This window comes from Sphingomonas jatrophae (genome assembly GCF_900113315.1).
Classification (GTDB): Bacteria; Pseudomonadota; Alphaproteobacteria; order Sphingomonadales; family Sphingomonadaceae; genus Sphingomonas_P; species Sphingomonas_P jatrophae.
On record NZ_FOZG01000001.1, the window covers coordinates 1523245 to 1638587 of the forward strand.

96 protein-coding genes (1 of these 96 running past the window's edge) are annotated in these 115343 nt (G+C 66.6%); 51 read left to right on the plus strand and 45 right to left on the minus strand.

Going from position 1 to position 115343, the window contains the following annotated elements:
* Nucleotides 1–78 precede the first annotated feature (78 nt).
* Nucleotides 79–1299, minus strand: coding sequence for a GNAT family N-acetyltransferase (locus BM360_RS07230; protein WP_165611224.1), 1221 nt, complete (start codon nucleotides 1297–1299; stop codon nucleotides 79–81).
* A gap of 632 nt (nucleotides 1300–1931) precedes the next feature.
* On the opposite strand from BM360_RS07230, the gene BM360_RS07235 reads away from it, so the two are divergent.
* Complete coding sequence (locus BM360_RS07235; protein WP_479725486.1) at nucleotides 1932–2696, plus strand: EAL domain-containing protein; 765 nt, start codon at nucleotides 1932–1934, stop codon at nucleotides 2694–2696.
* Between the two features lie 103 nt (nucleotides 2697–2799).
* On the opposite strand, the gene BM360_RS20110 is transcribed toward BM360_RS07235, so the two are convergent.
* Complete coding sequence (locus BM360_RS20110) at nucleotides 2800–2934, minus strand: YetF domain-containing protein (RefSeq protein ID WP_423228892.1); 135 nt, start codon at nucleotides 2932–2934, stop codon at nucleotides 2800–2802.
* A gap of 769 nt (nucleotides 2935–3703) precedes the next feature.
* Nucleotides 3704–4123, minus strand: a complete 420-nt coding sequence (locus BM360_RS07245; protein ID WP_165611226.1) for a MarR family winged helix-turn-helix transcriptional regulator — start codon at nucleotides 4121–4123, stop codon at nucleotides 3704–3706.
* 202 nt (nucleotides 4124–4325) lie between these two features.
* Between BM360_RS07245 and BM360_RS07250 the strand changes: the two genes are divergently transcribed.
* Genes BM360_RS07250 through BM360_RS07285 form a run of 8 tightly spaced genes read left to right on the plus strand, consistent with a single transcriptional unit; the run spans nucleotide 4326 to nucleotide 11950 of the window.
* Nucleotides 4326–5519: an LLM class flavin-dependent oxidoreductase gene (locus BM360_RS07250; RefSeq protein WP_093312870.1), complete on the plus strand. Its 1194-nt coding sequence runs from the start codon at nucleotides 4326–4328 to the stop codon at nucleotides 5517–5519.
* A gap of 10 nt (nucleotides 5520–5529) precedes the next feature.
* Nucleotides 5530–6582, plus strand: a complete 1053-nt coding sequence (locus BM360_RS07255; RefSeq protein ID WP_093313862.1) for an ABC transporter substrate-binding protein — start codon at nucleotides 5530–5532, stop codon at nucleotides 6580–6582.
* Nucleotides 6583–6594: 12 nt separating this feature from the next.
* Entirely contained in the window at nucleotides 6595–7251 is a 657-nt protein-coding gene (locus BM360_RS07260) for a class II aldolase/adducin family protein (protein ID WP_093312872.1), read from the plus strand.
* A gap of 35 nt (nucleotides 7252–7286) precedes the next feature.
* Nucleotides 7287–8354: an ABC transporter substrate-binding protein gene (locus tag BM360_RS07265; protein WP_093312874.1), complete on the plus strand. Its 1068-nt coding sequence runs from the start codon at nucleotides 7287–7289 to the stop codon at nucleotides 8352–8354.
* Complete coding sequence (locus BM360_RS07270) at nucleotides 8351–9538, plus strand: MFS transporter (RefSeq protein WP_093312876.1); 1188 nt, start codon at nucleotides 8351–8353, stop codon at nucleotides 9536–9538. Before BM360_RS07265 ends, BM360_RS07270 begins: the two co-directional genes overlap by 4 nt.
* Nucleotides 9535–10293 carry an ABC transporter permease gene (locus BM360_RS07275; protein ID WP_093313864.1) on the plus strand — a complete coding sequence of 253 codons (759 nt, stop codon included), beginning with the start codon at nucleotides 9535–9537 and terminating at the stop codon, nucleotides 10291–10293. Before BM360_RS07270 ends, BM360_RS07275 begins: the two co-directional genes overlap by 4 nt.
* Nucleotides 10290–11114 (plus strand): ABC transporter permease, encoded by an 825-nt coding sequence (locus BM360_RS07280; protein ID WP_093312878.1) that lies wholly within the window; start codon nucleotides 10290–10292, stop codon nucleotides 11112–11114. The genes BM360_RS07275 and BM360_RS07280 overlap by 4 nt, the downstream gene beginning before the upstream one ends.
* A complete protein-coding gene (locus BM360_RS07285) occupies nucleotides 11111–11950 on the plus strand; it encodes an ABC transporter ATP-binding protein (protein ID WP_093312880.1) in 840 nt (279 codons plus the stop codon). The genes BM360_RS07280 and BM360_RS07285 overlap by 4 nt, the downstream gene beginning before the upstream one ends.
* An 18-nt stretch (nucleotides 11951–11968) precedes the next feature.
* Here the strand turns inward: BM360_RS07285 and BM360_RS07290 are convergent, their stop codons facing one another.
* Together BM360_RS07290 and BM360_RS07295 are read right to left on the minus strand one after the other, a co-directional pair.
* Nucleotides 11969–13042 carry an ABC transporter substrate-binding protein gene (locus tag BM360_RS07290; RefSeq protein ID WP_093312882.1) on the minus strand — a complete coding sequence of 358 codons (1074 nt, stop codon included), beginning with the start codon at nucleotides 13040–13042 and terminating at the stop codon, nucleotides 11969–11971.
* Between the two features lie 21 nt (nucleotides 13043–13063).
* A complete protein-coding gene (locus tag BM360_RS07295; protein WP_093312884.1) occupies nucleotides 13064–13792 on the minus strand; it encodes a class II aldolase/adducin family protein in 729 nt (242 codons plus the stop codon).
* Nucleotides 13793–14033: 241 nt separating this feature from the next.
* On the opposite strand from BM360_RS07295, the gene BM360_RS07300 reads away from it, so the two are divergent.
* The gene (locus BM360_RS07300) at nucleotides 14034–14966 is read left to right on the plus strand and encodes a LysR family transcriptional regulator (RefSeq protein ID WP_165611227.1); all 933 of its coding nucleotides are present in this window, start codon (nucleotides 14034–14036) and stop codon (nucleotides 14964–14966) included.
* A gap of 33 nt (nucleotides 14967–14999) precedes the next feature.
* Here BM360_RS07300 and BM360_RS07305 read toward each other — a convergent pair whose 3' ends face one another.
* The 4 genes from BM360_RS07305 to BM360_RS07315 form a co-directional block, all read right to left on the minus strand.
* Nucleotides 15000–17300: a TonB-dependent receptor gene (locus tag BM360_RS07305; RefSeq protein ID WP_165611228.1), complete on the minus strand. Its 2301-nt coding sequence runs from the start codon at nucleotides 17298–17300 to the stop codon at nucleotides 15000–15002.
* A 748-nt stretch (nucleotides 17301–18048) separates the two neighbouring features.
* Nucleotides 18049–18381: a hypothetical protein gene (locus BM360_RS19300; protein WP_131819211.1), complete on the minus strand. Its 333-nt coding sequence runs from the start codon at nucleotides 18379–18381 to the stop codon at nucleotides 18049–18051.
* A gap of 308 nt (nucleotides 18382–18689) precedes the next feature.
* Complete coding sequence (locus tag BM360_RS07310) at nucleotides 18690–19766, minus strand: ketopantoate reductase family protein (RefSeq protein ID WP_093312890.1); 1077 nt, start codon at nucleotides 19764–19766, stop codon at nucleotides 18690–18692.
* Entirely contained in the window at nucleotides 19763–20185 is a 423-nt protein-coding gene (locus BM360_RS07315) for a VOC family protein (protein WP_093312892.1), read from the minus strand. The genes BM360_RS07310 and BM360_RS07315 overlap by 4 nt, the downstream gene beginning before the upstream one ends.
* Nucleotides 20186–20281: 96 nt before the next feature.
* Between BM360_RS07315 and gcvA the strand changes: the two genes are divergently transcribed.
* Nucleotides 20282–21199: a transcriptional regulator GcvA gene (gene gcvA, locus BM360_RS07320; protein ID WP_093312894.1), complete on the plus strand. Its 918-nt coding sequence runs from the start codon at nucleotides 20282–20284 to the stop codon at nucleotides 21197–21199.
* 4 nt (nucleotides 21200–21203) lie between these two features.
* On the opposite strand, the gene BM360_RS07325 is transcribed toward gcvA, so the two are convergent.
* Nucleotides 21204–22883, minus strand: coding sequence for a gamma-glutamyltransferase family protein (locus BM360_RS07325; protein ID WP_093313866.1), 1680 nt, complete (start codon nucleotides 22881–22883; stop codon nucleotides 21204–21206).
* 159 nt (nucleotides 22884–23042) lie between these two features.
* On the opposite strand from BM360_RS07325, the gene BM360_RS07330 reads away from it, so the two are divergent.
* The 11 genes from BM360_RS07330 (at nucleotide 23043) to BM360_RS07380 (ending at nucleotide 37770) form a co-directional block, all read left to right on the plus strand.
* Nucleotides 23043–24242 (plus strand): hypothetical protein, encoded by a 1200-nt coding sequence (locus BM360_RS07330; RefSeq protein ID WP_093312896.1) that lies wholly within the window; start codon nucleotides 23043–23045, stop codon nucleotides 24240–24242.
* Entirely contained in the window at nucleotides 24239–25354 is a 1116-nt protein-coding gene (locus BM360_RS07335) for a Gfo/Idh/MocA family protein (RefSeq protein ID WP_093312898.1), read from the plus strand. The genes BM360_RS07330 and BM360_RS07335 overlap by 4 nt, the downstream gene beginning before the upstream one ends.
* The gene (locus BM360_RS07340) at nucleotides 25351–26970 is read left to right on the plus strand and encodes a DUF885 family protein (protein WP_207544540.1); all 1620 of its coding nucleotides are present in this window, start codon (nucleotides 25351–25353) and stop codon (nucleotides 26968–26970) included. The genes BM360_RS07335 and BM360_RS07340 overlap by 4 nt, the downstream gene beginning before the upstream one ends.
* Complete coding sequence (locus tag BM360_RS07345; protein WP_165611229.1) at nucleotides 26967–27950, plus strand: ABC transporter ATP-binding protein; 984 nt, start codon at nucleotides 26967–26969, stop codon at nucleotides 27948–27950. Before BM360_RS07340 ends, BM360_RS07345 begins: the two co-directional genes overlap by 4 nt.
* Entirely contained in the window at nucleotides 27947–28951 is a 1005-nt protein-coding gene (locus tag BM360_RS07350; RefSeq protein ID WP_093312900.1) for an ABC transporter ATP-binding protein, read from the plus strand. The genes BM360_RS07345 and BM360_RS07350 overlap by 4 nt, the downstream gene beginning before the upstream one ends.
* Nucleotides 28948–29874: a 2-hydroxyacid dehydrogenase gene (locus BM360_RS07355; RefSeq protein ID WP_093312902.1), complete on the plus strand. Its 927-nt coding sequence runs from the start codon at nucleotides 28948–28950 to the stop codon at nucleotides 29872–29874. The genes BM360_RS07350 and BM360_RS07355 overlap by 4 nt, the downstream gene beginning before the upstream one ends.
* A gap of 7 nt (nucleotides 29875–29881) precedes the next feature.
* On the plus strand, nucleotides 29882–31504 hold the full coding sequence (locus BM360_RS07360) for a peptide ABC transporter substrate-binding protein (protein ID WP_093312904.1): 1623 nt from the start codon (nucleotides 29882–29884) through the stop codon (nucleotides 31502–31504).
* Nucleotides 31501–32454, plus strand: a complete 954-nt coding sequence (locus BM360_RS07365) for an ABC transporter permease (protein ID WP_093312906.1) — start codon at nucleotides 31501–31503, stop codon at nucleotides 32452–32454. The genes BM360_RS07360 and BM360_RS07365 overlap by 4 nt, the downstream gene beginning before the upstream one ends.
* Nucleotides 32447–33286, plus strand: a complete 840-nt coding sequence (locus BM360_RS07370) for an ABC transporter permease (protein WP_093312908.1) — start codon at nucleotides 32447–32449, stop codon at nucleotides 33284–33286. The genes BM360_RS07365 and BM360_RS07370 overlap by 8 nt, the downstream gene beginning before the upstream one ends.
* Nucleotides 33287–33475: 189 nt before the next feature.
* Complete coding sequence (locus BM360_RS07375) at nucleotides 33476–36466, plus strand: TonB-dependent receptor plug domain-containing protein (RefSeq protein ID WP_093312910.1); 2991 nt, start codon at nucleotides 33476–33478, stop codon at nucleotides 36464–36466.
* Between the two features lie 32 nt (nucleotides 36467–36498).
* Complete coding sequence (locus BM360_RS07380) at nucleotides 36499–37770, plus strand: aspartyl/asparaginyl beta-hydroxylase domain-containing protein (RefSeq protein ID WP_093312912.1); 1272 nt, start codon at nucleotides 36499–36501, stop codon at nucleotides 37768–37770.
* Here the strand turns inward: BM360_RS07380 and BM360_RS07385 are convergent, their stop codons facing one another.
* Complete coding sequence (locus BM360_RS07385; protein ID WP_165611230.1) at nucleotides 37771–38772, minus strand: Gfo/Idh/MocA family protein; 1002 nt, start codon at nucleotides 38770–38772, stop codon at nucleotides 37771–37773.
* A gap of 93 nt (nucleotides 38773–38865) precedes the next feature.
* On the opposite strand from BM360_RS07385, the gene proC reads away from it, so the two are divergent.
* Nucleotides 38866–39669, plus strand: a complete 804-nt coding sequence (proC, locus tag BM360_RS07390) for a pyrroline-5-carboxylate reductase (RefSeq protein WP_242653349.1) — start codon at nucleotides 38866–38868, stop codon at nucleotides 39667–39669.
* 1913 nt (nucleotides 39670–41582) lie between these two features.
* On the opposite strand, the gene BM360_RS07395 is transcribed toward proC, so the two are convergent.
* On the minus strand, nucleotides 41583–42203 hold the full coding sequence (locus BM360_RS07395; RefSeq protein WP_093312916.1) for a hypothetical protein: 621 nt from the start codon (nucleotides 42201–42203) through the stop codon (nucleotides 41583–41585).
* Between the two features lie 470 nt (nucleotides 42204–42673).
* Between BM360_RS07395 and BM360_RS07400 the strand changes: the two genes are divergently transcribed.
* Nucleotides 42674–43696: an IS110 family RNA-guided transposase gene (locus BM360_RS07400; RefSeq protein WP_093312918.1), complete on the plus strand. Its 1023-nt coding sequence runs from the start codon at nucleotides 42674–42676 to the stop codon at nucleotides 43694–43696.
* Between the two features lie 306 nt (nucleotides 43697–44002).
* On the opposite strand, the gene BM360_RS07405 is transcribed toward BM360_RS07400, so the two are convergent.
* From BM360_RS07405 to BM360_RS07430, 7 genes are all read right to left on the minus strand, one after another.
* Nucleotides 44003–44518 carry a hypothetical protein gene (locus BM360_RS07405; RefSeq protein ID WP_131819213.1) on the minus strand — a complete coding sequence of 172 codons (516 nt, stop codon included), beginning with the start codon at nucleotides 44516–44518 and terminating at the stop codon, nucleotides 44003–44005.
* Nucleotides 44519–44690: 172 nt separating this feature from the next.
* Nucleotides 44691–45758 carry a phosphotransferase gene (locus tag BM360_RS07410; RefSeq protein ID WP_093312922.1) on the minus strand — a complete coding sequence of 356 codons (1068 nt, stop codon included), beginning with the start codon at nucleotides 45756–45758 and terminating at the stop codon, nucleotides 44691–44693.
* On the minus strand, nucleotides 45755–46927 hold the full coding sequence (locus BM360_RS07415) for an acyl-CoA dehydrogenase family protein (protein WP_093312924.1): 1173 nt from the start codon (nucleotides 46925–46927) through the stop codon (nucleotides 45755–45757). The genes BM360_RS07410 and BM360_RS07415 overlap by 4 nt, the downstream gene beginning before the upstream one ends.
* A gap of 169 nt (nucleotides 46928–47096) precedes the next feature.
* Entirely contained in the window at nucleotides 47097–48806 is a 1710-nt protein-coding gene (locus BM360_RS07420; protein WP_093312926.1) for a class I adenylate-forming enzyme family protein, read from the minus strand.
* Nucleotides 48807–48810: 4 nt separating this feature from the next.
* Nucleotides 48811–48975: an NAD(P)(+) transhydrogenase (Re/Si-specific) subunit beta gene (locus BM360_RS19305; protein ID WP_165611231.1), complete on the minus strand. Its 165-nt coding sequence runs from the start codon at nucleotides 48973–48975 to the stop codon at nucleotides 48811–48813.
* Nucleotides 48948–49208 carry a hypothetical protein gene (locus BM360_RS07425; RefSeq protein WP_278247414.1) on the minus strand — a complete coding sequence of 87 codons (261 nt, stop codon included), beginning with the start codon at nucleotides 49206–49208 and terminating at the stop codon, nucleotides 48948–48950. Before BM360_RS07425 ends, BM360_RS19305 begins: the two co-directional genes overlap by 28 nt.
* 66 nt (nucleotides 49209–49274) lie before the next feature.
* Nucleotides 49275–49721: a nuclear transport factor 2 family protein gene (locus BM360_RS07430; RefSeq protein WP_093312930.1), complete on the minus strand. Its 447-nt coding sequence runs from the start codon at nucleotides 49719–49721 to the stop codon at nucleotides 49275–49277.
* A gap of 425 nt (nucleotides 49722–50146) precedes the next feature.
* Here BM360_RS07430 and BM360_RS07435 point away from each other — a divergent pair, with 425 nt between their 5' ends.
* Nucleotides 50147–50692, plus strand: a complete 546-nt coding sequence (locus BM360_RS07435; RefSeq protein ID WP_093312932.1) for a nuclear transport factor 2-like protein — start codon at nucleotides 50147–50149, stop codon at nucleotides 50690–50692.
* Nucleotides 50693–50774: 82 nt separating this feature from the next.
* On the opposite strand, the gene BM360_RS07440 is transcribed toward BM360_RS07435, so the two are convergent.
* From BM360_RS07440 to BM360_RS20015, 4 genes are all read right to left on the minus strand, one after another.
* A complete protein-coding gene (locus tag BM360_RS07440) occupies nucleotides 50775–51746 on the minus strand; it encodes an SDR family oxidoreductase (RefSeq protein ID WP_093313874.1) in 972 nt (323 codons plus the stop codon).
* A 127-nt stretch (nucleotides 51747–51873) separates the two neighbouring features.
* Entirely contained in the window at nucleotides 51874–52320 is a 447-nt protein-coding gene (locus BM360_RS07445; RefSeq protein ID WP_093312934.1) for a nuclear transport factor 2 family protein, read from the minus strand.
* Nucleotides 52321–52413: 93 nt separating this feature from the next.
* Nucleotides 52414–52881, minus strand: a complete 468-nt coding sequence (locus BM360_RS07450; RefSeq protein WP_093312936.1) for an Lrp/AsnC family transcriptional regulator — start codon at nucleotides 52879–52881, stop codon at nucleotides 52414–52416.
* Nucleotides 52868–53737: an Lrp/AsnC family transcriptional regulator gene (locus BM360_RS20015; protein ID WP_341350583.1), complete on the minus strand. Its 870-nt coding sequence runs from the start codon at nucleotides 53735–53737 to the stop codon at nucleotides 52868–52870. The genes BM360_RS07450 and BM360_RS20015 overlap by 14 nt, the downstream gene beginning before the upstream one ends.
* Nucleotides 53738–54036: 299 nt before the next feature.
* Between BM360_RS20015 and BM360_RS07460 the strand changes: the two genes are divergently transcribed.
* The 6 genes from BM360_RS07460 (at nucleotide 54037) to BM360_RS07485 (ending at nucleotide 60017) form a co-directional block, all read left to right on the plus strand.
* A complete protein-coding gene (locus BM360_RS07460; protein ID WP_093312940.1) occupies nucleotides 54037–54810 on the plus strand; it encodes an SDR family NAD(P)-dependent oxidoreductase in 774 nt (257 codons plus the stop codon).
* Nucleotides 54811–54923: 113 nt separating this feature from the next.
* Nucleotides 54924–55841 carry a sulfate adenylyltransferase subunit CysD gene (gene cysD / locus BM360_RS07465; RefSeq protein ID WP_093312942.1) on the plus strand — a complete coding sequence of 306 codons (918 nt, stop codon included), beginning with the start codon at nucleotides 54924–54926 and terminating at the stop codon, nucleotides 55839–55841.
* On the plus strand, nucleotides 55841–57754 hold the full coding sequence (cysN, locus tag BM360_RS07470) for a sulfate adenylyltransferase subunit CysN (RefSeq protein WP_093312944.1): 1914 nt from the start codon (nucleotides 55841–55843) through the stop codon (nucleotides 57752–57754). The genes cysD and cysN overlap by 1 nt, the downstream gene beginning before the upstream one ends.
* A complete protein-coding gene (locus tag BM360_RS07475) occupies nucleotides 57751–58512 on the plus strand; it encodes a 3'(2'),5'-bisphosphate nucleotidase CysQ (protein ID WP_093312946.1) in 762 nt (253 codons plus the stop codon). The genes cysN and BM360_RS07475 overlap by 4 nt, the downstream gene beginning before the upstream one ends.
* 24 nt (nucleotides 58513–58536) lie before the next feature.
* The gene (locus BM360_RS07480; RefSeq protein WP_093312948.1) at nucleotides 58537–59040 is read left to right on the plus strand and encodes a nuclear transport factor 2 family protein; all 504 of its coding nucleotides are present in this window, start codon (nucleotides 58537–58539) and stop codon (nucleotides 59038–59040) included.
* 83 nt (nucleotides 59041–59123) lie between these two features.
* Complete coding sequence (locus tag BM360_RS07485; RefSeq protein ID WP_165611232.1) at nucleotides 59124–60017, plus strand: TauD/TfdA dioxygenase family protein; 894 nt, start codon at nucleotides 59124–59126, stop codon at nucleotides 60015–60017.
* 1 nt (nucleotide 60018) lies between these two features.
* Here BM360_RS07485 and BM360_RS07490 read toward each other — a convergent pair whose 3' ends face one another.
* Together BM360_RS07490 and BM360_RS07495 are read right to left on the minus strand one after the other, a co-directional pair.
* Complete coding sequence (locus BM360_RS07490; protein ID WP_093312952.1) at nucleotides 60019–60483, minus strand: Lrp/AsnC family transcriptional regulator; 465 nt, start codon at nucleotides 60481–60483, stop codon at nucleotides 60019–60021.
* Entirely contained in the window at nucleotides 60480–60947 is a 468-nt protein-coding gene (locus BM360_RS07495; RefSeq protein WP_093312954.1) for an Lrp/AsnC family transcriptional regulator, read from the minus strand. The genes BM360_RS07490 and BM360_RS07495 overlap by 4 nt, the downstream gene beginning before the upstream one ends.
* 275 nt (nucleotides 60948–61222) lie before the next feature.
* Between BM360_RS07495 and BM360_RS07500 the strand changes: the two genes are divergently transcribed.
* Genes BM360_RS07500 through BM360_RS07510 form a run of 3 tightly spaced genes read left to right on the plus strand, consistent with a single transcriptional unit; the run spans nucleotide 61223 to nucleotide 65770 of the window.
* A complete protein-coding gene (locus BM360_RS07500) occupies nucleotides 61223–63673 on the plus strand; it encodes a TonB-dependent receptor (protein WP_093312956.1) in 2451 nt (816 codons plus the stop codon).
* Nucleotides 63674–63689: 16 nt separating this feature from the next.
* Entirely contained in the window at nucleotides 63690–64481 is a 792-nt protein-coding gene (locus BM360_RS07505; RefSeq protein WP_093312958.1) for an SDR family NAD(P)-dependent oxidoreductase, read from the plus strand.
* Complete coding sequence (locus tag BM360_RS07510; RefSeq protein WP_165611233.1) at nucleotides 64478–65770, plus strand: MFS transporter; 1293 nt, start codon at nucleotides 64478–64480, stop codon at nucleotides 65768–65770. The genes BM360_RS07505 and BM360_RS07510 overlap by 4 nt, the downstream gene beginning before the upstream one ends.
* On the opposite strand, the gene BM360_RS07515 is transcribed toward BM360_RS07510, so the two are convergent.
* Nucleotides 65767–67275 (minus strand): carboxylesterase/lipase family protein, encoded by a 1509-nt coding sequence (locus BM360_RS07515; protein WP_165611234.1) that lies wholly within the window; start codon nucleotides 67273–67275, stop codon nucleotides 65767–65769. The genes BM360_RS07510 and BM360_RS07515 overlap by 4 nt on opposite strands.
* A gap of 60 nt (nucleotides 67276–67335) precedes the next feature.
* On the opposite strand from BM360_RS07515, the gene BM360_RS07520 reads away from it, so the two are divergent.
* Nucleotides 67336–68028: a TetR/AcrR family transcriptional regulator gene (locus BM360_RS07520; RefSeq protein ID WP_093312964.1), complete on the plus strand. Its 693-nt coding sequence runs from the start codon at nucleotides 67336–67338 to the stop codon at nucleotides 68026–68028.
* On the opposite strand, the gene BM360_RS07525 is transcribed toward BM360_RS07520, so the two are convergent.
* From BM360_RS07525 to BM360_RS07540, 4 genes are read right to left on the minus strand one after another with little or no spacing between them, the layout of a single operon-like run.
* Entirely contained in the window at nucleotides 68010–68843 is an 834-nt protein-coding gene (locus BM360_RS07525; protein ID WP_093312966.1) for a Coq4 family protein, read from the minus strand. The genes BM360_RS07520 and BM360_RS07525 overlap by 19 nt on opposite strands.
* A 12-nt stretch (nucleotides 68844–68855) precedes the next feature.
* Nucleotides 68856–69080 carry a hypothetical protein gene (locus BM360_RS07530; RefSeq protein WP_093312968.1) on the minus strand — a complete coding sequence of 75 codons (225 nt, stop codon included), beginning with the start codon at nucleotides 69078–69080 and terminating at the stop codon, nucleotides 68856–68858.
* Nucleotides 69077–69301, minus strand: coding sequence for a hypothetical protein (locus tag BM360_RS07535; protein ID WP_093312971.1), 225 nt, complete (start codon nucleotides 69299–69301; stop codon nucleotides 69077–69079). The genes BM360_RS07530 and BM360_RS07535 overlap by 4 nt, the downstream gene beginning before the upstream one ends.
* Nucleotides 69298–70983, minus strand: a complete 1686-nt coding sequence (locus tag BM360_RS07540; RefSeq protein ID WP_093312973.1) for an N-acyl-D-amino-acid deacylase family protein — start codon at nucleotides 70981–70983, stop codon at nucleotides 69298–69300. The genes BM360_RS07535 and BM360_RS07540 overlap by 4 nt, the downstream gene beginning before the upstream one ends.
* A gap of 100 nt (nucleotides 70984–71083) precedes the next feature.
* Here BM360_RS07540 and BM360_RS07545 point away from each other — a divergent pair, with 100 nt between their 5' ends.
* Both BM360_RS07545 and BM360_RS07550 read left to right on the plus strand, forming a co-directional pair.
* Nucleotides 71084–71722, plus strand: coding sequence for a TetR/AcrR family transcriptional regulator (locus BM360_RS07545; RefSeq protein WP_093312976.1), 639 nt, complete (start codon nucleotides 71084–71086; stop codon nucleotides 71720–71722).
* A gap of 12 nt (nucleotides 71723–71734) precedes the next feature.
* Nucleotides 71735–72859: an oxidoreductase gene (locus BM360_RS07550; protein WP_093312978.1), complete on the plus strand. Its 1125-nt coding sequence runs from the start codon at nucleotides 71735–71737 to the stop codon at nucleotides 72857–72859.
* On the opposite strand, the gene BM360_RS07555 is transcribed toward BM360_RS07550, so the two are convergent.
* The 4 genes from BM360_RS07555 to BM360_RS07570 all read right to left on the minus strand — a co-directional run bounded on the left by BM360_RS07555 (nucleotide 72856) and on the right by BM360_RS07570 (nucleotide 77731).
* A complete protein-coding gene (locus BM360_RS07555; RefSeq protein ID WP_165611235.1) occupies nucleotides 72856–73494 on the minus strand; it encodes a TetR/AcrR family transcriptional regulator in 639 nt (212 codons plus the stop codon). The two genes, BM360_RS07550 and BM360_RS07555, sit on opposite strands and share 4 nt — an antisense overlap.
* A gap of 106 nt (nucleotides 73495–73600) precedes the next feature.
* A complete protein-coding gene (locus BM360_RS07560) occupies nucleotides 73601–75940 on the minus strand; it encodes a TonB-dependent receptor (protein ID WP_093312980.1) in 2340 nt (779 codons plus the stop codon).
* A 43-nt stretch (nucleotides 75941–75983) separates the two neighbouring features.
* Entirely contained in the window at nucleotides 75984–76760 is a 777-nt protein-coding gene (locus BM360_RS07565; RefSeq protein WP_093312982.1) for an SDR family NAD(P)-dependent oxidoreductase, read from the minus strand.
* Nucleotides 76761–76876: 116 nt separating this feature from the next.
* Entirely contained in the window at nucleotides 76877–77731 is an 855-nt protein-coding gene (locus tag BM360_RS07570) for a helix-turn-helix transcriptional regulator (protein WP_093312984.1), read from the minus strand.
* A 119-nt stretch (nucleotides 77732–77850) separates the two neighbouring features.
* Here BM360_RS07570 and BM360_RS07575 point away from each other — a divergent pair, with 119 nt between their 5' ends.
* From BM360_RS07575 to BM360_RS07590, 4 genes are read left to right on the plus strand one after another with little or no spacing between them, the layout of a single operon-like run.
* The gene (locus BM360_RS07575; protein WP_093312986.1) at nucleotides 77851–80274 is read left to right on the plus strand and encodes a TonB-dependent receptor; all 2424 of its coding nucleotides are present in this window, start codon (nucleotides 77851–77853) and stop codon (nucleotides 80272–80274) included.
* 14 nt (nucleotides 80275–80288) lie between these two features.
* Nucleotides 80289–82103, plus strand: a complete 1815-nt coding sequence (locus tag BM360_RS07580) for an acyclic terpene utilization AtuA family protein (RefSeq protein WP_093312988.1) — start codon at nucleotides 80289–80291, stop codon at nucleotides 82101–82103.
* A 35-nt stretch (nucleotides 82104–82138) separates the two neighbouring features.
* Nucleotides 82139–82954 carry a Coq4 family protein gene (locus tag BM360_RS07585; protein WP_242653351.1) on the plus strand — a complete coding sequence of 272 codons (816 nt, stop codon included), beginning with the start codon at nucleotides 82139–82141 and terminating at the stop codon, nucleotides 82952–82954.
* Nucleotides 82941–83459 carry a nuclear transport factor 2 family protein gene (locus BM360_RS07590; RefSeq protein WP_165611236.1) on the plus strand — a complete coding sequence of 173 codons (519 nt, stop codon included), beginning with the start codon at nucleotides 82941–82943 and terminating at the stop codon, nucleotides 83457–83459. The genes BM360_RS07585 and BM360_RS07590 overlap by 14 nt, the downstream gene beginning before the upstream one ends.
* Here the strand turns inward: BM360_RS07590 and BM360_RS07595 are convergent.
* From BM360_RS07595 to BM360_RS07610, 4 genes are all read right to left on the minus strand, one after another.
* Nucleotides 83456–84667, minus strand: a complete 1212-nt coding sequence (locus BM360_RS07595; RefSeq protein WP_093312994.1) for an MFS transporter — start codon at nucleotides 84665–84667, stop codon at nucleotides 83456–83458. The two genes, BM360_RS07590 and BM360_RS07595, sit on opposite strands and share 4 nt — an antisense overlap.
* 63 nt (nucleotides 84668–84730) lie before the next feature.
* Nucleotides 84731–85447: an NADPH-dependent F420 reductase gene (locus BM360_RS07600; protein WP_093312996.1), complete on the minus strand. Its 717-nt coding sequence runs from the start codon at nucleotides 85445–85447 to the stop codon at nucleotides 84731–84733.
* 18 nt (nucleotides 85448–85465) lie between these two features.
* The gene (locus BM360_RS07605) at nucleotides 85466–86662 is read right to left on the minus strand and encodes a cytochrome P450 (RefSeq protein ID WP_093312998.1); all 1197 of its coding nucleotides are present in this window, start codon (nucleotides 86660–86662) and stop codon (nucleotides 85466–85468) included.
* Between the two features lie 11 nt (nucleotides 86663–86673).
* Entirely contained in the window at nucleotides 86674–89058 is a 2385-nt protein-coding gene (locus BM360_RS07610) for a TonB-dependent receptor (RefSeq protein WP_093313000.1), read from the minus strand.
* A gap of 333 nt (nucleotides 89059–89391) precedes the next feature.
* On the opposite strand from BM360_RS07610, the gene BM360_RS07615 reads away from it, so the two are divergent.
* The gene (locus BM360_RS07615) at nucleotides 89392–91146 is read left to right on the plus strand and encodes an N-acyl-D-amino-acid deacylase family protein (protein ID WP_093313003.1); all 1755 of its coding nucleotides are present in this window, start codon (nucleotides 89392–89394) and stop codon (nucleotides 91144–91146) included.
* A 22-nt stretch (nucleotides 91147–91168) separates the two neighbouring features.
* The gene (locus BM360_RS07620; RefSeq protein WP_242653352.1) at nucleotides 91169–92044 is read left to right on the plus strand and encodes a hypothetical protein; all 876 of its coding nucleotides are present in this window, start codon (nucleotides 91169–91171) and stop codon (nucleotides 92042–92044) included.
* Nucleotides 92045–92110: 66 nt separating this feature from the next.
* Here the strand turns inward: BM360_RS07620 and BM360_RS07625 are convergent, their stop codons facing one another.
* A complete protein-coding gene (locus BM360_RS07625; protein ID WP_165611237.1) occupies nucleotides 92111–93865 on the minus strand; it encodes an amidohydrolase family protein in 1755 nt (584 codons plus the stop codon).
* Between the two features lie 144 nt (nucleotides 93866–94009).
* On the opposite strand from BM360_RS07625, the gene BM360_RS07630 reads away from it, so the two are divergent.
* A complete protein-coding gene (locus BM360_RS07630) occupies nucleotides 94010–94570 on the plus strand; it encodes a TetR/AcrR family transcriptional regulator (RefSeq protein ID WP_093313007.1) in 561 nt (186 codons plus the stop codon).
* A 22-nt stretch (nucleotides 94571–94592) separates the two neighbouring features.
* On the opposite strand, the gene BM360_RS07635 is transcribed toward BM360_RS07630, so the two are convergent.
* From BM360_RS07635 to BM360_RS07650, 4 genes are read right to left on the minus strand one after another with little or no spacing between them, the layout of a single operon-like run.
* The gene (locus BM360_RS07635) at nucleotides 94593–96122 is read right to left on the minus strand and encodes a carboxylesterase/lipase family protein (protein WP_093313009.1); all 1530 of its coding nucleotides are present in this window, start codon (nucleotides 96120–96122) and stop codon (nucleotides 94593–94595) included.
* On the minus strand, nucleotides 96122–96910 hold the full coding sequence (locus BM360_RS07640; RefSeq protein ID WP_093313011.1) for an HpcH/HpaI aldolase/citrate lyase family protein: 789 nt from the start codon (nucleotides 96908–96910) through the stop codon (nucleotides 96122–96124). The genes BM360_RS07635 and BM360_RS07640 overlap by 1 nt, the downstream gene beginning before the upstream one ends.
* On the minus strand, nucleotides 96910–97911 hold the full coding sequence (locus BM360_RS07645) for an NADPH:quinone oxidoreductase family protein (RefSeq protein WP_093313013.1): 1002 nt from the start codon (nucleotides 97909–97911) through the stop codon (nucleotides 96910–96912). Before BM360_RS07645 ends, BM360_RS07640 begins: the two co-directional genes overlap by 1 nt.
* Nucleotides 97908–98459, minus strand: coding sequence for a nuclear transport factor 2 family protein (locus BM360_RS07650; protein ID WP_093313015.1), 552 nt, complete (start codon nucleotides 98457–98459; stop codon nucleotides 97908–97910). The genes BM360_RS07645 and BM360_RS07650 overlap by 4 nt, the downstream gene beginning before the upstream one ends.
* Nucleotides 98460–98664: 205 nt before the next feature.
* On the opposite strand from BM360_RS07650, the gene BM360_RS07655 reads away from it, so the two are divergent.
* The 3 genes from BM360_RS07655 to BM360_RS07665 are packed head-to-tail and all read left to right on the plus strand — an operon-like array spanning nucleotide 98665 to nucleotide 103176.
* Entirely contained in the window at nucleotides 98665–100143 is a 1479-nt protein-coding gene (locus BM360_RS07655) for a carboxylesterase/lipase family protein (protein WP_242653353.1), read from the plus strand.
* A 19-nt stretch (nucleotides 100144–100162) separates the two neighbouring features.
* On the plus strand, nucleotides 100163–100807 hold the full coding sequence (locus BM360_RS07660; protein WP_093313017.1) for a glutathione S-transferase family protein: 645 nt from the start codon (nucleotides 100163–100165) through the stop codon (nucleotides 100805–100807).
* A 17-nt stretch (nucleotides 100808–100824) separates the two neighbouring features.
* The gene (locus BM360_RS07665; protein ID WP_093313019.1) at nucleotides 100825–103176 is read left to right on the plus strand and encodes a CaiB/BaiF CoA-transferase family protein; all 2352 of its coding nucleotides are present in this window, start codon (nucleotides 100825–100827) and stop codon (nucleotides 103174–103176) included.
* Nucleotides 103177–103337: 161 nt separating this feature from the next.
* Here the strand turns inward: BM360_RS07665 and BM360_RS07670 are convergent, their stop codons facing one another.
* Nucleotides 103338–106427, minus strand: a complete 3090-nt coding sequence (locus BM360_RS07670; RefSeq protein WP_093313021.1) for a TonB-dependent receptor domain-containing protein — start codon at nucleotides 106425–106427, stop codon at nucleotides 103338–103340.
* A 159-nt stretch (nucleotides 106428–106586) separates the two neighbouring features.
* A complete protein-coding gene (locus BM360_RS07675; RefSeq protein ID WP_242653354.1) occupies nucleotides 106587–107915 on the minus strand; it encodes an MFS transporter in 1329 nt (442 codons plus the stop codon).
* A gap of 288 nt (nucleotides 107916–108203) precedes the next feature.
* On the opposite strand from BM360_RS07675, the gene BM360_RS07680 reads away from it, so the two are divergent.
* The 4 genes from BM360_RS07680 to BM360_RS07695 form a co-directional block, all read left to right on the plus strand.
* On the plus strand, nucleotides 108204–110282 hold the full coding sequence (locus BM360_RS07680; protein WP_093313023.1) for a PQQ-dependent dehydrogenase, methanol/ethanol family: 2079 nt from the start codon (nucleotides 108204–108206) through the stop codon (nucleotides 110280–110282).
* An 83-nt stretch (nucleotides 110283–110365) separates the two neighbouring features.
* Nucleotides 110366–112420 (plus strand): PQQ-dependent dehydrogenase, methanol/ethanol family, encoded by a 2055-nt coding sequence (locus BM360_RS07685; protein WP_093313025.1) that lies wholly within the window; start codon nucleotides 110366–110368, stop codon nucleotides 112418–112420.
* Complete coding sequence (locus tag BM360_RS07690) at nucleotides 112407–114461, plus strand: 3-hydroxyacyl-CoA dehydrogenase NAD-binding domain-containing protein (protein WP_093313027.1); 2055 nt, start codon at nucleotides 112407–112409, stop codon at nucleotides 114459–114461. The genes BM360_RS07685 and BM360_RS07690 overlap by 14 nt, the downstream gene beginning before the upstream one ends.
* Nucleotides 114458–115343, plus strand: partial view of a thiolase family protein gene (locus tag BM360_RS07695; protein ID WP_242653356.1) — the 5' portion only. The gene runs 263 nt beyond the window's last position; the window shows 886 of its 1149 coding nt (coding positions 1–886); the start codon lies at nucleotides 114458–114460; its stop codon lies beyond the right edge, outside the window. Before BM360_RS07690 ends, BM360_RS07695 begins: the two co-directional genes overlap by 4 nt.

Consider the following 115343-nt stretch of genomic DNA (forward strand, 5'->3'; position numbering starts at 1 on the left):
CATGACCGGCAATTTGTCGTCACATACCTGTCCGGCAGTCTTGGACCGTGCGGAACCAGGTCGATCCGACGGGCTCGATCAGCGCGTTGGTGTTTGAGCGGTGCCCCTCGTGGCGCATCCCGTGCTGGCCGCGACCGCTGTCGCCGCGATGGCGGCGGCGGCGGCGACCTGGGCCACGATCCGCTTGCGGCGCCGGCGCGCATCCGCGCTCGCGCGAAAGTCGGGACACGCAAGCTCCGACATCGGGCCCCATTTGAAGCTGAGCAGCCGGCCGATCGACCGGTTTCGTACGAACAGCAAATCGATCATCTGCGAACCCGCAACCGCGCCCATCTCCCGCTTGTAGCCGCTGTCGCCAACGCCCAGATCTACCGTCTGCACGCCCTGACGGGCAGCCCATTCGAGCTGACGATATGTGACAATCTTGCCCGGCCGGCCCGCTGCAAAACGCTCGTCATAGCTGCTGGCGATGCTGTACTGACGCTCGCCCGCTCGAAGGTCGAAGGAAAAGGCGGCAGGCTCCCCACCGACGGTCAGGATGGTCGCTGACAGAGCCTCCGCAATATGGGGATCGCGGACCGCTCGGCGCCACAGCGCACATTGGGCGGGCGCGAGGAACTGCGCGCCGCTGCCATCGCTTCTCCGGCCGACCCAGCTATTAGCTTCGATTGCCGCCAGCGCCTTGAAGGCCTCTTCGTCCCATGCGGAACCGGTGACGAAGCGGATGTCGAGCTCTCCCTTTTGCGCCAATTGCCGCTCGTAGTTTTTGAGGCGGCGAAGGGTCGACTTTCTTGGCCAGCCTCCGCCAGTGATTTGATCGCCGACGCTGAGCACAAAGGTGTTTCCGAGCGTTCGAACAAGGACCGTCCAGCCCGCGCGAACTGCGGCCTGTTCAAGCATCGTGACAGCCCGGTCTTCCCGCAACACTGGGCCGACCCGCCACACCGGCGAGAGTGCCCGGCGCACTTGCGGTGCCGACAGCAACGCCTCAAGTTCGGCAGGGAGGGCATCCGCGGCCACAGCGATTGAGCGGAACGGCCAGTAACTGCCCGGGACGGCACGGGTGCCGACCAGAGGCGGGCCGATGCCGGCGATCGGTATGGCGGCGACGGCACTGCCGTCCGGTCGCATCGCCAGCACCGTTTGGGCATTCGCTGCGTCGGCCGCTTCGAACCATGCGGCGCGCATAAAGCAGGATCCGGACCGGGATCGCCGGGCGAGCGCGTCCAGCGCCGGCGAGATCCCTCGGGTGATTGCGACCCGAATGCCCGCTTCTGGTACGATGCGGCGTTCTAACACGTGATGCTCCCTGGCATCGAGGACTAGAACTGCAGATGATAAGATTAAGCTAAGATGGTCCGCACAGGTTGGTGGCGGGCATGCCCTGCCTAACGACCCCCGAACGGCTCGGGCGCAATCCCACCGCACCGAGGCGAGCTTTGATTGGAGGCCTGACTCCGACCATATGCCATGGCTTTTCGCTGATTCGGCTAGAGTCTGAGGTGACATGCTACCGCTGCATCGGAGCGCTCGCGGCCGGAAGCCTCAATCATAGGCCGAACCGGAAAGTCGCCGGCAACTTAGCCCAGGCGTAAATGCTCCCGATAGTCTGCGATTATATGAAACTGTGCTCCGCCGAAGTATGACAGCTTGGAATAAATGATGTTTTGCAACATGCACTGCACAAGCAACGCCTCTGACGCTTGTTCCGCAGCGTAGCTTGGCTAAAGCCCGTGTATTTCCTCCGGTCGAGATAGAAGCTGCCCGCGAGCAGGCACAGCCGAGCTCTGCATGAGAGGACGGTAGCGCTGGCCGAGGCTGAAGGGAGAGCGGGGTATAGGGTTCCGGCGGAGGAGGCCGGAGAGAACTGCATCTGACCTTCAGGTGGAGGCGATCATGCTTGCTTAAGATTTCTGGCCTAGAGCAAGGCTATGGAAATGCGCCGAATTTGCAATGGGTGCCGAGACGGCGTCGATTTCGAGATTCCGTTCACGATGGCTTTCCAGCCGATCGTCGACACGGACAAAGGTCTAGCGTTCGCCTACGAAGCGCTTATCCGCGGATCGAGTGGCGAAGGCGCGCTCAGTGTGCTCTCCCGCGTCACCGAGGCAAACCGCTACTCCTTTGATCAGGCGTGCCGGGTGCATGCCATTGAGAGCGCACTGACCGCGGGCTTGATGGACACGGAAGCTCGCCTTTCTATCAACTTTCTGCCGAACGCGGTCTACTCGCCAATGGCGTGCATCCAGCTGACCCTGCGGACTGCGCAGGCAGTGGGGATGCCGATTGATCGACTAATTTTTGAGTTCACAGAGAACGAGCAGATGGGGTCACCCGAGCACGTCGCGTCGATCATCGACACCTACAAGCGGATCGGTTTTTCGGTCGCGATCGACGACTTCGGTGCGGGTCATTCAGGGCTGGACATGTTTGCCCGCTTTGTTCCCGACGAGATCAAGCTGGATATGGAGCTGGTACGCGGGATCGATACCGATCCACGGCGACGTGCAATCGTGCGGTCCGTGGTCAGCATGTGCCGCGAGTTGAACACCCTGCTGATCGCTGAGGGGATCGAAACCGCTGCTGAGGCCGCGACCCTGCGTGATCTCGGTGTCCGCTACCATCAAGGTTATTGGTATGCGAAGCCGTCCATCGCGTCACTGCCACCAAGCCGGCCGGACTGGCGGCTCCGATAAGAAGTCGTCAGCCTTCACATGCGCTCCATAAGCGCGCGACCCACTCGATAAGACGCCGCCTGTCCAACAATTCACTCGCGCATGAGCGCTCACGCTAGCGTTTTCAGTTCACACTGCCCTGGTCGTCAGCGTCGGCCTGCACCTCACCATCATCCTTTCCAATGAAGCTGATCTTCCCGCGTGTCTCAAGGATTGCCCAAGCGACCTGGTACATCCGCGCGATACCGGCGAGCCGCATTTCCGCCTCAACCTCGGCGCGAGCGCCGGATAGGTGAAGCGGAACTGACCGTCCGCGAAGCTCTCGTAGAAGGCGGCCGGTATGTGGCTGTTGATCGTCAGATCGCGCCACAATGTCGTGTCGACGCCAATAACGGGCTTGGCGATCCCGCGGTGTGCCACAACCTTAATCTGTGTCTCGAAGAACAGCTCGCTGCGAAGGGCGCGCGCCACTTTCACCTCAAGCAACGCGGCGGGCGCGATCACGATCATTACCGGCGCAGGCGAGCCGCCGAACAAGCCCGTTCCAGCTAGAACCATCATCACACTGAGCAGAGCGAGGCCGAGGGGCTGGCATAGGCGCGCAAGCCGCGCGTTTCCGCCGCGTGTTCTTCGCTGATGCCGTCGGGCAGGTCGGTAAAGCGGGACACGCACCGTGGTGCGCAGGACAGAGCAGCCGGGCAAGCGCCCTGACCGATCTTCCGATGCAGCGGCGGCTCATGTTCCATTTCGCCCGATTGTGCCTCCGCTGCGAAGGAGATCACCTCCGCGTACGCGCTACCGAGGCGTCCGGCTCAAGTGGCTTCTTCGTGCACGCCGTCAAATTGGCTGTGACCCTCAAGGCGAGCGAAACGTCCGCTTACGCGAGATAGCAGCCATCAGAACTAAGTAGAATGCGACAACCCTCATCAGGGAATTTGGCCCCGCTCTGACCACCCTGAAGTCACGAGCCCTCAACATTGCGACGCGAGGTCTTGATGCCATGGACGCGGCTCAGCGTGCCCGGCCTCTCAGCTCTCTGGTATGTCGCCGGCGGGGTCGTCGCCCAGGCGCATCAGGATCGGGGCGGCGATCCGTAGCGCCTCGACTTCCGCCTCCGACAGCGCGGCGACGCGTTCAGCGATGAAGGCATGACGGACTTCGGTAGCGTGGCGGATCGCGCGCTGCCCCTTGGCGGTTATGTGGAGGCCGACGCGACGGCGATCGTGACTGTCGTGTACACGACGCACTAAGCCGGCGGCGGTGAGCCGATTGATGTGGCTGGTGATTGTCGGCGCACGCAATCGTTCGAGCCGCGCGAGATCGCTGAGCCCGATGCCGGGGCGGCGCGCCACCTGCTTCAGCAGCACTGGATCCTGCGGCGCCATATCCTTCAGCGCGGGTTGCTGGCGAAGGCTGCGGTAGATGCGGAAAACGCCCTGCTCGATCATCTCAACCAGCAGCCCGCTCGCGTCGGAACGATCACTTCCTTCGCTCATCTAACTTTCTTTCCAATCGCTAAGCCTTTGTTGAAAAGGCGTTTATATGGACCAGCGAGCAAAAGCTTTCTCTGGTGCAAGTTTTTCTCCGATTTTCCACTAAGCCGGTAGAGATATCCCTTCGACGAACGCAGTTCTGGCGGAGAGTCGAGCGATGCCGGTAGAGATTTTTTGGCGCCTGCCTACCCACGGCGATGGTCGCAAGGCGCATGACAGGCATACGCGCGGGGAATGGAACAAGCTGCCTCCCGCACTGCGCAAGGCGCCCGGCGAGCGCCACGGCAAGGCCGACGGCTTCGGCTATATCGATTATCTCGGACAAGTTGCCCGCGCCGCTGAGATCAACGGCTTCGACGGCGCGCTGGTGCCGACCAGTGGTATCAGCGAGCAGAGCTGGATCGTCGCCGCCGCCCTTGCCCGCGAGACGCGGCGCCTGCGCTTCATGGTGGCGCATCAGGCGGGCTTCACCGAGCCACATTTCGCCGCGCAGTCCGCCGCCACGCTCCAGCGCATCACCGGCGGACGCGTGGACATCAACATCATCACCGGCGGATCTTCAAAGGCCCAGCGCGCGCTGGGCGATTTCCTCGACCATGATAGCCGGTATTTGCGCACTGGCGAATTCCTGGACGTGTTCAAGCGCTACTGGAAGGAAGGGCCGCTCGATTATCGGGGCGAGCTTTACCGGATCGAGAAAGGCGGCTTCAAGGCGCCGCTGCGCGACACGCCACTGCCTCCGATCTACTTCGCGGGATCGAGCCAGCCGGCGATCGACGTGGCGGCTGACCATGCCGACGTTTATCTCGTCTGGGCCGAGCCTGTCGCCGGAAACGTCGAGCAGTTTGACCGTGTTCGCAAGGCGGCGGCGCAGCGTGGGCGGTTGGACAAGGTGCGCTTCGGCGTGCGCGTCGACATCATCGCGCGCGACACCGAGAAGGAAGCATGGGACGAAGCGCGGCGCCTGTTCGCCACCGCGACCGAGACCTCCAAGGCCCTGTTCAACGAACTGGGTCGTGACGGCAAGAAGGAGTCGACCGCCGAATCCGCCGGCGCACAGCGGCAATGGGCACTGCACAAGGGTCGCACCGACAGCTTCGACGACCTGATTGTCGCACCGAATCTTTGGGCCGGCATGTCGATCCTGCGCGGTGGTCCGAGCTGCGGCATCATCGGTAGCTACCAGCAGATTGCCGACCGGCTAGCCGAATATGTCGATGCCGGCGCCTCATCCTTCATCCTCGCGAGCAATCCGCATCTCGAGGAAGCCTACAACGTGGGCGAGGAGATCCTGCCGCTTCTGGGCGACGCCATTGCCGGGCTTCACAACGAACGCGTCCGCGCGGCCTGAGGACAGGATCATGGCACAGCCTTCGGTCGATACGCTCTGGTACACGCGCTGCTCGGTGCCGACGCCGTTCAGCTTCGCCGCGCAGTTCGGCTGGTTCGAGGAGGAGTTCGCCGGCGACCCGATCGACGTGCGCTCACTGCGCGAGTCCGGCAACGTGGATGAGCTCGCCTCCCACTTCGAGCACAGTCTGCCGAACAGCTTTCGTCAGGGCGGTAGCGTGCCGGCGATCTGGGCACGGGCGCGCGGGGCAGACACGCGCGTCATCGCGCTGACGTGGACGGACGAGCATCAGGCGATCATCGCGCTGCCCGCCTCCGGCATCCGGACCGCAGCGGATCTGAAAGGCCGGCGCATCGGCCTGCCGAAGCACGACATCACCATCGACCATAACCGCGCCTCGGCGCTGCGCGCGTTCGATCTCGTGCTGGCGCGGGAGGGTCTATCGCTGGCTGACGTCGAAATGATCGATCTGCCGGATATCGACGGCGATGGCAGCAAGCGTCGCGGCTTGTCTGGGCAGCGGCACCATACCTACACAAGCGAAGCTCACGCGCTCGCTGCGGGTCACGTTGAGGCGATCTACGTCAAGGACGTGCGCGGACAAGACGTGGCGCACCTCCTTGGCGCTCAGATCGTCGTCGACATCGGCAACGATCCCGATCCGCTGCTGCGTACCAGCAACTGCACGCCGCGCCCGTTGACGGTGAGCGCCGCGCTGCTGCGCGACCGGCCGGACATCGTCGACCGCTTCCTCGCCCGTGTCGTCGCCGCGGGCGAGTGGGCCGCGGCCAATCCGGACGGTGCGGTGCGCGGCATCGCCGGCGAGACGGGTTGGTCCGAGCCGGCGGTGCGCCGAGCCTTCGGGCTGAACGTTCACCGTGCACTCGGCGCCGATCTCGACCCGGAGGCTATCGAGGCCTTCGCCGAGTTCGTCAGCTGGCTTGCCGCGCGCAGCTTCATCGCCGCCGACTTCCCCGTCCATGAATGGATCGACCCCGCCCCGCTCGCCCGCGTGCGCGCCGCTCGTGCGACCGCGCCAAACATCCTCCATGCCATCGCCTGAAGGAAACTTGTCATGAGCAATCTTGCTACGCTGCCCTTGGCCGACGCGCGCGTCACCGAAGCTGCCGAGGCGATCGCCGCTGCCGGACGTGATCTGAAGGAAAAAGGCAGCCTGTCGACCAGGGGGCCCGGCGCGTTCAACGCCGCCGTGCGCATCGATGCGGACCGCTTCGTAATCGGATCGCTGAAGCAGGCGATCGTCGTGAGCTCGGCAGGCGAGCAGATCGGCGGCCCCGAGGACAAGAGCCTGCGCGAGGTGATCTCCGTCTACAAGGCGATCTTCGACGAGCGGCTGGACTTCGACGCCGCGCTGCACACCCACTCGCCGCACCTGACCGCTTATGCCATCGCGCATAAGCCCTTTCCCATCCGCTACTGGTCGGTCGCCAAGCGTGCGGGCGTGAACGAGATTCCTTTGGCGGAATGGGCACCGCGCTATTCATCCGAACCGGTGATCGAGACGTTGCGCAGGCATCCCAAGACGCCCGCCGCACTGCTGAAGAATCGCGGCCTGTTCGCGTGGGGATCGAACGGGGTCGCCGCGCTCGCCGCGCTGATCCATAGCCTTGACGAAGCGGCGGAGATCACCCTCCTGTCCGAGCGCATCGGCGGACCGCAGCCGCTACCCGAGGGCGCGGTCGAAGCCTTCGTCGCCGCCAAGGCCGGCTGAGCCCCCTCCCCTCGCCCGACAGGAACCGTTCGACCATGAAGCTTACCCGGCGGAACGCCGTGCTTGCCCTCGCCGCGCTGCTTGCCGCCTGCTCTGGCGGGGGCGCGGGCGAGCAGCCGAAGATCGTGCGCATCATCGCGGGAGGCTCGACCGTCCACGGGAAATATGTGCCGGGCAATCTCACCGGCGTCGTCGAGTCCGAGGGCTGGCTGAAGCAGCAGCTCGCCAGCCGGGGCTATGCGCTCGAATTTGTCGACATGCCGCATGCGATCGGCGGGCCGATGATCAACGAGGGATTTGCCAACAAGTCGCTGGAGTTCGCCTCATACGGCGATCTGCCGGCGGTGATCGGTGCGGCGGGGGGATCGCCGATCCGGCTGGTGCTGTCGCAGACGGGCGTGTTCAATTCCTACCTGCTGGTGCCCACCGGGTCTCCGGCGCGCTCCATCGCCGATCTCAAGGGCAAGCGGCTGGCGCTCCATCGCGGCCGGCCGTGGGAATGCGCGTTGGCGCGGGCTGCGGAAGCGGCTGGGCTGACGATCAACGACTTCAAGGTGATCAACGTCAATCCATCTGCCGGCGCAGCGGCCCTCGCCGCCGGCAAGGTGGATGCCTTCGTCGGTCCGGTCGCTGATGCGGATCGGCTTCAGCGCGAGGGCGCGGGGCGGATTCTCTGGTCGACCAAGCAGGCACCCGCCGCCTGGGCCGCGCGGACCGAGATCTGGGGCCGCAAGGATTTCGTCGCCGACCACCCCGAACTCGCAACGCTGGTCGCCGCCGCCTATCTGCACGCCGGAAAATGGGCGTCGGCGGACGGCAACCGCGACGCCTATATCAAGCGACTGAGCCTGGAGACGCCGGAAAGCGCGATCCGTGCCGATCTGGCCGATGCGGGACCGTGGAAGGCGCGCTTCGCTCCGCTCGATCCCGCGGTGCTGAAGGATCATTACCGCTACATCATCGACTATGCCGCCAAGACCGGGCTCATCGGCGACAAACCGAGCTTCGAGGATCTGACCGATACCGGCCTGACCGCGAACGCGCTGAAGCTGGCGGATGCGGAGGGCTTCTGGTCTGCGCCGCCTACGACGCCCGCGCAATGAGCGACGCCGCGCGGACGCTCGCTCCGCCGGAGAGCGGGCCGCATTTCATCCACCGTTTCCTGCTGCTCTCCGTCGTCAGCGGCACGTCTATCGCGCTCGGCCGGATCGCGACGCAGCTCTTCGCCATCCATCTTGGCGCCAATCCGCTACAGATCGGCACGATCATCGGTGTCGAGCAGGCGATGATGATGACGATGGCGGTGCCCGCCGGCTTCCTGATCTCGCACTTCGGCGTCCGCGCCAGCTATTTCACCGCCAGCCTCGGCCCGATGCTGGTCTATCTCGCCATGCCGTTCATCAGCGCGTGGCCGCTGCTGGTGCCCGCGCGCGCGCTGATCGGCCTGTGCATCCCGTTTCGCATCGTCTCGATGAACACCTCGTTCCTGCGCGAGCTGCCGCGCATCGGTGCGGACAAGGCCGGCTGGTATCGCGGATCGCAGACGATCGGGCTGGCGCTGATCGGCCCGTCGCTCGCGGCGCTGGTCACCGCGCAGTGGGGCTATGGCACCGCGTTTATCGCCTCAGGCCTGATGTTCGGACTGATGGGCGCATCGAGCCTCAGCTTCTTCCCCGATACGCGCGAGGCCGCCGGAAGCGCCCCCGCCCCGCTCCACCGCGAGGTGCGCGCGCTGCTGCGTGACGAAGCGGTGTTCGAGAGCATCGTCATCGAGCATGTCTCCAGCGCCACCGTGGCACTGTTCTCCACCTTCATCCTCGTCCTCGCGATCCGTGAGAGGGGACTGACGCGCGAGGCGGCGGTCTCGCTGATCGCGGTGCAGGGCGCCACCACGGTCGCCTCGCTGTTCCTGCTCAACCGCCTCTACATGCGGTTGAGCCGGCGGGCCGGCTATCTCTGGTCGCTGGTGGCGGGCGTCGTCGCGATGCTGTGCTTCGGCTTGGGCCGCAGCTACGCGCCGCTCGCCGCGGGCGCGGTGCTGCTGAGCCTCGCCTCCGCGTCGATCCACTTCCAGAACATGACGCAGCTGAGCCGCAGCCCGGCGAACAAGAGCAAGGTCTCGGGCCTGTTCAATCTCGCCGGCATGTCCGGCAACATGGTCGGCTCGCTCGGCGGAGGCATACTGAGCGCGCTCGCCTCGCTGCACGTCGTCTATCTGGCTTGGATCGCCTCGCTGTTCGCCGCCGCCGGGCTGATCCTGTGGCGCGCGCGGAGGCAGGATGCATGACCCGGGCGCGGTTCGATCCATTGCTCTCGCTCGTGGGCCTCCTGGCGCTGCTGCTTGCGTGGTGGACGGCGACACGGCTGGGCGTCTTCCCTCGGCAGGTGCTCGCCCCGCCGGAGAGCGTGTGGCGCGCGTTCGTGCAGGGCGCCGGATCGGGTGAGCTTGGCGCGCACATCCTCGCCAGCCTCGGCCGGCTCGGCACGGGCTATGCCGCCGGTGCGCTGGTCGGTGCGGCATTTGGCCTCGCCATGGCGCTGTCGCGCGAGTTCGAGGCCTATACGTCGGGCCTGTTCCATGCGGTGCGTCAGGTGCCGACGATCGCGTTCATCCCGATGCTGGTGCTGGTGTTCGGGGTGGAGGAGACATTCAAAATCGTCGTCGTCGCCAAGGCGAGCTTCTACCCTGTCGCGCTAGCGGTGTTCACCGGCATTCGCGGCATCTCCGCCAAATATCTCGACGTCGCGGCGGTCTACACGCTGTCGTTGGCGCAGCGGCTGCGGCTGCTGATGCTGCCCGCCGCGCTGCCGCCGGTGCTGACGGGCTTGCGCCTCGGCCTCAGCCGCGCGTGGGTGGCGCTGGTCGCGGCCGAGCTGCTGGTGGCAGACGAGGGCATCGGGCAGATGATGGAGATGGGCCGGCAGATGTTCCGGCTCGATATCGTGCTGATGGGCGTGGTGGTGATCGGCACGATCGGCTTCCTGCTCGATCACGGATTCAAGCTGCTGGAACGGCGGCTGACGAAGGGGATGTCGGCATGAGCTTCTCCGCACAGGCCGGCCCGGCGCTGTCCGGCTCGCACGCCGGCTTCGCCACGCCGCGGCTGCACCGGCTAAAAGGGTTGGTGCTGCCGATCGCGCTGCTGCTGCTGTGGGACATGCTCGCACGTCGCCACGTCGGGCAGGGCTTCGCCTTCGTCACGCTGGCGCAGCTGAGCGATGCGTTTGCGGGCGCGATCGCCTCGGGCGACCTGCTCGCCAACATCGTCGCCAGCCTGCGGCGTGTGGCGATCGGACTGGTGTGCGGCGGGGTGCTCGGCATAGCCCTCGGCACCGCAATGGCGCTGTCGCGCACGGTGGACCGCGTGGTCGGGCCGCTATTCCACTCCATCCGGCAGGTGCCGACACTCGGCTGGATCCCGCTGCTGGGATTGTGGTTCGGCTATGGCGAGTTCCCCAAGCTGCTGATCGTCACCAAGGCGGCGATGTTCCCGCTGGTTCTGTCTACCTATGAGGGCCTGCGCAACGTGCGGCAGGCGGATGTCGAGGTCGGCCGCGTGCTGACCCTCGATCCGTGGGTGCTGTTCTGGCGCGTGCGGCTGCGCGCAGCCGCGCCGATGATCCTGACCGGCGTTCAGCAGGCGCTCGCCTTCGCATGGATCGCGTGCATCGGCACCGAGATCCTGTTCGGCTCCGGCATCGGCATCGGCGCGATGATCGAGACCGGCCAGGTGGAAGGCAATATGGCCACCGTGCTGCTGGGCGTGATCTTCGTCGGCCTGATCGCCTTCGCGCTGACCACCGCCTTCAACCGCTTCACCGCCCGGCAGTTGCGCTGGCGCGACACGGAGGACCGTGCATGATCCCCTTCCCCACGCCGCAGGGCACGCATGCCGCACCGGTTGCGGGCGCGCTCTCGATCCGGGGCGTCAGCAAGGCGCACAAAGTCGATGGCCGCCGGCTGGACGTGCTGCGCGAGATCGACCTCGACATCGCACCGGCCGAATTCGTCGGAATCGTCGGTGCGAGCGGTTGCGGCAAATCGACCTTGCTGCGGCTCATCATCGGGCTGGACAATGCCTATGACGGCGAGATCCGTCTGGACGGACAGCGCATCCTTTCCACCAGCCTGGATCGCGGAATCGTGTTCCAGGACCACCGCCTGTTCCCGTGGTTGACGGTGGCGCAGAACGTGGCGGTGGCGCTTGCCAAGCGGCCGCTGTCAAAGGGCGTCAAGGCGCAGCTTGTGGCGGAGAATATCGCGCTTGTCGGCCTTTCCGGGTTCGAGAGTGCCTACCCGCATCAGCTGTCGGGCGGCATGGCGCAGCGTGCGGCGATCGCACGCGCGCTCGTCAACGAGCCCAAGGTGCTGCTACTGGACGAGCCGTTCGGCGCGCTCGATGCGCTGACCCGGCTGAAGCTTCAGCAGGACGTGCAGGCGCTGCGCCGGCGCACCGCCTGCACGATCGTGATGGTGACGCACGACGTGGAGGAGGCGATCACGCTGGCCGACCGGGTGGTCGTCATGAAAGGGCGGCCGGGCGTCATTACCCGCATCGTGCCGGTGGGCGCGCAGGGACGCGACCGCAGCAGCCCGGCGTTCGCGCGGCTACGCGACGATATTCTCGGCGAACTGATGGCCGAGCCTGCCACTGCGGCGGTCGCCAATCTGGACGACGCACGGCAGCGGCAGGGCTGATCGCCCCGAGCCCGAGCCTCAGGGCCGCTGGCGCAGCCGTTCGCGCGCGGCGGCGAGCGGGCGATGATCGACCCAGTCTGTCAGGTCGAAGTCGCGCTCGAGAAAGCCGTGAACCCACAGGAAGCGCTTCTGCCGGTCGAACAAAGCCAGCCGCTCATCCGATAAATCCGGATGGAGCGAGGCGTGGAAGCCGTTGCCATAGGCCTCCTCCACTGCGGCGCGCGTGCCGCGCGTCTCGTTCTCCAGCACCATCAGCACTGCATCCAGATTGTCGCGCGCCCAGTCGGCGGTGCGCAGCGTCTGTTCGAGGAAGGTGACGAGATGCTCAAAATGATCGTCGATAAGGCTCTGGTGGACGGTGATCGGACGCGGTGTGCCATTGTTCACGCGGAAGCGCCTGTCAGGCAGGGCATCGAGATCGACGGCGACCGCCAGACCCGCCTCGCGCGCGCCATCCACCGCCGAGGCGCCTTTGACGTAGAGCGCATCGACGCGGCCCGCGACGAGATCGGGGAAGGCCCACAGATTGCCGAGCCGCGAATCGCGTGACGGGTTGGCGTCGCGCCGACGGCTGTCCACCTCGACCAGCTCGACATCGTCCAGCGTCAGCCCCGCGGAGGCGAGCGCGCCGTGATAACCGGCGAGCGACATGCCGCGAGCAATGCTCGACCCGCGCGCGTGAGAAGGAATTTCATGCTCGATCCATGTCGGCAGGCCGAGCCGCTTGCCCTTCAGGTCTGCGGCGGAGGCAATGCCGGATTCCGGGCGGACAAGGATGACCTGCCGCTCCTCGATCCACGTCAGGCCGACGAGCTTCGTCGGCTCGTGCTGCGCGCGGGCCGCGATGGCGAGGATGTTACCCCCTTCGCGGATCAGCGTCGGCAGGCGATGGTCGTAATGGTGTCGCTGGAGCGGCCCTGGCGTCTCCTGCAAGGTGCGCACCGCTATGCCGGAGGGGGCGAACGCTTCCTCGAAGCGGCCCAGGCGATAGGCGAGCCCCGTCGCGGTCGGCACCGGGCAGCGCGTGAACCAGAGTTCAGAGAGTGCTTCGTTGCTGTCCGGTGCGCGGTCGAGAATGTCGAGCGTGGCCATGGTCGGACCCTTCCTGCTGCGTTATTCGGCGGCTTCGGCGTAGGTGATGACGCCATCCTGATCGACGGTGGCGCTGCGCGGGATCAGCCCGCTCATCCGCCATTGCTGCTGCAACACGCCGGGCCCGAGCGGCTTCGATCCGCCAAGGCCGGTGGCAAGGATCTGCAGCTGCGCGCCCTCCTCCAACAGCAGGATCAGGTCGGCTAGCCGAAGCAGGCCGTTGCGGCCCCAAACGGTTGCGCCGCCATTGGCCTCGACGATGCCGGGGATTTCCGGATCGCGCTTCAGCTGGTCAAGGATGAACTCTACCTCGGGCTGGAGACGGTTCACATAGACGGGTAGCTCGCGCACGAAGCGGTGCCGCTGCACCGGCACGTAGAGGAACGGCAAGGTCGCATGCGCCTGTGCGTAAGCGCCGAGGTGCGGCGTGTGGACGTGGCTGAGCGAGGTCACGTCGGCATGAGCGTGGAACAGCGCGGCATAACGCGCGCCGCCTCCCGCTCGCGCGTCGCCGAGGTAGACGGTGCCATCCAGGCCGAAGACGGAGAGCTGCACCTCGTCGAGATCGCCGCCCCACGGACCGTTATAGCCGAGATTGATCAGCTTCTCCGTGCCGGGAATGCGCTCGAGGAAGCTGATCGTGCCGGAGGGCGAGATGACGCGCGTTTGGCGCAGCACGCGGAACGCCTTGCGCGCATCCTTCTGCGCCTTGAGGAGGAAGGTTACTTCGGCGTTGGACAGACCGGACATGCGTGTCTCCTGCTATGCGGCGGCGAAGGTGGGCGCGCCCCCGCGCGGCGCGCGATTGGACATGTTCCTCACCCCAAGCTGGCCTTTGCCGTTGGACAGATTTTCCCAAGGAGCGGTCCCGCGGCTCTGGCGGATGCCCATATACTACCAGCGGGGTTGAGATTAGGCTCGCCTTTGCCAGCGACAAGCCGCGCCTGCGGGAACTCAGCTTGCACCGGCACGAAACAGTGAGGGGTTGGTCGTGGATCAGATCGTCGCGGTTAAGGCGTTCATCGGGGTCGCCGAACTGGGCAGCTTTTCGGGTGCCGCGCGGGCGCAGGGTGTTTCCCCCAGCCTCATCACCAAACAGATCCAGGCACTGGAGGAGAGCCTCGGCACGACCCTGTTCCAGCGAAGCACGCGAAAGGTCCAACTGACGGAAGCGGGCAACGTCTATCGCCAGCACTGGCGCAAGATCCTGTCGGATATCGATACGGCGGACGCCGCCGTCGGAGCGGCGCAGCGCGAGATGAAGGGCAGCCTGCGGCTGGGTGCGCCGCCTGCCTTCGGCCGTATGGTGGTCGCGCCGCTCGCCGTCGGCTTTGGTCGCGCCTTTCCGGAGGTGGCTATCGACCTTGTCTTCACCAGCAGTCAGGCTGATCCACTGGCGAGTGGCATCGATATCCTGTTCCGGGTGGGTCATGCCGGGGCAACGGACGCGGCGGGAGTGATGGTGCGCCGGCTGGCGAGCTTTCCCCTGACGATCTGCGCCTCGCCCGCCTATCTGGACGCGCACGGCACCCCTCGCACGATCGAGGACCTCTCCGCCCACGTCTGCGTCGACCGCATCCTGCCCGGGCAAACTGGGATCAATCCTTGGCGCTTCACCCGCGCTGGGCAGATGGTGGAGGTGCCGACCGGCGGCTCGATCCGTGCCAACAGTGCCGATGCGGTGATCTCCGCCGGCGTGCACGGGCAGGGCTTGATCTACCAGCCCATCTGCCTCGTGCGCGACGATCTCGCCAGCGGGCGGCTGCGGACGGTGACGGTGGACGCGCAGACGATGGAACTGCCGTTGTCCGCGCAGTGGCGGACGGATCGCCATATTACCGCCCGCCTGCGCGCCTTCATCGATCATGCCGCGACGCAGTTGAAGGCAGGCGCCAGCACGGACGATCCGGCTCGCCGGGCGTGACATGGGGAGCCGCACGTTCACGGTCGTTTCGCATCAGAAACGCCCGACTACCGAGGCAAGAAAGCTGCGCGGGCGGCCGTAGATCTGATTGCTGAACCCGCTGGTGATGGGCTGCGCGTGCGTCTGATACGTCTTGTCGGTGATGTTCTGAACGGACACCGCGAAGGCAAGCCGATCGCTGTCATCGACCGACCAGCTGATCCGGGCATTGGCCAGCGCATAGGCGCCCTGCGACAGGACGGGATCGTAAGCGGTGATCTGCGACGCGATGGTCGGATAGAAAAAGAATTTGGAGCGCCAGTTGGCGTCTACCAGAAAGGTCAGGCTGCCTTTCGGCAGGTCATGCGTATAACTGGCCGAGGCGCTGGCGGTGAATTTGGAGGTACGAGGCGGGCGCGCGCCCAAGATCGTCGCGGTCTGGCCGAAATCCTTGGTATATTCGGCATCGAGATAGCCGAATGAGCCCGATATTGAGAGGCCGCGCAGCGGCGCGGCATTCACACGCAGCTCGACGCCCTTGATCTCCGCTGCACCTGCATTCCGGAACAACACGATCGCATTGTTAGGAAGCGGATCGATCTGCGTGGGCACGTTCACGACGAGATTGGCGTAATCGTACCAAAAGGCCGACAGATCGACGGCGAGACGGCGGTTGAACAGGTTGGTCTTGAGACCGATCTCGTACGCGTCGATCTTCTCGGGGTTGAGCACGAAGATCTGGTTCGCCCGCAACGTCGCCGGGCGAACGCCCGTCGCGGCGAGCGGCAGGTCGACCGTTCCCGTGCTGGTGCTCGGGATCAACACGTTGCCAGTACTGGTATAACCACCCGGCAGCACGCCGTGCGCATAACGGAAATAGGCGCGGGCCTGCGGGCTGAGTATATATTCGGGCGTGATGTCGTAAGTCCAGGCGTTGGTCTTCTGCCGCGCCTGTTCGGCGAAGATCAGATCGCGCGGGCGGTAGAGTTCGATATTCACCTGCGGCAGATTGGGGATGAACGTCGCGCCGGTGCCCGCGATGTTCGCCGCGCCATAAAGCCAGTCGAACCGGCTCTTCTCGGTCGACCAGCGCGCTCCGCCGCTGATGCGGATGGCATCGCTGATGCGGTAGCCGAGATTGCCGAAGAAGGCGAGGTTTTCGATCCGGTGCTTGTAAGACGAGTCGGTGAATTGCGGCCCTGCACCCCAGGCATTGCTGGTCGAAGTCGCGCTGCCGGGATCGCCGCGGACGTAATTGGCGGTGACGCTGTCATTCTCCAGCACGCCCTTGAACGCATAAAGGCCTGCCAGCCACGTAAAGCGCGTTTCCCCGGCGGAGGCGATGCGCAACTCCTCGCTGACTTGCCAGCTCCTGCCCGTGATCGCGTTGAGTTGATACGGCCCGCCGCTGCCGTAGAAGCGGCTGTTCTGTGGGATCGCGACGCCGGCACCCGTATCCTGCTCCAGCTTGTTCTGCTCGTAGGCCGTGATCGATGTGATCGTCGCCACCTCCCCGTCCCACGTCAGCTTGGCATTGGTGCCGCGAGCCTTGATCTCCTCGGGCTCGATATCGGGGGTGAACGTCTCGTTACGCCGACCCCTCGCATAGCCGTTGGGGAAGATGGAGCGGAACGCCGCCGTGGTGTTGGTGGTGACCGTGGAGGGCGAGAAATTGGTGCCCTGCTGCGGCCCCGAATAGTCGCGGGCATGCGCGTTCAGCAGAATTGAAAGCGTCTCGCTGGGCTTCAGCAGCAGCTGCACGCGCCCGGCGACCTCGGTCGCACCGGGGTGACGGCGGCCGGTGTAGCGGTTTTTCTGCCAGCTATCCCAGTCATTATAGTAGAAAGCCGCGCGGCCGGCGATCTTGTCACCCAGCAGCGGTCCGCCAAACGCCGCCTCCAGCCGTTTCTCGCTATACGAGCCATATTCGAGCTGGGCATAGCCCTCACCCTCAAAGGTCGGCTTCTTGGAGACGTAGTTAATCGCGCCCGCGTTCGAATTCTTGCCCCACAAAGTGCCCTGCGGCCCGTTCAGCACCTCGACGCGCTCGAGATCGAACACGGGATAGCCTTGGTTCGAGATGTCCGAGATGTAGACATCGTCATAATAGATGCCGACGGGGTTGATCGTGTTGTTGCCGGTATTGTTGGTGCCGATGCCGCGGATGAACCATCGCGCGCGTGAGGGGCCATGCGGCTGTGCGGCCTGCGCGTTCGGGACGAACTGGAGCACGTCGTTGGTGGTGCGGATCTGGTCCGAGGCGAGCAGGGTCTCGCTGCCCAGCACCGACAGCGCCAGCGGCACTTCGGATGCGCGCTCGGACCGGCGCTGCGCCTCGACGATGATCTCGACCACTCCGGTGTCGCCAGGCGCGTTGGCGATGGCGTTATCGGCGGCCGCGGCGGACGCCGACACTGCGGCAGCGGGTGCATTTGCGAGATCGACGGATGCAGCCGCAGCCGGCGCGCTAATCAGAGGAAGCAGGCTTGCGCCGCGGAGAATGGCCGGCAAAGTCACGTTCTGTCGTCCCTGTCGCTCTATTTTGAGCCTGGCCGAGCGATATAGAGCGTGCTCCCGCTCCGCTTCAGGGACGCGGTTGGTGCCGTAACTCTACTCAACCATGCTGGTAGAGTTACGGCTAATGGCGACGCCGCTCGGCGGCAATGATAGGATTCTTGCGGCTCTGCATAGTTTAAATCGAGGCATTTAAATGCTCGTGAGCAGAGACCGAGCAGCATTACCCAACTTTTGCTCTTAGTTCATTTGAGTGTTTCCGCACTGTACGCAATCAACCATCGATATCTAGCCGACACTATCACATTCAGACGGTGCGTTGACTCCGCATCCCGCGTCATCGTTCCGCAAACTGCCTCGTGGCACCACGTCTCCCGCCCCTTGGCCCACTTCAATCGGCGATGCAGGAGACCTCCCAATCCTTCGACTCAGCCGCATGCCGTCTCGTTGGCGACCTACCGCGTGCGCAGCAGCTCGCCCACGCCACCAATGCGGGTATTGTTCGAACTAAATAGAGCATGCGCCGCTAACACGAACTTGGCGCTAAGCCACACCGCAACAGGCATTCTGAGCTCTGCGCCTATCGCGCTCACGCCGCCGGCAGAATTCTTTCACCCGAAGGCCAGAGGCCCAAGTTCGCGTAAACGGCGGAAGCTGGATCCTCACGCAGTGTGGAGTTGATTTCGGCGGGCATATACTGGGTCGTCAGAACGATATGAAGTCGATTGATCGGTTCGACCCACATGCCCGTTCCCGCAGCACCGCCCCAGCCAAACACACCGGCGGGCATTCGCACAACCGACAAGGCCACCTGCATCGCTGCACCAGAACCAATATCCTCGAGTACATTGCCGAAATACTGTACGTTTTTGCCTCCGGGCATCAGGCTGATTGCCGGCGCGCTGACGCTGATCCGGCGCACGCGGATGACGGAGTAGCACCAGTTGGCTGTTTCCGACGTGTCCGATCTGCCGCAGCCGCTTCCCTAGCCGGAGCCGCAGGACGTCAACTAGCCGAGCCGATCGAGGCTTGAGCAGACTCAGGTTCGGCCATTCGATGGGCCCTCCCCGTTCCCCAACTCCGGCCGCTCGATCACCCCGCCGGCACGGCCGCTATCAGCAAGCTAGATCGGCCGTCCTCTAATATTCAAAGTGATAGCGAGCGGACGTCAGCACCCGAGGAGCGGATTAGATCGGCCACAGGATCGCCGCACGGCCGCCTTCCTGCCGATCAGGGCAGCGCCAGGTCTTGCGCCTCGACAAAGGCCCCGAGCTCCTCGAAATTGTCGAAGCCGAGCGGACGCTGCCCCTCCTCGATCTCGTAGATCATGGAGCAGAGCCTGGCTGTCAGCCGCGTGTCGGCACCGACCGCATTGCCATAGTCGACCAGCTTGCCCACGGATGAGCGGACTTCGGACGGGCGCTTGCGGTAGACGATGTCCCACCAGATGCCCGAGCCCTTTTTCTTGAAGTCGTGCTGCGGCTTCTGGTCCTTCTTCAGCAGCCAGATGGCATGGTTGATGTTGTCGATCAGCTTCTGCGTGTCGGCCGGCGTCTGCGGCCGGTAATTGGCGGGGTCGAAGAAGTCGAACTTCTCGACGGTGATGCCATTGGCCACCGCAATGCCCAGCGCTTCGCGCACAACGGCGCCCGCGATGCGCGCGTAACGTGGATTGCCCAGGGTCTCGTGGATGCGAGCGTCCGCCAGCGCGGAAAACACGACCTGGACCGAATAGACCTCCTTGGCCCAGATCTGTCCCCAGATGTTGTCGGAGACCTGCACCTCCGTCAGCGAAGACAGCTTGTCGGCCAGCTCGGCCAGGCGTGGCGTCGCCGCGCCCTGCATCTCGCCAAGCTGGATCGGGCCTTCGTGGACGAACTCGATATGACCGGGATCGACCAGCGCGCCGCCATAATTGGGAATGGAGCCGATCACCCGCTCCATGCCGCCAAGCCCCGCTTCGGCCAGCATGTCGGCGATCAGCGGCTCGTTGAAGCCGTTCTGGAACGAGACCACGAACGTGTCCGGCCCGAACAGGGGGATCAACTCGCGCAGCGCCTCGCCAGTGTGCTGCGACTTGGTGGCGATCAGCACCGCCTCCAACGGGCCGGTCAGCTCGTGCGGGTGCGCGGCGGGAACGCGCAGATGCAAGTCGCCGCGCACGCCGTCGATGCGCAGGCCATCCCGCTTGATCGCGTCGACATGCTCGGCCCAGCGATCAACCAGCACCACGACGTGCCCCGCCTGCGACATGAACGCGCCGGCCAGCCCCCCGATTGCGCCCGCCCCGATGATCGTGATCTTCACGCCGCATCCCCCGTCTCGAACATCGCGCCGGCATGGCGGAACGCCTTGAACTCGAGCGCATTGCCCGAAGGATCGCGCACGAAGAAGGTGGCCTGCTCACCCGGCGCGCCGACGAAGCGGTGTTGCGGTGCGAGAACGAAATCCGCCGTACGCTCGCGCAGCCGGTCGGCCAGCGCATGCCACTCGTCCCAGCCGAGCACCGCGCCAAAGTGGGCGAGCGGCACCGTCTTGCCGGCGACCAGCGTCGTCAGCTCAGTTTCCGGCCTCGGGCCGATATGCGCGGAAATCTGGTGACCGAAAAAGTCGAAATCAATCCAGTTCGGCGCCTCGCGCCCGGTGGTGCAGCCGAGTAGCTCTGCATAGAAAGTTCGCGTGGATTCGATATCGTCGACGCGGAAGGCGAGGTGAAAGGGCGTCATGCTCGTCTCTGAACAGAAATGATGCTGGCCGTTTAGCGCATTGCGCCCGCGACCAAAGACGCTCTAAAAGTCTTGAGCCATGACTTTTACGCACCGATGCGCCGCCGCCTCCTCCCCTCGCTGACGGCGCTCCGCACGTTCGAGGCGGTGGCGCGCTGCATGAGCTTCACGGAAGCCGCGGGCGAGCTGAACGTCACGCAGAGCGCGGCAAGCCGGCAGGTCCGCATCCTCGAGGAATATGTCGGCGGATCGCTGTTCGTGCGGACGCGTGGCCGGCTGGAGCTGACCGACGAGGGTCGCATCTATGCGGCGGAGCTGAAGGACGCGCTCGACCGCATGGAGTTCGCCACCCTCCAGGCGATGGCCTATGAGCGTGGCGGCGGCGTGCTGCGCGTCGGCGTGCTGCCCACCTTCGGCACGCGGTGGCTGATCCCGCGCCTGTCGCGCTTTTCAAAGGCGCATCCCAAGATCACGCTCAACCTCAATGCCGGCGATGGCGCGGTCGATTTCGGCATGCAGGGCATCGATGTGGCGATTCGCTTCGGCAGCGGCCAATGGCCGGATGCCGTGTCATACCGCCTCGGCCTCAGCGAGGAGATGGTGGTCGTGTGCAGCCCCGATCTGCGCGCGGGCGACAGGGCGCTGACCAGCCCGGAGGAGCTGCGTCATTTCGTGCTGCTCCAGCACACCACCCGCCCGCAGGCCTGGTCGCAATGGCTGGCGGAAGCGCGCATCGACGATGCCGATCCCGCGGTGGGGCCTAGCTTCGAGCATTTCTTCATGCTCATCCAGGCGGCGGTCGCGGGGCTTGGCGTCGCGCTCCTGCCGCGTTTCCTGATCGCCGACGAACTGCGCACTGGCGCACTGGTGGCGCCGCTTGCGCAGACGACGGTGTACGAGGGCGGCTATTACCTGATCTGCCCGGCGGCGCGAAAGGAATTGACCAAGATCCGCGCCTTCCGCGATTGGCTGCTGGAGGAAAGCGCCGTCACCACCCCGCTGGATGCGGCCTAGCCGATCAGAAGCCGTCCGCCTCGCCGCAGCGGCGCGGGTCCGCGGTCGCGCACAGCGCGCCGTCCGCGTCGCGGTAGCACATCTGGAACGAGCCCATGTGCCAGTCATAAGCGGGCATGACGGACACCGGAATGCCCAGCCGCTGCAACCCGTCGAGCGTATCGGCTGAGATCCGGTCCTCGATCACGAGGCCGCCATCCTCGGCCAGTTGCAGCATTCGCGGGGCGGAGATGGCGTCGTAAGGATCCATGCCGAAATCGAGCAGGTTGGCCAGCACCTGCGGCACCGTGCAGAAGACGTTGCCCGGCGTGCCGAGCGCATAGAGCGGCGCGCCATCCTGCAGCACGAACGTGTTGCCGACAATGGTGCGCAGCCGCGCGCCCGGCACCAGCTTGATGTCGAAATGCCCGCTGACGCCGGCGAAGCTGGCGTGGCTGCCCACCATCGGCACGCCGCCTACGACCGCACCGGGGATGCCGCCCGATTGCAGCGTGTTCATCATTTGCACCCAATTGCCCTCCGCATCGACGATGCTGAGTTCGCAGCTGCCGGACGGCTGCTTGGTTTGCGCATCGAGCGACGGGATGCCAGCGAGGCCATGCTCGTCCAGTCGCGCGCCGGGCTTGCGGACGAGGCGGAGATGCTCGGTCAGATCGTGGCTCGGCCGCATGCCGCGGATCAGCCGGGCGAGGCTGCGGTGAAAGTCGCCGTCGAGCAGCTGGTCGGTCGCATAAGGCGCCACGGTCGGATCGCCGGTGAAGCCGCAGAAATAGAGACCGAGGCGCAGCGCATGTGCCATGGCGAAGAGATGCTCGGCGGAGCCCGGCTCCATCGAGCGGATGTCGAGCTGCTCGAGAATGCTTAGCACCATCGAAAGGAACGCACCCTGCTGCTCGGGCGGGGCGAGCGCGACGATCTCGTGCCCGGCATGGGCGATGCGCAGCGGCTCGATCCAGCGCGGCGGGTTCTCGGTCATGTGGCGAAGCTCGATCGGCCAGCCCATCGCGTTGGCATGCGCGACGAACGCCTGCGCCCACGCCCCTTGGATCATGTGGTCCGGCCCGTCCGCCGCCACCCCGCGCAGCGTTTCGGCCAGTGCCGGATTGCGGAAGCGCGTGCCCACGGCGGGATAATAGCCGCCCGGCATGTAGAAGCGGCGACCCTCGGGAAAATAGGTGATGAAGTCCTGCTCGGACACGGTCACCGCATATTCGAAGGATGAGACGACATGCCCGTCCTCCGCCCAGCGGATCGCCGGCTCGACCAGACTTGACCAGCGCGCGCTGCCGAAGCGGGCATGCATCGCCTGCAGGCCGGGCATGAAGCCGGGGATGACCGCCGCCGGTGGCATGCGGGCATAGCCGGTCGACATCTTCGGGATCGGGCGGAACGGCGCGAGACCGGTCGGGAAGGTGCCGGCACTGTGCAACTGGTGGAATTGCCCGGTTGCTGCCTCGCGGTAAAGCAGGCTGATCGTGCCGGTATGATTGGTCATGAACGGTTCGACCGTCGCCTGCACCATGCAGCCCGCAATTGCTGCATCGATGGCGTTGCCGCCCCGCCGCATGGTATCGAGGATTACCTCGGTGACGATCGCATTGTCGCTGCTGCACGCGGCGGAGACGCCCCGCACCGTACGCTTTGGGCCGGGATCGCGGAGGTAGCGGGCAAGAGGATCGGACATGTTCATGCGCCGCAGGATGGCGGCAGCCGCAGCGGCATGACCAGAGCCGGAAAAGTTCACCGGACATGAGTTTTCTGTGCGCTGCGCCGCAAAATTTACGCTGGTTGACGGCGCACCCCGGCCATAAGCTTGCCCCGAACAGACCGATACGGGACGACGATGAGCGCCAGCAGCAGCGATACCGGAACCGAACTGACCGCCGTCACGATGGGCATCGACCGCTTCGAGCGGGACCATGCAAAGGGCGACAGCCTGCTCGACGGCGAGGGCCTGGTGCCCATCTATATCGGTGACGATCTGGTCGAGCCGCGCAGCTACGCCGCGTGGGAAGAGGTGTTCGGCGATCTCGACGCACTCGCCACCCGCCCCGACGTGACCGCGGACGACGCGCGGGGCGTATTCCTTCAGGGCATGATCCGCTCGGTCAGGACGGCGGCGCGGCTCTTCTCCGGCGAGCAGCTGAGCTATGCCGAGAAGGTCCGCGATCTCGTCGGCGCCGAAGCCGCACCGACGCCGGAGGCGCGCATTGCCGAACTGTCGGACGAGCTCGACAGCCGGCTGACCGCTGCCGGCTTCGTCCGGGGCGATCTCCGCGCCCGCACCGAGGCGTGGGAAGAGGCGCGCGCCGTGCCGTCCGAAAAGCTGGAAGGAACGTTCCGCGAACTGATGGCGATCGCCAAGCAGCGCACCGCCGACATGATCTTCGACACCGCCGACTACGACATGCAGCTCAAACCGCTGCGTGGCGTGCCGTTCACCGCGCGTTGCGGCTTCATCGACCGGCGCATGGATCTGAATGTCGACAACGCCTTCAGCCGCGCCGCGCTGAAGCATCTCGTCGCGCACGAAGTCTATCCCGGCCACGCGACCCAGCTCCTCTACACCCGCGCGGAAGCCGCCGCCGGCCGCTCGCCTGCCGACGCGCTGCTCTGCACCGCCAACGCGGTCACCGGCTGCGTGCAGGAGGGCATTGGCGACCAGGGCGTCGAGCTGATCGACTGGATCGAGGACGATGACGACGCGCTCCACCTCGCGCTTCGCTCGCTGAAGAGCGCGGTGCAGACCACCGCCGCATGGCGCCTGATGCAGGAGGGCGAAGCCGCCGACACCGTCGCCGATTACATGCGCACGGTCGGTTGCGGGCAGGAAGCCTGGGTTCAGGGCCGCCTGCGCATGGCCAGCCACCCGTTCCGCGGTCCGTTTGTGCCTTCCTACTTCGCCGGCAACGAGAGCGTGCGCCGGGTGCGGGAGGCGGTGAGCGAGGCGCAGCGCCCCGCTTTCCTCCACCACCTCTACGCGCAGGTCCACAGTCCGGAGAGCCTGGAGATGTTCCCGATCGACGCGAAGGCCGCGGCATGAGCGGCGAGAAGCTGAAGGTCGGCCTGATCGGCGCGCATGCGTGGGCGGACAAGGCGCACCTGCCCGCCTATGCCGCGCACGAGCGGGTCGAGCTGGCCGCCATCTGCGACACTGATCGCGCGCGGGCGGAAGCGGCGGCGGCCAAGTTCGGGGCGGGCCGCGTCTACACCGATCATCGCGAGATGCTGGCCGATCCGTCGATCCGCATGATCGACGTGTGCACGCCCACCGCCACGCACCTGCCGCTCAGCCTCGATGCGATCGCTGCGGGCAAGCACGTCCTGTCGGAAAAGCCGCTGCACACGGAGGCCGCGCCGGCGTTCGACGCCGCCGCCCGCGCCAAGGCGATGGGCGTGCGCACCAAGCTCGGCTTCACCTTCCGCTACTCGCCCGCCATCCGGCGGCTGAAGGAGTGGGTCGCCTCGGGCGAGCTGGGCGAGATCTTCCACATCCACGGCTTCGAGCAGAATTCGCAATTCCTCGATCCCGATTTCGAGCTGCGCCAGTTCGATGTCCGCTCGCCGCGCGACAAGCTGATCCCGGCCTCCATCGTCGGCTACGGCTCGCACCTGATCGACCTGATGCGCTGGATCGGCGGCGAGTTCGGCTCGGTCGTCAGCACGATGAGCAATTACGTGCCCGAGCGGCTCGTCCGCGGGCTGGAGGGGCGGCAGCGCTTCAAGGTCGAGGACGGCACGGTCGCGCTGGTCGAATATCAGGGCGGCACGCAGGGCATGCTGCAGACGAGCTATGTCGCCGTCGGCAATTATCCGGGTGTCGAGATCCGCGTCTACGGCTCGAAAGGCGCGGCAGTGGCGCGGCTGATCTCCGAGTTCGGCGTGGCGGAGACGCTGAAGCGCGCATCGGCGGACTCGGTCGAGTTCAAGCCGGTCGAGCTGGGCGATGATGTGCTGCCGCCCGGCACCACGCTCGCGACGCCCTGGCCCGAGCTCTACTATCGCAACCTCATCCGCTTCTTCACCGACGAGATCCTCGAGGACCGGCCGGAAGAATGCACCTTCTTCGATGGCGCGAAGAGCCAGGAGATCGTCGATGCAATCATCCTCGCGCAGGCGGAGCGCCGCTGGGTGACGGTCGGGGAGGCACGGTGACCACGCCCGATCCGATCGCCGCCGCCTATCTGGAGCATCACGCCGAATACCGCCCCGTTGACCTGAGCTTCATGGGGCTGCCGGGCCACGATCACCGGCTGCCGCCGACCGCTGCCGGCACCGAAGGGGCGGAGCGCGCCGGCATCGCACGGCTGCGGGCGCTGCTGGACAGCGCCGGCGGGGCGGACGGGACGGGTGCGAGACTTGACCGGCGGATCACCGCCTCACAGCTGTCGCTGACGGAGGCTGCGCTCGACCGGCTGCCGCGCTTCGCCAACCCGGCTTGGTATACCGGCGAGGCCGCCTTCGCGATCATCGGCCTGCTTCTGCCGAGCGGCCGCCCTACCCCGGCCGATGCCGTTCGAGCTCGGCTCGATGCGCTGTCCGACTTCCTGGCGGACGGCCGTACCAGGCTGCGCACCGCCGCGGCGCCCGCCGCGCTTGCCGCCCGCGCGGGGCGAGAGGCCCGCGCTACGGCGGCCTTCCTGCGGAACGGCCTGCGCCTGCACCCCGATTATGACTCGGCGTGGGCGATGCCGGCCGAGCGCGCGGCCACTGCCTTCGAGGCGTTCGACGCCGCGCTCGCCGATCTGCCAGATGCGCCGAGTGCGGCGGGGCGGGACCATATCGAGTTGCTGATGCGCGACGCGCACGGCTTCGACTTCGGCATGGACGAGGCGCTCCGCCGTGCGCAGGCCGCGTTCGACACGCTGGGCGATGAGCTTGTCGAACGCGCCCGCCGCCGCGATCCGGCGCGCAGCTGGCAGGCGCAGGTGGCCGAGTTGAGCGAGCAGACGCCCGCTTCGCCCGATGCTGTGCTGGATCTCTGCCGCACGCTGGACACGCGCGCGCGCCGGGCTGCGGACAGACTTGTCACGCCCGCGGACGAATATGGCCTCGACTATCGCTGGCTGTCGCCGGACTTCATCGACGTCGCCGGACCCCTTTATTTTCTGCCCTATCGTTCGCCCCCGGCGGGCGCGGCGGGCAGCGGCAGTCCCTATTGGATCACGCCGCTTGCATCCGGGGGTGAAGTTCAGGCCTATCTGCGCGCCAATTCCGAGACCGCGGTCAAGGTGATCCATGCCGTCCATCACGGCAGCATCGGCCATCACACGCAGAATGCCCGCGCGCGCGCTGCGGCCTCGACGCTCGCGCGCGTCGGCGGCACCGATTGCGCGCTTGGCCTCGCTTTCCTGTCGTCGGGCACGATGGTGGAGGGCTGGGCCTGCTATGTGCAGGATCTGCTGCGCGAGGCACCGGGCTTCTATTCCGAGCTGGAGGAGATGTTCCTCGTCCAGCAGCAGCGCCGCAACGCCGCGAGCGTGCTGGTCGACATCCGCCTGCACACCGGCGAGTGGACACTCGCCGAAGCCGCCGCCTTCTACCGCGACGAAGCCGGCTTCGCGCCCGCACGCGTGGAGGCGGAGGTGACGCGCAACGTCATGCTGCCCGGCACGCGCCTGATGTACTGGCTGGGCACCGAGGCGATCCTCGACCTGCGCCGCCGCTGGACGGGCGACACGCGCGCCTTCCACGACACGCTGATCGGCTACGGCCACGTCCCGATCGCCTGGGCAGGCGATGAAATGGCGCTCGCGGGCAAGCTGGGGTGAGCGCGGCCGCGCCGATCCTCGACGTGCGCGGCCTGACCGTGGATTTCGCCGCTGCGGACGGCGGCACGATCCGCGCGCTGCATGGCATCGATCTGACGCTGACGCCCGGCGAGACGTTCGCGCTGGTGGGTGAGAGCGGCTCGGGCAAGTCGGTGACGAACCTCGCGATCATGGGCCTGCTCGCACGGAATGCGCGGGTCGGCGGGGAGGTGCGGCTGGAGGGTGTCGGCGATCTGCTGGCCTTATCGTCGCGCGCGATGGGCGCGGTGCGCGGCGGGCAGATCGCGATGATCTTCCAGGAGCCGATGACCTGCCTCAACCCCGTGCAGACGGTGGGCGCGCAGATTGGCGAGGCGGTGCGCCGCCATCGTGGCGGCAGCCGCGCGCAGGTGCAGGCGGCCGTGATCGAAGCGTTGGCCGAGGTCGAGATCCCCGATCCCGAGCGCCGCGCGCGCGCTTACCCTCATGAGCTGTCGGGCGGCATGCGGCAGCGCGTGGTGATCGCCATGGCGCTCGCCTGCCAGCCGCGCATCCTGATCGCCGACGAGCCGACCACCGCCCTCGACGTGACCGTGCAGGCGCAGATCCTCCGCCTGCTCGCGCGACTGCGGCGCGAGCGCGGCATGGCGGTCCTGTTCATCACCCACAGCCTGGCGGTCGTGGCCGAGATCGCCGACCGGGTCGCCGTCATGTACGGTGGCCGGATCGTCGAGCAAGCGCGGACCGCCGAACTGTTCGGTCACACGCGCCACCCCTATACGCGCGGGCTGCTGGAGAGCCTGCCCGTGCCGGCCGCGCGAGGGGAACGGCGGCTGCGGACCATGCCGGGCCAGGTGATCGACATTACGCGCCCGCCGCCGGGCTGCGCCTTCGGCCCGCGCTGCGCGCTGCGCATCGAGCCGTGCGACGAGGCGCCCATCCCCTTCTTCCCCGTTACGCCCGATCGCGCGTCGCGCTGCCTGCGCTGGGCGGAGCTATGAGCCGCCTGCTCGACGTGGCCGGCCTGACGGTCGACTTTCGCGGCCAGCGGCAGGGCTGGGTCAAGGCGCCGCCGGTGCGCGCGCTGAGCGACGTGGCACTGCACGTCGACAGCGGCGAGATCGTCGGCATCGTCGGGGAATCCGGATCGGGCAAGACGACGCTCGGCCGCGCCATTCTCGGGCTGATCCGGCCGACCGAAGGCAGCATCCACTTCGAGGGCACGCCGCTGGTCGGCGCGCCGCCGAAGCAAATGCGTGCGGTCAGGCGGCGGCTGCAGGCCGTGTTCCAGGATCCGACCTCCAGCCTCAATCCCAGCATGACGGTGGGCGCCGCCATCGCCGAGGCGCTGGCCCTTCATGGCATCGGCACGCGTGAGGAGCGGCCGGCGCGCGTCGCCGCCTTGCTGGAGCGCGTGGGCCTGCCCGCCTCCGCCGCTGCGCGTTACCCGCGGATGCTCTCGGGCGGACAGCGTCAGCGCGTTGGGATTGCCCGCGCGCTGGCGGTCGAGCCTGCGCTGATCGTCGCGGACGAGGCGGTGTCCGCGCTCGACGTGTCGGTGCAGGCGGGCATCGTCAATCTCCTGTCCGATCTGCGGGACGAGCTTGGCCTTGCCATGCTGTTCGTGTCGCACGACCTCTCGCTCGTCGGCTACTTCTGCGATCGGGTGGTGGTGCTTTATCTCGGCCGCGTGATGGAGAGCGGGCCGGTGGACGCCATCTTCGCTGCCCCCCGCCATCCTTATACGCGCGCGCTGATCGACGCCGCGCCGGCGATCGATCCCGCACAACGCTCCACCGCCACGGCTCCGCTTCGCGGCGATCCGCCGAGCCCGATGGCACCGCCCTCCGGCTGCGTCTTCCGCACGCGCTGCCCCCACGCAATCGCACGCTGCGCCGAAGTCGTGCCGCCGCTCGAAGGCCCGGCCGAGGGTCACCGCGCCGCCTGCATCCGCCAGGACGAGCTGACGTCCGCCAACCATCAGGAGTTTGTCCCGTCGTGAAGAGGCTGCTTGTTGCCGCGCGTGCCAATGCCGAGGCGTTCGCCACCTGTTTCCGGGCCGAACTGCCGGAGCATGAGATCGTCACGGCATTGCCGTCGGATGGCGGCGCGGTGGCCTATGCGGTGGTCGGCCGGCCCGAGCCGGGCCTGCTCGCCTCCATACCGGGCCTCGAACTGGTACTGAGCCTCAATGCAGGCGTCGAGCATCTGCTCGCCTCCGGAGAAGTTCCCCCGGGCGTGCCGATCGTCCGCATGGTCGATCCCGGGCTGGTCGAAGGCATGGTGGAATGGGTGTCGGCGCACGTGCTGGCGTGGCACCGCAACCTGTTCGCCTATCGCGACAAGCAGGTCGAGCGGCGGTGGGCGCCGGCTGCGGAGAAGCTGGCGCGCGAGCGGACAGTGACGGTGCTGGGCGCGGGCGCGCTGGGCGGACCGGTAGCGACGATGCTCGCCTCGTTCGGCTTCCGCACCCGCGCATGGAGCCGATCGCCTCGCACCCTACCCGGCATCGAGTGCTTCGCAGGTGAGGGCGGGCTGGCGGAGGCGGCAGCGGGCGCGGACATCCTCGTCAACCTGCTGCCCTCGACCGCACAGACGCTGAACGTGGTCGACGCGGCCCTGCTCGCGCAGCTGGCGCCGGGCGCGCTGCTGGTCAATGGCGGGCGCGGCGCGACGATGGTCGATGCCGACGTGCTCACCGCGCTCGACTCAGGCCAACTCAGCGCCGCCGCGCTCGACGTGTTCCGCACCGAGCCGCTGCCCGCCGACGATCCCTATTGGGCGCGTGAGGACGTGCTGGTCAGCCCGCATGTCGCGGCACCGACGCACGTTTCCACCTCCGTCGCGGTGATGGCGGAGAGCGTCCGCGCGTGGGAGCGGGGCGAGACGCCCGCCAACGTCGTCGATCCCGCACTCGGTTACTGACCGCGCGATGGGGGGCCGCGCCGATCCTGCCTGTTGGAGCCGCCGCGCGCTGCTGGCGGGCATCGGCGGCACCGGGGCGCTCGCGCTCACCGGCTGCGGGCCGGCGCGGCGCGGACGGGACAATACGCTCGTCGTCGGGCTGACCTACGATCTCGATACGCTGAATGTCTATTCGACGGGCTTCCTCGGCGATGTCGAGGCGGCGGTGGTCGAGGGCCTGCTCGCGCCCGACGAACATGCCCGCTACGTCCCCGTCCTCGCTACCGAGGTGCCGACACTCGCCAATGGCGGCATCCAACTGACCGACGGCGGCAAGGGCATGACGATCACCTACAAGCTGCGCCCCGGCGTGCTGTGGCACGATGGTCAGCCATTCACCTCCGCCGATGTCGAATTCACCTGGCGCGCGGTGAAGAACCCCGCCTTCATCGCGGAATCGAAGGACGGCACCGATGAGATCGTGGCGATCGAGACGCCCGATCCGCTGACCGTCATCTGCCGTTATGGCCGGGTCAGCCCCACCTTCGCCACGACCTTGTTCACCTTCGGCATCCTGCCCCGCCATCTGCTCGAGGGCGTGGACCTCAATACCGCACCGTATAACGAGCGGCCGATCGGCACCGGCCCGTTCCGGGTGACGGCATTCAAGCGCGGCCAGTATGTGCTGACCGAGCGGTTTCCGAACTATTGGCGCCGCGATGCGAGCGGACGGCGCCTGCCCTACCTCGATCGGCTGATCTTCAAGATCATCCCGAACTCCAACACTTTGATGACGCAGATCCGCTCGGGCGAACTCGATCTGGTGACGCAGACGCCCTACGATCAGGCCAAGCAGATGCGCGGCATGCCGGGGGTGGAACTGCTGCGCGCGCCCTTGCTGTCGTGGCAGCATCTCGACTTCAACATGCGCAATCCATTGCTTGCCGATCGCCGGCTGCGCCTCGCCATCGCCCATGCGATCGATCGCGAGCCACTGGTGCGCGCCCAGGGCGGCTTCCCGATCCCGATCCAGTCGCCCGTCGTGCCGGTGTTCGACTTCTTCGATCCAAGCGTGCGCGCACCCGCCTTTGATCCCGCGACAGCACGTCGCCTGCTCGATGAAGCCGGTTTCAGGCCGGGCTCGGACGGGGTGCGCCAGCGGGGGGCGGACCGGCTCGCCTTCCGCTTCCTCGTCCAGTCGGGCAAGGGGAATGACGAGCTTGCGCAGCAGGTCATCATCGCGCAGCTGAAGGCGATCGGGATCGATGCCTTCGCCGACAATCGCACCGGCGTCGCCTACCGGCAGGCTCGCTACACCGGACAATATGATCTGAACTACGCCAATTGGGTGACCGGCGCTGACCCGATCTACAGTCGCTTCTACGCGACAAAGGGATCGAATAACGGGCAGAAATACAGCAATCCGGCGCTGGATCGGATCCTCCAGGCAATGGAGGGCACGCTCGATCCCGCGGAACGGCGCTGTCAAGGCTTCGCCATGCAGCGCATCCTGCTCCACGATCTGCCGAGCATTCCGATTACCAGCAACGTCGCCGTCGTGACCAAGCGCGCGGGGCTGGCCGGCTTCACGCCCAACCCGACGAACATGACGCCATTCGTCGGCTGCGCCTTCTGGCGGTGGCAGGCATGAGCGCGCGGCTGCTGCTCGGCCGCCTTGCCGCCGCGGTGCCGCTGCTGCTCGGCATTTCGCTGATCCTGTTCGCCGTCGTCCATCTCGCGCCCGGCGGGCCGCTCGACGTCTATGCCGACAATCCTTCGGTGACACCCGCTGCGCTGGAACGTCTGGCGGAAGCCTACGGGCTGAAAGAGCCGCTGCCGGTGCAATATGCCATGTGGCTGAAGGCGACTGTGGCGGGGGATTGGGGCTATTCGATCCGCACCGGCCGCCCTGTTCTGACCGAAGTGGCGGAGCGGCTCGGGCCAACCTTGATGCTGGCAGGGGCGGCGGCAGCGCTCGCCTTCGTGCTGGCGGTGGCGTTGGGGACGCTGGCGGCCGCGCGGGCGGGGCGGTGGGTGGATCGCGTGATCGATGCGCTGACGCTCGGTGGGTTGTCGCTACCGTCCTTCTGGCTGGCGCTGGTGCTGCAATATGCCTTTGCGGTCCGGCTCGGCTGGCTGCCCTCGGCCGGCATGGAGACGATCGGTGCCTCCTCGTTCGGCGATCGGCTGGCGCACCTGGCCCTGCCGGCGACGGTTCTCGCCATCGTCAATGCCGCCAGCTGGACGCGCTACATTCGCGCAGGGATGATCGACGTGCTCAGTCGCGACTATATCCGCACCGCCTATGCCAAGGGCATGTCCGAGCGGACGGTGCTGCTCCGTCACGGTTTGCGGAACGCCATCGTGCCGGCGATCAGCGTCATCGCGCTCGATCTCGCCGGGCTCGTCTCCGGCGCGGTCATCACCGAGGCGGTGTTCGCCTGGCCCGGCATTGGCAGCCTGTTTGTGCAGAGCATGGACGGGCGCGACTATCCGGTGCTGATGGGCGTGCTGCTGATGGGCTCCGCCGCCGTCGTCCTCGCCAACATCATGGCCGACCTTGTTCAGGCGGTGCTTGACCCGCGGCTGCGTGATGGCTGAGCCCCGCGCCTCGCTCCATCCCCGCCGACGCCGCATCGATGGCGTCACCGCGGGGCTGACGCTGCTCGCCATCATCGCCTTTGCCGTCGTGGCCGGCCCATGGCTGTCGCCATATGGCTATGACGAACAGGCGCTGGCGCTGCTCGGCCAGCCGCGGCCGCCGTCCTTGTCTCATTGGCTGGGCACGGACGAGCTTGGCCGCGATGTGTTGACGCGCCTGCTTTATGGTGGCCGCATCTCGCTCGCCGTCGGGTTGGCGGGCGCGGCAGTGGCGACGGGGGCGGGCACGCTGATCGGCGCGCTGGCGGGCTATTTCGGCGGCTGGATCGATCAGCTGCTGATGCGCTTCACCGATGTCATGCTGTCCATTCCTGCGCTGCCGCTGGTGCTGGTCATCGCCGGGCTGATCCGGCCTGCCCCCACGTTGCTGGTGCTGCTGATCGCCACTTTGATCTGGCCAGGCGCGGCGCGGCTGGTGCGCTCGCACGTGCGGAGCATCCGCAAGCTGGATTATGTCGCGGCGGCACAGACGCTGGGTGCAGGATCGGCGCGGATCATCGCGCGGCACGTGCTGCCGAATGCAGTGCCCGCCATCGCCGTCTCCGCCACCATCGCGGTCGGCGGCGCGATCATGCTGGAATCGGCGCTGTCGTTCCTCGGCTTCGGCATCCAGCCGCCGGTGCCGACCTGGGGAAATCTGCTGAACGAGGCGGCACCGTGGCTGGTCAGCGCGCCGTGGATGTCGATCCCGCCCGGCGCGCTCATCCTGCTGAGCGTCGTCGCAGTGAACCTCGTCGGCGATGGCCTGCGCGTGCGAGGCAGCGGCCTCTGACCTCCACCGCTACTATGCGCTGAACTCATATCGACAGAATTCTTTCGACGCTGCGACGAGCCACGAAGTCCCTGTTCAGCGCCGAAGCCTAGACATAGGTTTGTCATATAGCACCGGCCAAGCCGGGCACGCGCGCCGGGGAGCCCGCGGGAATCCGACTTCAGCGTTGATTCTGACAAGGGGAAAGTCATGTCTGCTCGACTTCGTTGCACGCTGCTGGCGACCAGTCTGCTGGTCTCAAGCGCCCTCGCCAGCCCGGCCTGGGCGCAGACCGATAGCGCCCCCGGAACCGCGGCGGACGCGACCTCCCCCGCCCCCGGCATCCAGGCGCCGGAGAACTCGCCTGTGGCCGAGAGCAGCACGGGCGAGATCGTCGTCACCGGCACGCTGATCCGCGATCCGAACGCGGTCGCCTCCGCCCCCGTGCAGGTGGTCGGCCGCGACGAGATCCGGCTGCGCCAGTCGAACACCGCGGAGGAGATCCTGCGCACCCTGCCTGGTGCGGTGCCGAGCGTCGGCTCGGCGGTGAACAATGGCGGTGCCGGCTCCTTCTACGCCGACCTGCGGGGCCTCGGCAATTTCCGCAACGTCGTGCTGCTCGACGGCAACCGCATCGCGCCGGCCGACCTGCTCGGCCGCGTCGACCTCAACAACATCCCACTCGCGCTGGTCGAGCGGGTCGATACGCTGACCGGCGGCGCGTCCACCACCTATGGCGCGGACGCGATCACCGGCGTGGTCAACTTCATCACCCGGTCCAACTTTACCGGCGCCGAGATCGCCGCCTCCAAGCAGATCACCGAGCGCGGCGACGGCGCCTATTTCCGCGGGGACGTGACGCTGGGCAGCGACTTCGCCGACGGCAAGGGCAATGCGGTGCTGTCGTTCGGCTATCAGAAGTCGGATCCCGTTTATCAGGGCGCGCGCGGTTTCTCCGCCACGCAGATCGACAGCTATACCGGCCGGCCGGGTGGCTCCTCCACGTCGCTGCCGTCTTCGTTCAGCGTCGGGGCGCTGGGTACGCAGCAGCTGAACGTCGCCACCGGCGCTCTGGTTACGCCCTACCAGCCGTTCAACTACAATCCCTACAACGTCTTCCAGACTCCGTTCAAACGGTACAACGTCTATTCGGCTGCCCATTACGAAGTCGCGGACGATGTCGAGCTGTATGGCCGCGGCATGTACTCCAAGAATACGGTCAGCACGATCGTCGCGCCATCTGGCGTCTTCGGTGCGCTGGTGACGCTGCCGCTGTCCAACCCTTATCTCCCGGCTGCGGCACGCGCTTCTTTCTGCGCCAATAACGACTTCAACCCCAATCTGGCGGGCATCCAGACGCTGACCCCCGCGCAGTGCGCGGCAGGGGCCGTCGCGACCAGCCCCAATGATCCGAATTACCGCACCTTCACCACCCAGCTGCGCATCCGCACCACCGACGTCGGCCCGCGTATCGACGTCTACGAGACCCAGTTGTTCGACATTCGCGGTGGCGTGCGCGGCAAGATCAGCTCCGACATCAGCTTCGATGTGTCGGGCAGCTATGGCGAAAGCGAGAACTTCCACGGTCAGGACAATTATGTCAGCCTGACTCGGGTGCGCGATGCACTGCTGGCGACCAACCCGAACAACTGCCTGAGCGGCACCGCGGGCTGCGTGCCGCTGAACATCTTCGGCAATGCGGGCGCCATCACCGAGGCACAAGCCGCCGGCCTGCGCGTTCCCGCCACCAGCCGCATCACCTCGTCGCTGACGCAGGTGCGCGGCCAGATCAACGGTTCGGTCGGCCTGTCCAGCCCGCTCGCCGAGCGCCCGGTCAGCTTCGCGATCGGCGGCGAATATCGCAAGTACAAGGCCGCGCAGGAAGCCGATGCACTCGCCCGCAACCCGAGCGAGCTGGGCGGCGGCGGCGGCGCGATCACGCCGTTCACCGGCGGCTATGACGTGATCGAGGGCTTTGGCGAAATCATCGCCCCGCTCGTCCAGAACCAGCCGTTCATCCAGGAGCTGTCCCTGGAAGCCGGCATTCGCCAGTCGCATTACTCGATCAAGGCGCCGGGCTCGCCCTCGTTCAACACGACGACGTGGAAGGCGGGCGGTAGCTGGCAGCCGGTGGACGCGATCAAGTTCCGCGGCGTCTACCAGCGCGCCATCCGCGCACCCAACATCAGCGAGCTGTTCCAGCCGAGCTCCACCGGCCTCGGCTCGCTCAACATCGATCCGTGCGCCGGCCGCGCGCCGACCACCAACGCGGCCCTGCGCGCGGTCTGCCTCGCGCAGGGCGCTCCCGCCTTCGCTATCGGCGTGATCCAGAACCCGGCGGCTGGCCAGCCAAACCAGACGACGGGCGGCAACCTCGCGCTCAAGCCCGAGAAGGCGACCACCTACACGCTGGGCGCGGTCATCCGCCCGTCCTTCGTGCCGTCGCTGACGGTCACGATCGACTATTACAACATCAAGATCGAGGACGCGATCACGATCCCGACGCCGCAGGATGCGATCAACGCCTGCTTCGGTGCCATCTCGGCCGCCAGCGCCACCGATCCGGCCTGCACCGGCATCCGGCGCAATCCGATCACCGGTGCGCTCGACGGCGATGCTGGCACCACCGGCGGCGTGCTGCTCGGCCGCTCGAACGCTGGGCGCCTGTCGACGGACGGCATCGATCTGGGCGTCAACTGGCGGCACGATTTCGGGCCGGCGCTGCTCAACCTGTCCTTCCAGGGCAATTGGACGAACAGCTCCAAGTTCCGCGCCACGCCGATTTCGGTCAATCGCGAGTGCGTCGGCTTCTACAGCGCCAATTGCGGCTATTCGGGCTCGATCCAGCCGGAATTCTCGTGGAACCAGCGCACGACCGTCACGGTCGGCCCGGCGGATGTGTCGCTGCTGTGGCGCCATGTCGATGCCGTGCGGCAGGAGCCGCTCGATGTTCTCGCGAACGGCCCCGCTTTCGGCACATTCGGACGGATCAAGAGCTACGACATCTTCGACAGCTCGATCCGGTTCCGCGCCGCCGAGCAGCTGGAGTTGACGATCACGGTCACGAACCTGTTCGACAAGCAGCCGCCGATCGTCGGCGGCAGCATCGGCAATGTGCTGTTCGGCAGCGGCAACACCTACCCGTCCACCTACGACGCACTGGGTCGGCGCTTCGCCTTCGGCGGCCGGCTGACCTTCTGACCGCCGCCATGCCGCCTCTAGCCGCCGCTCCGATGCCGCCGGACCTTTCGGCGCTGCTGCAGGCGGCGGCGGAGGCACGGGGGGCCGGACGGCGGGACGAGGCGCGCGCACTGCTCGAACAAGCAGTCGCGCGCCATCCCGATCAACCCGCCGGGCTGAACGGTCTCGGCCTCGCTTTGCTGGGCGCAGGCGAGGCAGAGAGGGCGGCGGCGCTGTTCCGCCGAGCAGTGGCGGTCGACCCCACAGCGCTGCCGCTCCGCATGAACCTGGCCACGGCCGCGCGCGCCGCGGGACAGAGCGAGACGGAGCGCGAGGCTCTGCGGGCGGCCCTCGCGCTCGATCAATGCAACCTCACGGCGCTCACCCGTCTGGCCGAGCTGCACGAGCGGCTGGGCGAGGAGGCGGCGGCGGTGGAGCGCTGGTCGGCAGTGGTCGCCGCCGGTCGCCTGATCGACCAGCCATCGCCCGCATTGGCGGCAGTGCTGGATCATGCCGCACGGTTCGTCGCGGAGCGCACGCGGCAGTTGGGCGAGACACTGGACATCATTCTGTCAGACCGGTTCGGCGACCTTGCCGCGGGCGAGACACGGCGCATGGCCGCGGCGGTGGACGCTATGCTCGGCCGGCGCCGCATCTACGCCAACCAGTGCACGGGGCTGCATGTGCCCTTCCTGCCCGCCGACGAATATTTCGAACGACGCCACTTTCCCTGGCTCGCTGCGGTGGAGGCGCAGACCGATGCGATCCGGGCGGAAGCGCTGGCTCTGCTCGACGATGATGGCGCGGGCTTCCGGCCCTATGTGGAGCTGCTGCCCGGAACGCCCGAAAATCTCTGGACGCCGCTGGATGGCTCGTCGGACTGGAGCGCGGTGCATCTCTTCCGTCATGGCGTACGCGACAATGCGCTATGCGCGCGCTGCCCGCTCACCGCCGCAACGTTGGCCGCGGTGCCGCAACCCGATCTCCCCGCCCGCTCTCCCACCGCCTTCTTCTCGGTGCTGCGTCCCGGCGCGCGCATCCCGCCGCACGGAGGCGTCACCAACATCCGCGCGACGGTTCACCTGCCGCTGGTGGTGCCGCCGGGCTGCGGCTTCCGGGTGGGCGGCGAGACGCGCGCTTGGGAGGAAGGCCGCGCCTTCGTGTTCGACGACACGATCGAGCATGAGGCATGGAACGAAGGCGATGCACTCCGCATTCTGCTGATCTTTGATGTCTGGAACCCGCATCTGACCGCGGCCGAGCGGTGCATGGTGGCGGACGTTTTCGCAGCCAGCGACCGCCACCGCGATGGCTTGGCGAGCTGATCAAGCGATATCGACGGGCGCTCCCCCAGCCCGCGCGCTGGCGATGATCGCGTCCAGCAGTGTCATGACCTCGATCGATTGTACCGGGGTGATACCGGTCCAAGGCCCGGTGCCGCGCACCAGATCGGCGAAGCTTTCTGCCTCGGCGCGAAAACCGCTGCCGCGCGCGAATGCCTGTTCGTCCCGCGTCACCGTCCAGCCGCCGCGCGCGACGATCAGTTGCCCCGGATCGGCATCGGTCAGGTGATTGAGGAAGTCGGTCTGCACGACGCCCTGCTCGCACGCGACGATCGCACGCCGATACAGCGCGGTGCCGAAGGAGCAGGCGACCTGAGCCAGCAGCCCGTCGGCAAAGCGAAGATTGGCGACGAGCGTCAGGTCCACACCCCGCTCGCTCCAGATCGCCTCCGCCGAAACGCGCGTCGCCTGCTGACCGGCGAGCAGGTGGATGAGGCTGACCGCATAGCAGCCTGCATCCAGCAGCGCACCGCCGCCCAGATCGGGGTTGAGACGGATATTGTCGGGCGCCCCGAGCGGAAAGCCGAACGCCGCCTGGATCATTCGCGGGCGGCCGATCTCGCCGCCATGCACCAATTTTGCCAGCGCCTGCGTCTGCGGCTGAGCGCGATAGGGATAGGCCTCGACGAGGTGCAGGCCAGTCCGCTCCGCCGCCGCGAACATCGCGCGGGCCTCGTTCGCACTGACGCCGATCGGCTTCTCGCACAGCACATGCTTGCCGGCCTCCAGCGCGCGGATGCTCCATTCGGCGTGGAGCGTATTGGGCAGGGGATTGTAGATCGCCTCCACCTCGGGATCGGCGAGCAGCGCCTCATAGTCCGGCAAAGCACGCGCCACGTTGTTCGCATCGGCGAAGGCGCGCGCCGCCTCCTCCGAGCGGCTGGCGACGGCCACCGCGACCACCTTGTCCGATCCGGCGATCCCGCTCACGAGATGACGCGCGATGTTCGCCGTGCTGAGAATGCCGATGCGGAGCGGCTGCATGTGAAATCTCCCGAGTGCCTGGCTGCTTCTACCCGCGGCTCGGCACACTAGAAGCTGCATAAAAGTCGATCGCCGGATCGCAGGAGGAATGACGTGAACGACAAGGATCTGCTGCTGGTCGGCTGCGGCAACATGGGTGGAGCGATGCTGCGGGGCTGGCTGCGCGAGGGAATGGCCGGCAGGATCACCGTCCTCACGCCGCATCCGCAGCGCGTTCCGCCCGACGTCACCAGCCACGCCACCGTCGATGGCATTAGAGGAGAGCCGCGCACTGTGGTGCTCGCCGTCAAGCCGCAGATACTCGCGACGGCCGCCCCCTCGCTCCAACGCTGCGTCGGTCCGGGCACGATCCTGTTGTCGGTCCTTGCAGCGGTTGACTTGGCGACCCTCCGGCGCGCCTTCCCGCGCGCGGGCGGCATCGTTCGCGCAGTCCCCAACCTCCCCGCGGCCATCGGTGAGGGCGCGACCGCGCTCGCCGGCGATACGGACGAAGATGACATGCGGGCCGAGTTGAGCCGCCTGTGCGCCTCATTCGGCACCGTCGAGTGGCTGTCAAACGAGGCTGCGCTGGACGCGGCGACGTCGGTCTCCGGGTGCGGCCCCGCATTCCTGTTCCGGTTTGCCGAGGCGGTGGTTCAGGCCGGCGCCTCGCAAGGGTTGGCGCCGGATGCGGCCCGGCGTCTCTTCGCGCAGACGATGCTGGGCGCGGCGCGCCTGCTCGGCGAGAGCGACGCCACGCCGGCCGAGCTGGTGCGCCGTGTCGCCAGCCCCGGTGGCGTGACCCTCGCCGGGCTGGCAGTGCTGGACGAAGGGGATGCGCTAACCCGGCTGGTCGGCAATGCGCTGGCATCCGCCGCCACGCGCAACGCCGAAATGGCCGCGAAAGCGCGGGACTGATCCCCTGCCACCGCGAGGACTGCCGCGGCAGCGTTTGGCGATCGCCCGATCTGCCCCATGATCCGCCACACCAGCGAAGGGCCTTTCGCCGATGAAATCCGGACGACCAGCAGAACCCGCCCTGCCCTTCCTGTCTGCCACGGTGCCCGTGTCCAGGTTCCTCACCTTTTCCCGTGTCTCCGCTGCCACGCCTGATGCGTCAACGCTCTTCCAAGATATAGCCCTGTCGGTCGGGGCCGAGCGCATCGGCTTGTAGGGCGCAACGGATAGGGCAAATGGACGCTGCTGCATATTGAAGCCAGAATCGATGCGCCGGCACGTGGCGGTGTGCGCCGCGCCGGCACAGTCAGCATGCTTCTAGCATTGACAGGACGCCGACAGCATGGCCGATCGCTTGATACGTCGGGATCTAACGACACGCCCCAAGTGTCACGATTCGGTCGTATCTCGCCGCCAGGGTTTCATGGCTGTAGAAGCGAAACTTGCCGCATTCATAAGACTTTGCGGCGAGGCGCGAATGTGAGCGGCACGTGCGCGGACTCATCGCCGCTTGCTGAGAGGCAAGTCCTCAGCCGAACCTTTGGCGAACAAGTACCTTCGCGGCCGCTTCGTGCAGTTAAGTCCGAGGCGTCGGTGTAGAAGGCGGTTCAGTAGCGCTCTAAGGTCGTTCTCGGCTTCGTCGTTGTGTTCGCTACACCGGTCCGGTGAGGTTAAGGCGATGAGAGTTCGACCTGCGAGAGGCGATTTCCGTGTCCGGGCACCTCACCCGGAGTCCGTCTCAACGGCTCATCTACGACAATGAGGGTCAGTCGAGGGTCAGCTTTCGCGCACGCGGAAGCTGACGCGAAGATCCGGTTCGACTACCCACAGCTATTGTAGGCGTTCTTCTGAAAAAATGGTCATTAACCCCACCTCAGTTGCTTAAAGCGGCCGTTCTGTTCTCCGCCAACTTCGGTCAGCTGAATGCAAGCGACCGAACGCCTGATCATGCGCGGTAAGGCGCTGACGTCGCCCCCGATGGTGGGCGGTGCAGAGAACTAGTTGCCCGCAGCGCTGGCTGGACACGCCTCCGGGCCGTGCTAACCCTCGACGCCCGCCACCTTCACAACAAACGGGAGACGCTCCCCGCCTTCTCAATGGTCTTGCTTGAAGTTCGAAGGACAGCCGGGACAGTACGGATCGCCGCTGCAAGCCTCGGTCATCGCTCCCGCTCCGCTGCACTAGGTATCCATTCAACAACATGTCGCGCGTAGTTTTGGATGCGCGCTGGCTATGATACCAGAGGCTATGGCAATTACGGCATCGCCAGCCACCCAGTACTAGATGTGTTCTTTGCACCAGCTTGCCACATCCTTGATGTAAAATGGTTGGTCGGATATGTTCTGCGACACGATGCGTTCTGACGATCTCTAACATCCGCTGCCCTTTCTCGGGCAAAAGCGTCGGTCCGCTAAACTGCTGGTCGAACACGAAGCGCGTCTCGCTGAACTCGCGAATGCGGACGTGTCCCGCAACACGCCCATCCTCATCAACCCACTCGCACAGCAGCCGATCAGCCTTGGCCATGCGCTCAACCACGAGCACATCGAGGCCGGGGAAAGCTTCCGCATAGGGCCGAGGGCCCTCGGGGCGGCGCTTCGGCATCAACCAGCTCCCTTTTGAAGAGGCAAGAGGTTTTCTAGAATCTAGCGGCAAACCCGCACACTGCACAGTGCGAAACCCAGCGTAGACGCCTGCCGCGACAAGCCCGATTTCAGCGCCACAACCAAACGTCTATAGACGGATCCTGGCCGAGCTAAGCACCTAGCAGGCTTGGGAAAAAGCGCTCCTCTGAGCGGCACTTACACGTTCAAACTCGACGCGTTGGCTGTGCACCGCGTCAAGCTCGAACACGTCTCGCCCGCTTCTATGAATTAGCGGAGGTAAGCCTCAAGCACCCGGTCAATGTAAGCTCGCTGCTCCTCGACATAGCGAGGCACGTACTGCTTCAATACAGCATTGTTCTCGTCGATATATGACTGATGGAGCGGGAGTACTGCTCGTGCCTGTTCGAAGAGCGGATCCAAAAACGGAACCATCTCCTGCCAGTCGTCGGCGGCGATGTCCATCTGCAAGATGATCTTGTCGCTCAGCACTCGTCCACGAAGGACCGGAACGAAGTTACGCGTGGGCCTCTGCCGCCACAACACGGCCGAACCGCTGTACGGCACATCGATCTGCAGCCAGCGCCCATCGCGCATTCCGGTCCGCTTGCCATACCATTTGGCCTGGTAAGCACTCGATCGCACCTCCCGATGATCAAGCGGATCGACGACCAGCGGCTTGAGCTTCACTTCGTCAAACAGCAACTCATCCACGCTCTGGTGAAGCAGTGCAAGGCGTTTATTTGGCAATTGGAGCACGGCCTTGCCCAGCTCGTCATCCCACCTCAGTCGATGACGCTTAACCGCCGTCGGGTGCCTCAGGAACCAGTTGCTCGTGAAGTATACGTCTTGCAAAACAACCTCCAAAATATGGAGGCACATCAAAGACATGGATGTTATCAGCTACGATATGCGCTCCGGGCTAGGGTAGACCGCCTTGGCGATCATGGAGCGCTCGGTGCTGACATGGAAGCGGTGAGCTGCTTGCGGCCTTCATGCCACAACGGATCGGTGCCGGCAAGAAAAACCCGTACACCCGCGATAAATGAGCGGGCCAGCTAACCCCCGGCAACGACAAGCCAGTAGTTGCCACGACGCGTTGGCCCCACTGGTAGGCCTGCTCAGCCCCTCAACGACGTGGCTGCGGTCTGCTTCTTCCGGGGGACACAATCGGGCGCTTCTTGGCGGAGCCTTAGTGATCGCCCTCCCCGCTTAGCAAGCTCCCGGTCTCCATGATCATCGCCATGGCGCCGGCGAGCCGTCGGAGGTCCGCTCGCGCCCAATAGCGTTGGGGTGGACGCCCCCTGACGGCATCGATGTGCCAAAGTGGAGGTGTTGAAGCACCACTGCAGGAGGCGTCCATGGGTGAGGTTAGCACAGTTGGGGTTGATCTGGCCAAGTCGGTTTTCCAGGTCCACGGCGCGGATGCGAGCGGCACGGTCGTGTTCCGCAAGAAGCTGCGGCGGGACCAAGTGCTGCCGTTCTTCTCGACCTTGCCGCGCTGCGCGGTAGCGATGGAGGCGTGTGCGAGTGCGCACTATTGGGCGCGCGAGCTCGCCGCAGTCGGGCACGACACGAAGCTGATCCCGCCGGCGTACGTGAAGCCGTTCGTGAAGCGGCAGAAGAACGACATGGCCGACGCGGAGGCGATCTGTGAAGCGGCGCAGCGCCCGACGATGCGGTTCGTGCAGGGCAAGAGCGCTCAGGCGCAGGCCTCGGCGGTTGTGTTCCGAACGCGCGACCTGCTGGTGCGCCAGCGAACGCAGCTGATCAACGCCCTGCGTGGGCACCTGACCGAGTTCGGCCACATCGTCCGCCAGGGTGTCGGGCACGTCGGCAAGCTTATCGAGATCGTCGGCGACCCTGCGTCCGATGTGCCGGCCGAGGCGCGACCGGTGCTGGTCGTCATCGCGCAAAGCCTGCTGGCACTACAGGCACAAATCGCCGTGCTTGACCGTGAGATCGCGAGCCGAGCGAAGGCGGATCCGGTGGCGAAGCGGCTGATGACGATCCCCGGCGTCGGCCCCGTGACCGCGACCGCGCTGGTGGCGCTGGCGCCGGCCGCCAGCACCTTCCGGCGCGGGCGCGACTTCGCCGCCTGGCTCGGGCTTGTGCCCCGGCAGCACTCGAGCGGTGGCAAGGAGCGGCTCGGGCGCACGACAAAGATGGGCGAACGCAGCCTGCGACGACTGCTGATCCTGGGCGCCAGCTCGGCAACCAAGGTCGCCGCGCGCGAGCCAGACAAGGCCGGCGCGTGCCTGGCGAGCATGCTCGCGCGCAAGCCACGCATGCTGGTCACAGTTGCGTTCGCGAACAAGATGGCGAGGATCGTCTGGGCGCTGATGGCGCATGGCGGATCCTACAGAGCTCCGGCCACGGCGTAACCGCCAAGGCTTGAGGCGTCAGGGACGCAAGGGAAGGTCAGCAGAGAGGAATGGCGCAACGGTCAGAAGACGGGGTCGGGAAAACCAGTCAAAGTGTCCAAGCGCCATGAGCGCGCAATAGCGGTCTGAACCCGATCCGCGATCTCCATTCAGGCCAGCAGCTGTGATGAAAGCTGCATCAAGAGGCCGGACACACGGCAGCACCTGAACCCGCGCGCAAGATTCTCGACAACAACCCCTTGTATCCGGAGGGGCGTCCACACACGGACATTCTAGCTTGGCGGGGCAGACACAGACCGCTCATCACTAGCCCTTGCGGCTGGGGTCCGCCTTCGCGTTCCGTGTAGCGCCGCAGACGACGTCATCTGTCACTCTTCGATACCAACGGTCCGACGAAGCGCGCGCCTCATCAATTAGGCTCTGCGGCAGATACCCCGAAGGCTCATCCAATCTATGGGTCCACAGTCCCGAAGCATAGCGGAGCTGCCACAGCTTTATGCGCCACCACGGCACAGCATCGGCGATCGCGTAGATTATGTCGGTCCGGTACATCGACTGCGCCATTTCCCGCAGGGCGATCGTCGATGCACCAGCCCGCTCAGCGACCTGCGCAAGATCGGCGGCACCGCCGCACCGTGCGACGACGTCGACGAGTTCGGTGTCCGGCTCGATCGGCGGGGTGGACCAGCTCGGATAGTGCAGGATGCTAGAGGAACGAGGCCACAGCCCGTCAAGCATCTCGTACCGTGTGGCTCTTAGCGACAGCAAATTTGCGGGCGGCCGGCTCAGCATCTGCAACCCGATGACAATCAAGGCGATCACCGCGAAGAACTTGCAGAGCCGTCCTCTAACCATGGCCTCTACCTAGCCATTCCGGCACGCGTCGCAACGTCCGCTAACCACCATTATCGGACATTCCAGCGTCGGCCGGCGCGATCGTCCGCAAACGTCAAAAGACGGACAGTCTCCGGTCGCACTGAAGCGCGAAGACAGACTACCGTGAACTTCGTGTTTGGCTCCAAGCCAACGCCATCAACTCAGGTAGCACAGCGACGCGCGCTCTCGCCTGCGCGCTAGCCGCAGTACCCCGCAGCACTCTTCCCTTGATTCCGTGGAAAATCGCAGCAAGACGAAAGAAGTTGAAGGCTATGTAGAAGTCGAGATCCGGCACCCCCTCTCGCCCCGTCCTTCGACAGTAAGCGCCGACATACTCTTCCTCTGTCGGGATACCCAGCCTCCGGATGTCACTCCCATGAAGACCAGCGACAATCTTCGGAGGCATGCGATACATCATCAAGTGATAGGCAAAGTCGGCAAGTGGATGGCCGACCGTCGACAACTCCCAGTCCAGCACCGCGAGGATGCGCGGCTTCTCGGCGTCGAAGATGATGTTGTCGATGCGGTAGTCGCCATGGATGAGGCGACTGGCCCCATCATCGGCAGGCATGTTCGCCCGCAGCCATTCGATAAGCCGATCCATATTGGCGTCACGCCCCGCGTCAACGTCGGCTAGGTATTGCCGGCTCCACCGATCGATCTGACGCTGGAAGTAATTTCCGGGTCGCCCAAATCCGTCCAGCCCGACGGCTGCCGGATCGATCTGGTGCAGGGTGGCCAACGTCTCGTTCATCGCATCGAAGATCTGACCACGCTCGGCGCGCGGAACGCGGGGCACTGTCGCATCCCAGAAGATGCGCCCCTCAACCATGTCCATCACGTAAAACCATGTGCCGATGACCGAGTCATCAGTGCATAGCCCCCGCAATCGTGCGACGGGGAAGGAGACGGCCGCGAGCGCCTGCAGCACCTGCGCTTCACGTTCGATCGCATGAGCGCCGCGCAGCAACTGACCCGGAGGCTTGCGCCGAAGCACATATGACCGCCCCGGCGTTGTAAGCTTGTAGGTCGGGTTCGACTGTCCCCCCTTAAACTGCTCGACAGTCAGCGACCCGCTGAAACCCTCGATACGAGCTTCCATCCACCGGGCGAGCGCGCCTTCGTCGAAGTCATAGCCCGCTCGAACCGGAACCGTTCCGATATTCTCGTCCGCCGCCACGCTCATGCTGGGTTTGCCTGTGCGAAATCGCGCTTGATCTTCTTGGCAAGGCTCCAGCGATGAACCTCGCTCGGCCCGTCATAGATGCGGAAGGCGCGTATTTCTCGGAACATCTGCTCGACGATCGTGTCGCCCGACACTCCGGTGCCGCCCATCACCTGCACACAGCGATCCGCGATCCGCATGAGGGCCTCGGAGACCGCAACCTTCGTCATCGAGCTTTCGACCGTGCCCAACGAGCCGGTGTCGAGCACACCCGCGCACCAGTCAATCATCGATTCCGCCTGGCGGAGGTCGATCAGATTGTCCGCCAGCATGAAGCCGACGCCTTCATGGTCGATCAGCGGCTTGCCGAAGGCGTGCCGTTTGCATGCGTAGGCGGTCGCAATCTCGTGCGCTCGCACGCACCCGCCAAGCCAGCGCATGCAGTGCGACAAACGCGCAGGACTAAGCCGAATCTGCGCATACTTGAAGCCTTCACCTTTCATCCCCAACATCTGGTCGGCAGGCACTCGTAGGTTGTCTATGGCGACAATGGAGTGGCCGCCCGGCATGGAGCTGTCGATGGTGTCGAGCACACGCTCGATCCGGATCGCAGGGTCGGGCAAGTCCACCAGGAACATGCATGCGCCGTCGTCCGACTTCGCCATGATGATCCCGACCTTCGCTCCGGCCGCGCCGGTTATGAAAGCCTTGCGACCGTTTACGACCCAGTGATTGCCATCAAGCCGGCATGTCGTTCGCATCATCGACGGATCGGATCCTGCGCCACCGTCTTCGGCAGGCTCCGTCATGAAGAAGGCGGAGCGTGACGAGCCATCAACCAGGGGGCTCAAGAAGCGCTGCTTCATGCCAGGCGAGGCGATGGCGCCTAGCAGGAACATGTTGCCTTCGTCCGGCGATGCGGTGTTGACGGCGACCGGGCCGAGTGGCGACAAGCCCGAGGCGATCAGGACCACGGCGGTTTCCCGCTGGCTAAGGTGCTGTCCATCGGCAAGGATATGCGGGGTCAAGACGCCGGCCGCACGCGCTTTCGAGCGAAGCTCTGCTACCAGTTCTTCACTGGGACCATGGCGTCCAAGGCGGGGATCCTTCTCATAATGAACAACGGTCTCTCTGACGAACTTGCCAACTCGGGCGGCGATTTCCTGCGCTCGGTCAAGGCCGACAGACATGATTCACTTACCTTCCGCTTTCTCAGACATCGGCTCGAACCACATGCGACTGTGATCCTGGGGCGCTCCCTGGCCCGTTGCACCCGCACGGGATGACCGAGTAAGGACCGCACCGTCAGCAGGCAGACCGCCCGCCTTTCGACATGTCAGGCTATTGGCACCTGCCCCATCATTCGCTGGGGGCAGCAGGCGTAGTACGCACTGCCACACGCCGAATCTTGCCAGTCACCGTTTTAGGGATCTCGTCTAAAATCGTGAAGCGTCGAGGAACCTTGTATGCCGCCAGCTTCTCGCGACAATGAGCCTCTAAATCAGCGGCCTGCACTATCGCCCCAGCGCGAACGGCAACATAGGCGACGACAGTTTCGCCGCGGTATGCATCGGGCTCACCTACCACCGCTGCCTCATGCACTGCCGAGTGCTCCAGCAATACATCCTCAACCTGCCGTGGCCAGACCTTAAAGCCGGCCGCGTTGATCATATCTTTCTGTCTGTCGACGATATATAGCCAGCCAGCGGCATCCATTGTGCCGACATCGCCAGTGCGAAGCCAGCCTTCGGGAGCCATCACCTCCGCAGTCTCTAACGGGCGTTTCCAGTAGCCTGCCGTCACTTGCGGGCCGCGCACCCAAACTTCTCCCGCTTGCCCGGGCGGCAAAGGATTGCCTTTGGCATCAACAATCTTCATCTCGGTCGATGAGATCGGCACGCCAACCGACAGGGCTCCCGTTTCAGGATCAGTTGGAACCTCGCACCCTGGAAGTCCCATGTGGGTAGGCGCGCAGGTCTCGGTCATGCCATAGACAGGAATAAGGTTGAGCCCCAGCCGCTGCTGGAGCGTATTGCGCAGGGCAGGTGCAATCGGCGCGCCACCGCTAAATGCTACATCCATGTGGCCGAAATCCGCGATGCTTATGTCGGGCAGTGAGGAGAGAGCATTGAAGGCTGTGATTGCCGCGACGGTCGTCGTTGCTTCAAAGTCACGTTGAAACGCCAGAATCACCTCAGGGTGAAAGCGGTATGTTAAGCCGACAGCGCAACGTGCCACAATTGAAACCGCCATGTGCAGCACAAAGCCGGTTATATGGAAGTAAGGCGCCAACCCTAGCATACGCGAGTCAGAGTGCAACCTCATCCAGATCGCGGACAGCTCGGCGTTGAAGCAGAGAGCATCATGTTGGATCATAACCCCCTTTGGGCGCCCTGTTGTACCCGATGTGTAGAGAATTAGCGCAAGCTCTCCGCCATGACGGGGCGGCCTTATGATCTTTCCTGCTGCACTGGCGCGCCAGTTTTCGCCGATCGAGCCAGATGCTATACCGGCCGGCGCGACGCGCTGATCAACACGGGCGCCATTTCGAACATCGGTCGTGATCACCGCAGGGTTCAAACCCGCACTAGTCACGGCCGCGTTTATCTCCTCTACCTGGCGCACATCGCAAACTATCGCTACCGGACGAAAATCGATGAAGAGGTCCGCCAATTCCGCCGGCCGGTACATAGGGTTGCAGGGCACCGGCACGGCACCGAGCTTCCACGCGGCGAGCACCGCTACGGTAAATTCCGGCACGTTCTGGAGGATGACCGCAACCCGGTCACCCGCTTTGATTCCGCTATCGCTTAGCCAACCCGCCAGCCCTTGCGAGCGCAGATCAATATCAGCTACAGTTAAGACTTGATCGAAGTAGCGTATCGCTGGCGCCTCAGGCGCATCGTTCATCCACTCATTCCAGTGATCAAGGAAATGATGCTTTGTCGCCGCGAACTGTCTCGGCAAGTTTGCCGAGTAGAGCGTCAGCCATGGACCGCCTGCACCGGAAAACTTCATTATCCTGGTATCCAGCCGATTATTGCGTTTGGTCGCTTTTGGATCGAACATCGGTTTATCCGCATTGCTTAATGCTATCCTCCCCGCTCAGCTCCTTCACCATTCGCCCGGTCATCGCCTTGGCGTCGCTGAACAGCATCTGGGTGTTGGCATTGTAGAAGATCGGACTGTCGATGCCGACGAAGCCCGCCCTCACCGCATCGACCGGCTCGTCCCCCACTCCGACAGCCGCAGCGCCTCGGCGTCCTTGTCCCAACAGGCTTCGGTGGGGTCGAAAACGTGGGGCGCGAACAGGTTGAACGCATCTGCCTCGAGCCGCGAGACGCCGTCCGCCGCGTCGATCATCAGCACGCCGTGCCGCTCCACGGTCTCGCCCGCCGCTCTGCCCCCGACATTGCTGCCGCTCGACGCCGCCAAGTCGACGATCACGGAGTTGCGGCGCATGGCGGCAATCTGCGCATCGCGAAGCGCCGTTTTCCGCTACAGAAGGTTCCGCCCGGCGGTGGCGGCGCGGGGCCTTCATTTTAGATTATATCTTCCATGGGCGGACAAGTTACCGAAGAGATCGTTCGTGATCCGCCTCTCCGCGAAACGCCACAAACCATCGAGCTTTTCGAAGCGGTCGTGGTAATCACCTGTGATAATTGGCTGAAGCGGCACACCCGGAGCATCTTGCAGTACGAATACTGAGCTGGTCGATACAACTGCGCCGCACTCGACAGGCTCTATGATGACGTTACAGATCATATGCCTAGTGCGAGGCACGCCGTCATACAGCCTCAGGAAGTCGACGAACATTCCGGTGATGGCCGGTGCATTGTTAACGACTGGATCTGGCAACGTTTCGAAGTAGACTGTAGCATGTGCAAACAACTGGCCCAGGGCCTCCAGCTCTCCCCGATCGAGAAGCTTGGGATAGCTATGTACGAGACGCTGGATTTCCAGATAGTCAGCTAGCTCGAACATGTTGCAACCTCAGGCCAAGTTGAACCTTAATGTGCGCACCCATCAGCGGAAAGGGCACGCTGCTTGCGGCGTTGAGCCACGCGCGTCTATGCGTCCGGGACGTCATGCCTGCACAGGAGCAGGCCGGTGCCAGCTGGAACTGCTCTCCGAACATCGTCTCTCACTTCGCATTCAAAAAGTAGCGCTTTACGGATCATCACTTGAGACGGTTCTTTGGATCAGTCTCGTCGCAAGTTATTCGCACAACTCGCACCGCCGCCCTCACCCAAGCCTCTCAGCCTTTGTACCGCCTACTACGCATACCCCTGTTTTTGCCGCGGGTGGCACCTGTTTACGTAATTGCGGGCCAATGGTCTAGACGCAATGGCTAATCCGTGGCACCTTTATCCCATGACCTGGGCAAATGCCGCCAGAGGGGATCGAGAGTGACATACTCACGAGAAGAGGTCGAGGCTGCCATAGAGGGCCTGCGCCTGGGGTTTATCGAGTCCGAAAAGCGCAACCACTGGGCGTGGCTCGCCGACGCTTTCTATCATGAGGATGCGACCTACTTCTGCCCTTACGGCGGCGCCATGCCGGTATTCGCCCGGAGCCGGGAGGAGATCCGACAAACGCACTATGGCCGGGACATGGACGTTGGCTCAGGATGGGCGGGATGGAGCTTCCCGATCCTTGAGTATGCCGTTAACGGCGCGCGCATTTTCAGTCGTTGGGTCAATCGTGGCCCTGGTCGACGCCCCGATGGAACCTTCTATGAGACGGAGGGCGTCAGCTTCATCACCTATGGTGGAAGCGGCAAGTTTTCATCACAGCTGGATCTATTTGATATCGGCCATCAGATGAAGTTGTGCGACGAGCTCAAGGAGGCTGAGCTGCTCGATCCAAGGCTGGAAATGGAATGGGTTGCCCCCATGAAGCGACGACTTGTAGATAACCTGATGGCAGGGATACCCCCGACTCCAGGCGCGTAACTAGGAAGCATAGCGGTCTTAGCGCTACTCCCTTTAAGTGGCTTGACGGCCGGAGCCGTGTTTCTTCCTCGGATTATGCTCTTCAGCGAAGGCCGAACGTCTTAGCTATGATATCACCGGCTCGACTGTCAGCCGCATAGGCAGCTACACGAGCGACGATTTCTTCGAGCACATGGCGCTCAGTTGTGTTCAAATTCTCTTTATCAGTGAACGCATTTGGCGCAGGCGCATTAATAATAGAGCGTACAACAAAGGCCCGCGTTTCATACGGGGCCATGCTCTTGAGAGCCGAGAAAGTCTGCACGTCTTCCCCTACCGCACATCTGAAGCGGACGCCCTTGTTACAGATGGCCTCCACAATAGGCTTCGTCGCCAACGCGGGATCACGGCCCCATTCGTCGAGGTCGGCGACACTCGGAAGGACAGCGTCAAGCCACTTCTTATAAGCGCTTCCTGTAGGCTGCACGAACTGGACGTGATTGGCGAACGGCGTTCGATGAGCTCCAGGCTGCACGACAACAACCTCGACGCCAAAAGGCGATAATTCCATCGCCAGCCCCTCGGCCCAACCCTCAAGTGCCCATTTCGAAGCAGCGTACATGGTGAGCAGAGGATGCGGCGCGTTAACTGCATTGCTGGATACGATCACAATTCGGCCGCGTTGCGCAACGCGCATTGCGGGCAGCACCGCCCGTGTCACCGCTAGCGTGCCAAAAAAGTTAGTTTCCATCTGCGCTCGGCAATCAGTGTCGTCGAGATCTTCAAAGGCTCCCAGCACGGAGTAACCGGCATTGTTCAGGAGGGCATCCAGCACTCCATCGGTGGCATCCAGAACAGAGGCTACCGCCTCATCGATCGAGTCTTGCTGGGTAACATCGAGAACGACCGGGATAATCGCACCGGGCGGGGCATGGTCGACAAGCCGTTCAACCAAATGCGCGGCCTTACCAATGTCGCGTATCCCGGCGAAGACATGCCAACCAGATCGTGCGAGCTCAAGTGCAACGTCCGAGCCGAAGCCGCCCGACGCCCCGGTTATTAGCACGGATTTCATGAACCACCTCCCCGGCATCAGCTCTCGCCATAAGGCTTCAGCTGATCGTCGAACGCCACCCTGCTCCCGCAAGCCGTCGTCAAAGCGCGCGCTGGGCCCGTCGGACAAGATTAGCTTGCAGCGCCCCTCACGCGAGAGCTGCGTTCTGGAAATTGAGTCCGAACGCTTCTATGACAGGAAGCGGGTTGATATACTCTCGCCAATACACAACCAGATTGTTCTCGAACCTGAGAATCCCTAAGTACTTATTTGCGTAGTTCCGACTGTTTGATCGAAGCACCGTTTCTGAATGGTACTCCACAAGTAGCATATCGGGATCGGCCATCTCGTAAAATCGATCCACCTGGTGGTGATAACCGTCACAATCTGCCATGCCGGAGATAGATGTCGCTATGAATTGGTCTCTCCCTACCATCCGGTCGGGAAATTCCTTCAGCGGGAGGTAGGGCCAATCGAACTCCGCATCGGGGTGAACGTACCGCTTGAAGGTGTCAAAGTCCTTCCCACCGTAGGCGGTGATCAGCTCCTCAAAAAGGCGACGAACTTCGGCTCGCCGATGCGCGATGCTGTCCAAGGCTTCTCTCCCTCAAGAGCAACCTCCTCCATCGCGGCACACTCTGTCAACGCAAATCCGCAATTACCGCCTCTAACGCCACTTTATGCGTAATCAGTCGACGATGTTGGTTGCCCGATAATCGTGTTTTATGAGCTTATGTGTCAGCTCGTAATGGATGCCGCTGATCCCTGGTATCCTGTCGACTGTGGCGTGAAGATAGTCAGCCAATTGGGACGCATCCCTCACCCATGTGATAGCTAGGATGTCCGCACGACCGATGAGCGACGCGACATAAGTAATTTGAGGTTGAGCAGAAAGGGCATCGATTACCTCTTTGAGAGGATAACCTGCATCCGTACTGATCCATAGATAAGCCACTAGCGGGTCAGGCATCAGATCATAGTTTGTAATCGCCGTAACTTGGATTGCCTTTTCATCGGTCAATCTCTTCAGGCGGACTCGAATCGCGCCTTCTGTGACGCCGAGTTCACGTGCAATCTCACGATTGCTAACACGAGCATCTGTAGATAGCCGGTCGAGAATACGCCTGTCTAAATCGCTAAGCTCAATCCGTTTCATCGAAGCGGCCCCACGGTTGGACATACTTGTGGATCTTTAGAGCTAGGGCAGACTCTACCGCAACAACACCGTCGATGGCTCTAATGACGCCGTTGAGCTGCTCACCAAGCTCGTCCAGCGAGCTGCCGATCACTTGGATCTCAAGATCATATCGCCCGATCACTGACAGGATGGAAATAACCTGGGGTAGCTTCAGGAGGTCGCCTCCAACCTCCTCCAGCGTCCTGCCCCTCACCTTCAAGCCGATGAGGGCCGTGTAGGGGAAACCTCTCGCGGCCAGATCGAGGCGAGCGACTATCCGAATTGAACCGGACTGCTCAAGCCGGCGAATACGCGACCTAACCGTTGCGTCGTTAAGATTCACTCGTGCGGCGATATCCTGAAGCGGCATGCGGCCGTCTTCCCGCAGGAGCTCGATAATCGCCTCATCGTGCTCGTCGAGAGATCGCTTACTAATCGCCCCACCCTCCCTAAAGCGGCATGCCGCACCTCTGCCTGCCAAGGCGCAAGTTCGATCGCAAGCCAGAGGGGTTGTTACTCCGCGGGGGCCACTTACGCAAACGAGCACGTCTCGATCAGGAGAGGGCGAATTGCGTATAATGATTAGCCTTGGCTCTGATAGCGCAGGAGCTGCGAGCTGGCATAGCGCGGGTGCTAGCATGACCGCTCTCGCCGAGCTTGACTGCGCTCTGAAGCGATATCGGTGCGCGGCTTGAGCGGCCGCGACGCTTGGGGTGTCGACTGACGGATAGCTGCCCGAACCGCCGCGGCAGGTTGGCTCGCCTTTGCAACCGAGGCGCCCCGTCCCGGCGACGCCACCCACATACGCACTATTCCATCGCACCACCATCAACATGACGGTGAGAAGACCCGCGTTGCCAGCCTCTTCTCTCCGGGGATTACCGATCGAGAGCCCGTGGGTGCGGCCTCTACTCGAACCTCCGGTTGCCGGATCGGCGGGTTTCCAAACCCTCTATCATCAGCGGCTAGCATTCGTGGCACACTCCGGGTTCACCGCGCCGCTCTGTCGGGGCCGAGTGACAAAGGAATACGCATTAGACCGATGTAGCGCGTCTTTCTGCGGGTTTGCGTAGGTTCGCCAGTATGTGTATGCCGCCGTCAAAATGTAGTGCGCAGAGAGGGTGTGGAGTCGGTATGGCCGATCTATCAGGGCGAGTGGCGCTTGTAACCGGCGCGGGCAGCGGTATCGGAAGAGCCACCGCGGAACTCTTCGCCGCAAGCGGAGCCCACGTCGTGATAGCAGACACGAGCGCTGACAATGCGGAGGGCACCCTTAAATCGATTAGAGATGCAGGCGGGGACGGCCGAGCAGTCTCGGTCGACGTCGCGGATGCCGATCAGTGCATGTCGATGGTAGAGCAAATAAGGTCAGCCTTCGGACGACTTGACTTTGCCTTCAACAACGCCGGGATTACAGAAGTAACCCTCCTGAGGGGGGAGCCGCTGCCAGAAACACATCTGCTTCCCTTGGAGATATGGCGCAGGGTGCTGGCAGTCGATCTTGATGGAGTTTTCCACTGTCTACGAGCTGAGCTGCCGCTGATGATCGCGAGCGGCGGTGGCGCGATCGTAAATACGGCCTCACTGCAGGCGCACATCTCTTACCCGCGCACCGCAGCTTACACAGCAGCAAAGCACGGGGTGGCAGGCATCACTAAGACAATCGCGAAGGAATACGGTCACCTCGGGATCCGATGCAATGCGGTATCTCCGGGGGTCGTGGATACCCCGCTAACCCGAGATGTAATCTATCGCCCCGAGTACCGGGACTCGCTGTTGGCACCTATTCCCCTCGGGCGCTTCGCTGATGGACAAGATATCGCGCGAGCGGTGATCTGGTTGTGCTCAGAGGGCTCAGCATATATCAACGGCGCCGTATTGCCAGTCGATGGCGGCTACCTCGCTTGACTTGGGGCAGGGCGTGCAGCTCACCCGGCGACGAGGCCCAGAGTATGACTGAAGCCTTAGTTTCTTCCCTGTCGCGCTCGACGATCCACCGCGATAGCTCGGAGAGGATTACCATGACAACTGAGTCTCTCACCCACCTCGAACGGCTCGAAGCGGAAAGCATCCACATCCTCCGCGAAGTCGTCGCCGAATGCGAGAAGCCGGTGATGCTCTATTCGGTAGGCAAAGACTCGGCGGTGATGCTGCATCTCGCCCGCAAGGCATTCTATCCGTCGCCGCCGCCATTTCCGTTGCTCCATGTCGATACGACGTGGAAGTTCAAGGCGATGTACGAGCTGCGCGACCGCATGGCGCGCGAGAGCGGCATGGAATTGCTCGTCTACCACAATCAGGAGGCGAAGGATCGCGGGATCAACCCGTTCGATCATGGCGCGCTCCACACGGACATGTGGAAGACGGAAGGGCTGAAGCAGGCGCTCGACCTCTATGGCTTCGACGCGGCCTTCGGCGGCGCGCGGCGCGACGAGGAGAAAAGCCGCGCCAAGGAGCGCGTGTTCAGCTTCCGCTCGGCCAATCACCGCTGGGATCCGAAGAACCAGCGGCCGGAGCTGTGGAACCTCTACAATGCCCGCAAGAACAAGGGCGAGAGCATCCGCGTTTTCCCGATCAGCAACTGGACCGAGCTGGACATCTGGCAGTATATCCAGCTGAACGACGTGCCAATCGTCCCGCTCTACTTCAGCGCCAAGCGGCCGACCTACGTGCATGACGGCCAGCTGTTCATGGCGGACGATCCCGAGCGGCTGGAACAGACGCTCGGCCGCAAGCCCGACATCGTCGAGCGCTCGATCCGCTTCCGCACGCTCGGCTGCTTCCCGCTGACGGGCGCAGTCGAGAGCGAGGCCAAGACGCTGTCCGAGGTGATCCAGGAGACGCTGCTCACCACGACGTCCGAGCGCCAGGGCCGCGTGATCGACAAGGATGCCGGCGGCGCCGGCATGGAGAAGAAGAAGCAGGAGGGGTACTTCTGATGGCGACGACCACCGAAGAACCGATCTACAAGACCGACGCGCTGATCGCCGAGGATATCGACGCCTATCTGGATCTGCACCAGCACAAGACGCTGCTGCGCTTCATCACCTGTGGGTCGGTGGATGACGGCAAGTCGACGCTGATCGGGCGGCTGCTCTACGATTCCAAGATGATCTTCGAGGATCAGCTGGCGGCGCTCGAGGCGGATTCCAAGCGCGTCGGCACGCAGGGGCAGGAGATCGACTTCGCGCTGCTCGTCGACGGCCTCGCCGCCGAGCGCGAGCAGGGCATCACGATCGACGTCGCCTACCGCTTCTTCGGCACCGAGAAGCGCAAGTTCATCGTCGCCGACACGCCCGGCCACGAGCAATATACGCGCAACATGGTGACGGGCGCGTCCACCGCGGACCTCGCCGTCATCCTGATCGATGCGCGAAAAGGCGTGCTGACGCAGACGCGGCGCCATTCCTACCTCGCCCACCTGATCGGCATCCGCCACATCGTGCTGGCGGTGAACAAGATGGACCTGGTGGAGTACAGCCAGGAGCGGTTCGACGAGATCGTCGCCGATTACCGCACCTTCGCACAGAGCATCGGCATCACCGACTTCGTGCCGATGCCGATCTCCGGCTTCAAGGGCGACAACATCACGGGCAAGTCGCCCAACACGCCCTGGTATGACGGCCCGGCGCTGATGGAGCATCTGGAAACCGTCGAGCTCGATCAGGTGTCGGATCAGGCCAAGCCGTTCCGCATGGCCGTCCAGTGGGTCAACCGCCCCAACCTCGATTTCCGCGGCTTCTCCGGCCAGATCGCCAGCGGCTCGGTGAAGCCAGGCGACGCCATCCGCGTGCTGCCGTCGGGCAAGATGTCGACCGTGTCGCGCGTCGTAACGATGGGTGGCGACCTGCAGCAGGGCATCGCCGGCCAGTCGGTCACGATCACGCTGGCCGACGAGATCGACTGTTCGCGCGGCGACGTGATCGCCGCTGCCGATCATCCGCCGCAGGCCGCCGACCAGTTCGAGACGACCATCGTCTGGATGGCGGACGAGGCGATGCTGCCCGGCCGCCCCTACTGGCTGAAAACCGCGACGCAGACGGTGACGGCGAACGTGCAGGCGCCGAAATATCAGGTCAACGTCAACACGATGGAGCATCTGGCGGCCAAGACGCTGGAGCTGAACGCGATCGGCGTCGCCAACCTCTCGACCGATCGGCCGCTGGTGTTCGAGCCCTACGAGGACAACCGCACGCTCGGCGGCTTCATCCTGATCGACAAGATCACCAACGCGACGGTTGCCGCGGGCATGATCCACTTCTCGCTCAGCCGGGCGCAGAACGTCCACTGGCAGGCGACCGACGTCACGCGGGAAAGCCATGCGTCGCTGAAGAACCAGAAGCCCGCCGTGCTGTGGCTGACGGGTCTGTCGGGTGCGGGCAAGTCGACCATCGCCAACCTCGTCGAGAAGAAGCTGGCGCGGATGAACCGCCACACCTTCCTGCTCGACGGCGACAATGTGCGGCACGGCCTGAACAAGGATCTCGGCTTCACTGATGCGGACCGCGTGGAGAATATCCGCCGCGTCGGCGAGGTGGCCAAGCTGATGACCGACGCCGGCCTGATCGTGATCACCGCCTTCATCTCACCCTTCCGGGCGGAGCGGGACATGGTGCGCGCGATGATGGCGCCGGGCGAGTTCGTCGAGGTGCATATCGATACGCCCTTGGCCGAGGCCGAGGCGCGCGACGTGAAGGGCCTTTATGCCAAGGCGCGCGCGGGCGAGCTGAAGAACTTCACCGGCATCGACAGCCCCTATGAGCCGCCGCTCGACCCCGAGATCCGCATCGACACGACCGCGATGACCGCCGACGAAGCGGCCGACGCGATCATCGCAAGGCTGATCCCGTGAGCGCGGCCGGCATCGACCTCGGCGATGATGTCGCGCTGGCGCGGCACATTGCGGACACCGCCGGAGAGCTGCTGCTGACGCTGCAGCGCTCCGGCTTGTTCGAGGGCAAGGCGCTGGGCCGCGCGGGCGATCGCACCGCCAACGCCTTCATCATCGAGGCGCTACGGCAGAACCGGCCCGACGACGCCATCCTCTCCGAAGAGGAAAAGGATAGCGATGCGCGCCTGTCCGCCAGCCGCGTGTGGATCGTCGATCCGCTCGACGGTACGCGCGAATATGGCGAGGCGCGCGCCGACTGGGCGGTGCATATCGCGCTGGCGGTGGACGGCGCCCCGACGATCGGCGCGGTGGCGCTGCCGGGCGTGCCCGTGACGCTCTGTTCCGGCCGGCCGCAGCCGGTGCCGCCCGCGCCTGAGAAGCTGCGCATGCTGGTCAGCCGCACGCGCCCCGCCAGGGAAGCGGTGGCGGTGGCCGAGGCGCTGGGGGCCGAGCTGGTGCCGATGGGATCGGCCGGTGCCAAGGCGATGGCGGTGCTGCGCGGCGAGGCGGACATCTACCTCCACACCGGCGGGCAATATGAGTGGGACAATTGCGCCCCCGCCGCCGTCGCGCTCGCCGCCGGGCTGCATGCCAGCCGGGTGGACGGCACGCCGCTCGTCTACAACCAGGCGGACACCTACCTGCCCGATCTGCTGATCTGCCGGCGCGACATGGCGGACAAGGTGCTCGGCATCTATGCGGATGTCGCCAAGGGCTGAGGCGTCTTTCCCCGGGGAAACGGCATGGATCCGGCATATGCGGCGTTGCAGGCCGAGGTCTTCGCGCTCAGGATCGAGCTCAGGGCGGTGCAGGATCGGCAGGCGATTGCCGATCTGATCGCCGCTTACGGCCCGGCCGTCGATCGCGGCGACAGCCGGGGCGCGGCGGCTTTGTGGGCAGCGGACGGCAGCTACGATCTCGGCGATTTCGGCAACGCCCGCGGTCATGACGAGATTGCCGCCTTGTTCGACGCGGACCTGCACCAAGGGCTCATCCGGGATGGCGCGGCGCACATGCTGGGGCCGCCGCGCATCGCGATCGACGGCGATGCGGCGGTCGCCGTCTGCTATTCGGCCGTCGCGCGGTGGACCGGTGAAGCGTTCGAGCTGTACCGTGTCGCCGCCAATCGCTGGACGCTCCGGCGCGAGGCGCAGGGCTGGCGCGTGACCGGCCGCGCCAACCGCCTGTTGGATGGGACCGCGGAGGCGCGCGCATTGCTGGCGGAGGCCCACCGGCCGCCCGACTGATTTGCCCTCGTCTCGTCCGAATGGACGATCCGGCACGCGCAAAAGCGTGGCAGGATGGCGCCAACGAGAATGGGAGACGGATCATGTCGCTGCGCACCCGGGCATTGCCGACCATCGGGCAGGAGGTGCTCGATCTCGATCTCGACACCGGGCTGGACGAGGCGACGGAGCAGGCGCTGCGCGATCTGTGGCGTGAGGCGGGGCTGGTGCTGTTCCGCGGCGTCGGAACCGAGCCGGAGCGGCTGCGCCGCCTGAGCCGCGTGTTCGGCGAGCTGGAGCCGCATCCCATCCCCGACTTCCGCCTGCCGGGTCACCCCGACATGATCCTGCTGACCAACCGCGGGGGGCTGCGCGGGCCGGTCTATGCCTTTGACGGCGTGCCCACCTATGGCCGCATCCCGTGGCACACCGATCTGGCGTTCAGCACCACGCCCAATGCGGGCGCGCTGCTCAACATGGTGGAGAAGGCGGCGGTCGGCGGGCGGACCGCGTGGCTCGACACGCAGGCGGCCTGTGCGGCGATGGACCCGGCGCTGCGCGAGCGGCTGGACGGCGTCGAGGCCCTGTTCGAATTCTGCGCGGATCTGGGCGGCATGCGCTTCGACAATCCGGGCGGCGTGCGCGTGGGCGAGACCAAGGCGAGCTTCCCCGATTTCGCGCCCATCGCCCGGCCCATCCTGTTCCGCCATCCGGAGACGGGCGCGCCGATCCTGAACGTCTGCCCGCTTAACATCCGCAGCATCGTCGGCCTGGCGCAGGCGGAAGGCGACGCGCTGATCGAGGCGCTGATCGCCGCCGTCACCGATCCGCGCTTCGTCTACGAGCATGACTGGGCCGAGGGCGACGTGATGCTGTGGGACAATTACCGGATGATGCACCGCGCCGAGGGGCATCCGGTGGACGTGCCGCGCGTGGTGCACCGGACGACGCTGCGCGGCACCGCGACGGTCGGCCGCACCGTCGCGCGCGCGGCCTGAGCTAGCGCCCGAGCTTCGCCATCCGCTCGTTATATTTGAGCGACTGGGTGACGATGCTGGTCTGGAAGGAGAGGATGCCGGGCATCACCGCGATCTGCCCGGCGGCGATGTCGGTGAATTGCTGCTGGTCGGCGAACAGACCGATGGCGAGCAGATTGTAGCGGCCGAGCATCACGATCAGGCTGCGGATCTCGGGGATGTCGACGATCTGCGCGCCGACATCGCGCACCATCCGCATCTCCGCCTGGATGCGGATGAAGCCGAGCAGCGGGCTGCCATGCTGGCGATTGTCGGTGATCGCGGTGAAGCGGAGCAGGCCGCGCTCGGTCAGGCGGCGGATGCGCGCACGGATCGTGCCTTCGGCCAGGCCGAGGGCGCGCGCGAGCGAGCGGTTGCTGAGCCGCGCATCCTCGCCCAGCAGGTCGAGGATCTGGCGGTCGGTGGCGTCGATCTGGAGGCCGTTCACCGGCTGATCCCCACGTCGAAATTATAGGTCATGATGTCGGTCGCGATGGCGACGTCGATCTCGCCAAGACCCTCGATCTTGAGGAGCGCGGGCATCACCGTCTTCGCCAGTTCGCCGAATTCATGCACCGCGACGAGCGCCTCGATCTGGTGCGCACCGGTGACCGTATGCACCGCGAACATCTCCGGCAGGCGGGCGAGTTCGGCGGCGACATCGTGCGCGGATCGCCCCGTCACCTTGATCCCGAGCGCGATCAGCAGGTTATAGTCATAAGCGGAGAAATCGGCGGCGGCGACGATGCGCAGCGCGCCGCATTCGGTCATCCGCTGCACGCGCGCGCCAACCATCGCCCGCGTCGCGCCGACCTGCACGCCGATCTCCTGATTGGTGATGCGGCCGTCCTGCTTCAGCAATGCGACGATCTGCCGGTCCAACGCATCGAACTGATAGGCTTCGGCGGTCATCGGTGCTCCGCAAAGATCCGGCTATGCGGCCATAGCAAACAGGGTGCAACTATGCTGCCGCGTAATCAAGACCTACTTGAAATGCGCACAGGTTCGTCAAATAAGTCACAAGTCCGGTGGCTGCGTGATTCGTTGTGACCAGAGCGGCGAACATGATCGCCCGCCGGGCATAAGGCGCCGAAGGAACGGTGCGGGCAGGCACCGCGGCCAAGACGCTGCGGGTTCGACCGTCGAAAAGGCGGCGTCGCCAGGCTCGTCCGGGGAGAGGGGACGAGATGACCTACTTGGATTCCGCGCGCGCCTTGTTCACGTCTGCGGCACTTTGCGCGCTGGCCGCGCATGCGCCCGCCGGTGCGCAGACCGCGCCGGTGCAGCCCGCCGCCGCGCCGGACCTGGCCCGCCCGGCCGAAGCGGGGCTCGGCGACATCGTCGTCACCGCGCGCCGGCGGGAGGAGGCGTTGCAGGACGTGCCCGTCGCGATCACCGCGCTGTCGGGCGAGACGCTGACGGCACGCGGCGTGATCTCGGCCGAAGCGCTGCGCCAGACGGCGCCCGCGCTCAACATCTATCAGAATAACCGCCAGGATGCGGGCTTCTACATTCGCGGGCAGGGCCCCGGCATCGTCGGCGGCGGCGCGCGCAACTTCACCAGCGTCGCCACCTATTTCGCCGAAGTGCCGACCGCGATCGCGGGATCGGGCGTGTTCTACGATCTCGCCAACGTGCAGGTGCTGAAAGGGCCGCAGGGCACTTTGTTCGGCCGCAACACGACGGGCGGCGCCGTGCTGTTCGAGCCGAACCGGCCGACCTTCGAGTTCGGCGGCTCGATCAAGGGCAGCTACGGCAATTACGACTTCCACGAGATCGAAGGCGTGCTGAACGTGCCGATCGTCGAGGATCGCGTCGCGCTGCGGCTGGCCGGCTCCTATTCGCGGCGCAAGGGCTTCACCCGCGGCGTCTATACGGGCCAGCGCGCCGACAGCCGCAACCATGATGCGTTCCGCGTTTCGCTGCTGCTCAAACCCACGGATACGATCGAGAATCTGACGATCGTCGATTATAATTTCCGCGACAATACCGGCAGCGGCCTGATCCTGCGCGCGGCCAACCCGGCGGCGCAGCTCGGCGCGCTACCGGTGCCAGCGGCGCTGCAGGCGGGCTTCGGCCTGCCCGCATCGCTGCCGCTGCTGGCGGGCGCGCCGACGCCGATCGCCTGCTTGTCCGTCGCGCTGCCCGGCTGCCCGACTGGGCCGTTCGGCAATGCCGTCGCCGCCTTCGTCGCAGGGGCGAACGGGGGCCTCAGCCTGTCCGGGCTGACGCCGCAGCAATTCGCCGACGCAGTCGCGCTCCAGCGCAGCGTCGGCATCCGCCGCAGCCTCTCGCGCCAGCCGGTCTACAACCGCAACAAGGCCTATGGCATCACCAATCGGACCGAGATCGAGCTGAGCGATGCCATCTCGATCAAGAACATCATCGCATTGCGCCGCAATCGCACCGCCGAGGTGAACGACATCGCGCCGGGCCTCGATTATGCCGGATCGCAATATCCGGGGACGGGCAGCAACCCGCCCTATATCCGCGGCCTCAACCAATTCAGCGAGGAATTTCAGCTGCAAGGCCGGCTGGCGGACGGCGCCTTGTCCTACGTGCTCGGCTTCTATCATGAGCAGACCAAGCCCGGCATCGACCAATCCTACCGCTCGGTCGTTTTCGGCAATGCGACCAACACCGCCAATTACTTCAGCGACAAGAGCGATGCCGTCTTCGCCCATCTCGAATGGCAGGCGACGGAGGCGTTCCAGCTGTCGGGCGGCTTCCGCTATACGTGGGACAAGCGTTATCTCACCTCGTCCGTCACGAACGATGCGGGCGTGTGCGGCCAGCTGAACACCGCCAATGGCCTGATCGAATGCCCCGTCTCCGGCCGCGCCAAGTTCAGCGCGCCGACCTATGACGTCACCGCGCAATATGAGCTGAGCCAGCGCGTGCTGGCCTATGCCGCCTATCGCCGCGGCTACAAGAGCGGCGGCTTCAACCTGCCCGCGCCGACGCTGGAGACATCGACCTTCGGCAAGGAGACAGTGGACGATTTCGAGGTTGGCCTGAAGGCGGACTGGGACATCGGCGTGCCGCTGCGCACCAACCTGTCGCTGTTCCACGACAAATATAAGGGCATCCAGATCGCGCTGCCGGTGCTGACCAACGGCACCTTCATCTCGCTGGTGCAGAATGCCGGCAAGGCGACCAACAAGGGCGGCGAGCTGGAAGTCTCGATCAAGCCTTCGGCGGATTTCACGATCGGCGGCTTCGCTTCCTATCTCGACGCGAAATGCGCGACCAATGTCGGCACCGCCTGCCGCGTCGGCCGGCAGATCGCCTTCCAGCCGCACTGGAAGGCGGGCGTGAACGCGCAATATACGATCTTCGACGGGACCAATGGTGCGCTGACCCTGTCGAGCGACTTCAGCTATACCGACAAGGTCACGACGTCCGATCCCGACGCGCCGATCGATACCTATCCCAGCTACACCTTGTGGAATGCGCGGCTCGACTGGAGCGACGCCTTCGCGCCGGGCGTCGATCTGGCCGTGTTCGCGACGAACATCACGGGCAAGAAGTATATCGTCGGCGGCTATCCGCTCGTCTCCGCGCTCGGTTTCGACAGCGTGCTCTATGGCGAGCCGCGCATGTATGGCGCCTCCGTGCGCTTCCGGTTCGGCAACTGATTGAGGAGCGACGACCATGCGGCTTCAGGGCAAGACAGCGCTGATCACGGGCGCGGGCGAGGGCATCGGCGGCGGCATCGCCCGCCGCTTCGCCGAGGAAGGTGCGGCGGTGGTGATCGCCGAATATAGCGAGGCGACCGGCCGGGCCAATGCGGAGGCGATCAAGGCCGCCGGCGGGCGCGCCCTGTTCGTGCGCACCGACGTCAACGACAAGGCGCAGCTGCTGGCGGCGGTCGAGGCGGCGACGCGCGAATATGGCGGCGCCGACATCCTCGTCAACAATGCCTATGGCGGCGGCCACATCCGCCGGCTGGAGGACAAGACCGACGAGGAGTTCGATCATTCTCTGACCATGTCGGTCAAGGCGAGCTTCTGGGCGATGCGCGCCTGCTTCCCACACATGAAGGCGGCGGGCTGGGGGCGCATCGTCAGCATCTGTTCGCTGAACGGCGTCAACGCGCACGTCTATTCGGCGGATTTCAACGCGGGCAAGGAGGGCTTGCGCGCGCTGACCCGCACTGCCGCCCGCGAATGGGCGCCGTTCGGCATCACCGCGAACGTCATCTGCCCGGGTGCGGCGAGCGCGGCCTATCTCCGCTTCAAGGCGGACCATCCGGAAAATGCCGCGGCGATGGACAAGATGAACCCGATGGGCCGCACCGGCGACGTCGACAGCGACATCGCGCCGGTTGCCCTGTTCCTCGCCAGCGACGACAGCCGCTACGTGACGGGCAACACCCTGTTCGCCGATGGCGGCGGCCACATCAACGGCGTGGCGTGGACGCCCGAGCCGGAAGCCATCGGGTGAGCAGGCACAGCGAGGCCCGCGCACCGTGGGTGGGCCTCGTCCTCCTCACGCTCGTCGCGGCAAACGGGTTCAGCTATGCCGATCGCTACCTCTTCTCCATCCTGATCCCCGCAATCAAGGCGGAGTTCGGCGCCAGCGACGGCAGCCTCGGCCTGATCGGCGGGCCGATCTTCGTCATCAGCTTCGTCGCTCTTTCCCTGCCGCTGGCGCGGCTGGCGGATCGCTGGTCGCGCCGCGGCGTGCTGATGCTGGCGGTGGTGACGTGGAGCGTGGCGACCGCCTTGTGCGGCGTTGCGGCGAACGTGGTGCAGCTCGGCATCGCGCGCGCGCTGGTGGGGGCGGGGGAGGCGGGCGGCATGCCGGCCTCGCAGGCGATCGTCTCCGACCTCTACGACGATCGGCGGCGCTCGGGCGCGATGGGGGTGCTCGCCTCCAGCACCTATCTCGGGCTCGTCCTCGGCATTGCCGGCGGGGCCGCCATCGCCGCAGCGTGGGGCTGGCGCTGGGCGTTCGTGCTGATCGCGGCGCCGGGGCTGGCCTGCGCGCTGCTTGTCGCGTTGCTGCCGCTCGGCCGGCGGGAGCGGGGAGGCGCCGCGCCGCCGGCGCTGCCCGCGCTCACCGTGCTGCGGCGCTGCTGGGGCATCCCGTCGCTCCGCCTGCTGGCGCTCGGCATCGGCACGTTCAACATCTTCGCCTACGGTGCGGCGGTGTGGATGCCGGCTTACTTCATCCGCTCGCACGGCATGTCGCTGGTCGCGGCCGGCAGCTGGCTGGGCATCGGCGCGGCGGTGGGCGGCTTTGCCGGCAGTCTGGCGAGCGGCGCGCTGGTCGACCGGCTGCGCCTGCGCGGCGAACAGTGGCAGCTGTCCGTGCCGGCATGGGGCTTCATCGTCTCGCTGCCCATCTACATGGCGATCCTGCTGCTGCCGGGCGGGAGCGCGGTGCCGGTCGGCGGCGCGGCGATCCCGACCGTGGCGTTGCTGTCCGTGCTGACGGCGCTGTTCTCCTCGGCGGCGATGGGGCCGGCCTTCGGTGCGATCGCCCGGCTGGTCGCGGCCGAGGAGCGCGCGCAGGCGACCGCCTTTGCCATCGTGCTGATCAACGTGATGGGCAGCGCGTTCGGGCCGCTGCTCGCCGGGCTGGTCAGCGATGCGCTGGGTGCGCGCTTCGGCGCGGAGTCGCTCCGCTACAGCCTGCTGGCAATGTCGACGCTGGTGCTGGCGGGCGGGCTTTTGCTGCTGTGGGCGAGCCTGCGCTACCCGCACGATCTGGCGCGCGGGGCCGCTTAAAGCAGCCCATCCCACAGCGTCCGCTCGTCGCCGCGCGGATCGCGCTCGATATGCGGTGCGGCGTCGAGGATCAGGGTTTCGCGCGTGCGCAGGTCGTAGCGGGGCCATGCGGGCCCGCCGTCCAGCGCCGGCCTGCCCGTTCGCGCCCAGTCCGCCCACATGGCGTGTGTCCGCGCCGCCAGCGGGTCCGCGCCGCCGCCATAGACGAAGGCGGAATCGCTGCCGTGCGGCGCCATGCCCGCGAAGGGGCCGGCCGCGGCGGGGACATCAAACCGGACCATCCACGTCCGCCCGCCCGAGGCCGCATGCGCCTCCGCCAGTCGCAGCGCGGGGATCCAATATTCCTCCGCCGTCAGTTGGCGGATGCGCCGCTCGGCCAGCGGCAGCGCGGGGAAGGTGGCAGCATAGCGCGCCTCCAGCGCCTGCATCCGCTCGAGCGGGAGGTGGGCGAGCTGCGAGGCCACGAAGGCGCGTGTGGCGGCAAGCGCGGGCGGGTAGGCCAGCGCCGCCTCGTCGCGCGTCGTGCCGACAACCATTTCCAGTCCGGCCATCCGGCCGGCCCGCGCTGCGTCGATCGGCGCCATCGGCAGCAGCCGGCCATCCACCACCGGCCGGAACGGGAAGCCGCGCTCCGCCGCCGCCATCGCCTTGCCCTGCGCCGCGACGATCTGCTCTGCCGGGAGCGTCACGAGCGCGGCCATGTCGCGCACGCCGGCCGCGTCCATCAGCACGCGGGCGGCTGCTGCGCCGGGCGCGGCGGTGCGGTCCACCGTCTCGCCACCGCCGCTCAGGATCGTCACGCGCCGGAACAGGCCGCGCGCGGACGGCATCGCCGCCAGCGTCGCCTGGTTCTTCGCCCCCGCCGACAGGCCGAGCAGGGTCACGCGCTCCGGATCGCCGCCGAACGCGTCGATATTGCCCTGCACCCAGCGCAGCGCCGCCTCGATATCGAGCAGGCCGTTGAGGCTGGAGCCGGCGAAGGCGGGATCGATCGTGCCGAACTCGGCGAAGCCGAACGCGCCCAGCCGGTAATTGCAGCTGACGAACAGCAGGCCGGCCTTTGCAAAGGCAGCGCCGTCATAGCCCGGCTGGCTGGCGGCGCCGAGGAAATTGCCGCCGCCATAAATGGAGAAGACCACCGGGTGCGGTCCCTTGGCCACCGGCGCCCACACGTTCAGCGTCAGGCAGTCTTCCGCCATCGTGCCCGGCACGTCCACCATCGGGATGCGCGGCTGCCACGGGATCGGCCCAAACGCCGCCGCGTCGAGGGGGCTGCGCCACGGCACCGGCGGCTCGGGTGGGCGGAAGCGAAGCGGGCCGACCGGCGGCCTGGCGAAGGGGATGCCCTTGAACACGGCGAGGCCATCCGCGCGGCGGCCGATGACGGGTCCGGAGGGGGTGACGACCCGCGGCCTGTCGCCCCCGCCAATGCCTGCCGCTTGACCGCGCGCAGCGCAGGCGGCGGCAGAGAGGCCGCCCAAGATGAAGTCCCGGCGTTCGATCATCGGCATCTCCCCAATGCGGCCCCTGCTTTCTTCCCGCGCGCCAAGGTTCTAGGCGCAGGCATGGCCGATCCACCTCCGACCGCCACCCCGAAGCGCGGCCGCCGCGGGCGCCCCAAGCTGCTCGACCCCGCGCAGATCCGCGCGGCGACGCTGGCGATGCTGGCGGAAGGCGGGCTGGAGGGCTTCACCATGAACAAGCTGGCCCAGCGGCTCAGCGCATCGGTGATGACGCTCTACACCTATTTTCCCAGCCGCGAGGCGCTGCTGAGCGATGCGGCGAGCAGCATCTTCAACTCGTTCGAGGCGCCCGACGAAACGCTCGACTGGCGCGCCGCCACCGCGACCTGGCTGCACGAGCTTCGCCGCATGTTCGTGGACCACCCGGTCGGCCTCAGGCTCATCAAGTGGGACGGGGCGATCACGCCCTCCTGGCTGAAGGTGTGGATGCCGCTGCTGCGCATCCTGACGCGCGCGGGGCTGAGCGGACCGGACCTGCTGATCGCGGCGAACTGGACCGGCCGCGTCGCCATGGCGCTGCTGATGGCGCGCATCGCCGCGCAGGACGAGGCGGTGGCGATCCGCCACGGCACCGGCCGCGAGTCCGACCTGTCGGGCCAGGATCGGGCGCTGATCGAAACGCTGTCGGGCGCGGCGCAGGCGGAACAGGGCGACAGGCTGTACGCGTTCGGCGTCGCCAACATCCTCGACGGGCTGACGCGCCTGATCGCGCCCGATCACCCCTTGAACGCCTGAAACACCCAATCCCAGTAGCCCGGCTCCGGCCCGTCTTCGAAGCCGAACTCGGCGCGAATGTCGGCGATCGGCCGGTCGAGATGATCCTCCCAGCGGATCATGAACAAGGGTCGCTTCTGCTTGGCGCCGAGCTGGTAGCCGCGGCTGATCCCCTCCAGCAGCGACGGCAGCGTCTTGGGGTAATGCAGGCCCGAGCGGCTGAGCGACGTGGACATCAGCACGGTGCCATAGAGGTTCAGCTCATGCGCGAAGTCGGTCGAGAAATAATTGGCGTTGGCGACAGTGTTCGCCACGATCAGCGCGATCTCGCCCACCTGGCTGGGGCAGAGGCCGGTGACCATGTGCTCGATGTCGTGGTTCTGCGCGCGGCGCTTGACCAGGAACTCGTAATCGCTGGCGGGCGCGCCCTTGTAGAGGAAGTCGATCTGGTAGCCGCTGTCGGCGATGAAGGCGTGGATGCGCGCGCCGAGCGTCCCGGGCTTGCAGTCGGCCACCTGCTCGGCGGTGAAGTTGGAGGTGAAGCGCTCGTCCAGCCATGCGGCGAATTCGGGCAGGCGCGCGCGCTCCTCCTCCAGCAGCGCCGCGGTGCGGGCGGGATCGACCACATCGCCCATCGCGCGGGTGAGCGCGGGGATCAGATAGGCATCGGGCAGATCGTGCCCGTCGCGCTTCAGCCCCATCTGCGCATAGACATCGCGGAACAGCGGGCTGTTGAGATATTTGGAATTGCTGATGAGCACGCTGGACGTGGCGGGCTCGCCACTGCCCATCAGATAGGCGGCTTCGTCCGCCGCCAGCGTCGTCTGCTTGTTCATGGCGATCCTCTCTCAGCCCACGAAGGGCGTTTCGTTGACGTCGAGCAAAGTCCAAGGGCGGCCGACCAGATCGAGCGCGCTCGTAGCGCCGGCCTTGGCCATCACCCGCCGCAGGCCCTCGGCATCCAACTGCACCATCGACCGGCGATCGCCGCCGAAGCGCAGCTCCACCACCAGGGCCGCCTCACCATCGTGCGTGGAGGTGAGGCGGACCGAGTGGATCGTGCCGTCGCTCAAGCGACTGGCTCGCGCGCGCGTGGCGGCTCGACGAACAGGATGTCGGAGGGGGTGATGACGCTGACCGGGCGGAAGACGAGGTGGAGGTTCCAGCTCTTGATCCGCTCCACCGCCTCATTCTGCGGCAGGTCGGGCAGCTCACGGGCGGCGATGGCGGGCCAGTCGTCGCCCGCGCGGGGCTGGACGAAGCGGCGGGCCGGCGGCGGCGATCCGGTGCTCATGCCGCCACCCGCTCGGCGATGCGGCCGGTGCGCGCGGCGGTGTAGCCTTGCTCGCGCGAATAAGCCGGCGTGCCGTTGACGATGACATGCTCGATGCCGGTGGCGCGACGGATGTAGCGGAAGCCGTCGCCCGGCAGGTCGTCCACCGCGATTTCGGGCCCGCGATCGACCGTATCGGGATCGAACAGGACGAGGTCGGCGGCGTAGCCCGGCCGCAGCAGCCCGCGATGCCGCAGGCCCCAGAGCGTCGCCACGTCGTGGGTCAGCTTGCGCACGGCCAGCTCCAGCGACAGCGCGCGCTCGCCGCGCACGTAGCGGCTGAACAGATAGGCGGTATCGCCATAGGTAGCGAAGTTGGTGACGTGCGCGCCGCCGTCGCCCGCGCCGATGCCCATCAGCGGATCGGCCAGCAGCCCGCCAATCTTGGCGCTGTCGTTATGGCCGATGCCGTCCAGCCCGAACGAGGTGGCGAGATCGTCCGCCAGGGCGATGTCGATGATCGCCTCGGCGATGTGGCAGCCGCGCTCCGCCGCGATGTCGCCGATGCGACGGCCCATCAGCGCGGGGTCATCCTGCCCCATGCGCTTCACGTAAGCGTCGGCAAAATCGATCTGGAGGCCGATCGGCATCCAGAAATCGTCCATCTCCGCCATCAGCTTCGCCCGCACCGCGGGATCGCGCAACTGGGTCAGCTTCTCGTCGCGGGGCAGCAGGGTCATCGCCCACCAGCCCGGAAGCGTTGCGAAGGTGGACATGGGCGCGGTGAGATCGAAGGACAGGTCGATCGGCCGCGTCTGCATCTGCGGCGTCACGCGCGCGCCATGCGCCGTCTGCAGGCGCACCCGCTCCATGGCGATGCCGACCAGCTCGGGCGCGGCATTGCTGTCGAACAAAGGCGAGAAGGTGGTGGCGATGCCGTGGCGTCGCGAGAAATCGGCGAGCAGGTCGATCCGCGCGCAGAGCAGGTCCGCATCGTAGAATTCGGGCACGATCTGGAGGATGCCGCCATGCGCCCCGAGCGTCGCGCACAGCGCGTCCAGCTCCCTCGGCTCGGCCAGGCGCGCGGGGACGGGGCGGTTTTCGTGATCGATGTCGACCCACGATCCGCTCATGCCGACCGCACCCGCGGCGAGGCATTCGGCCAGCAGCGCCTGCATCGCCGCAATCTCGTCGTCGGTGGCGATACGCTCGCGCGCGTCCTCGCCCATCACCCACAGGCGCAGCAGGCTGTGCCCGACCAGCGGCGCGACGTTGACGCCGAGGCCACCGCGGATCGCATCCAGATATTCGGCAAAGGTCTGCCACGTCCAGCTCAAGCCCGCATCGAATGCCTGCTTGGGCATCTCCTCGATCTTGCGGAAGGTGGCGCCGAGCAGCTCGCGATGTTCGGGCCGGAGCGGCGCGAGGCTGAGCGAGCAATTGCCCGGCATCACCGTCGTCACGCCATGTTCGAGCGAGGGCTGGGCCAGCCCGTCCCACACCAGTTGCGCATCATAATGGGTGTGCGGATCGATGAAGCCGGGCGCGACGACGAGGCCGTTCGCATCGATTGTCTCGCGCGCCGGACCCGTCACCTCGCCGAGTGCGACGATGCGATCGCCGCGAATGCCGACATCGCCGTGGAAGGCGGGCGCGCCCGATCCGTCGCAGATCAGACCGTTCCGGATCAGCAGGTCCAGCATCGCCTCTCTCCTTGCGCCGGCCTGTCGCCGGTCCATCGAGGAATACGGTACACTGTGTAGCGTTACTTGCAAGTGCCTGCCGCTGCTGTAGGCAGGCGAAATGAGCGCTTCCGCAACCGCCTCCAATGCCCGGCCGGGCGGTCGCCCGCGCGATGGCGCCATCGACCATGTCGTGCGCGAGGCGGCGCGGCGGCTGCTGGCGGAGCGCGGCTACCGCGCGCTCACCTTCGAGACGCTGGCGCGCGAAACGGGCGTGCCGCGATCGATGATCTATCGCCGCTGGCCGACCAAGACGCACCTCGCCAACGAGATTGCGGTGGGCGGCGAGGCGAGCTTCGCCGACGTGATTGCGGGCGGCGGGCTGGAGCCGCAGATGGCGGGCCTGATCCGCCAGATCTTCGCCCGCTATCAGGTCGCCTCGATCGCGGCGGCGTCGGTCGGCGTGATCGCCGACACCCAGGGCGACCGCGCGCTCCAGGCCGAGCTGCGCGGCGAAGCCGAGGCGATCAACCGGGCAGCGCTGCGCGGCATCGTTGCCGCGGGGCAGCAGGCGGGGACGATCCGGATGGACGTGGACGGCGACGTGCTGTTCGACATGATCGTCGGCGGCATCGTCTATCGCACCCTGTTCAGTCTCCAGCCGGCGCCGAGCGAATATGTCGCGGATTATACACGCCGGATCGTCGCGAGCATTGCTGCGCCGGCGCCGCCTGTCCTATCCCCGCGCCAAGACGACTGAAGGGGGGCGAGGATGCACGATCCGCTGATGGCGCCGATCACGATCGGCACGCTGTCGCTGCCCAACCGGATCGTCATGGCGCCGATGGGGCAGGGCCGCGCCCCCGGCGGCCTGCCGAGCGAGGCCTATGCCGGCTTCTACCGCCGCCGTGCGGAGGGCGAGATCGGGCTGATCGTCACCGGCGCCACCGCGGTCGGCCACGAACGCTCCGCCTTCGACGATGATGAGCCGCATTTCCACGGCGCCCCGCTCGACAGCTGGGCGCAGATCGTGCGCGGCGTGCACGAGGCGGGCGGGCGGATCGTGCCGCAGCTGGCGCATGCGGGCCTGCAGGGCCTCGCGATGAACCCGCCCAAGGTGCCGGGCATCGGTCCTTCCGGCATCTGGCTGCCGGGCGCGCAGGTCGGCGTCGAGGCCGGGCCGGGGCGCGAGGATGGCGAGGCGATGACGCTGGCCGATGTCGATGCGGTGGTCGCCGCCTTCGCCCGCGCCGCGGCGGATGCGAAACGGCTGGGCTTCGACGGGATCGAGATCCACGCCGCGCACGGCTTCCTGATCGATCAGTTCCTGTGGGCGCGCACCAATCGCCGCAGCGATGTCTATGGGCAGGAACGCAGCCGCTTCGCCGCCGAGATCGTCGCCGCCTGCCGCGCGGCGGCGGGGCCGGACTTCCCGATCCTGCTGCGCCTGTCGCAGTTCAAGATGACGGACTATGCAGCCCGGCTGGCGGACACGCCCGCCGAGCTGGAGCGGCTGATCGCGCCGCTGGTGGAGGCGGGCGTCGACTTGTTCGACTGTTCGCAGCGCCGCTTCTTCCGGCCGGAGTTCGACGGCAGCCCGCTCAATCTCGCCGGCTGGATCAAGGCGCTGACGGGCAAGCCGACCATTGCGGGTGGCGGCATCGGCCTGGCCAAGACCTCGCTCGAATATGGCGAGGCGAACATCTATGCGACGCGGGCGACGGTGGCGCTCGACCATCTGGATGCGGTGCGTGAGCGGCTGGATCGCGGAGAGTTCGATCTCGTCTCACTCGGCCGCGCGATCCTCGGCGATGCGGCGTGGGCGCGGAAGGTGCGGCTGGGGCAGATCGACCAGCTGGAGCCGTTCGAGCCGGCCGTGTCGCTCGGCCTGAACTAGGCCGGCGCGAGCACGCCCCACGCGGCACGGCGCAGCGCCGACTCGAACTCGGCGCGCTCCGCCCGGCCGGTCGCGTCGTAGCGACGCCTGTGGCCGAACTGATCGGCATTGCAGACGAAGCTCAGCACCGCGGAGCCGAGGATGTTGAGCGCGACGACCGGCTTGATCGGGCGGAAGGCACCCGCGGCGATCCCCTCCTCCACCAGCCGGACGAACGTCTCCACCGTGCGCCATGAAAACTCCACCGGATCGGCCGGACGCGAGATCAGGTCGGACGAATTGCGCAGGATGATGCGCGCGGCGGTCGGCCGCTCGACCATGAAGGTCAGCCACTGGTTCAGCAGGGTCATCAGCCGTTCGAACGGCGCGCCCTCCGCCTCCAGTCCGGTGAGGTGGGCGTTCAGCTCCTCGAAGATGCGCCGCTCCACCGCATCGTAAAGCTCGCGCTTGGAGCGGAAGTGATGCAGCAGCGACGGGCGGCGGATGCCCACCTGCTCGGCCACCTCGTCCAGGCTCGCCCCGGCAAAGCCGTGCCGCGCGAACACGCGCTCGGCCGCGATCAGCAGCTCTTCGCGGGTCGAGCCGGTGCGTGTTGCGGCAGGAGGGGAGAGCTGCCCGGGGCTCACGCTGGCCATGTCGTCCGTCGCTCCACCGAAATCATGCTGCATGCCCGCGGGCGGGGCTAGCAGGTCTGCCTGCGGGGTGGAACCGGGGCGGGGGTGTGACCCGCCCCGGCTGCGGTCAGAAGCGGAAGCTGACGTCCAGCCCGTAGGTGCGCGGCCAATTGTAGTTGCGGGTGACGATGTTGCCGAACGCCTGGCCGAAGTCGATGCCGGCGGTGCGGCTGACCTCGTTGAACAGGTTCCGGACGAAGCCCGTCACCGCGATCGTGCCGCTGCCGACCGGAATGCGGCTGGCGACGATGCGCGCGTCGAGCGTGGTCTGGCTGTCCGTCTGCGTCGAGAAGATGTTGGGATCGTCCGTCGCGACGGTGCTGTAGGGGAGCGCCGCATAGCGCCCTGTATATTTCAGATCGCCCGCCAGATTGATTTGAAGATCGTCATGCTTCAGCAGCGTGATGTCGGCCGAACCGCTGGCGATCCACTTCGGCACAAAGGCGAAGGCGCGGTCTCGCGCGACGTTCGGGCCGCCGACCACCGCGAAGAACTCTCGGAACTCGGCATCGGTGTAGCCGGCATTGGCGGACAGGACGAGGCCGTCCACCGGCGTCGCCTGCACCTCCGCCTCGAAGCCGTTGATCTGCGAGCGCGCATCGTTGGTCACCAAGGTGACGAAGCCCGCCGACGTCGGCTGGAAGACCGCGATCTGCTGATCCTTGTGCTTGTCGAAGAAGGCAGCAAGATTGACGCGCAGCCGCCCGTCCAGCAGCCTGGCCTTGGTGCCGATCTCGATCGAGTCGACCGTTTCCGGATCATAAGGCGTGATCGACGACTGGACGGTGCTGGCGTCGGTCGCGAAGCCGCCGCTCTTGAAGCCCTCCGAATATTTGGCGTAGATGTTGATGTCGTCGGTCAGATCATATTTGGCGACGAAGGTGGGGGTGGAGCCCGAGAAGGTGCGGCTTGCCCTTGTGCCGAACGGGATGGTGGTGAAGCCGCCCGCGGTGGCGCCGCGCAGCACGCGCTTCTTCTCCTTGCTGTAGCGATAGCCCGCGGTCAGAACGAGCTTGTCGTTCAGGATCGGCGGCGTCCAGTCGACCTGCGCATAGGCGGCGTAAGCATCGGTGTTGAAATCCGCCAGCCGCTCCAGCGTGGTGCCGAAGAATTGCTGCGGATTGTTGGAGTCGCCGTCGTCGTAGAAATAATAAAGGCCGGCGGTGTAGAAGAGCCGTCCAGCCTTGCCGCTGGCCTGCAACTCCTGCGAGAACTGCTTGTAGTCGAGGTTGGATGCCGCGGCGGCAAGCGGCAGCGGCGATCCGTCGAGATCGAGCTGCTGCTTCCATTTCAGCGTGCGATAGGCGGTGATGGATTTCAGCGTCGCCTCGCCCACCTCCAGCGTGCCGGTCAGCGCGTGCGTCCACGTCTTCACGCCCTCGAACAGCTTGGCGCCGTCGACGCCGCCCGTGCCGTAATAATCGCGCGGCCGCCGCTCCGTCTGGACATAAAGGCCGAGGGGCACGCCGACATAAGCGGGCGATGCCGGATCGAAGATGCCGCCCGCGCCGATGCCCTGGAGCACGCCCAGCATCGGCGTCGTCTTCAGCCGGCTGTAATCGCCCGAATAGTCGAAGGTGAGCGTGTCGCTCGGCCGGAAGCGCACGGCGAGGCGGCCGGCATAGCTGGTCTTGTCGCCCAGCCGCTTGACGGTGGGCGCCGGGCCGGGGATCTGCGGCACGGGGTTGGCGCGCGTGCGGATATAGCCGTTCTGATCGGACCAGAGACCCGCCAGCGTGACCGAAAAGGGGCCGAAGGCCGGCAGATCGAGCGAGCCCTGAAGCAGGCGCCGGTCATAATTGCCGATGCCCGCCTTCAGCGTGCCGCCCAGTTCGCCGCTGGGTTTCCGCGTCACGATGCTGACGGCACCCGCCAGAGTATTGCGGCCGAACAGAGTGCCCTGCGGCCCGCGCAGCACCTCGATATGGTCGATCTCGGCGATGTCGATGCTCGAGCCGACGGCTTTGCCGATATAGACGCCGTCAATATACATGGCGGCGGCAGGCTCGTACCCCGGATTGGGATTGGTGGTGACCGAGCCGCGGATCTGCAGATAGGTTGTCGTGTTGCTGCCGCTTTCCACCACCTTCACGTTCGGCGCGAGGCCGTCGAGCGCGGTGATGTCGCGGATGTTGCGCACCTCCAGCGCGGCGCCGGTGAAGGCGGTGATCGCGACCGGCACGTCCTGAAGATTCTCCGCACGGCGGCGCGCGGTGACGACGATGTCGCCGGTGCCGAGCGGCGCGGTGGCGGGCTCGGCCGCGGGCGGTGCGGCGGCCTCGGCGGGCGATGGCGTGTCGCCCGCGGCGACGGTCGCATCGGTGGTGCTCTGCGCGGTGGCCGCGGCCGGGATCGCCAGCAACGCGCCGGCAAGCGCGCGCCAGGCATGGATGCTCGTGCTGCTCATGAAATCCTCCCCATCTTCTTGTTTTTGATTGCGCGGCGGCGCGTCAGCGCTGCGAGGAGATGTTGCCCCCGTCGACGACGATCTCGGCCGCGGTGATGTAGCTGGCCTCGTCCGACAGCAGGAAGCGGACGACGCGGCCGATCTCCTCCGGCTGGCCGAGGCGCGAGAGCAGGATGCGCTGCTCGAACGACGTTGCGCCGATCGCGTCCAGCGTCGGCTGCATCATCGGGGTGACGATCTGGCCGGGCGAGATGGAGTTGATGCGGATGCCGTCGCGCCCCAGCCGGTCGGCGAGCGAACGGACGATGGCGAGCACGCCGCCCTTGCCCGCGGAGTAGATCGGATTGACCGCATGGCCGAGCGTCGCGTTGATCGACGCGGTGGCGACGATGGCGGCGCCGGGCGCGGCCTGCAGGTCGGCCAGGAACGCCTTGATGAGGAAGGGCAGCGCGCGGAGATGGACGGCGATGCCGTCGTTCCAGCTCTGCTCGGTCATGCCGTCGAGGCCGTCCGTATCGACCACGCCCGCGCAGTGGACGAGCCCGCCGACCTGGCCGATCCGCTCGCACGTGGCGGCGGCACCGCGCTCGATCGCGGCAAGATCGCGCACGTCGATGCCGTGGCCGGATGCGGCGACGCCATGTTCGTCGGCGATGCGCTTGGCCGCCGCCTCCGCCCGCCCGGCATCGAGATCCCACAATGCGACGGCGCGGCCAACCGCCGCCAGCGCGCGTGCCGATGCGAAGCCCAGCCCCGATGCGCCACCCGTGATGACGACGCCCGTCGATGGCGACGCCAGACGGCTTGCCACGTCTTCCATATCCTCTCCTACCTACTTGTCTGTAGGGAGCGACTTAGCCGCGTGAACGGACCGTCCGTCAAGCGGCCTGCGCTTTTCCGGCTATCCGGAATGATCGTCGGCAGCGGCGCGGTGGGTCAGCTCATCCGCGCCATCATGAACCGCGTCGTGCCCTCGTCGATCGGGCTGAACACCTCCACCCGGAACTGCCCGTCGAGATCGGCGAAGAAGGTGAAGTGGCGGAAGGTGAGCGGAACGGCGCCGCCGGGGCGATACTGCACCTCGCGCGACGATCCCGACGGCAATTCATAGCGGGCCCAGAGTTCGCGGAAATAGTCGCTCTCCGCCAGCAGCCGCTCGATCAGCGCGTGGAAGCCGGGATCGTGGATGTTGCGGGCGAAGGCGGTGCGGAACATCGCCACCTGCTGCCGCGCGGATTCGCGCCAGTCGGGCAGGCTGCGGCGCGTATTCTCATCGAGGAACAGCGAGAGCAGCTGGTTGCTCTCCGGCCCGGCAAAGGTCTTGAAGTCGCCGAACAGCGCCACGGCTGCGGCGTTTGACGCGATATAGTCGGCCCGCGGCGTCAGGACAAAAGCGGGCGAGTAGCTCATCGCATCGATGATCATCTGCACCGGCGGCAGCACCTCGCCGGCCGGCGCGGTGGAGGTGGGCGTCTCCTCGGATCCGAGGCGGAGGAGCTGCGCCCGCTCCATCGCCGACAGGCACAGCACATCGGCGATCCGCACCAGCAGCCGCGGCGAGGCGGTGACGTCCAGCCCCTGTTCCAGCTTGGTATACCAGGAGGGCGACACGCCGAGCAGCTGCGCCACCTCTTCGCGCCGCAGCCCGGTGGTGCGGCGCTGACGGCCCGGCTCGATCCCGAACGCCTCCGGGCTGACGCCGGTGCGCCGCGCGCGCAGGAAGCTGGCAAGCTCGCGCCGCCGCCAGTCCGTCCCGGTCGCTCGCGGGGGCAGCCTGTCACTTCCGGTCATAGGCTCCCTTGGCCTTCTGTGCGGCATGATTGGCAAGTCTTAACTCGCGTCCGACGGTCGCAGGGCGGCCAGGCACGACCCGCCACCAAGAGGCGGGCGAGGCGGCAAGGGGAGGAAGCATGAGCCGTTCCGGACGGATGCGAGGGCGCGATCGCGCGGTCCTGCTCGCCACCATCGCGACGATCGTTCCGGCGGCCTCCGCCGCTGCGGCAGGCCAGGATGCGGCCACCGCCCCCGTCGGCGCCGATGCGCCTGCGCCAGCCGGGCTGGAGGACATCATCGTCACCGCCCGCCGCCGTGCGGAGGCCAGCCAGACGGTGCCCGTCGCCGTCACCAGCTTCAGCCAGCAGTCGCTCGACAATCGCCACATCACCGCGGCGCAGGATCTGCAGGGACAGGTGCCGTCGCTGCTGATCGGCGCGGCGGGGCAGACGCGCAGCACCGAGACGTTCACGCTGCGCGGGCAGGGCACCACCTTCCTGTCGTCGCCCGGCGTCGTCACCTATTTCGCCGAGGCGGCGCTGGTGCCGGGCACCTTCGTCAGCACGCAGGGGCCGCCCGGCATGCTGCTCGACCTCAGCAACATCCAGGTGTTGCGCGGGCCGCAGGGCACCTTGTTCGGCCGCAACACGACGGGCGGCGCGATCCTGCTCGAGCCCGCCCGGCCGACCGAGCGGGCCGGCGGCTATCTCCAGGGCCAGATCGGCAATTATCGCGACCGCGAGATCGAGGGCGTCGTCAACCTGCCGCTGGTCGAGGACAAGCTGCTGGTCCGCGCCGCGGGCCGCTTCGTCGATCGGCGCGGCTATACGAAGGACGTCGTGACCGGCCGCGATTACGACAACCGCCATTATTATACCGGCCGCCTCGGCATCACCTTCCGCCCGGCCGAGGGGATCGAGAATTATCTCGTCGCCTATGGCACGCGCAGCAGCGACAATGGCACCGGCTATGTGCTGGCGCAGTTCAACGTGCCGCTGCTCGCCTCGCGCTTCGCCACGCGCGGCGGGTGCGTCGGCGTCGGGCTCGGCCCCAACTGCTCGGTCCTGACCGCGCTGGCCACCGCGCAGCAAGGGCGGGACGAGCGCCACGTGGCGGACCTGCGCAACAGCTATTCCAAGGTGCGCGGCTGGGGCGTGCACGATACGCTCAGCATCGACCTGTCGGACACGCTGACGCTGCGCAACATCGCCAGCTACGGCAAGCTGCGCGCGAATATCGGCTTCGATGCGGACGGCAGCCCGATCAACATCTATGCGGTGCGCGCGCCCGCGGGCCTGCCGCTCGATGCGACATGGCAGTGGACGGAGGAATTGCAGCTGCAGGGCAATGCGCTGGCGGACAAGCTGACCTATGTCGTCGGCGGCTATGCCGATCGCTCCAAGGCGGACGGGCCGCAGGGCCAGTTGAGCAACAGCACGCTGCTGGAGACGACGACGCTGCGCGATTTCGACCGCAAATCCTATGCGGTCTATGCGCAGGGCGGGTTCGACTTCGGTGCGCTGACGCCCTCGCTCGACGGGCTGAAGCTGACCGCAGGCATCCGCCGCACCTGGGATCGGTCGAGCGGGTTCGGCATCGCCTATCGCACCACGGCGACGGGCGGCGTTGCCTGCGCCAACGGCGTCAGCAGCAATCCGCAGACCCCCGCCGATTGCGCGCTCAACGCCTCCGCCCGCGCCGCCGCGACGACGTGGACGGCGGGCATCGATTACAGCGGCGTCCGCAACCTGCTCCTCTATGCCAAGGCGAGCCGCGGCTACAAGAATGGCGGCATCAACTATTCGGCGGTCAATATCGAGCGGGACCGGTTCGAGCCCGAATATGTCAAGACCTATGAAGCCGGCTTCAAGTCGGATCTCCGCCTCGGCACAGTGCCCGCACGGCTGAACCTGACCGCGTTCAAGACCAAGTATCGCAATATCCAGCGTGCCGGCGGCGACTTCAACCCGCGCACGTTCGCCTCGGGCGCGATCGTGCTCAACGCCGGCTCGGCGACGATCAACGGGATCGAGCTGGAGGGGCAGGTGGCGCCGGCGCGCTGGTTCAGCCTGTCGGGCAATTATTCCTATCTCGATGCGGGCTATGACGAGTTCCTGTTCCCCGTGCTCCAGCCGACGCTGGATTGTTCGGGCCGGCAGGTGAGCGGCACCGCCAACTTCAAGTGCATGCCCTTCCAGTTCGCGCCCAAGCACCAGTTCAGCCTGACGGGCAATCTCACGCTGCCGCTCGCCGGCGATGCGGGGGAGCTGGGCCTCGTCGTCACCTATGCGCATATCGACCAGCAGTTCACGCTGGCGACCGCGCTGGAGGCGGACGAGCCGGGATCGATGCTGGAGGGCTATGACCTCGTCAACGCGACGCTGACGTGGCGCGACGTGATGGGGGCGCCGGTGGATGCCAGCCTGTTCGCCACCAACCTGTTCGACAAGACCTATCGCACGTCGAACACCAACAGCTATCGTACGCTGGGCGTCCAATCGACGCTCTATGGCGAGCCGCGCATGTACGGCGTGCGGCTGCGCTACCGGTGGGGATCGTGAGCGGGAGCCAGCCGATGACCGACACTTCGTCCGCACGCGTCGTCCACATCGCCGGCGCGTCCGGCGCGCTGAACGACAGCGCCATTGCCGTGCCGCAGCTGCTGAAGGCACCGAAGCTCGATTATCTCGCCTTCGACTATCTGGGCGAGGCGGCGATGGGCCTGTTCCGCCAGTTGAAGCAGGCCAATCCGGCCTCCGGCTTCATGAGCCACTTCGTCGAAATCCATATCGGCCCCTATCTCGCCGAGCTGAAGGCGCGGAACATCCGCGTCGCGACCAATGCCGGCGGCATGAACCCGGCCGGGCTGGCGGAGATGATCCGGGAACGCGCGCGCGCACTCGATCTCGACATCAAGGTCGCCGTGGTCGAGGGCGACGACATCGAGGCGCTGGCGCCGGAGCTTCGTGCCGAGGGCGTGCGCGACATGTTCAGCGGCGCGGCCTTTCCCGACCCGATCGGCAGCGTCAACGCCTATCTCGGCGCCTTCCCGATCGCCGCGGCCTTCGCGGCGGGGGCGGATATCGTCATCACCGGGCGCGTGGTCGACAGCGCGCTGATCCTCGGGCCGCTGATTCATGAATTCGGTTGGGAGCCGGACGATTATGATCGCCTCGCGGCGGGCACCGTCGCCGGCCACCTGCTCGAATGCGGCGCGCAGGTGACGGGCGGCACCTTCACCGACTGGGCAGACGTGCCCGGCTGGGCCAATATCGGCTTCCCTATCGGCGAATGCCATGCCGACGGATCGGTCGTCATCACCAAGCCCGCGGGCACGGGCGGGCTCGTCTCCATCGGCACGGTCGCGGAGCAGCTACTCTACGAGGTGAGCGACCCGCAAGCCTATATCGTCCCCGACGTGGTCTGCGATTTCAGCGCGATCGAGCTGGAGCAGGCCGGCGTGGACCGGGTGCGCGTGTCCGGCGCGCGCGGCTATCCGCCGACCGCCAGCTACAAGGTCTGCTCCACCTTCGAGGATGGCTGGCGCTCGATCGCGCTCCAGCCGATCATCGGCATCGACGCGCCGGCCAAAGCGCGCAAGCAGGCGGACGCGCTGCTGGAGCGCAGCGCGACGATGCTGCGCGAGCGCAATCTCGGGCCCTGGCGCCGCACGCATGTCGAGGTGATCGGCACCGAGGCGAGCTATGGCGAGGATGCCCGTCCGCTCAACCCGCGCGAGGTGCTGCTGAAGATCGTCGTCGATCACGACCTTGAGGAGGCCGTCGCCTTGTTCGGGCGCGAGCAGACGACCGCGATCATGAACATGGCGGTGGGCACGTCCATCGCGCCGATCATCGCCGCGCCGCGTGCCATTCCGCTGACCGGCATGTTCCTGTTCCTGATCGACAAGGCGCGCGTGACCGCGACGGTGACGCTGGACGGCCGGTCCGTCCCCGTGCCGCCGGCGCCCGGCTCCGGCTTCGATCCCGCCATGCTCGTTCGCCCGCCCGCGCCGTCGGTGCCCGACGATGCGGAGGCGGAAGTGCCGCTGATCCGGCTGGCGTGGGCGCGCAGCGGCGACAAGGGCGATCTGTTCAACGTCGGCGTGATCGCGCGCCGCCCCGAATATCTCCCCTATATTCGCGCCAGCCTGACGCCCGAGCGGGTGGCGCACCGTTATCGCCACATGTTCGCCGATCCGGCGCGCGCGCGGGTGGACGTGTATGACGCGCCGGGCTTCCACGCGCTGAACTTCGTCGTCCACGAGGCGCAGGGCGGCGGCATCAACCTGTCGCCCCGGCTCGACCCGGCGGCGAAGTCTATGGCACAGCATCTGCTGGAAGAAACGGTGCGCGTGCCGCGGGCACTGGCGGCTTCGCTGGCGGGCTGACGGCAAAAGCGGGCGAGAAGGACGAGGAGCAGGCTGTGGAAGACACCCCCTATCTGATGCGCGGCATCCAGACGGTCGAGACCGAGAGCAGCACGCTCGTCAGCTCGTCACCCTATCTGAACGAGCCGCGGCTGCGTGACTGGATCGCGACGCACTATCTGCGCCGTAGCGGCCGCGATCTGCCGACCACCTCGGACGCCTACAAGCTGCACCGCATCCTCAGCGAAGTGCAGGACATGGACCGGATCGAGGCGCTGTTCACCGAGGAACGACGTCGCTCGCCCGATCTGGATCGCTGGTTCAGCGACGGCTTCGTCTCAACCTACACGCCCGAGGATCTGCTGACCTATCCCGAAGGCTCGCTCGGCTACACATTCGGTCGCTATCTGGTCGATAACCAGTATCAGGTCGACATCGTGCCGCGGTTCGAGCCGAAGACGCAATATCAATATTATGCGCTGCGCAGCGGCCAGACGCATGACCTCGAGCATATCGTCTGCGGCGGCGGCTTCGACATCCTTGGGGAGCTGATCCCTTATTATGCCCGCCTCAGCAACGTGCCGCGTTTCCTCAGCGCCGAGCTGGCCGGGATGGTCAATGCCGGCCAGCTGTTCGGCTCCACCCGCATCATGATGCGCACCGGGCTGCATTATCAGCAATCCTATCCGATGGCGCTGAAGGCGGCGCAGCACGGCATGCGCGTGGGCGAGGCATCGGGGCCGATCTTCATGGCGCGCTATGAAGACGTGTTCCATCTGCCGATTCCCGAGGCCCGCGCGGCGCTCGGCATCCGCGAGGCGGTGGAGCTGGACACGCGCGAGGCATCGCTGGCGTGGGATGAATATCGGTAAGCCGGGCATGCGGCGCTTCGATCCGGAGACGGCGGCGATCGTCGTCGAATTGCAGCAGATGCTGTTCGACTTCGGCCACGAGATCGACGCCAATCAGGGGCGGAACATCACCGCTTTCTATGCCGAGGATGGCGTGTGGGAGCTGGGGGATCGCCACCTCGCCGGCGACGCCGCCATCCGCGACTTCTACACCGATCATTATGCGCGGATCGCGCGCGAGCAGAAGGACGGCCAGCGCCAGTTGCTCCACGCCTTCGTCAACGTGCGCGTCAGCGTGGCCGAGGATCGCCGCCACGCCACGCTCGACTTCTTCAACCTCAACTTCTCGGCCGAGGGCGCGCGGCCGATAGAAGCCGCGCCGATTGCGCCCAACATGATCGTCGAATGCCGCATGGAGTGCCGCCGCGAGCCGGACGGCGCGTGGCGCATCACCCGCTTTGCCGGCACGCCGCAGTTCGTCGGAGGCGAGAGCGTGGCGGCGCGCCTGCTGGGGCGCGCCGGCTAACCGCGATAGGGCTGGGTGAGGCGCGTTGCCAGCATCAGCGCGGCGGCCGCGAGGCTTGTCACGGCGAAGGTGCCGAACAGGAGGTCGTAGCCGCCCGTGCGGTCATATGTTTCCCCGGCGAAACGCACCACCACCGCCCCGGTCAGCGCCGTCACCGGCGTCATCAGCCCGCGCACGGTGCCGAACGAGGTGGGCCCGAACCGGTCCGCCAGCAGCGCGTAGAAGATGGGTGCGACCGTGCCCGAACACACGCCCACCATTGCCGCACAGGCGGCCAGCGCCGGAAAGCTCCGGCTGACGAGAAAGCCGCCGCTGATCAGCGCGCCGAGCGCGAACAGCAGCGCCAGCAGGATGATCCGGTCGATCCGATCGGCCACCTGCGACATGAGCAGCTTGGCCGCGATCGCGGACCCGCCCGAGATCGAGATCAAGGTCGTCGCCTGCAACAGGGTCAGCCCCTCGCCGACGGCGAGCGGCACCAGCGTGATCGAGATGGCCTGCGCCATGCCGAGGACGAGCGCGGTGCTGATCCCGATCGACCAGAATTGCGGCATGCGCAGCACCGCGGCGACGGGCATCGGTGCGCCGCTTGCACCGCGCTGGCCGGCGGGCGTCGCGGGCTGTTCGATCCGTCCCTCCTCCTCGCCCGGCCGCTCGCGCACCAGCGCGGTGACGATCAGCAGCACCGCGCCCGATGCGACACCGAGGATGACCAGCGCCGTGCGCCAGCCCTGCGCATGGACCAGCCAGCCGATCAGCGGCGTCACCGCGATGCTGCCGAACGACATGCCCATCGCCGCCAGCATCATCGCCTTGCCGCGCCGCGCGGTGAACCAGCGCGCGAGCAGCGCCGAGACGGTGATCGTGCCCGCCGCCGAAATGGCGATGGCCAGCGGCACCGCCATCACCGCCGCGCTCAGCCACAGCGAGCGCGACAGGCCCAGCGTCACGAAGGACAGGCCGAACAGCAGGGCTGCCGCGGCCATGATGCGGCGGGCGGGAATGCGGTCCAGCAGACGGCCGACGAGAGGCGCGAACACGGCGTTGCCGAAGTTGAGCAGGATCAGCCCGCTGTTCATGTTGGCGCGCGAGAGGCCGAACTCGGCGGAGACGGGCAGGACGAACAAGCCGAAGGCGTTGAACGTCGCGCCGATGACGATCATGTAGACGACGGCGCCCAGCGCGACGATGTTCCAGCCGAAATACATGGGGCCTCCTGATCCGGGCGCGTCCGAGGCCCATTCGGTGGATGGTGACGGCGGGATGCCCGCTCAGGCGCGGGAGCGGGCGAGCGCCTCGGCCGTCATCGCGCGCGCCTTGGCCAGCGCCTCGGCCCGGTAGGTGGCGACGAGATCGGACTGCGAAGCGGCGAGTGCGTCGCGCATCGCTGGCAGGTCGAGGTTGCGGCAATAGCCGGCGGTGCCGGGCTGCTGCCGCCAGGACTCCGCCAGCGGCCCTGCGTCCAGCCCGTCGAAGCCGAGCGCCTCGGCCAGATCGATCGCCTTCCGCTTGGCCGCCATGTCGTCGCCCGCGATCGGCACGCAGATGCGGCCGGGCGTGCCCTTCGGGTGGCCGCCGTCGACGATGGTGGCGGCATGGATGGTGTTGAACATCTTGAGCACCGGCCGGCCGATCCGCTCCGCCACCCACACGCTGTCGGGCATGCCCGCCTCGATGGCGGCAATCTCGCCGTCGCGGATCGGGTAATGGTTGTTCGCATCCAGCACGATCGTGTCGGCGGGCGTCTGCGCGAACAGGCCGGGCGGCAGCGCGGCGACGGCATGCTGCGGGATGGCGATCAGCACGAAATCGCGCGCGGTGGCCGCCGCCTCGACCGTCACGGGGACGATGCCAATCGCGGCGGCCTTGTCGGCGAGCGAGGCAGGCCCGCGGCTATTGGCCATGCGCACCTCAGCCCCGAGCGGCACCAAGCGCCGCGCGACCGCGCTGCCGATGCCGCCTGCGCCGATGATGCCCACCTGCCACATCGAAAACCGTCCTTCCTGTCAGCGCGCGACGAGAATCGCCGGGATCGGCTGATGCCCGAGACTGCCGGGCAGCGGCGGGTAGGTGGCGCCCGCGACCGGCTCCATCCGCTCCAGCCGGTCGAGCAGCGCCGTCACCGCGACCTGCGCCTCCATCCGCGCCAGCGCCGCGCCGGGGCAGACGTGCGAGCCGGCGCCGAAGGCGAGGTGGCGGCGCGGCTCCGCCCGGTCAAGGCGGAAGTCCCGGCCCTCGTCAAAGACCGCTTCGTCATGATTGGCCGAGCCGATGCCCATCTCCACCCACGCCCCCGCTGGCAGCGTGATGCCGCGGATATTGGTCTCGCGCACGCAGCGCCGCGTCGTCCGCTGCACGGGGGAGTCTCGCCTGAGCGACTCCTCGACGAAGGTCGGCACCAGCGCGCGATCCGCCTGAAGCGTCGCCCATAAAGCCGCATCCTGCACCAGCCGGTTGACGAGATGCGCCAGCAGCGAGCGCGTGGTGTGGACGCCGGCCTGGATGAGGAAGTGCAGCTGTGTGATGATCTCCGCATCGCTGAGCGGCGCGCCCTCCACCTCGGCGGCGAGCATCAGCGCCATCAGATCATTGGACGGCGTGGCCATCGCGCGCTGCTGCGCCAGATAGTCGCGGAAGAAGATGTGGCTGGCGGGCCCGCCCGGCGGCACACCGGGCGTGGCGGGGCGCTGCATCAGCGTGCCATCCCACGACCACACCATGAACGCCTGCGCCGCCGCCTCGTCCAGCGCCATGATCCGCGCCATGGCGAAGGCGGGGATGGCCATGGCATAATCGTCGTGCAAATTGGCCGGGCGGCTGGCCAGCATCGCATCGATCAGCCGGTGGCATTCGGCCGCGATCAGCGGCTCGATCTGCCGGAGCCTGGCGCTCGACATGGCGGCGGTGAGCAGGCGGCGGATCGCCTTGTGCCGCGGCTCCTCGATCTCACTCAGATAATGCTGCTCTGCCGGGATCGTCTCGACGCCGCCGGGCAGGCCGGTGATCGGGCCGAGATCGGCGCGGAACGTGTCGACATCGGTCAGCGCGGCGGCGACATCGTCGAAGCGGGAGAGATACCAGGCGCCCGCCGGCGTGCGGAAGACGGGTGCCTCGCACCGGATGCGCGCGAGCTTATCGAACGGCACGCCTTCGCTGGCGAAGCGCGGATCATGTGGATCGAAGGCGATATCCGCCGCGCTCACCGCCGCCTCCGTCAGAAATCGAAGCCGAGTTCGATGCCGTAGGTGCGGCCCCGCTCGACGCCGCGGACGAGCTGCGCGGCGTTGACGCCATAGGCCGTATAATCCTTGTCGAGCAGGTTCTGACCGAAGGCCGAGATGCTCACCCCGCCGCGGCCGACGGGCAGGTCGGCGATGCCGATGCGGCCGTCGAGCAGCCAATATCCGCTCGCCGTATTGTAGCGGTCGACCGCCGCCCGCTGACCGTTCAGGTCGAGCACCGCCAGCGGCCCGAGCTGCACCTTGCTGCGATAGCTGGCATCCAGCCGCGCAATCGGGTGCGCGCCGTTGCCGAAATCGCTGCCGCTATAGCCGATCGAGGCGCGGCCGGTCCATTTGGAGGTGAAGGGCGGCCGGGCAATGCCGGCGACATCGACGCCGCCAAGAACATATTCGCGATACTTGAAGTCGACATAGGACAGGTTGCCGCTGATCGTCAGCCCGCGCACCGGCACCAGCTCCAGCTCCGCCTCGGCACCACGGATGCGCGCCTTGCCCGCGTTGGAGATGGTGCTGATGCCGTTGGCGAAGACCTGCGTCTGCAGATCCTTATAGTCGTTCTGATAGGCGGCGAGGTTCAGCCGCAGATGGTTGTCGAACAGCTTGGACTTGATGCCGACTTCATAGGCGGTCAGATCCTCGGGGTCGAAGCGCGTGCCGGCATAGATGCCGCCCGAAACATAGGCCGTACTGACCTTGGCGTAGGTGGTGATGTCCTCCGTCGGCCGCCACGTCGCGATCACGGCATAGTTGGTGCGCTTGAACGAGGCCTTGAAGTTGCCGACCCCGATCGAGCCGACCTGCGCGCCCGACAGCGACGTGATCTCCGTACCGCGATCGTCGATCGAATAGCGAAGGCCGCCGGTCAGGTCGAAGCTGTCCGTCAGGTGATAGGTGCCCTGCGCGTAGAAGGCGAAGGCGTCATTGTCCGTGCGCAGTTGCGTAATCGGCGGCGCGGCGGAGACGGGCGTCAGCACGCCGTTGGTGAACGACGCGAGCGAGGCGAGCAGGTTGGTCGTGGGATTCTGCTCGTGAAAGTAGAAGGCGCCGGCGATCAGGTCGAACGCCTGCGTGGTGATCGTCGCCTGCGTTTCCTGGCTCCACTGCTGCTGGTGGTTTTCATAGCCGTTGAAGATCGAGAAGAAATGATCGCGCGGGCCCGGCCGGTTGGCCGGATTGGTGATTGCGGCGGCATTGCCGGTAAGCAGCCCCAGCAGCTGCGCGCGGCTGAACAGCAGCCCGCCCGATGCGCCGAGATCGAAGATGGACGGTGCCTGATCCATCTTGCGATAGGAGGAGATGCTCTTCAGCGTCAGCCAGTCGGTCGCATCCGCGGTCAGCGTCAGGCTGTGCCCCTGCGTTTTCACCCGGTCGACGCTGTGAGCGTTGGCGACGGCGTCGAGCGGCTCGGTCGAAATGTTGGTGATGCCGCCGTAAAGCGGCTGGAGCGCGAGGATCGGCCCGACGAGGCGGCCCAGCGCATCCGCCGGCAGCACGCCATAGCTCTGCTGCACGCGGCCGACCGAGCGGGAGTCGGTATAATCAAAGCGGTAATCCGCCTGCACCGCACCGAATTCGCCGCGCAGGCTGACGAGCACGCCGTCGACATTGCGGCCGCCCAGCCGCTTGGCCGCCTTGAACACGCCGAACTGCGGCACAGTCCGCGACACGTCGAAGGTCTGCCCGCCGATCAGGTTGCGAACGTCGCCCTTGATGTCGTCATGCAGGTAGGAAATGCGCGCGGAGAAGGGGCCGACCGACGGCAGATCGAGCGAGATCTTCGCGCGCTTGGCATCGTAATTGCCGTAGGACACGGTGCCGCGCACGCCGAATTCACCGCGCGGCGCGGCGGAGACGATGCTGATCGCGCCGCCCGTCGCGTTCCGCCCGAACAGCGTGCCCTGCGGTCCGCGCAGCACCTCAACCCGCTCGATATCGGCCACCTCGAACACCGAGCCGACGACCCGGCCGATATAGACGCCGTCGACATAGATGCCGACCTTGGGATCGACCGCGACGATCGTGCTGCCGGATGAAATGCCGCGAATATTCACCGTCGGCACCGTCTGGCGCCCCTGCGTGTTGATCTGGAGGCCGGGCGCAATCACCGACAGGTTGCGGATGCTGGTGATGCGCAGGTCGGTCAGCTGCGCGGCGGTGACGGCGGTGACCGCGACGGGCACGTTCTGGAGATTTTCCTCGCGCCGCTGCGCGGTGACGACGATGTCCTGCAGCGCGTTCGCCTCGGCCGGCTGCTCGCTCGGCACCGGCGTGGGAGCGGAGGCGGGTTGCGCCCAGGCCGCCGACGCGCCGAACACCGAAACGCCCGCCAGCAGCGGTGCAAGGGCCATCGCCTTCATCTCTTCTCTCCCTTTTTCCCGACCAGATCTTGGCGCTGGCTTGCGGGTTCTTCTTCGCCGGACACAGACGATGGTGTGGAGTGCGACGGCACCGCTTGGCGTCCCCGCCGCCCGTCCGCACGCCCCGCTGCCCCACTTCTCTGCCCTCGGGTGAGGTGAGCCATGCGGAAATGTCTCCGCAACGCTGCCGCGTATTTTTCCGGATCACCGGATTGCTCGGTTTCCGCGGCATGTGGCGGGTGCAATCGCGTTATACGTATGGCATAAATGAATGCCTCGTCCGGGTGGAACGACTTGAGCGGCAGATCCGGCGCCGGGCGCACGGAGGGATGCATGAAACTCGGTTTTCTCATCAAGAACGGCACCGTCGTCGACGGTACGGGCGCGCCGGCCTATCGCGCGGACGTTCGCGTGACGGACGACGTGATCAGCGAGATCGGCCCCGACCTGGAGCGCCGCGGGCGCGAGCAGGTGATCGACGCGACCGGCTGTTACGTGGCGCCAGGGTTCATGGAAACGCACAACCATTTCGACGCGCCGATGTGGTGGCTGCCCTCGATGGAGCCGATGCCCGGCTACGGTGTCACGACCTCGATCAACGGCAATTGCGGTTTCGGCGCGGCGCCGATCAGCGCCGATCCTGCGGTGAAGGCGGAGGCGGTGAAGATCTTCTCCTTCTTCGAGGATATTCCGGAGAAGCCCTTCCTTGAGCGGCTGCCATGGGACTGGCAGCGGTGGAGCGAATATCGCGCCTCGCTGGAGCGCAACGTCAAGCTGCCGCTCAACTTCGCGGCCTATTGCGGGCACATCCCGCTGCGCCTGACGGTGATGGGGCTGGAGGCGTGGGATCGCGCCGCGACGCCGGACGAGATCGCCCGCATGGCCGAGCTGCTCGACGACGCGCTGGGCGCAGGCGCGATCGGCCTGTCGACCAACTTGCTCGACAATGACGGGCAGGATCGGCCAATCCTGACCAAGAAGGCGGACGATGCCGAGTGGAGTGCGCTGCTCGACGTGCTGGAGCGGCATCCGGGCAAGGTGCTGCAGGTGATCGTCGATTACGTCATGCGCGTCGATGCGCCGCAATCGATGGAGCGCGTCACGCGGCTGGTGCGCGGCCGCAATGTGCGCGTGCAGGTGACCGGCGCGGTGCCGACGCTCGCCTTCCAGGATCGGCTCGTCTCAGGCGCGCTCGACATGCACGAGGCGCGCAAGGCCGAGGGACTGGACGTGTGGGCGGGCTATCATCACGTCGCCTCGACGATCCTGATCGGCTTCATCAACTCGCTCGTCTGGGCGCAGACCAACAATTACGTCTGGAACGAGATCATCGAGGAGCGCGACGAGCAAAAGAAGCTCGCCATGCTGGCCGACCCGGAATGGCGCGCGCGGGCACGCGCCTCATGGGACAGCATCCGCGACGTCTCGCGCGCCAAGAGCCCCGATGCGTTCGAGTTGTTCGACAGCGAGACCAATGCCGGGCCGACGGGCATCCTGCTCAGCCAGTTTATGCGCGAGCGCGGCTACGATCATCCGTCGGATGCGCTGGCCGACTGGGTGATCGACAATGGCGTGCACTCCAACCTGCGCATGGAGGAAGCCGCCAAGCATGACGCGGCGATGCGCTATGTGTTCGATGATCCGAAGGCGATCGGCAACATCTCGGACGCAGGCGCGCACGGCAAGATGTTCTGCGGCATCGGCGACAATGTGCTGCTGCTCACCCGCCATGTCCGCGACAAGAACGACCTGACCATCGAACAGGCGGTGCATATCCTGACCGGCCGCATCGCCGACTTCTTCAACCTGCTGCCCGAGCGCGGCACGCTGCACGTCGGCAAGAAGGCGGACATCACCGTGTTCGACCTCGACGAGATCGAACGGCGGCCCGAATTCAAGCGGTTCGACGTGCCGGACGGGGAGGGCGGCGTCACCTATCGCTACAGCCGCGATCCGGCCCCGATGCGGTTGACCCTCGTCAATGGCGAGGCGACCTTTGTGCGCGGCGAGTTCACCGGCAAGTTTCCGGGCAGGATCGTCACGGCGGAGGCCCCCGGCCGCACCGCGCAGCTTCAGGCCGCAGAATAAGCGGCAGCGACCAAGGAGAGCGATGATGGACACCAAGTTGCAGGTCAGCGAGGCCGACCTCGCTTACTATAACGGCGCGGCCAAGGCGCACACGACCGAGAGCTCGACGCTGATCAGCTCCTCCCCCTATCTCAACAATGCGCAGCTGCGGGAGCTGATCGCGCAGGAGATGCTGCGGCGGAACGGCCCCGATCTGCCCAATACCGCCTTCATCCCCAATGTCGTCGGGCTGATGAACCAGATGGAGGATTATGCCCGCATCACCCAGCTGTTCGAGGAGGAGAAAGCGCGCCTGCCCGCGTTCAAGGCGTGGCTGGACGGGCGCAAGAATTCGAACTTCACCATCGAGGAGACCAAGGGCGCGGAGCCGGGCACGCTGCGCGCGGTGATCTACGACTTTCTCGCCAATAGCGGCTACGACATGGACCATTTCTACAAGGGCATGAAGGTCGAGACGGATCTCGAATTCTACCGCAAGGAACGCGTCCACACGCACGATATCGAGCATATGATCACCGGGTTCGAGACGAACCATGGCGGCGAGCTGGCGCTGCTCACCGCCAACAGCCGGGCGATCTATCGCTATTTCACGCCGGAACTGGCCAACTACATGTTCCGCACGCAGACTTACCTTCGCGCCAAGACGATCATGAAGGCGGGCCTGTTCTATCCCGAAAGCGCCGCGCAGATGCAGGATTTCGAGGATATCGGCGCGGCACAGGGCCGGGCGTGGAAGCATCCGCTCTTCATCGTGCCGTTCCGCGACTATCTCGACTGGCAGGTGCGCGACATCCGCGAGGAATTCGGCATCATCGATGTGCTGCCGTCCGGCTACTGGGCGCACACCACCGCATTCAGCGAGGATCCACGGCGCGAGGTGGCACAGGCCGCTGAATAAACTCTGGCCGACGGGCAACAAAAAGGGGCGGCGTCCACTGCGGACGCCGCCCCTTTTGCATGCGGGCTATTCCGCGGCCTGCGCGAACGCCTCGGCTGTCTCGTAACCGGCAATGCGGCCGGGATAGGCGCCCGTGAAGCTGCCGCCGTCGAAGATCGGCTCGCCATGCACCAAAGTGATGCGCATCGGCGCGGCATCGCGCGTATAGCGATATCCGCGGCCGCCCGATCCGTCTGGCACGTCATACTCCTTGATCATCGGCCGCCGCTCGATCTCGTCGATGTGCCACACCGCGATGTCGGCGCTCTTGCCCTCGGCGATGTGGCCGCGGTCCGAAAGACCGAAGAACTTCGCCAGCTTGCCCGTCAGATTATACACCGCCGTCTCGACCGACAGATGCGTGTTGTCGCGCGCGAAGCTGTTGATCAGGTCGATATGGTCGCCGATGCCGCACAACATCTGCGCATGCGCGCCCGAATCCGACACGTTGCCGATCGCATATTCATCGTTGAACAGGTCGACGATCTGCTGGTGCGAGGCGAGCGACATGTTGAAGCCGAGCGTGGAGCCGATGCCATTTTCCAGCACCCAGTCCGCCAGCACGTCGGACGGGTGCGTGTTGCCGCCGCGCGCGTCGATCACGTCTCGGAAGGTCACGTCGGAGCCGTAGGGCCCGACACGATACTGGCTGTCGCGCATGATCACCGTCTCGGGCTTCCGGAACATCGCCTGGGGATACATGTCCTCCCACGATGCCCGCGCCCGCGCGCGCCAATCCTCGCTCGCCAGCATCTCCAGCTTGCGCGCGGCATTGGCCTCGCGCGCCAGCTCCGCCCAGGCCAGATTGTTGATCTGCGCGAAGGTGAGGGGGCTGTTGAAGTTGATCATCGTCGCCGGCGGCACGTGCGTGAAGGCGGTGTAGAGCGGCAGCCCCTCACGCTTGTAGCGCTCATGCTCGTCGATCAGCGGGCCGATGCCGCGTGCGATCTGATAGGACAGGAACGGGACGCCGCCCCAGAGCGTGCGGAACTTGCGATGCTTCACCAGCGGCTCGAACCGCTTCATGTCCTCGACGCCGACGAACTTCTGGAAGGAGGAGATGACGATCTCGAACGTCTTTTCCGGATAGTCGTCGAGCACGTCGAACAGCGCGGCGAACTCCTTGTCCTCGGCCAGCAGCGACGGCACCGGATTGCCCTGCGCGTCATAATCCAGCGTGTTGCTGGAAAAGCCGATCGCGCCCGCATCCAGCGCCTCGCGCAGCATCGCCGCCATTTTCGCGATCTCGTCGTCGGTCGCCGCGCGCGTGGTCGCGTCGATGCCCATCGCGGCGAGGCGGAGCGCCTGGTGGCCGCAGTAGAATTCGAAGTTGATCGGCACCTTCAGATGGCGCTGCATCGATGCGCGATATTCGCCCCACGTCTTCCAGTCCCACGGCAGCTGCGAGTGGAAGGGTTCCAGCGGGATGTCCTCGAAGAAGGAGAAGATGCCGATCATCGCATCGCGCGCTTCCTTCGTCTCGGGCACGGGGGCCGCGCCGAAGCCGCAATTGCCGTTGATCGAGGTGGTGATGCCATAGCCCGGCAGCGGGAACATGTTGGGCATCCACCACATCGGCGCATCATAGTGATTGTGCGTCTCGATGAAGCCCGGCGTCACGTAGCAGCCGGTCGCGTCCACCACGCGCTCCACGCCCTGGCGCTCCAGACCGGCCGCCACCGCGACGATCTTTCCGCCCGACACGCGCACGTCCGCCTTGAACGGCGGATTATTCTGCCCGTCGATGACGGTGCCGCCCTTGATCAGGATGTTGTAGCTCATCTTGCCTCTCCACCTCGCCGCCCGGCTGCTCTGTCCGGACGGTGACAAACCTTCGTGAGTCGCTATGCCCGGGCGCTCGACAGATGTGGCGCAGGCCGCGGGAAGTAGTCTCGGAGAGTTCTCCGCAATGGTCAAGTGCAATCCATGAAGGCCGCGCCGCATCACATGCGCGATGTCGCGCAGGCCAATTACGAGCGGCTGATCGAGGTCGCCCGCGCCGCGCTGGCCGCCGATCCCGCCTCGTCGCTCAATTCGATCGCCAAGACGGCAGGCGTGGGGCCGGGCACGCTCTATCGCCATTTTCCGACGCGCGGCGCGCTGATCGTCGCGGTCTACCGGGCCGAGCTCGAGCAGGTCATCACCATCGCGCGCGATCTCGGCGAGCGGCTGACCCCGGTCGAGGCGCTGCGCGCCTGGTGCCACCGGCTGGTCGAGCTGGCGCGCCAGCAGCACGGCTTCGTCGAGCTGCTCCATGCCGTCACGACCGAGCAGGAGCGGCACGAGGCGCATCTGCCGGTGCTGGCGGCGATCTCGCACCTGTTCGACGCATGCCGCGCCGCCGGAGCCATTGCCGGCGACATCGACGCGATCGACCTGCAACTCGCGCTCAGCTTCATCTGGCACGTCCGCTCGGAGGAGGGCGAGCGGCGAGCGCACCGCGTGGTCGATGTGGTGCTCGACGGCTTCACCGCGCAATCCGTCTGAGCGGTGGCGGCAGCCTGCTTTGTCAGCGCCTTGTCGGCGAGATCTTATATCCGGTCTGTGCCTCCCAGCGGGTGAACCAGGGCTGCAATTGTCTTGCGCGGAAGCCGGGCTCGGCCGCGATCGTCTCGCCGATCACCAGCGGTTCGCTCCCGCCGGCCGGAGTCCGTGGCCAGACCGGCAGCCCCGGCCCGTTCGGATCGCCGCTGCGCGCGAAATTGAGCAGGTAGTTGTGCAGCGCTCGGGTCACTGCCCGATCCTGTTCGCCGGACGGCGGCGTGGTCCGCCCCCCGCCCTCGAAGCCGAACCAGCGCCGGAAATCCGCGCAATGCGGCGCACCGGGCTGCTCGCCGCGCTCGGCCTGCGGCACATGATCATAGTGATAGGCCCAGGATGGTGCCCCGCCATTGGCCGCCAGCGTGGCAAGGCCGATCGAGCCGCTGGTGAAGATGAAGTCGGTCTGCACCTGACGCAGCAGCTCTCTCGCGTCGAGCCGGCCATAAGCCGGCGCCAGCGCCGCGAAGTCGATGTCGAAGCGCTGTTCCATCGTCGGTCGGTCGAAGCCCATGAGGCCGAACACGCTCGCTTCGTTGCTGGTCGATCCCACCAGCAGCGGGGCCTTGTTCCAGCGATCCGTAGCGAAGGCGACCGAGATGGGCTGCGGCAGCCAGGTGCCGTCGACAACCGCGCCGAAATCGGGCGCGCCCTTGTCGCCAGCCATCACCTGCGCAACGCTGAGCGCCCGCAGTGGCGCCAGCGCCTTCGCGCCCTGCGCCGTGACCCCGACCCGCCCGGCAAAGGCGATTCCTTCCTTCTCAGCGCGTGCGAGCGGACGATCGCCGTTGAACAGGCCGCCGCCCGAATGCGGGCTAGCCTTGGCGATCAAGCCGCGCGCCATCGGTGAGCCGAGCACGCCGTTCACGCCCGAGCCGCCGGCCGAGCAGCCGATCACGGTCACGTTCCCCGGATCGCCGCCGAACTTCGCGATGTTGTCGCGAACCCAGCGCAAGGCGGCGATCTGATCCATCAGGTAATAATTGGAGTGGGCCCGCGGCGCTTCGCTCGTCAGCCCGGGATGCGAGAAGAAGCCGAGGCGGCCGAGCCGGTAATTGGCCGCGACCAGCACGACGCCGTCCTTGACGATCGGCGGGATCGCCCGGTCGATCAGCTCGCGGCCTGATCCGACGAAGTTTGCCCCGCCATGGATGACGAACAGCACCGGCAGCTTTCGCGCCGTCAGATCGGGCGAGACGACGTTCAGGAACAGGCAGGATTCGGCTTGGGGATGTGTCTCGCGCGTCTCCGAGGCGGGCTGCGGACAATCCGCGCCGAAGGCCGTTGCGTCGCGCGTCTGGCGCCACGCGGCGGCCGGGGCGGGCGCCTGCCAGCGCCGCGGGCCGACCGGCGGCGCGGCGAAGGGAATGCCGCCGAAGAAGAAGGCTCCCTCGCGCATCGCCCCGCGCACCGGGCCGGCCGTGGTGGTGACGACGGGTTCGGTCGGTGCGGCGCCAGCAAGCAGCAGCGAGGCGAGCGATAGGGTCCGGAGTGCGCGCATCAGCAGCCGATCCCACGCGCCATGATGGCGCGTGCGCGGGCGCGCACCGGCGCGTCGACCATCGTGCCGTCCACACGCGCAACGCCATCACCGCTGGCCAGCACGCGGCGTGCCCAGTCAAGCTCGTCTGGCGATGGCCGGAACGCCTCGACCACGGGTGCCACCTGCGCCGGATGGATCAACAGCTTGCCCCCGAAGCCGAGCGAACGCGCGTGGCGGGCGTCGTCGGCGGTGACTGCGGGATCGGACAGCGCGGTCGTGACCCCGTCGAGCGGCGCCGAGAGGCCGCCCAGGCGCGCGGCCAGCACGAGTTCGCCGCGGGCGGGCGCCAGCGCCTCGCGAACGTGATCGCACCCGAGATCCGCGGCGAAATCGATCGAGCCGAAGGCGATCCGCGCGACGGATCCCGAGGTGGCGAGGCTCCTTGCCGCGGCGATCCCGTGCGCGGTCTCGATCAGCGCCACCACGGGATGGATCGCAGCGATCCGGGTGCAGTCCGCCACCCGCTCCGCCTTCGGCAGCATGATCGCGGCCAGCGGCAGGCGGGAGACCGCGTCCAGATCGTCTTCGTGCCACGGCGTGCCCGCCGCATTGATGCGGACGAGCACGGGCCGCTTGGTAAAGTGCTTGGCCAGGGCCGCACGCGCCGTCGCCTTGTCCGCAGGTGCCACGGCATCCTCCAGATCCAGGATCACCGCATCGGCCCCGCTCGCCGCTGCCTTGGCGAAGCGTTCGGGGCGGTTGGCGGGCACGAACAGGGGAGCGATGAAGTCGAGCGGGGCGGGCATCACGGTCTCCGATCGGGTCCGTCGGCGCAGACGTCGATGACGATCTTGCCGGCCGCCTTGCGGTCCATCATCAGCCGGATCGCCTGCGCCGCATCGGCCAGAGGGAAGCGGCGACTGATGAGCGGCTGGAGGCGGCCATCGAGAAGCCAGGCATAGAGGGTCGCCATGTTGGCGCGGTGTTGCTCCGGCTCTCGCACGGTGAAGGCGCCCCACAGCACGCCCACGATCGATGCGGCCTTGAGGAGCGGCAGATTGAGCGGGATGGCCGGGATCGTGCCCGCGGCAAAGCCCACTACCAGATAGCGGCCGTTGCGGCCGATGGAGCGGAAGGCGGGCTCGGCCAGCGATCCGCCCACCGGATCGACGATCACGTCGATGCCGGCCGTGCCCTGCGCCTCTCGCAGGGCCGTGCGGAGATCGCCCGCTTCATAGTCGACCAGCACGTCGGCCCCGCGCTCGCGCGCCAGCGCCAGGCGGTCCGGTGCGGAGGCGGCGGCGATTACCCGCGCGCCCATCGCCTTGGCGACCTCTACGCTGGCAAGGCCAACGCCGCCGCTCGCGCCGAGGACCAGTACCGTCTCGCCCGGCTGGACGGCGGCGCGCTGCGCCAGTGCGTGATAGGCGGTGCCATGGGCCATGGTCATGGCGGCGGCCACCCCCAGCGGCACACCGTCGGGGACAGCGATCAGCCGGTCGGCCGCGACCACGACATGCTCGGCGAAGGCGCCGGCAAGCGTCATCGCCGCCACCCTGTCGCCGAGCGAGACACCCGTGACGCCTTCGCCGATCGCATCGATCCAGCCCGCCGCCTCTCCGCCGGGCGTGAAGGGCAAGGGCGGCTGGAGCTGGTAAAGGTTCTGGATGATGAGCGCGTCGGGCAGGTTGACGCCCGCTGCCGCCACCCGGATCCGCACCTCGCCCGGGCCGGGCGAGGGCAGGGGCACGTCCTCGACGATCAGGTCTTCGGGCGCACCGTGTGCGTGGCAGCGGAGCGCCTTCATGCCGCCGTCTCCGCGCGGAAGGCGGCGAGCAGTTCTCCGTAGTCGTCATGCGGATGCATGCGGCTGTGCACGCCGGCCGGCCACGCAGAATAAGGCGTCTGCGCGGGCAGCACGGACCTGTGATCGAAGAAGCCTCGGCGCCGGATGATCTTCCAGGCGCCGCCCCGCCGTTTGAGGCGGTCGACATAGCGCCCTTCGATGAACACGTCCTCCTCGCCCCCACCATCGGCCGTGGCACGGCGCTGGTGGGCGACGAAATAGCTCTGCGCGAGCGCATGATCGCCGGCCACCTCGACCAGCACGTTGGACAGGTGGTGCGCCGCGAAGTGACAGCCCGCGAGGACCCCGGCGGCGAAGGTGACGAACGCCGCCACATCGCCGTTGAACGAGCCGTGTTCGATCCTCGCCTCGGGCCAGTAGCTTGCCTGCACGGCAGCGAAATCCTGCCGGTCGTTCGCATAAGCGATTTCGTATAGCCGGTCGGTGATGGCGAGCTTGGCCTCCACACGGTCCAACCGGCCGGCGCCGTCAAGCTCGTCCGAGGTCATCGCGCTCCTCTCTCCCCGTCTTCTTTCTGCACGACGGTATAGCTTTGGGCTACCCTGTCAACGGCATCGCTCACCCCGACCACGATGCTCAAAGGTAACCGAAAACGAACCTGCAATGCAAAATCTCTTGCTTTCGTAACCAAGGCGGCGTTTGTGTCGCGGCGAGAAGGCCGGGGCAACCGGGCGTGTGTGGCGGGAGAGCGGCTTGCCCGGCGAGACGAACGAGACGGATGGTCCGGTGATCGTAACCGATCTGGGCGCAGTCCGTGGCGTCGTGCTGTCCGGACGTGCGGCTGCGTTCCGCGGCATCCCCTATGCCGCGCCCCCAATCGGCCCGCTGCGCTGGCGCGAGGCGCAGCCGGCGCAGGCATGGTCCGGCGTGCTGGATGCGACCCGCTTCGGCCCCGCCTGCCCGCAGCGCGCCACGCCTGCAGCGCCGCCGGTGCCGCAGAGCGAGGATTGCCTGACGCTCAACATCGTCACGCCCGATCCGGCGGCCAGCGGCCTTCCCGTGCTGTTCTCGATCCACGGCGGCGCCTTCTTCGTCGGATCGGGCCGCTACATCGCGGACAAGGACCTTTCGCCGATGGTGCGTCGCGGCGTCGTGCTCGTCGCGCCCAATTACCGGCTCGGCCGCTTCGGCTTCCTCGCTCACCCAGCGCTCACGCGCGAGGCGGGCCGCGGCACCGGCAATTTCTGGCTAAGCGACCAGCTGGCGGCGCTCGACTGGGTGCGGCGGAACATCGCGCGCTTCGGCGGCGATCCCGGGACCATCACCATTCTCGGCTGCTCGGCCGGTGGATCGAGCGTCAACGCGCTCCTGACGAGCCAGCAGGCGCGCGGGCGGTTCGCGCGCGCCGCGGTCCACTCCGGCGGCGGCCTGTTCAACGCGGCGCGTCCGCTCGCGCGGGCCGAGGAGGAGGGGATCGCCTTCGCCCGCCGCGCCGGCATCGCGGAGGACGACGCCGCTACGCTCGACCGACTGCGCGCGCTGAGCGTGGATGAGGTGCTGGCCGCGGACCCCGGCCCACCCGATTTCGGCCCGATCGTCGACGCCCATCAGATTCAGGCGCCCGTGGCCGTTGCCTTTGCCGGGGAGCGTCAGGCGCCGGTGCCGTTGATCGTCGGATCGACGAGCAACGAGGCCAGCATCTTCGGCATGATGGGCTTCGATGCCGCCACGCTGAAGGCGCGGTTCGACATCGATCTGGCGAAGCTGCGCCCGCTCTACGAGGAAGCCGGACCAGTGAACGACGGCGAGCTGCTGCGGCGGGTGCAGACCGACTTCCTGTTCACCTCGGCCAGCCTCGGCCTCGCCTCGCTCGCCGCGCGCACCGCGCCGACCTGGTCCTACCATTTCGACTATGTCCCGGCCGCCCAGCGCGCGAGCAAGCCTGGCGCGTCGCACTGCGCCGACATGGCCTATACCTTCACCGACGATGCCCGCCGCACCGCCGACGACATGGCGGTGGCGGAGCGCCAGCAGGCTTACTGGTACAATTTCATCCGAACGGGTGATCCGAATGGGCCCGGCCTGCCCGAATGGCCGCGCGCCGCACCCGGCGAGGTGGTGACCATGGTGACGGGCGAGGCGGTGCGGATGGTGCCGGCGCTTCACCGCACGCGCATGGCCTATTGGCACGATCGCTGGGCGCGCGAGACCGGCGCCGCGGTCAAGCCCTGAGCATCGGGGGAGGGGCGGCGTGAAACTGTATCACTGCGGCGGCTCGCGCGGGTTGCGCGCGTTATGGACGATCGAGGAGATCGGGCTGGATTGCGAGCTGGTGTCGCTGCCATTCCCGCCCCGCCGTGCGACGCCCGGTTATACCGACCTGAACCCCGTCGGCACGGTGCCGACGCTGGTCGACGGCGACGTCGTGATGACCGAGTCCAGCGCCATCGCCCAGTATCTCGCCGCCCGCTATGCGGCGGATACGCTCGCCGTCGGCGTCGATGAATCGGATTTCCCGGCCTATCTCGACTTCCTCCACCACGCCGACGCCACGCTGACCTTCCCGCAGACGGTCTACCTTCGCTACGCGGTGCTGGAGCGCGAGCGGGGGCTGGAGCCGGCGGGGCTGCTCTATGCCGATTGGTTCGGCAAGCGGCTGGCCAAGGTCGAGCGGCGGCTGAGCGGCCGGGATTATCTCTGCGCCGGGCGCTTCACCGTCGCTGACATCGCGGTCGGCTACGCCATCCTGCTCGCCGAGAAGATCGGCCTGTCCGATCGCGTGCCGCCGGCGATCGCCGCCTGGTTCGACGGGCTGACCGCGCGACCGGCCTATCAGCGCATGCTGACGCGCGATGCCGCAGCCGTGGTGCTGGCGCCCGGCACGCCCCTTACCTGATCCGAGGAGCGCACAGGATGACCGACGCGCAGCATGGCGTCGACCGGCCGCTCGCCGGCATGACGATCCTGGACCTGCTGGAGGCGCCGCTTGCGGGCGTCACGCGGACTTATGTGGAGCTTGGCGCCCGAGTGGTGCGGCCGGAGCCGGGCGGCGCTTACGCCGGTGCAGCGGTCAACTCGCCCGAGGGGGTGCGCTGGCTCGTCGCCAATGTCGGCAAGACACTGATCGACGGCACGGATGCTGAGCTGCGCGCCTCCGCCGACCAGGCGGACATGATCGTGCAGGGTGCCGGCGGGCCCGCCGAGGCGCTGCTCAGCGACGGGAGCCGAGCGGCCGTCCCGGTGCTGACGGTGAGCATGTTCGGCACGGGCACCAGCTACGAAGGCTGGCAGGCCACCGATCCGGTGCTGCACGCGCTCACCGGTGAGCTGTCCCGCTCCGGCCTCGCGCCGCGGGCGCCGCTGCTGCCGCCGGGCGAGCTGGCAATGCAGTGCGCGATGGCGCAGGCGGCCTATGTCGGCATGGCGGCGCTTTATGCGGCGAAGCGGACGGGGCAGGGCGACCGGATCGACGTGTCGATGCTGGATGCGGCCGGCCAGGCGCTCGATCCCGGCTACGGCATCTCCGGCAGCGCGACACTCGGGCGCGCGGCGAGCCACCTGCCGCCCGAACGGCCGGTCAAAGGCTTCCAATATCCGATCTTCCCGTGCCGTGACGGCGATGTCCGGCTCTGCCTGCTGGCGCCTCGGCAATGGCGCAACATGTTCGACTGGATGGGCCAGCCGGAAGCGTTCGCCGGTGTGGACTATAACAATACCGGTGTTCGCCAGCGCTCCGCAGCGCTGACGGCAGCGCTCGCCGCGTTCGTGCAGGACAAGAGCCGCGCCGAACTGGAGCGCGAGGGCATGGCGCGCGGCATCCCCATCTCGGGGCTGCTGTCGCTCGACGAATGCCTGAAGGCCCCGCATCTCGCCGCCCGGCAGGCGATCGGCACGGTCCACGATCCCTCGGGCGTGGAGATCCGCTCCCCCGATGGCGTGATCGAGATCGATGGCGTGCGGATGAGCCCGCGGGTGAGCGCCGGGATCGAAGCCGCGGCGATGGCGGCGGATGTAAGCAGCACGGATCCGGCGCGGCCACTCGCGGGGATCAGGGTGCTCGATCTGGGCGTGATCGTTGTCGGCGGGGAGCAGAGCCGTCTGCTGGCGGACCTTGGCGCGGATGTCGTGAAGGTCGAATCCGCTGCCTTCCCCGATGGTACGCGCCACTCCTATCTGCCCACCGGCCTGTCGGTGAGCTTCGCCGCCGGCCACCGCAACAAGCGCAGCCTCGGCCTCAACCTGCGCGATGACGCCGGCAAGGCGCTGTTCTGTCGTCTGGCGGCGAAGGCGGACGTGATCCTGTCCAACTTCAAGCCGGGCACGATGGAGGCGCTCGGCCTCGGCTATGATCGGATCGCCGCGATCAATCCCGGCATCGTCATGGTCGAAAGCAGTGCGTTCGGGAGCACCGGCCCCTGGGCGGGGCGGATGGGCTATGGGCCGCTGGTGCGTGCGGCGGCGGGGCTGACGGGCAAGTGGCGCTACCCCGACGATCCGACAAGCTACAGCGATTCGATCACGATCTATCCCGATCATGTCGGGGCGCGATACGGCACCATCGCTGTCCTCGCGCTGCTTGCCCGTCGGCTGCGGACGGGCAGGGGCGGGCGCGCAGCGATCTCGCAGCTGGAGGTCATGCTCGGCCACTTCGCGGCGGAGATTGCGGGCGAAAGCGTGGGGGTTTCGGCGACGGCAGCGTTGGACGCGCCGTGGAACGTGTTCCGCGCACAAGGCGACGATGAATGGTGCGTCGTGACGGTGCGGGGCGATGCGGACTGGCTGGCGCTGGCGCGACTGCTCGACCGTCCGGACTGGACCGGCACCGCTTATGCGTCCGCCGCGCAACGGCTGGCACAACGGGAGGCGATCGAGCGCGACGTTGCCGCCTGGATGGCGACGCAAGATGCGGAGGGGGCGATGCGGCGGCTGCAGGCCGCCGGCATCCCCGCCGCCCGCATGCTGCGGATCGCCGACCTGCCTGACTTCAGCTATTACCGCGAGCGCGGCTTTTTCCGCGTCGATCGCCACCCGCACATGGACGAACCGGTCATCGCCGAGCGCCGCCATGCGGTGTCGGCGCTGCTGGCCGAGCCCGACACGCGTCCTGCCCCGCTCATGGGCGAACATGGCGCGGAGGTGCTGCGGGACTGGCTGGGCCTGAGCGCGGCAGAGATTGCGGACCTGACGGGGGGCAAGGTGATCGAGCCCGTCTCCGCTGATATCGCCCGCATGGTCGCAGCAGGCGAAGGGCGCGCGCCGGCCTGACGGCGCTGGCTCGGCAGGGCACTGCACGGCCATCCTGAAGATGCGTATGCACGTTCGGGCGCTAGGATCTCGCTTGGGCGAGGCCGTCCATACCGGGGCAAATGAAAGGCCCCGCCACCCCCTTTGACAGGGGACAGCGGGGCCTCGCCGAACAGGTGAGATCAGAAGCGGAAGCGCACGCCCGCCGTGAAGGCGCGGCCGATAAAGTCATAGACCGCGATGTTGGTCGGGATGTTCACGCCCGGGATGGTGCCGGGGATGAGCGGCGGATCCTTGTCGAACAGATTGTTGACCGTGCCGAACAGCTCCATGTTGCCCTTGCCGTGCGGCACGGTGAAGCGGACCGACAGGTCGGTATACCAGAAGGCCTTGACCGAATCGTCGACAAAGGCCGCGGGCAGAACCGGCACCACGCCGCCGCTGGCCAGCAGCGGATTGGCGATGCCCGGCGGAATGTCCAGGCGCATCTTGTGGATATACTGTTCGGACAGGGTGATGCCGAAATTGTCGGTCGAATAATCGAGCGTCAGGTTACCACGCCAGCGCGGGAAGCCGGCCGGATTGCTGCCGACGACACTGACGCCCGTATAGTTCGACAGCGGTGCCCCGGCGAAGCGCTGGGCCACGAACTTGTCGAGGTAATTGGCGTAGAGCCGGACGGACAAGGCGCCTTCGCCGACGCGCGTGCGATAATTCGCATCGATGTCGAGGCCCGCGGTCTTGAGGAACGCGATATTGGCCGGCTGGATGCGCACCAGCGACGGGAAGGCCGTCGGGCTGGTGCGGTCGATCTGCGCGCATTCCGGCGATCCCGTGCCGCCGGCATTCAGGCAGGCGGTGAGGATTTCCTGCGCGGTCAGCTGCTCGATAAGGTCGTCAACCTTGATGCGGTAATAATCCACCGACACCGAGAAGCCCGGCAGGAAGGAAGGCGAGAAGACGCCGCCGATCGTCAGCGTCTTGGCGACCTCCGGGTCCAGATCACGGTTGCCGCTGGTGACGCTCGCCACGTTCAGATTCTGCCCCGAGCCATAAGCGCCGGAGGCGGAGCGGGCATCGTTGACGATGCCGATGCCGCTCTGCGGGCCGGAGAACAGCTCGAACAGGTTGGGCGCGCGGATGTCGCGCGAGTAGTTGGCGCGCAGCAGCAGGTCATCGACCGGCTTCCACGTGCCGCCCACCTTCCACGTCGTCACCGAGCCACTGGTCGAATAATCGGTGTAGCGGACGGCGCCGTTCAGGCTCAGTTCCTGGAAGAAGGGCGTGTCCTTCAGGATCGGAACCGCGACTTCGCCGAACACTTCCTTGACGTTCAGGCTGCCGCGCGCCTGGCCGACATTGGTCAGCCAGTAGAACAGGGCACCCGCCGGCACGTTGCGCAGGCCCGCGAAATAGGCGCTGCGCTCCGCCGTCGTGTCGAGGAGCGAGGGATCGGCATTGCTGACCAGCCGCAGCGTCTGCTTGCGATATTCGCCACCCACCGCGAAATCCACCGTGCCTGCTGGCAATTCGAACGCGCTGCCGCTGATGCTGGCGACGACCGAATCCTGCTTGGTCTTGGCGCGGTAGCGCGACGTGCCGGTGGCGTAATCATAGCCGGCCGGTGTCGCCGCAGCGGGATTGCCGGCGAACACGTTCATGGGCGAGCAGCCCTGGAATTGCGAGGCGAACTCGGTCGTCAGCACGCGACAGGTGGGCGTGCCATTGACCGAGACGACGTCGGTCGCCGCGTAAAGGGCGCGATTGTCGTAAAGGCCGTCGACGCGGCTGTTCAGCGTGGAATCGCCATGCGTGTACGACGCCTGCCACTTGAGCGTGCCGAGCGAGCCGGTGAAGCCGCCCGTCGCCAGCCAGAAATCGGTCTTGTTGCGCGCGACCGGCTGCGGCTGCCCGGCATTGTACTGGCCGACCTGCACGAAGTCGCCCGCGGTGGGCAGCGTTGCACGGATGGCAGCAGGCAGGAACGGGTTGTCGCGATAGACCGTCACCGTCTGGCTGGGCGGCACCAGCGCATTGGCCTGCGTGATGAAGCGCAGCTCGGACCGGGAATATGCGCCTTGCGCGAACGCGGTGATGTCGGGCGTTAGCTCATAGCTGACGCGACCGAACGTCTGATAATTTCGGCTCGGCACGATCGCGCTGGTGTTGCTCGGGATCTCATAGCCGTCGCCGCCCTGCTGGAAGCCGGTGGTGCCGGTGGGCTGGCCGAGATTGAACGGCCGCGTGGTGCCGTCGGAGTTGATCACCTGGCCGACGAACGGATTGCCCGCGACGCTGGAGCCGACGATGCGGCCGTTGCCCGCCACCGCCGAGATGCGCACGTTGTTGGCGATGGTGTAGGGATTGACCTGCGTGCCCGGCGCGGCCGTGCAAGTGCGCTGCTGCGCGCCCGCGGCGGCACTGCACAGCGCGTTGTTGCTGCCGACATAGACCGCGTTGAGGCGGCCGATTGCCCGCTCGTCGCGGTCCATGCCCTCGTTGTTGAAGAAGTCACCGCTCAGCAGGACGTGGCCCTTGCCGCCGCCGAAGTCGAAGCCGCCGGCAAGGCCAAGGCGCTGGTTGGCGTTGTAGCCGCGCTGCGCGACGCCTGCCTGCGCCACGCCCTTGATGCCGGTGAAGTTCTTGTCGAGGATGAAGTTGACGACGCCGGCGACGGCGTCCGAACCCCACTGCGCCGATGCGCCGCCGGTCACCACGTCCACGCGCTGCATCAGCAACTCGGGGAGCACGTTGGTGTCGATCGTGCCGACATAGGTCGTCGGCGGCACCCGGATGCCATCGAACAGGATCAGCGTGCGCAGCGGACCCTTGGGATTGTTGCTCGGAATGCCGAGGCTGCGCAGGTTGAGGATGTTGCCCTGGATCGGGAAGTTGGAAAAATTGCTCGCCGAGCGCGCTGGGCTGAGCGAGTTCGAGAATTGCGGCAGCTTGTTCAGCGCGTCGGGAATGCTGGACGGCGTGGAGCGCAGCAGATCATCGGTGCGCGCAACGGTGACCGGGGTCGGCGCGGTATAGCCGTCGCGGACGATGCGCGATCCGGTGACGACGACATCCCCGCCGGCATTGGAGGGCGTGGCGGGATCGGAGGTGGTGCTGACGGTGCCGGGTGGGGGGACCGGCTGCCGGTCGTCCGCGACCTGCACGCCGGCTGCTGCCGACGGCGGAACCGCGGCGGCGTCCTGCGCCCATGCCGGCGCACTGGCGCCGGCCACACCCGCGCTGCTCAACAGAATGCCGACTAGACGACGCATCTATCCCTCCCCGGTTTGCTGATGGCCTCAGCACATTTATATCCTGCTGTGCAGATTTGACGGAATTCCTCCCGCTGTCAACGAAAAACCCGCCTAAACTTGCACAGTCGTGCAAGTTGCTGCGCGTCACTCGTGCGGCGGGCGCCGCAGCCCGGACGGTCAGGCGGTCACGGCGTCCGCTTCGAGCAGCTGGCGCATCTGCTGGCGGCCGGCGACGAACAGCAGGGCCGCCGGGATCAGCATACCCAGCACGATCACGACGAGCGACGTGCCCACCGCCTGCGGGCTGCCGAACACGTGATCCGTGAGGTAGCCGACCAGCGCCGGGCCGACGGACATGCCGATCAGCCCTGTCGTCAGAACGTAGATTGCCGACACGCGGCCGCGCAGGGCCTGCGGTGTCACGACCTGCGTCGCCGCCGGGCCCATCGACGCGGTCGCGAGGATGAACGTCATGTAGCAGCCGAACATCACCACCGTGACCCACGGATTGCTGGCGGTGAGCGCGATCAGCGCACAGGGCGCGGCGATGGCGATCGCGATGATGCACCAGAAGAGCGGGGCATCGCGCCTGCCCGCCTTGTAGAAGCGGTTCACGATGGCGCCGTGGAGCGGCAGGCTGAGTGCGGCCAGCATCTGCGCCACGCCCAGCACCACGCCGATCTGCGACGTCGGCCAGCCGTGCACGCGGGCGAAATAGGCGGGCAGCCACAGCTGAAGCGAAATCGTGCTGGTATAGGCCATGCCGAAGCCCAGGAAGATGCCCCAGAACAGCCGCTTGTGCCGGCCAAGGAAGCGTATCGCCTCGCCATAGCCGGCGCCGCCGGCGGGCGTCGCGCGCGCCTGCCGCACCGGTTCCGTGACCAGAAGGACGAGAAAGGCCATGGCGATGCCGGGCACGCCGGTGAGGATGAAGGCCTGTTGCCACGGCGCGAAGCTGGCCATGAGCGGCCAGTGCGAGGCGCCGCCCGACAGGACGAACTGGACGAAGGGGCCGCCAAGCAGGAAGACGATGCCCGCCCCCATGATCCCGCCCATGACGAAGACGGACATGGCAAGTGACAGGCGGGACGGCGGAAAGCTGTCGCCGATGATCGAATAGGCGCCCGTGGAGAAGCCCGATTCCCCGCCGCCCACCAGGGCCCGCGCCACCGCCAGCGCCGCGAATGTCGACGCCATGCCGCATGCCGCCGCACCCACGCTCCACACCAACACCGACAGGAACAGCACCCACCGCCGATTATAGCGATCGAGCGCGAGGCCCACCGGAATGGCGAAGAGGCAGTAGAGCACCGCAAAGGCCGGACCCTGGAGCAGGCTGATCTGGAAGTCGGTGATGCCGACATCCTGCTTGATCGGATCCACCACCAACGCGATCAGATAGCGATCGGCGAGGGAGCGGATGTAGAGGATGAAGAGGATGGCGACGCTGAGCCATGCCAGCGCCGGGCGGGGATATCGGCCAGCGGCGGGGTCCTGAACGCTCACCGCGCCGTTCCTTTCGCGCGCACGATGCGGCAAGGCGGCGATGACGGCATCTGTCCGGGCACGTGCGGCGGCTCCCTCTCGGCTGCCGCGCTTTTCCGCGGCTTGCCGCCACCATGCCATGCCCGGCAGGACATGCCCACCTACTTTCTGCACTTCAGGATAATATTGAGGCGCCGGTGAACCAGCAGCCTGGGTGCGCGGTGTGGACACGCCGTGCGCCGCAAGAATGTTTGACTTGGCTTAGAATCTGCACGACAGTGTAGAAAAGATGGATGAGGATGTGCGCGTATGAAGCTGAAGCACCGGGTACTGACGGCGGCTGCCGCGATGGTGCTGGCATCCGCCGCGGGCGTGGCGGTGTCCCAGCGCGCCGGCACTCCGGACGGGGCAGACTGGGCCGCTTACGGGCGCACCTCGGAGGAGGATCATTACAGCCCGCTGGAGCAGATCAACGCGGGCAACATTTCCCAGCTCGGCCTTGTCTGGTTGGCTGACGTGGACACGTTCGACAGCTTCACCGCGCCTCTGGCGGTCGGCGGGGTGCTCTACTTCGGTGTCGGCAACAGCGTCGTGACCGCGATGGACGCCGCCACCGGCAAGCAGCTCTGGCAATATGATCCCGAAGTCGCCAAGGTTGCGGGCCACAAGATGCGCGCCGGCTGGGGCACGCGCGGCATCGCCTTTTCACAGGGCCGTGTGTTCACCGCCACGCGGGACGGGCGGCTGATCGCGCTGGATGCGAAGAGCGGCAAACAGCTCTGGTCGGCGATGACGCTCGATCCCAAGGACGACGCCTATATCAGCGGGCCGCCCTGGGTCGCGGGCGACAAGGTGGTGATCGGTTTCGGCGGTGGCGATTACGGGCCGGTGCGCGGCTATGTCACCGCTTACGACATCGCGACGGGCAAGCAGGCGTGGCGCTTCTACACGGTGCCCGGCGATCCGAAGAAGGGCCCGGACGGGGCCGCATCGGACGACGTTATGCCGATGGCAGCGAAGACGTGGACCGGCGAATGGTGGAAGCTGGGCGGCGGCGGCAATGTCTGGCACGCCATGGCCTATGACGCCAAATATGATCGCGTGTATCTCGGCACGGGCAATGGCTTTCCGTGGAACCAGAAGATCCGCAGCCCCGGCGGCGGCGACAATCTGTTCCTGTCGTCGATCGTTGCGCTGGATCGCAAGACGGGCAAGCACGTCTGGCACTATCAGGTTAATCCCGGCAACACCTGGGACTTCAACAATGCGATGGACATTCAGCTCGCCACGCTGACCATCGATGGCCGCCCGCGCGATGTTCTTCTCCACGCGCCCAAGAACGGTTTCTTCTACGTACTCGATCGCGAGGACGGCAAGCCGATCTCGGCCGGCCAGTTCGCCCCCGCCAACTGGGCAAGCGGCATCGACCTGAAGACCGGCCGCCCCATCGAGAACCCCAAGGCGCGCTATCCCGGCGGCGAGCCGTTCGTGATGTTCCCGTCGCCCACCGGCGCGCACGCCGTGGAGACGATGTCGTTCAACCGCAAGACCGGCCTCGTCTACATTCCGGAGATCGAGCAGCAGCGCGTCGTGGTCGATCCGCCGAACTTGGCGGAGTGGAAGTACAAGCCCGGCATGTTCGTCAATACGGGGCTGGGCGCCCCGCCGCCGGGCATCAAGCTGCCGGCGGGCGGCAGCAATCTGGTCGCTTATGATCCGGTGGCGGCGAAGGTGCGCTGGAAGGTGCCGCAGAACGGGCTGCTGAACGGCGGCACCATCACCACGGGCGGCAATCTCGTCTTCCAGGGGCTGAACACCGGCAAGTTCGTCGCCTTCGCAGCGGATACGGGCAAGCAGATCTGGTCGTTCGATGCGCAGAACGGCATCCTCGGCAATGCCATCACCTACACCGTTCGCGGCAAGCAATATGTCACCGTCATCACCGGCTTCCGCTCCAGCTTCGCCAACACGCCGAACTGGGACTATCGCGAGCAGCAGCGCCGCGTGCTGACGTTCGCGCTGGGTGGCAAGGCGAAGCTGCCGACGGTGGAGCCGGTGGAGCAGCCGATCCAGGACGATCCCGATTTCGCCGTCGATGCGGCCAAGGCGAAGATCGGCGCGGGCATCTACAATCAGAGCTGCGTAATTTGCCACGGTGCGGGCATGATCGCCGGCGGCGCCGCGCCCGATCTGCGCAAGGCGGGCTCGCCGCTCGACGCCGAGGCGTTCAAGGCGATCGTGCATGGCGGAGCGCTGATGGAGCGCGGCATGGGCAAGTTCGACAATCTGTCCGACGCCGAGCTGGAAGGCATACGCCACTACATCCGGCAACGCGCGCGTGAGACCGCGCCGACCACCCGTGCGAACACGGTGGCCACGCCGAAGTGAGCCGCAGGGACGAACGACGGCAGCTTCGTCTCGGCATTGCCGGACTTGCCCTTGCCACGGCGGGGATCGTCGCTGTGGCAGGGATGCGGCCCGGCAAGGCGCCGGCGCCGCCGCCGGGCGGGCGGGATTGGGCGCGCTATGGCGGCGATGCCGAGAACCACTACAGCCCGCTCGACCAGATCAACCGCGGCAACGTCGCGCGGCTCGGCCTGGCCTGGTCGCTCGATCTGGATGATGGGCCGAACGCCATGAGCGCGCCGCTGGCGGTGGATGGCATCGTCTATTTCACCACGGGCTACAGCGTGGTGCATGCGGTGGATGCGCGCACGGGGCAGCGGCTGTGGCGGTTCGATCCGCAGGCGCCGGAACGCGCCGGGCGCAAGATGCGCGCCGCATGGGGCAGCCGCGGCATCGCCTTCGCGCGCGGGCTGATCTTCACGGGCACGATCGACGGCCGGCTGATCGCTGTCGACGCGAAGACGGGGGCGCAGGCGTGGAGCGTGCAGACGCTGTCGCGCGAGGACGAAAGCTACATCACCGGACCGCCCTGGATCGCAGGCGACAAGGTGGTGATCGGCTTTGGCGGCGGCGATTTCGGGCCGGTGCGCGGCTATGTCACCGCATATGACATCTCGACCGGCAAGCAGGCGTGGCGCTTCTACACGGTGCCGGGTGATCCGAAGAAGGGGCCCGATGGCGCCGCATCGGACGACGTCATGGCGATGGCGGCCAAGACGTGGACGGGCGAGTGGTGGAAGTGGGGCGGCGGCGGCACCGCATGGCACGCCATGGCCTATGACCCGAAACGCGAGCTGATCTTTATCGGCACCGGCAACGGTGCACCGTGGAACCGCAAGGTGCGCAGCCCCGGTGGCGGCGACAACCTGTTCCTGTGTGCGATCATCGCGCTGGATGCCCGCACCGGCAAGTATCGCTGGCACTATCAGGTCAATCCCGGCGAGAGCTGGGACTATAATGCGGCAATGGATATCGAGCTCGCAACGCTCGAGATCGACGGTCGCCCGCGTGACGTGGTGATGCAGGCGCCCAAGAACGGCTTTTTCTACGTTCTCGACCGCGACACGGGCAAGCTGATCTCTGCCGAGAAGTTCGCCCCCGCCAACTGGGCGACACGGATCGACAAGGCGACCGGGCGGCCGGTGGAGACGCCGTTCGCCCGCTTCCCCGGCGGCAAGCCGGTGGTGATCTACCCCTCGCCCGTGGGCGCGCATGCGGCCGAGGCGATGGCGTATAGCCCGCGTACGCGGCTGGTCTACACGCCCGCTTACGATCAGGCGCGCGTCTACGTCGACGCGCCGGATCTTGCGGCTTGGCGGTTCAAGCCGGGGCAGGTGATCAACAATGCAGTCGGCGTGCCGCCGCCGTCGATGACGCTGCCGCCCGGCAAGAGCGCGCTGCTCGCTTGGGATCCGGCGCGGCAGCGGGAGGTCTGGCGCCTGCCGCAGGTCGGCCAGCGCACCGGCGGGGCGACGGCGACGGGCGGCGATCTCGTCTTCCAGTCGCAGGCGGACGGGATGTTCAAGGCGTTCGACGCACGCTCCGGCAAGGTGCTGTGGTCCACGGACATCCAGAATGGCGCGCAGGCGCAGCCGATCACCTATCTCGTGGACGGCCGCCAATATGTCACCGTCATGGCCAGCTGGCGGGCGCAGGGGCCGAGCGGCCGCGTGCCGGAATATGATTATTACTCTACCCGCCGCCGCGTGCTGACGTTCGCGCTGGACGGCAAGCGGCGCCTGCCGCCCGCCGCGCCCGTGACCCCGATTGCCGACGATCCCGCGTTCAAGGTCGATCCGGCGCTGGCGGATCGGGGCAAGCCGCTCTTCGCCGCGCATTGCGCCATCTGCCACGGGCCGGCCACCATGTCCGGCGGCGCCGCGCCCGACCTGAAGCGCGGGGGTGCGCCGCTCGCCTATGACTCGCTCGTGGCCGTGCTGCGCGACGGCATGTTGGTGCCGCGCGGAATGCCACGCTTCGAGGAACTGGCGCCGACCGACATCGCGGCGCTCCAGCATTACATCCGACAACAGGCGCGCCTCGCGCTGGTCGCGAAGGGTTCGCCCGCGGCCGCCACGCGCATGGCGCAGGACGCCAGGAGACTCCATGCAGATCAATGAGGTGACGCGGCTGGACCGTGATGACCAGGTGGCGGTGGTGACCGTCGCCTCTCCGCCGGTCAACGCCCTGTCCGCGGCCGTCCGCACCGGCGTGGCCGAGGCGATGGCCATGGCTTATGCCGATGCGGAGGTGCAGGCCATCGTTTTGATCTGCGAAGGGCGGACATTCTTCGCGGGGGCCGACATCACCGAGTTCGGCAAGCCGGTGGTGGAGCCGAGCCTGCGCCAGCTGCAGGTCATTGTGGAAGATGCGCCCAAGCCTGTCGTTGCCGCGATCCATGGCACCGCGCTGGGCGGCGGCCTCGAACTCGCGCTGGTCGCCCATTATCGCGTCGCCGTGCCCTCGGCGAAGCTCGGCCTGCCGGAGGCGAAGCTGGGGCTGCTGCCGGGGGCCGGTGGCACGCAGCGCCTGCCGCGCGTCGTCGGCGTGGAGCGTGCGCTGGAAATGATGACCGGCGGTGAGCCGATCCCGGCCGCTGACGCCGAATCGGTCGGCCTTGTCGACAGGCTGGTGCCCGAAGGGGCCCTGCGCGAGGGGGCGATCGCGTTCGCGCGCGAGAGGATCGGTGCCCCGCTCGAAAAGATCCGGGATCGGCCGCTGTCGCTCCGGCCGGGGCAGGTGGAGGCGTTCCGCCAGGCCAACGCCAAGCGCTTCCGCAATCTTGCCGCGCCGGAGGCGATCATCCGCTCGGTTGAGGACGGCGCCGCAATCCCGTTCGACGAAGCGATGGCGCGGGAGAGGGAGCTGTTCAACGAATTGCTGGCGGGCCCGCAATCCGCGGCGCTCCGCCACGTTTTCTTCGCCGAGCGGCAGGCCGCCAAGGTGGACGGGCTGCCCAAGGGAACGCCGACGCGGCCGATCACGCATGTGGGCGTGATCGGCGCGGGCACGATGGGGGGCGGCATCGCGATGAACTTCGCCAATGCCGGCATACCGGTGATGCTGGTGGAGACGCGCGCGGATGCGCTCGAGCGCGGCCTCTCCGTCATCCGGCGCAATTACGAGAACAGCGCACGGAAGGGGAAGCTGACCGCCGCGCAGATCGAGGAACGGATGGCGTTGCTGCAGGGCACGCTTGCCCTGGACGAAGTCGCCGCCTGCGACCTGGTGATCGAGGCGGTGTTCGAGCAGATGGACGTGAAGCAGGATCTCTTCCGCCGTCTGGACAGGATCGCGAAACCGGATGCGATCCTCGCCAGCAACACCTCCTATCTCGATCTGGACGCCATCGCCGCGGTGACCTCGCGTCCCGAGCAGGTGATCGGCCTGCACTTCTTCTCGCCTGCGAATGTCATGCGCCTGCTGGAGATCGTGCGCGGCGCGAAGACGGACGTCGGCGTGCTCGCCACCGCGGTGGAGCTGGCCAAGACGATCCGGAAGGTCGGCGTCGTGGTCGGCAATTGCTACGGCTTCGTCGGCAATCGCATGCTTGCCGCACGTCACGCGCAGGCCGAGGCGCTGGTCAACGAGGGGGCGATGCCCTGGGACGTCGACCGCGTCATCCACGGCTTCGGCTTCGGCATGGGGCCGTTCGCGATGCGCGATCTGGTCGGGCTGGACGTCGGCTGGGTGCGGGAGAAGTCCACCGCCTCGACCGTGCGGGAGGTGCTCAACGAGATGGGCCGGCACGGGCAGAAGAGCGGCGGCGGCTATTACGATTATGACGACCGGCGCAACGCCACGCCCTCGCCGATCGCCGAACAGGCGGTGATCGATTTCTCGGCCAAGCTCGGCATCGAGCGGCGGGCGGTTTCCGACGATGAGATCCGCGATCGCTGCATTCTTGCGATGGTCAACGAAGGCGCGAAGATCCTGGACGAGGGGATCGCGCAGCGCGCGTCGGACATCGATACGGTATGGATCAACGGCTATGGCTGGCCGCCATACCTCGGCGGTCCGATGTTCTGGGCCGACCGGCAAGGCCTGCCCGCCATTCTCGACAGGCTGCGCGCGCTGCAGGCCGCGCATGGCGAGGCATTCAGGCCGTCCCCGCTGATCGAGCGGCTGGTGGCCGAGGGCAAGGGGTTTGCGGACGCATGATGCAGCCGGGACGTGTCGCCATCACCGGCGTCGGGGAGACGCCGATGGTGCGCGCCAGCAAGCAGTCGCTGCTGGAGATGACGGTGGAGGCGTCGCTGGCGGCGATCGCCGATGCCGGGCTGAGGCCGCAGGACATTGACGGGTTCGTCGTCAACCGGAACAGCCACTCGGCCGACGAGCTCGGCTTCGCGATGGGGATCGAGCGGCGGCCGTTCAGCGCCATCACCGACACGGTCGGGGGCACGGGGCCGACCGGCTCCGCGCTGACGCTGGCGCAGCTCGCCATCGAAGCGGGGCTCTGTCGGCATGTGCTGGTGCCCTATGGCTTCCAGGCGACGCGGCCGGGCGGACCTTATGGCTTTCACTCGCGCGAGCCGCTGAAGGCAGACCTCGAGATGCCGGTCGGCTTCTTCGGCCAGGCGACCTATTTCGCCGCGATGGCGAACCGCTACGCCCACGAATATGGGCTGAGCGAGGAGCAGCTTGCCGCCGTCTCCATCACCTTCCGCAAATGGGCCACGCTGACGCCCGGTGCGCAGAAGCGCGAGCCGATGGATCTCGACGCCTATCGCGCGAGCCCGATGATCTCGACGCCGTTCCGCGTGGCGGATTGCTGCCTGATGACGGACGCGGGCGCCGCCTATGTCGTCAGCCGTGCCGATGCCGCCGCGGATGCGCCGCATCCGCGCGTGCTCGTGCAGGGTCTTGGTCTCGGCACGACCGGCTATCCTCAATCGATCATGTTCACGCAGCCGGCCTCGATCTTCGACTATCCGGGGCGGGAGTCGGCGGCGCAGGCGTTCGCGATGGCGGGCGTCGGGGCGAAGGATCTCGACCTCGCGCAGATCTATGACGGCTTCAGCATCTCGGCGCTGGTGCAGA

Coding starts and splice junctions, on each gene's coding strand:
- BM360_RS07235 (WP_479725486.1), top strand. CDS start 1,932: ATGGAAATGCGCCGAATTTGCAATGGGTGCCGAGACGGCGTCGATTTC.
- BM360_RS20110 (WP_423228892.1), bottom strand. CDS start 2,934: ATGCGGCTCGCCGGTATCGCGCGGATGTACCAGGTCGCTTGGGCAATC.
- BM360_RS07245 (WP_165611226.1), bottom strand. CDS start 4,123: ATGATCGAGCAGGGCGTTTTCCGCATCTACCGCAGCCTTCGCCAGCAA.
- BM360_RS07250 (WP_093312870.1), top strand. CDS start 4,326: ATGCCGGTAGAGATTTTTTGGCGCCTGCCTACCCACGGCGATGGTCGC.
- BM360_RS07255 (WP_093313862.1), top strand. CDS start 5,530: ATGGCACAGCCTTCGGTCGATACGCTCTGGTACACGCGCTGCTCGGTG.
- BM360_RS07260 (WP_093312872.1), top strand. CDS start 6,595: ATGAGCAATCTTGCTACGCTGCCCTTGGCCGACGCGCGCGTCACCGAA.
- BM360_RS07265 (WP_093312874.1), top strand. CDS start 7,287: ATGAAGCTTACCCGGCGGAACGCCGTGCTTGCCCTCGCCGCGCTGCTT.
- BM360_RS07270 (WP_093312876.1), top strand. CDS start 8,351: ATGAGCGACGCCGCGCGGACGCTCGCTCCGCCGGAGAGCGGGCCGCAT.
- BM360_RS07275 (WP_093313864.1), top strand. CDS start 9,535: ATGACCCGGGCGCGGTTCGATCCATTGCTCTCGCTCGTGGGCCTCCTG.
- BM360_RS07280 (WP_093312878.1), top strand. CDS start 10,290: ATGAGCTTCTCCGCACAGGCCGGCCCGGCGCTGTCCGGCTCGCACGCC.
- BM360_RS07285 (WP_093312880.1), top strand. CDS start 11,111: ATGATCCCCTTCCCCACGCCGCAGGGCACGCATGCCGCACCGGTTGCG.
- BM360_RS07290 (WP_093312882.1), bottom strand. CDS start 13,042: ATGGCCACGCTCGACATTCTCGACCGCGCACCGGACAGCAACGAAGCA.
- BM360_RS07295 (WP_093312884.1), bottom strand. CDS start 13,792: ATGTCCGGTCTGTCCAACGCCGAAGTAACCTTCCTCCTCAAGGCGCAG.
- BM360_RS07315 (WP_093312892.1), bottom strand. CDS start 20,185: ATGACGCCCTTTCACCTCGCCTTCCGCGTCGACGATATCGAATCCACG.
- gcvA (WP_093312894.1), top strand. CDS start 20,282: ATGCGCCGCCGCCTCCTCCCCTCGCTGACGGCGCTCCGCACGTTCGAG.
- BM360_RS07325 (WP_093313866.1), bottom strand. CDS start 22,883: ATGTCCGATCCTCTTGCCCGCTACCTCCGCGATCCCGGCCCAAAGCGT.
- BM360_RS07330 (WP_093312896.1), top strand. CDS start 23,043: ATGAGCGCCAGCAGCAGCGATACCGGAACCGAACTGACCGCCGTCACG.
- BM360_RS07335 (WP_093312898.1), top strand. CDS start 24,239: ATGAGCGGCGAGAAGCTGAAGGTCGGCCTGATCGGCGCGCATGCGTGG.
- BM360_RS07350 (WP_093312900.1), top strand. CDS start 27,947: ATGAGCCGCCTGCTCGACGTGGCCGGCCTGACGGTCGACTTTCGCGGC.
- BM360_RS07360 (WP_093312904.1), top strand. CDS start 29,882: ATGGGGGGCCGCGCCGATCCTGCCTGTTGGAGCCGCCGCGCGCTGCTG.
- BM360_RS07365 (WP_093312906.1), top strand. CDS start 31,501: ATGAGCGCGCGGCTGCTGCTCGGCCGCCTTGCCGCCGCGGTGCCGCTG.
- BM360_RS07370 (WP_093312908.1), top strand. CDS start 32,447: ATGGCTGAGCCCCGCGCCTCGCTCCATCCCCGCCGACGCCGCATCGAT.
- BM360_RS07375 (WP_093312910.1), top strand. CDS start 33,476: ATGTCTGCTCGACTTCGTTGCACGCTGCTGGCGACCAGTCTGCTGGTC.
- BM360_RS07380 (WP_093312912.1), top strand. CDS start 36,499: ATGCCGCCGGACCTTTCGGCGCTGCTGCAGGCGGCGGCGGAGGCACGG.
- BM360_RS07385 (WP_165611230.1), bottom strand. CDS start 38,772: ATGCAGCCGCTCCGCATCGGCATTCTCAGCACGGCGAACATCGCGCGT.
- BM360_RS07395 (WP_093312916.1), bottom strand. CDS start 42,203: ATGTCTTTGATGTGCCTCCATATTTTGGAGGTTGTTTTGCAAGACGTA.
- BM360_RS07400 (WP_093312918.1), top strand. CDS start 42,674: ATGGGTGAGGTTAGCACAGTTGGGGTTGATCTGGCCAAGTCGGTTTTC.
- BM360_RS07410 (WP_093312922.1), bottom strand. CDS start 45,758: ATGAGCGTGGCGGCGGACGAGAATATCGGAACGGTTCCGGTTCGAGCG.
- BM360_RS07415 (WP_093312924.1), bottom strand. CDS start 46,927: ATGTCTGTCGGCCTTGACCGAGCGCAGGAAATCGCCGCCCGAGTTGGC.
- BM360_RS07420 (WP_093312926.1), bottom strand. CDS start 48,806: ATGTTCGATCCAAAAGCGACCAAACGCAATAATCGGCTGGATACCAGG.
- BM360_RS07430 (WP_093312930.1), bottom strand. CDS start 49,721: ATGTTCGAGCTAGCTGACTATCTGGAAATCCAGCGTCTCGTACATAGC.
- BM360_RS07440 (WP_093313874.1), bottom strand. CDS start 51,746: ATGAAATCCGTGCTAATAACCGGGGCGTCGGGCGGCTTCGGCTCGGAC.
- BM360_RS07450 (WP_093312936.1), bottom strand. CDS start 52,881: ATGAAACGGATTGAGCTTAGCGATTTAGACAGGCGTATTCTCGACCGG.
- BM360_RS20015 (WP_341350583.1), bottom strand. CDS start 53,737: ATGTTGATGGTGGTGCGATGGAATAGTGCGTATGTGGGTGGCGTCGCC.
- BM360_RS07460 (WP_093312940.1), top strand. CDS start 54,037: ATGGCCGATCTATCAGGGCGAGTGGCGCTTGTAACCGGCGCGGGCAGC.
- cysD (WP_093312942.1), top strand. CDS start 54,924: ATGACAACTGAGTCTCTCACCCACCTCGAACGGCTCGAAGCGGAAAGC.
- cysN (WP_093312944.1), top strand. CDS start 55,841: ATGGCGACGACCACCGAAGAACCGATCTACAAGACCGACGCGCTGATC.
- BM360_RS07480 (WP_093312948.1), top strand. CDS start 58,537: ATGGATCCGGCATATGCGGCGTTGCAGGCCGAGGTCTTCGCGCTCAGG.
- BM360_RS07485 (WP_165611232.1), top strand. CDS start 59,124: ATGTCGCTGCGCACCCGGGCATTGCCGACCATCGGGCAGGAGGTGCTC.
- BM360_RS07495 (WP_093312954.1), bottom strand. CDS start 60,947: ATGACCGCCGAAGCCTATCAGTTCGATGCGTTGGACCGGCAGATCGTC.
- BM360_RS07500 (WP_093312956.1), top strand. CDS start 61,223: ATGACCTACTTGGATTCCGCGCGCGCCTTGTTCACGTCTGCGGCACTT.
- BM360_RS07505 (WP_093312958.1), top strand. CDS start 63,690: ATGCGGCTTCAGGGCAAGACAGCGCTGATCACGGGCGCGGGCGAGGGC.
- BM360_RS07515 (WP_165611234.1), bottom strand. CDS start 67,275: ATGATCGAACGCCGGGACTTCATCTTGGGCGGCCTCTCTGCCGCCGCC.
- BM360_RS07520 (WP_093312964.1), top strand. CDS start 67,336: ATGGCCGATCCACCTCCGACCGCCACCCCGAAGCGCGGCCGCCGCGGG.
- BM360_RS07525 (WP_093312966.1), bottom strand. CDS start 68,843: ATGAACAAGCAGACGACGCTGGCGGCGGACGAAGCCGCCTATCTGATG.
- BM360_RS07535 (WP_093312971.1), bottom strand. CDS start 69,301: ATGAGCACCGGATCGCCGCCGCCGGCCCGCCGCTTCGTCCAGCCCCGC.
- BM360_RS07540 (WP_093312973.1), bottom strand. CDS start 70,983: ATGCTGGACCTGCTGATCCGGAACGGTCTGATCTGCGACGGATCGGGC.
- BM360_RS07545 (WP_093312976.1), top strand. CDS start 71,084: ATGAGCGCTTCCGCAACCGCCTCCAATGCCCGGCCGGGCGGTCGCCCG.
- BM360_RS07550 (WP_093312978.1), top strand. CDS start 71,735: ATGCACGATCCGCTGATGGCGCCGATCACGATCGGCACGCTGTCGCTG.
- BM360_RS07555 (WP_165611235.1), bottom strand. CDS start 73,494: ATGGCCAGCGTGAGCCCCGGGCAGCTCTCCCCTCCTGCCGCAACACGC.
- BM360_RS07560 (WP_093312980.1), bottom strand. CDS start 75,940: ATGAGCAGCACGAGCATCCATGCCTGGCGCGCGCTTGCCGGCGCGTTG.
- BM360_RS07565 (WP_093312982.1), bottom strand. CDS start 76,760: ATGGAAGACGTGGCAAGCCGTCTGGCGTCGCCATCGACGGGCGTCGTC.
- BM360_RS07570 (WP_093312984.1), bottom strand. CDS start 77,731: ATGACCGGAAGTGACAGGCTGCCCCCGCGAGCGACCGGGACGGACTGG.
- BM360_RS07575 (WP_093312986.1), top strand. CDS start 77,851: ATGAGCCGTTCCGGACGGATGCGAGGGCGCGATCGCGCGGTCCTGCTC.
- BM360_RS07580 (WP_093312988.1), top strand. CDS start 80,289: ATGACCGACACTTCGTCCGCACGCGTCGTCCACATCGCCGGCGCGTCC.
- BM360_RS07590 (WP_165611236.1), top strand. CDS start 82,941: ATGAATATCGGTAAGCCGGGCATGCGGCGCTTCGATCCGGAGACGGCG.
- BM360_RS07595 (WP_093312994.1), bottom strand. CDS start 84,667: ATGTATTTCGGCTGGAACATCGTCGCGCTGGGCGCCGTCGTCTACATG.
- BM360_RS07600 (WP_093312996.1), bottom strand. CDS start 85,447: ATGTGGCAGGTGGGCATCATCGGCGCAGGCGGCATCGGCAGCGCGGTC.
- BM360_RS07610 (WP_093313000.1), bottom strand. CDS start 89,058: ATGAAGGCGATGGCCCTTGCACCGCTGCTGGCGGGCGTTTCGGTGTTC.
- BM360_RS07615 (WP_093313003.1), top strand. CDS start 89,392: ATGAAACTCGGTTTTCTCATCAAGAACGGCACCGTCGTCGACGGTACG.
- BM360_RS07620 (WP_242653352.1), top strand. CDS start 91,169: ATGATGGACACCAAGTTGCAGGTCAGCGAGGCCGACCTCGCTTACTAT.
- BM360_RS07625 (WP_165611237.1), bottom strand. CDS start 93,865: ATGAGCTACAACATCCTGATCAAGGGCGGCACCGTCATCGACGGGCAG.
- BM360_RS07630 (WP_093313007.1), top strand. CDS start 94,010: ATGAAGGCCGCGCCGCATCACATGCGCGATGTCGCGCAGGCCAATTAC.
- BM360_RS07635 (WP_093313009.1), bottom strand. CDS start 96,122: ATGCGCGCACTCCGGACCCTATCGCTCGCCTCGCTGCTGCTTGCTGGC.
- BM360_RS07640 (WP_093313011.1), bottom strand. CDS start 96,910: ATGCCCGCCCCGCTCGACTTCATCGCTCCCCTGTTCGTGCCCGCCAAC.
- BM360_RS07645 (WP_093313013.1), bottom strand. CDS start 97,911: ATGAAGGCGCTCCGCTGCCACGCACACGGTGCGCCCGAAGACCTGATC.
- BM360_RS07650 (WP_093313015.1), bottom strand. CDS start 98,459: ATGACCTCGGACGAGCTTGACGGCGCCGGCCGGTTGGACCGTGTGGAG.
- BM360_RS07665 (WP_093313019.1), top strand. CDS start 100,825: ATGACCGACGCGCAGCATGGCGTCGACCGGCCGCTCGCCGGCATGACG.
- BM360_RS07670 (WP_093313021.1), bottom strand. CDS start 106,427: ATGCGTCGTCTAGTCGGCATTCTGTTGAGCAGCGCGGGTGTGGCCGGC.
- BM360_RS07680 (WP_093313023.1), top strand. CDS start 108,204: ATGAAGCTGAAGCACCGGGTACTGACGGCGGCTGCCGCGATGGTGCTG.
- BM360_RS07685 (WP_093313025.1), top strand. CDS start 110,366: ATGCGGCCCGGCAAGGCGCCGGCGCCGCCGCCGGGCGGGCGGGATTGG.
- BM360_RS07690 (WP_093313027.1), top strand. CDS start 112,407: ATGCAGATCAATGAGGTGACGCGGCTGGACCGTGATGACCAGGTGGCG.